The 113,565-nt window shown below is 65.5% G+C and carries 104 protein-coding genes, 1 pseudogene and 1 riboswitch (1 of these 106 only partly in view); of the genes and pseudogenes, 49 read left to right on the top strand and 56 right to left on the bottom strand.

The features are described from left to right. A protein-coding gene (locus AC4D2Q_RS10050; RefSeq protein WP_490946323.1) for a DUF4956 domain-containing protein crosses the window boundary here: on the bottom strand, positions 1 to 307 show its start. Its footprint begins 368 nt before the window's first position; the window shows 307 of its 675 coding nt (coding positions 1–307); the start codon lies at positions 305 to 307; its stop codon lies beyond the left edge, outside the window. A gap of 230 nt (positions 308 to 537) precedes the next feature. Here AC4D2Q_RS10050 and AC4D2Q_RS10045 point away from each other — a divergent pair, with 230 nt between their 5' ends. Continuing rightward, positions 538 to 1,185 carry a class I SAM-dependent methyltransferase gene (locus AC4D2Q_RS10045; protein WP_490946322.1) on the top strand — a complete coding sequence of 216 codons (648 nt, stop codon included), beginning with the start codon at positions 538 to 540 and terminating at the stop codon, positions 1,183 to 1,185. A gap of 51 nt (positions 1,186 to 1,236) precedes the next feature. Here AC4D2Q_RS10045 and AC4D2Q_RS10040 read toward each other — a convergent pair whose 3' ends face one another. Further along, complete coding sequence (locus tag AC4D2Q_RS10040) at positions 1,237 to 2,571, bottom strand: NtaA/DmoA family FMN-dependent monooxygenase (RefSeq protein ID WP_490946321.1); 1,335 nt, start codon at positions 2,569 to 2,571, stop codon at positions 1,237 to 1,239. A gap of 193 nt (positions 2,572 to 2,764) precedes the next feature. Here AC4D2Q_RS10040 and AC4D2Q_RS10035 point away from each other — a divergent pair, with 193 nt between their 5' ends. Further along, the gene (locus AC4D2Q_RS10035) at positions 2,765 to 3,157 is read left to right on the top strand and encodes a MerR family DNA-binding transcriptional regulator (protein WP_490946320.1); all 393 of its coding nucleotides are present in this window, start codon (positions 2,765 to 2,767) and stop codon (positions 3,155 to 3,157) included. Between the two features lie 73 nt (positions 3,158 to 3,230). On the opposite strand, the gene AC4D2Q_RS10030 is transcribed toward AC4D2Q_RS10035, so the two are convergent. Both AC4D2Q_RS10030 and AC4D2Q_RS10025 read right to left on the bottom strand, forming a co-directional pair. Further along, entirely contained in the window at positions 3,231 to 4,637 is a 1,407-nt protein-coding gene (locus AC4D2Q_RS10030; RefSeq protein WP_490946319.1) for a DHA2 family efflux MFS transporter permease subunit, read from the bottom strand. A gap of 972 nt (positions 4,638 to 5,609) precedes the next feature. After that, positions 5,610 to 7,202, bottom strand: a complete 1,593-nt coding sequence (locus tag AC4D2Q_RS10025; RefSeq protein ID WP_490946318.1) for an ABC-F family ATP-binding cassette domain-containing protein — start codon at positions 7,200 to 7,202, stop codon at positions 5,610 to 5,612. Positions 7,203 to 7,465: 263 nt separating this feature from the next. Between AC4D2Q_RS10025 and AC4D2Q_RS10020 the strand changes: the two genes are divergently transcribed. After that, positions 7,466 to 8,251, top strand: a complete 786-nt coding sequence (locus AC4D2Q_RS10020) for an SMP-30/gluconolactonase/LRE family protein (protein ID WP_490946317.1) — start codon at positions 7,466 to 7,468, stop codon at positions 8,249 to 8,251. Positions 8,252 to 8,258: 7 nt separating this feature from the next. Here AC4D2Q_RS10020 and AC4D2Q_RS10015 read toward each other — a convergent pair whose 3' ends face one another. The 3 genes from AC4D2Q_RS10015 to AC4D2Q_RS10005 all read right to left on the bottom strand — a co-directional run bounded on the left by AC4D2Q_RS10015 (position 8,259) and on the right by AC4D2Q_RS10005 (position 11,458). Beyond that, positions 8,259 to 9,098, bottom strand: coding sequence for a carbohydrate ABC transporter permease (locus AC4D2Q_RS10015; protein ID WP_490925333.1), 840 nt, complete (start codon positions 9,096 to 9,098; stop codon positions 8,259 to 8,261). Next, the gene (locus tag AC4D2Q_RS10010) at positions 9,091 to 10,062 is read right to left on the bottom strand and encodes a carbohydrate ABC transporter permease (RefSeq protein ID WP_490925332.1); all 972 of its coding nucleotides are present in this window, start codon (positions 10,060 to 10,062) and stop codon (positions 9,091 to 9,093) included. The genes AC4D2Q_RS10015 and AC4D2Q_RS10010 overlap by 8 nt, the downstream gene beginning before the upstream one ends. Before the next feature lie 76 nt (positions 10,063 to 10,138). Next, positions 10,139 to 11,458, bottom strand: coding sequence for an ABC transporter substrate-binding protein (locus AC4D2Q_RS10005; protein WP_490946316.1), 1,320 nt, complete (start codon positions 11,456 to 11,458; stop codon positions 10,139 to 10,141). Between the two features lie 367 nt (positions 11,459 to 11,825). On the opposite strand from AC4D2Q_RS10005, the gene AC4D2Q_RS10000 reads away from it, so the two are divergent. Together AC4D2Q_RS10000 and AC4D2Q_RS09995 are read left to right on the top strand one after the other, a co-directional pair. Continuing rightward, positions 11,826 to 12,455, top strand: coding sequence for a TetR/AcrR family transcriptional regulator (locus AC4D2Q_RS10000; protein WP_490946315.1), 630 nt, complete (start codon positions 11,826 to 11,828; stop codon positions 12,453 to 12,455). A gap of 101 nt (positions 12,456 to 12,556) precedes the next feature. Further along, on the top strand, positions 12,557 to 13,570 hold the full coding sequence (locus AC4D2Q_RS09995; RefSeq protein ID WP_490946314.1) for an alpha/beta fold hydrolase: 1,014 nt from the start codon (positions 12,557 to 12,559) through the stop codon (positions 13,568 to 13,570). Here the strand turns inward: AC4D2Q_RS09995 and AC4D2Q_RS09990 are convergent. The 7 genes from AC4D2Q_RS09990 to AC4D2Q_RS09960 all read right to left on the bottom strand — a co-directional run bounded on the left by AC4D2Q_RS09990 (position 13,551) and on the right by AC4D2Q_RS09960 (position 22,719). Then, complete coding sequence (locus AC4D2Q_RS09990; RefSeq protein ID WP_490946313.1) at positions 13,551 to 13,844, bottom strand: hypothetical protein; 294 nt, start codon at positions 13,842 to 13,844, stop codon at positions 13,551 to 13,553. The genes AC4D2Q_RS09995 and AC4D2Q_RS09990 overlap by 20 nt on opposite strands. 302 nt (positions 13,845 to 14,146) lie before the next feature. Next, positions 14,147 to 15,412: an acyl-CoA dehydrogenase family protein gene (locus tag AC4D2Q_RS09985; RefSeq protein ID WP_490946312.1), complete on the bottom strand. Its 1,266-nt coding sequence runs from the start codon at positions 15,410 to 15,412 to the stop codon at positions 14,147 to 14,149. A 173-nt stretch (positions 15,413 to 15,585) separates the two neighbouring features. Next, positions 15,586 to 16,824 (bottom strand): cobalamin-independent methionine synthase II family protein, encoded by a 1,239-nt coding sequence (locus tag AC4D2Q_RS09980; protein WP_490946311.1) that lies wholly within the window; start codon positions 16,822 to 16,824, stop codon positions 15,586 to 15,588. Positions 16,825 to 17,244: 420 nt separating this feature from the next. Further along, positions 17,245 to 17,577: a histone-like nucleoid-structuring protein Lsr2 gene (locus AC4D2Q_RS09975; protein ID WP_490925325.1), complete on the bottom strand. Its 333-nt coding sequence runs from the start codon at positions 17,575 to 17,577 to the stop codon at positions 17,245 to 17,247. A gap of 260 nt (positions 17,578 to 17,837) precedes the next feature. Continuing rightward, a complete protein-coding gene (locus tag AC4D2Q_RS09970) occupies positions 17,838 to 19,349 on the bottom strand; it encodes an MDR family MFS transporter (protein ID WP_490946310.1) in 1,512 nt (503 codons plus the stop codon). 116 nt (positions 19,350 to 19,465) lie between these two features. Next, positions 19,466 to 21,961, bottom strand: a complete 2,496-nt coding sequence (locus AC4D2Q_RS09965; RefSeq protein WP_490946309.1) for an ABC transporter permease — start codon at positions 21,959 to 21,961, stop codon at positions 19,466 to 19,468. 2 nt (positions 21,962 to 21,963) lie between these two features. Beyond that, positions 21,964 to 22,719, bottom strand: a complete 756-nt coding sequence (locus AC4D2Q_RS09960) for an ABC transporter ATP-binding protein (protein WP_490946308.1) — start codon at positions 22,717 to 22,719, stop codon at positions 21,964 to 21,966. A 161-nt stretch (positions 22,720 to 22,880) separates the two neighbouring features. On the opposite strand from AC4D2Q_RS09960, the gene AC4D2Q_RS09955 reads away from it, so the two are divergent. The 3 genes from AC4D2Q_RS09955 to AC4D2Q_RS09945 all read left to right on the top strand — a co-directional run bounded on the left by AC4D2Q_RS09955 (position 22,881) and on the right by AC4D2Q_RS09945 (position 26,143). Further along, positions 22,881 to 24,161 (top strand): sensor histidine kinase, encoded by a 1,281-nt coding sequence (locus AC4D2Q_RS09955; RefSeq protein ID WP_490946307.1) that lies wholly within the window; start codon positions 22,881 to 22,883, stop codon positions 24,159 to 24,161. Then, positions 24,149 to 24,793 carry a response regulator gene (locus AC4D2Q_RS09950; RefSeq protein ID WP_490946306.1) on the top strand — a complete coding sequence of 215 codons (645 nt, stop codon included), beginning with the start codon at positions 24,149 to 24,151 and terminating at the stop codon, positions 24,791 to 24,793. Before AC4D2Q_RS09955 ends, AC4D2Q_RS09950 begins: the two co-directional genes overlap by 13 nt. Positions 24,794 to 25,049: 256 nt before the next feature. Next, a riboswitch (cyclic di-AMP (ydaO/yuaA leader) is annotated at positions 25,050 to 25,202 on the top strand. Positions 25,203 to 25,210: 8 nt separating this feature from the next. Continuing rightward, positions 25,211 to 26,143 carry a LysM peptidoglycan-binding domain-containing protein gene (locus tag AC4D2Q_RS09945; protein WP_490946305.1) on the top strand — a complete coding sequence of 311 codons (933 nt, stop codon included), beginning with the start codon at positions 25,211 to 25,213 and terminating at the stop codon, positions 26,141 to 26,143. Positions 26,144 to 26,314: 171 nt separating this feature from the next. On the opposite strand, the gene AC4D2Q_RS09940 is transcribed toward AC4D2Q_RS09945, so the two are convergent. The 6 genes from AC4D2Q_RS09940 to AC4D2Q_RS09915 all read right to left on the bottom strand — a co-directional run bounded on the left by AC4D2Q_RS09940 (position 26,315) and on the right by AC4D2Q_RS09915 (position 34,745). Then, entirely contained in the window at positions 26,315 to 26,887 is a 573-nt protein-coding gene (locus AC4D2Q_RS09940; RefSeq protein ID WP_490946304.1) for a hypothetical protein, read from the bottom strand. Positions 26,888 to 26,957: 70 nt separating this feature from the next. Next, on the bottom strand, positions 26,958 to 28,370 hold the full coding sequence (locus AC4D2Q_RS09935) for a sensor histidine kinase (protein WP_490946303.1): 1,413 nt from the start codon (positions 28,368 to 28,370) through the stop codon (positions 26,958 to 26,960). Between the two features lie 32 nt (positions 28,371 to 28,402). After that, on the bottom strand, positions 28,403 to 29,071 hold the full coding sequence (locus tag AC4D2Q_RS09930; protein WP_490946302.1) for a response regulator transcription factor: 669 nt from the start codon (positions 29,069 to 29,071) through the stop codon (positions 28,403 to 28,405). Positions 29,072 to 29,110: 39 nt separating this feature from the next. Continuing rightward, complete coding sequence (locus tag AC4D2Q_RS09925; RefSeq protein ID WP_490946301.1) at positions 29,111 to 30,178, bottom strand: FUSC family protein; 1,068 nt, start codon at positions 30,176 to 30,178, stop codon at positions 29,111 to 29,113. A 176-nt stretch (positions 30,179 to 30,354) separates the two neighbouring features. Further along, positions 30,355 to 33,030, bottom strand: coding sequence for an ATP-dependent helicase HrpB (gene hrpB, locus AC4D2Q_RS09920; protein ID WP_490946300.1), 2,676 nt, complete (start codon positions 33,028 to 33,030; stop codon positions 30,355 to 30,357). Positions 33,031 to 33,098: 68 nt separating this feature from the next. After that, positions 33,099 to 34,745, bottom strand: a complete 1,647-nt coding sequence (locus tag AC4D2Q_RS09915; protein WP_490946299.1) for an HNH endonuclease — start codon at positions 34,743 to 34,745, stop codon at positions 33,099 to 33,101. 143 nt (positions 34,746 to 34,888) lie between these two features. Here AC4D2Q_RS09915 and AC4D2Q_RS09910 point away from each other — a divergent pair, with 143 nt between their 5' ends. Genes AC4D2Q_RS09910 through AC4D2Q_RS09900 form a run of 3 tightly spaced genes read left to right on the top strand, consistent with a single transcriptional unit; the run spans position 34,889 to position 36,579 of the window. Next, positions 34,889 to 35,470, top strand: a complete 582-nt coding sequence (locus AC4D2Q_RS09910) for a DUF4334 domain-containing protein (protein ID WP_490946298.1) — start codon at positions 34,889 to 34,891, stop codon at positions 35,468 to 35,470. Beyond that, positions 35,470 to 36,273 (top strand): putative protein N(5)-glutamine methyltransferase, encoded by an 804-nt coding sequence (locus tag AC4D2Q_RS09905; protein WP_490946297.1) that lies wholly within the window; start codon positions 35,470 to 35,472, stop codon positions 36,271 to 36,273. Before AC4D2Q_RS09910 ends, AC4D2Q_RS09905 begins: the two co-directional genes overlap by 1 nt. A gap of 39 nt (positions 36,274 to 36,312) precedes the next feature. Further along, positions 36,313 to 36,579: a hypothetical protein gene (locus AC4D2Q_RS09900; RefSeq protein ID WP_490946296.1), complete on the top strand. Its 267-nt coding sequence runs from the start codon at positions 36,313 to 36,315 to the stop codon at positions 36,577 to 36,579. Here the strand turns inward: AC4D2Q_RS09900 and AC4D2Q_RS09895 are convergent. From AC4D2Q_RS09895 to AC4D2Q_RS09885, 3 genes are all read right to left on the bottom strand, one after another. Continuing rightward, a complete protein-coding gene (locus AC4D2Q_RS09895; RefSeq protein WP_490946295.1) occupies positions 36,573 to 39,023 on the bottom strand; it encodes an alpha/beta fold hydrolase in 2,451 nt (816 codons plus the stop codon). The genes AC4D2Q_RS09900 and AC4D2Q_RS09895 overlap by 7 nt on opposite strands. A 117-nt stretch (positions 39,024 to 39,140) precedes the next feature. Beyond that, positions 39,141 to 39,728 carry a DJ-1/PfpI family protein gene (locus tag AC4D2Q_RS09890; protein WP_490946294.1) on the bottom strand — a complete coding sequence of 196 codons (588 nt, stop codon included), beginning with the start codon at positions 39,726 to 39,728 and terminating at the stop codon, positions 39,141 to 39,143. 65 nt (positions 39,729 to 39,793) lie between these two features. Continuing rightward, a complete protein-coding gene (locus AC4D2Q_RS09885; protein WP_490946293.1) occupies positions 39,794 to 40,732 on the bottom strand; it encodes a DMT family transporter in 939 nt (312 codons plus the stop codon). On the opposite strand from AC4D2Q_RS09885, the gene AC4D2Q_RS09880 reads away from it, so the two are divergent. Further along, a complete protein-coding gene (locus AC4D2Q_RS09880) occupies positions 40,731 to 42,161 on the top strand; it encodes an aminotransferase-like domain-containing protein (RefSeq protein ID WP_490946292.1) in 1,431 nt (476 codons plus the stop codon). The two genes, AC4D2Q_RS09885 and AC4D2Q_RS09880, sit on opposite strands and share 2 nt — an antisense overlap. A gap of 12 nt (positions 42,162 to 42,173) precedes the next feature. On the opposite strand, the gene AC4D2Q_RS09875 is transcribed toward AC4D2Q_RS09880, so the two are convergent. Then, positions 42,174 to 43,013: a formate/nitrite transporter family protein gene (locus tag AC4D2Q_RS09875; protein WP_490946291.1), complete on the bottom strand. Its 840-nt coding sequence runs from the start codon at positions 43,011 to 43,013 to the stop codon at positions 42,174 to 42,176. A 159-nt stretch (positions 43,014 to 43,172) separates the two neighbouring features. Between AC4D2Q_RS09875 and AC4D2Q_RS09870 the strand changes: the two genes are divergently transcribed. After that, complete coding sequence (locus AC4D2Q_RS09870) at positions 43,173 to 44,498, top strand: MFS transporter (RefSeq protein WP_490946290.1); 1,326 nt, start codon at positions 43,173 to 43,175, stop codon at positions 44,496 to 44,498. Between the two features lie 10 nt (positions 44,499 to 44,508). Then, entirely contained in the window at positions 44,509 to 45,738 is a 1,230-nt protein-coding gene (locus tag AC4D2Q_RS09865) for a glycosyltransferase 87 family protein (protein WP_490946289.1), read from the top strand. On the opposite strand, the gene AC4D2Q_RS09860 is transcribed toward AC4D2Q_RS09865, so the two are convergent. From AC4D2Q_RS09860 to AC4D2Q_RS09815, 10 genes are all read right to left on the bottom strand, one after another. After that, the gene (locus AC4D2Q_RS09860; protein ID WP_490946288.1) at positions 45,705 to 46,379 is read right to left on the bottom strand and encodes a maleylpyruvate isomerase family mycothiol-dependent enzyme; all 675 of its coding nucleotides are present in this window, start codon (positions 46,377 to 46,379) and stop codon (positions 45,705 to 45,707) included. The genes AC4D2Q_RS09865 and AC4D2Q_RS09860 overlap by 34 nt on opposite strands. Positions 46,380 to 46,526: 147 nt before the next feature. Next, on the bottom strand, positions 46,527 to 47,657 hold the full coding sequence (locus tag AC4D2Q_RS09855) for a serine hydrolase domain-containing protein (protein ID WP_490946287.1): 1,131 nt from the start codon (positions 47,655 to 47,657) through the stop codon (positions 46,527 to 46,529). Positions 47,658 to 47,719: 62 nt separating this feature from the next. Then, positions 47,720 to 48,265 carry a GNAT family N-acetyltransferase gene (locus AC4D2Q_RS09850; protein ID WP_490946286.1) on the bottom strand — a complete coding sequence of 182 codons (546 nt, stop codon included), beginning with the start codon at positions 48,263 to 48,265 and terminating at the stop codon, positions 47,720 to 47,722. Positions 48,266 to 48,355: 90 nt separating this feature from the next. Then, the gene (locus AC4D2Q_RS09845) at positions 48,356 to 49,825 is read right to left on the bottom strand and encodes an MFS transporter (RefSeq protein ID WP_490946285.1); all 1,470 of its coding nucleotides are present in this window, start codon (positions 49,823 to 49,825) and stop codon (positions 48,356 to 48,358) included. Between the two features lie 11 nt (positions 49,826 to 49,836). Further along, a complete protein-coding gene (locus AC4D2Q_RS09840) occupies positions 49,837 to 50,643 on the bottom strand; it encodes an HpcH/HpaI aldolase family protein (RefSeq protein ID WP_490946284.1) in 807 nt (268 codons plus the stop codon). After that, positions 50,628 to 51,413: a 2-oxo-hept-4-ene-1,7-dioate hydratase gene (hpaH, locus tag AC4D2Q_RS09835; protein ID WP_490946283.1), complete on the bottom strand. Its 786-nt coding sequence runs from the start codon at positions 51,411 to 51,413 to the stop codon at positions 50,628 to 50,630. Before hpaH ends, AC4D2Q_RS09840 begins: the two co-directional genes overlap by 16 nt. A 30-nt stretch (positions 51,414 to 51,443) precedes the next feature. Then, a complete protein-coding gene (hpaD, locus tag AC4D2Q_RS09830) occupies positions 51,444 to 52,529 on the bottom strand; it encodes a 3,4-dihydroxyphenylacetate 2,3-dioxygenase (RefSeq protein ID WP_490925288.1) in 1,086 nt (361 codons plus the stop codon). A 42-nt stretch (positions 52,530 to 52,571) separates the two neighbouring features. Next, positions 52,572 to 54,089, bottom strand: coding sequence for a 5-carboxymethyl-2-hydroxymuconate semialdehyde dehydrogenase (hpaE, locus tag AC4D2Q_RS09825; RefSeq protein WP_490946282.1), 1,518 nt, complete (start codon positions 54,087 to 54,089; stop codon positions 52,572 to 52,574). A gap of 69 nt (positions 54,090 to 54,158) precedes the next feature. Further along, positions 54,159 to 54,842, bottom strand: a complete 684-nt coding sequence (locus AC4D2Q_RS09820) for a GntR family transcriptional regulator (RefSeq protein ID WP_490946281.1) — start codon at positions 54,840 to 54,842, stop codon at positions 54,159 to 54,161. Next, positions 54,839 to 56,308 carry a fumarylacetoacetate hydrolase family protein gene (locus tag AC4D2Q_RS09815; RefSeq protein ID WP_490946280.1) on the bottom strand — a complete coding sequence of 490 codons (1,470 nt, stop codon included), beginning with the start codon at positions 56,306 to 56,308 and terminating at the stop codon, positions 54,839 to 54,841. Before AC4D2Q_RS09815 ends, AC4D2Q_RS09820 begins: the two co-directional genes overlap by 4 nt. Before the next feature lie 294 nt (positions 56,309 to 56,602). On the opposite strand from AC4D2Q_RS09815, the gene AC4D2Q_RS09810 reads away from it, so the two are divergent. Further along, the gene (locus tag AC4D2Q_RS09810; protein ID WP_490946279.1) at positions 56,603 to 57,904 is read left to right on the top strand and encodes a hypothetical protein; all 1,302 of its coding nucleotides are present in this window, start codon (positions 56,603 to 56,605) and stop codon (positions 57,902 to 57,904) included. Between the two features lie 122 nt (positions 57,905 to 58,026). Further along, entirely contained in the window at positions 58,027 to 58,323 is a 297-nt protein-coding gene (locus AC4D2Q_RS09805) for a TetR/AcrR family transcriptional regulator C-terminal domain-containing protein (protein WP_490946278.1), read from the top strand. Here the strand turns inward: AC4D2Q_RS09805 and AC4D2Q_RS09800 are convergent. Beyond that, a complete protein-coding gene (locus tag AC4D2Q_RS09800) occupies positions 58,308 to 58,928 on the bottom strand; it encodes a GNAT family N-acetyltransferase (protein ID WP_490946277.1) in 621 nt (206 codons plus the stop codon). The genes AC4D2Q_RS09805 and AC4D2Q_RS09800 overlap by 16 nt on opposite strands. A 380-nt stretch (positions 58,929 to 59,308) precedes the next feature. Here AC4D2Q_RS09800 and AC4D2Q_RS09795 point away from each other — a divergent pair, with 380 nt between their 5' ends. Beyond that, entirely contained in the window at positions 59,309 to 60,178 is an 870-nt protein-coding gene (locus AC4D2Q_RS09795) for an MBL fold metallo-hydrolase (protein WP_490946276.1), read from the top strand. A gap of 54 nt (positions 60,179 to 60,232) precedes the next feature. On the opposite strand, the gene AC4D2Q_RS09790 is transcribed toward AC4D2Q_RS09795, so the two are convergent. Continuing rightward, on the bottom strand, positions 60,233 to 61,741 hold the full coding sequence (locus AC4D2Q_RS09790; protein ID WP_490946275.1) for a hypothetical protein: 1,509 nt from the start codon (positions 61,739 to 61,741) through the stop codon (positions 60,233 to 60,235). A gap of 18 nt (positions 61,742 to 61,759) precedes the next feature. Beyond that, complete coding sequence (locus AC4D2Q_RS09785; RefSeq protein ID WP_490946274.1) at positions 61,760 to 62,422, bottom strand: TetR/AcrR family transcriptional regulator C-terminal domain-containing protein; 663 nt, start codon at positions 62,420 to 62,422, stop codon at positions 61,760 to 61,762. A 100-nt stretch (positions 62,423 to 62,522) separates the two neighbouring features. Between AC4D2Q_RS09785 and AC4D2Q_RS09780 the strand changes: the two genes are divergently transcribed. Further along, entirely contained in the window at positions 62,523 to 63,296 is a 774-nt protein-coding gene (locus tag AC4D2Q_RS09780; protein ID WP_490946273.1) for a DUF4386 domain-containing protein, read from the top strand. Positions 63,297 to 63,509: 213 nt separating this feature from the next. On the opposite strand, the gene AC4D2Q_RS09775 is transcribed toward AC4D2Q_RS09780, so the two are convergent. Next, complete coding sequence (locus AC4D2Q_RS09775; RefSeq protein WP_490946272.1) at positions 63,510 to 64,337, bottom strand: formate/nitrite transporter family protein; 828 nt, start codon at positions 64,335 to 64,337, stop codon at positions 63,510 to 63,512. Between the two features lie 10 nt (positions 64,338 to 64,347). After that, positions 64,348 to 64,800, bottom strand: a complete 453-nt coding sequence (gene cynS / locus AC4D2Q_RS09770; RefSeq protein WP_490946271.1) for a cyanase — start codon at positions 64,798 to 64,800, stop codon at positions 64,348 to 64,350. Between the two features lie 221 nt (positions 64,801 to 65,021). Between cynS and AC4D2Q_RS09765 the strand changes: the two genes are divergently transcribed. From AC4D2Q_RS09765 to AC4D2Q_RS09735, 7 genes are all read left to right on the top strand, one after another. Next, complete coding sequence (locus AC4D2Q_RS09765; RefSeq protein ID WP_490946270.1) at positions 65,022 to 65,801, top strand: helix-turn-helix transcriptional regulator; 780 nt, start codon at positions 65,022 to 65,024, stop codon at positions 65,799 to 65,801. Next, entirely contained in the window at positions 65,788 to 66,789 is a 1,002-nt protein-coding gene (locus tag AC4D2Q_RS09760) for an acetamidase/formamidase family protein (RefSeq protein ID WP_490946269.1), read from the top strand. The genes AC4D2Q_RS09765 and AC4D2Q_RS09760 overlap by 14 nt, the downstream gene beginning before the upstream one ends. Before the next feature lie 27 nt (positions 66,790 to 66,816). Further along, complete coding sequence (locus AC4D2Q_RS09755; RefSeq protein WP_490925271.1) at positions 66,817 to 67,578, top strand: SDR family NAD(P)-dependent oxidoreductase; 762 nt, start codon at positions 66,817 to 66,819, stop codon at positions 67,576 to 67,578. 51 nt (positions 67,579 to 67,629) lie between these two features. Continuing rightward, entirely contained in the window at positions 67,630 to 68,184 is a 555-nt protein-coding gene (locus AC4D2Q_RS09750; RefSeq protein ID WP_490946268.1) for an SRPBCC family protein, read from the top strand. A gap of 8 nt (positions 68,185 to 68,192) precedes the next feature. Continuing rightward, entirely contained in the window at positions 68,193 to 68,822 is a 630-nt protein-coding gene (locus AC4D2Q_RS09745; RefSeq protein ID WP_490946267.1) for a hypothetical protein, read from the top strand. Positions 68,823 to 68,826: 4 nt separating this feature from the next. Beyond that, positions 68,827 to 69,417 (top strand): MOSC domain-containing protein, encoded by a 591-nt coding sequence (locus AC4D2Q_RS09740; RefSeq protein ID WP_490946266.1) that lies wholly within the window; start codon positions 68,827 to 68,829, stop codon positions 69,415 to 69,417. 174 nt (positions 69,418 to 69,591) lie between these two features. Next, on the top strand, positions 69,592 to 70,632 hold the full coding sequence (locus tag AC4D2Q_RS09735; protein WP_490946265.1) for an FAD-dependent monooxygenase: 1,041 nt from the start codon (positions 69,592 to 69,594) through the stop codon (positions 70,630 to 70,632). Positions 70,633 to 70,862: 230 nt separating this feature from the next. Here the strand turns inward: AC4D2Q_RS09735 and AC4D2Q_RS09730 are convergent, their stop codons facing one another. Then, positions 70,863 to 71,492: a cysteine hydrolase family protein gene (locus AC4D2Q_RS09730; protein ID WP_490946264.1), complete on the bottom strand. Its 630-nt coding sequence runs from the start codon at positions 71,490 to 71,492 to the stop codon at positions 70,863 to 70,865. Between the two features lie 51 nt (positions 71,493 to 71,543). Further along, positions 71,544 to 72,632 carry an LLM class flavin-dependent oxidoreductase gene (locus tag AC4D2Q_RS09725; RefSeq protein ID WP_490946263.1) on the bottom strand — a complete coding sequence of 363 codons (1,089 nt, stop codon included), beginning with the start codon at positions 72,630 to 72,632 and terminating at the stop codon, positions 71,544 to 71,546. 89 nt (positions 72,633 to 72,721) lie between these two features. Between AC4D2Q_RS09725 and AC4D2Q_RS09720 the strand changes: the two genes are divergently transcribed. Next, on the top strand, positions 72,722 to 73,309 hold the full coding sequence (locus tag AC4D2Q_RS09720; protein WP_490946262.1) for a CGNR zinc finger domain-containing protein: 588 nt from the start codon (positions 72,722 to 72,724) through the stop codon (positions 73,307 to 73,309). After that, entirely contained in the window at positions 73,278 to 73,757 is a 480-nt protein-coding gene (locus AC4D2Q_RS09715; RefSeq protein ID WP_490946261.1) for a hypothetical protein, read from the top strand. The genes AC4D2Q_RS09720 and AC4D2Q_RS09715 overlap by 32 nt, the downstream gene beginning before the upstream one ends. 16 nt (positions 73,758 to 73,773) lie before the next feature. Here the strand turns inward: AC4D2Q_RS09715 and AC4D2Q_RS09710 are convergent, their stop codons facing one another. Further along, positions 73,774 to 74,964, bottom strand: coding sequence for a DUF8173 domain-containing protein (locus AC4D2Q_RS09710; RefSeq protein WP_490946260.1), 1,191 nt, complete (start codon positions 74,962 to 74,964; stop codon positions 73,774 to 73,776). A 294-nt stretch (positions 74,965 to 75,258) separates the two neighbouring features. Here AC4D2Q_RS09710 and AC4D2Q_RS09705 point away from each other — a divergent pair, with 294 nt between their 5' ends. Both AC4D2Q_RS09705 and AC4D2Q_RS09700 read left to right on the top strand, forming a co-directional pair. Beyond that, positions 75,259 to 75,876 (top strand): hypothetical protein, encoded by a 618-nt coding sequence (locus AC4D2Q_RS09705; RefSeq protein WP_490946259.1) that lies wholly within the window; start codon positions 75,259 to 75,261, stop codon positions 75,874 to 75,876. Positions 75,877 to 75,968: 92 nt separating this feature from the next. Beyond that, entirely contained in the window at positions 75,969 to 76,694 is a 726-nt protein-coding gene (locus AC4D2Q_RS09700; protein ID WP_490946258.1) for an NADPH-dependent F420 reductase, read from the top strand. Here AC4D2Q_RS09700 and AC4D2Q_RS09695 read toward each other — a convergent pair. Together AC4D2Q_RS09695 and AC4D2Q_RS09690 are read right to left on the bottom strand one after the other, a co-directional pair. Next, complete coding sequence (locus AC4D2Q_RS09695) at positions 76,691 to 77,710, bottom strand: zinc-dependent alcohol dehydrogenase family protein (protein WP_490946257.1); 1,020 nt, start codon at positions 77,708 to 77,710, stop codon at positions 76,691 to 76,693. The two genes, AC4D2Q_RS09700 and AC4D2Q_RS09695, sit on opposite strands and share 4 nt — an antisense overlap. 156 nt (positions 77,711 to 77,866) lie before the next feature. After that, on the bottom strand, positions 77,867 to 80,380 hold the full coding sequence (locus AC4D2Q_RS09690; protein WP_490946256.1) for an excinuclease ABC subunit UvrA: 2,514 nt from the start codon (positions 80,378 to 80,380) through the stop codon (positions 77,867 to 77,869). A 363-nt stretch (positions 80,381 to 80,743) separates the two neighbouring features. Here AC4D2Q_RS09690 and AC4D2Q_RS09685 point away from each other — a divergent pair, with 363 nt between their 5' ends. After that, positions 80,744 to 81,511: an NADPH-dependent F420 reductase gene (locus AC4D2Q_RS09685; RefSeq protein WP_490946255.1), complete on the top strand. Its 768-nt coding sequence runs from the start codon at positions 80,744 to 80,746 to the stop codon at positions 81,509 to 81,511. Here AC4D2Q_RS09685 and AC4D2Q_RS09680 read toward each other — a convergent pair. Both AC4D2Q_RS09680 and AC4D2Q_RS09675 read right to left on the bottom strand, forming a co-directional pair. Then, entirely contained in the window at positions 81,508 to 81,969 is a 462-nt protein-coding gene (locus AC4D2Q_RS09680) for a hypothetical protein (protein WP_490946254.1), read from the bottom strand. The two genes, AC4D2Q_RS09685 and AC4D2Q_RS09680, sit on opposite strands and share 4 nt — an antisense overlap. A gap of 22 nt (positions 81,970 to 81,991) precedes the next feature. Then, positions 81,992 to 83,959, bottom strand: a complete 1,968-nt coding sequence (locus AC4D2Q_RS09675) for a primary-amine oxidase (protein ID WP_490946253.1) — start codon at positions 83,957 to 83,959, stop codon at positions 81,992 to 81,994. 220 nt (positions 83,960 to 84,179) lie between these two features. Between AC4D2Q_RS09675 and AC4D2Q_RS09670 the strand changes: the two genes are divergently transcribed. The 7 genes from AC4D2Q_RS09670 to AC4D2Q_RS09640 all read left to right on the top strand — a co-directional run bounded on the left by AC4D2Q_RS09670 (position 84,180) and on the right by AC4D2Q_RS09640 (position 93,483). After that, positions 84,180 to 85,865: an amidohydrolase gene (locus tag AC4D2Q_RS09670; protein ID WP_490946252.1), complete on the top strand. Its 1,686-nt coding sequence runs from the start codon at positions 84,180 to 84,182 to the stop codon at positions 85,863 to 85,865. Between the two features lie 43 nt (positions 85,866 to 85,908). Further along, the gene (locus tag AC4D2Q_RS09665; protein ID WP_490946251.1) at positions 85,909 to 86,499 is read left to right on the top strand and encodes a TetR/AcrR family transcriptional regulator; all 591 of its coding nucleotides are present in this window, start codon (positions 85,909 to 85,911) and stop codon (positions 86,497 to 86,499) included. Between the two features lie 120 nt (positions 86,500 to 86,619). Next, the gene (locus AC4D2Q_RS09660; RefSeq protein WP_490946250.1) at positions 86,620 to 87,522 is read left to right on the top strand and encodes an SDR family oxidoreductase; all 903 of its coding nucleotides are present in this window, start codon (positions 86,620 to 86,622) and stop codon (positions 87,520 to 87,522) included. A 154-nt stretch (positions 87,523 to 87,676) separates the two neighbouring features. Beyond that, positions 87,677 to 88,687 carry an AraC-like ligand-binding domain-containing protein gene (locus tag AC4D2Q_RS09655; RefSeq protein ID WP_490946249.1) on the top strand — a complete coding sequence of 337 codons (1,011 nt, stop codon included), beginning with the start codon at positions 87,677 to 87,679 and terminating at the stop codon, positions 88,685 to 88,687. Between the two features lie 149 nt (positions 88,688 to 88,836). Beyond that, on the top strand, positions 88,837 to 90,396 hold the full coding sequence (locus AC4D2Q_RS09650) for an APC family permease (protein WP_490946248.1): 1,560 nt from the start codon (positions 88,837 to 88,839) through the stop codon (positions 90,394 to 90,396). A 49-nt stretch (positions 90,397 to 90,445) separates the two neighbouring features. Beyond that, a complete protein-coding gene (locus AC4D2Q_RS09645; RefSeq protein ID WP_490946247.1) occupies positions 90,446 to 91,873 on the top strand; it encodes an aldehyde dehydrogenase family protein in 1,428 nt (475 codons plus the stop codon). Between the two features lie 89 nt (positions 91,874 to 91,962). After that, positions 91,963 to 93,483 (top strand): GMC family oxidoreductase, encoded by a 1,521-nt coding sequence (locus AC4D2Q_RS09640; RefSeq protein WP_490946246.1) that lies wholly within the window; start codon positions 91,963 to 91,965, stop codon positions 93,481 to 93,483. Positions 93,484 to 93,732: 249 nt separating this feature from the next. Here the strand turns inward: AC4D2Q_RS09640 and AC4D2Q_RS09635 are convergent, their stop codons facing one another. The 3 genes from AC4D2Q_RS09635 to AC4D2Q_RS09625 are packed head-to-tail and all read right to left on the bottom strand — an operon-like array spanning position 93,733 to position 97,181. Further along, positions 93,733 to 94,860: a lytic transglycosylase gene (locus tag AC4D2Q_RS09635; RefSeq protein WP_490946245.1), complete on the bottom strand. Its 1,128-nt coding sequence runs from the start codon at positions 94,858 to 94,860 to the stop codon at positions 93,733 to 93,735. A gap of 48 nt (positions 94,861 to 94,908) precedes the next feature. Further along, a complete protein-coding gene (locus AC4D2Q_RS09630; protein WP_490946244.1) occupies positions 94,909 to 96,492 on the bottom strand; it encodes a DUF6297 family protein in 1,584 nt (527 codons plus the stop codon). A gap of 2 nt (positions 96,493 to 96,494) precedes the next feature. Next, positions 96,495 to 97,181: an ABC transporter ATP-binding protein gene (locus AC4D2Q_RS09625; RefSeq protein WP_490946243.1), complete on the bottom strand. Its 687-nt coding sequence runs from the start codon at positions 97,179 to 97,181 to the stop codon at positions 96,495 to 96,497. 103 nt (positions 97,182 to 97,284) lie between these two features. Here AC4D2Q_RS09625 and AC4D2Q_RS09620 point away from each other — a divergent pair. Continuing rightward, a pseudogene (locus AC4D2Q_RS09620) lies at positions 97,285 to 98,013 on the top strand (NADPH-dependent F420 reductase); the annotation flags it as partial. A 48-nt stretch (positions 98,014 to 98,061) separates the two neighbouring features. Here AC4D2Q_RS09620 and AC4D2Q_RS09615 read toward each other — a convergent pair. Then, a complete protein-coding gene (locus AC4D2Q_RS09615; protein WP_490946242.1) occupies positions 98,062 to 98,631 on the bottom strand; it encodes a DapH/DapD/GlmU-related protein in 570 nt (189 codons plus the stop codon). 107 nt (positions 98,632 to 98,738) lie between these two features. On the opposite strand from AC4D2Q_RS09615, the gene AC4D2Q_RS09610 reads away from it, so the two are divergent. From AC4D2Q_RS09610 to AC4D2Q_RS09600, 3 genes are all read left to right on the top strand, one after another. Then, a complete protein-coding gene (locus AC4D2Q_RS09610) occupies positions 98,739 to 99,149 on the top strand; it encodes a (R)-mandelonitrile lyase (protein WP_490925240.1) in 411 nt (136 codons plus the stop codon). A gap of 12 nt (positions 99,150 to 99,161) precedes the next feature. Next, positions 99,162 to 99,809: a DinB family protein gene (locus tag AC4D2Q_RS09605; RefSeq protein ID WP_490946241.1), complete on the top strand. Its 648-nt coding sequence runs from the start codon at positions 99,162 to 99,164 to the stop codon at positions 99,807 to 99,809. A 105-nt stretch (positions 99,810 to 99,914) separates the two neighbouring features. Then, on the top strand, positions 99,915 to 100,997 hold the full coding sequence (locus AC4D2Q_RS09600; RefSeq protein WP_490946240.1) for an AI-2E family transporter: 1,083 nt from the start codon (positions 99,915 to 99,917) through the stop codon (positions 100,995 to 100,997). A gap of 107 nt (positions 100,998 to 101,104) precedes the next feature. Here the strand turns inward: AC4D2Q_RS09600 and AC4D2Q_RS09595 are convergent, their stop codons facing one another. After that, positions 101,105 to 102,028: a lantibiotic dehydratase C-terminal domain-containing protein gene (locus AC4D2Q_RS09595; RefSeq protein WP_490946583.1), complete on the bottom strand. Its 924-nt coding sequence runs from the start codon at positions 102,026 to 102,028 to the stop codon at positions 101,105 to 101,107. A 254-nt stretch (positions 102,029 to 102,282) separates the two neighbouring features. On the opposite strand from AC4D2Q_RS09595, the gene AC4D2Q_RS09590 reads away from it, so the two are divergent. The 7 genes from AC4D2Q_RS09590 to AC4D2Q_RS09560 all read left to right on the top strand — a co-directional run bounded on the left by AC4D2Q_RS09590 (position 102,283) and on the right by AC4D2Q_RS09560 (position 108,057). Then, positions 102,283 to 102,984 carry a histidine phosphatase family protein gene (locus tag AC4D2Q_RS09590; protein ID WP_490946239.1) on the top strand — a complete coding sequence of 234 codons (702 nt, stop codon included), beginning with the start codon at positions 102,283 to 102,285 and terminating at the stop codon, positions 102,982 to 102,984. A 15-nt stretch (positions 102,985 to 102,999) separates the two neighbouring features. Beyond that, the gene (locus AC4D2Q_RS09585) at positions 103,000 to 103,554 is read left to right on the top strand and encodes a DUF3090 family protein (RefSeq protein WP_400932218.1); all 555 of its coding nucleotides are present in this window, start codon (positions 103,000 to 103,002) and stop codon (positions 103,552 to 103,554) included. After that, positions 103,554 to 104,321, top strand: a complete 768-nt coding sequence (locus AC4D2Q_RS09580; protein ID WP_490946238.1) for an SCO1664 family protein — start codon at positions 103,554 to 103,556, stop codon at positions 104,319 to 104,321. Before AC4D2Q_RS09585 ends, AC4D2Q_RS09580 begins: the two co-directional genes overlap by 1 nt. 125 nt (positions 104,322 to 104,446) lie before the next feature. Beyond that, positions 104,447 to 105,151 (top strand): MBL fold metallo-hydrolase, encoded by a 705-nt coding sequence (locus AC4D2Q_RS09575; RefSeq protein ID WP_490946237.1) that lies wholly within the window; start codon positions 104,447 to 104,449, stop codon positions 105,149 to 105,151. Continuing rightward, entirely contained in the window at positions 105,152 to 106,006 is an 855-nt protein-coding gene (locus AC4D2Q_RS09570; RefSeq protein ID WP_490946236.1) for an aldo/keto reductase, read from the top strand. Between the two features lie 97 nt (positions 106,007 to 106,103). After that, positions 106,104 to 106,853: a DUF1648 domain-containing protein gene (locus AC4D2Q_RS09565; protein WP_490946235.1), complete on the top strand. Its 750-nt coding sequence runs from the start codon at positions 106,104 to 106,106 to the stop codon at positions 106,851 to 106,853. A 124-nt stretch (positions 106,854 to 106,977) separates the two neighbouring features. Next, entirely contained in the window at positions 106,978 to 108,057 is a 1,080-nt protein-coding gene (locus AC4D2Q_RS09560) for an alkene reductase (protein WP_490946234.1), read from the top strand. 151 nt (positions 108,058 to 108,208) lie between these two features. Here AC4D2Q_RS09560 and AC4D2Q_RS09555 read toward each other — a convergent pair whose 3' ends face one another. The 4 genes from AC4D2Q_RS09555 to AC4D2Q_RS09540 all read right to left on the bottom strand — a co-directional run bounded on the left by AC4D2Q_RS09555 (position 108,209) and on the right by AC4D2Q_RS09540 (position 111,797). Next, positions 108,209 to 109,357: a baeRF2 domain-containing protein gene (locus AC4D2Q_RS09555; protein WP_490946233.1), complete on the bottom strand. Its 1,149-nt coding sequence runs from the start codon at positions 109,355 to 109,357 to the stop codon at positions 108,209 to 108,211. A 360-nt stretch (positions 109,358 to 109,717) separates the two neighbouring features. Then, positions 109,718 to 110,272: a hypothetical protein gene (locus AC4D2Q_RS09550; protein WP_490946232.1), complete on the bottom strand. Its 555-nt coding sequence runs from the start codon at positions 110,270 to 110,272 to the stop codon at positions 109,718 to 109,720. Between the two features lie 134 nt (positions 110,273 to 110,406). Continuing rightward, on the bottom strand, positions 110,407 to 110,748 hold the full coding sequence (locus tag AC4D2Q_RS09545) for a YciI family protein (RefSeq protein WP_490946231.1): 342 nt from the start codon (positions 110,746 to 110,748) through the stop codon (positions 110,407 to 110,409). After that, positions 110,745 to 111,797, bottom strand: a complete 1,053-nt coding sequence (locus AC4D2Q_RS09540; protein ID WP_490946230.1) for a DUF2332 domain-containing protein — start codon at positions 111,795 to 111,797, stop codon at positions 110,745 to 110,747. The genes AC4D2Q_RS09545 and AC4D2Q_RS09540 overlap by 4 nt, the downstream gene beginning before the upstream one ends. A gap of 63 nt (positions 111,798 to 111,860) precedes the next feature. Here AC4D2Q_RS09540 and AC4D2Q_RS09535 point away from each other — a divergent pair, with 63 nt between their 5' ends. Beyond that, positions 111,861 to 112,451, top strand: a complete 591-nt coding sequence (locus AC4D2Q_RS09535; RefSeq protein WP_490946229.1) for a shikimate kinase — start codon at positions 111,861 to 111,863, stop codon at positions 112,449 to 112,451. Positions 112,452 to 112,512: 61 nt separating this feature from the next. On the opposite strand, the gene AC4D2Q_RS09530 is transcribed toward AC4D2Q_RS09535, so the two are convergent. Continuing rightward, positions 112,513 to 113,565 (bottom strand): HNH endonuclease signature motif containing protein (locus AC4D2Q_RS09530; RefSeq protein WP_490946228.1); only part of this gene is annotated, 1,053 nt, incomplete at its 5' end.

The following is a 113,565-nucleotide window of genomic DNA, read 5'->3' as shown; positions in this document are numbered from 1 at the left end:
GCCACAGCGGGCTGCTGCCGATACCGGAGATCAGGCCCAGGGCCAGTGCGGAGAAGTAATACGCCACCTCATGCTGCTCCAGCTCGGTGGAACGCAGCCGGATGATGGAAAGCACACCGAACAGTCCCAGCCCGAGACCGGCGCTCGCCGCTGACCCGCTCAGCGATGCCGCCACGGCAAACACTCCGATGTTGATGCCCAGATAGGAGACAGCCAAGTCCCGGCGGCGGTGACGGCGGAGGTACAGGCCGAAGGTCAGCAAAAAAATTGCGGCGATATCCGCCGCAACCATGATCAGGATATTCATTAACGGCTCTTTCAAAAGGTCAGATGGGGTGCGGAACCATCCTGTCGCAGGGACCTATGACAGAGCTGTGGATAAGCCCAGACGCAAATTTGCGCCGAAATTGCAGGTTGCCGTTATGGCACGGCGGCTTGCAGAAAGCCTCGTGGATTCGGGACGATCAAAGCTGATGAGTCGACCGGCGCTCCCCCCTCCCCCCCGCGCCGTGTGGACCGGAAGGAGCTGCATCTGCCATGGGGCACGATTTCGACAAAGACTATTGGGAACATCACTGGGAACAGGGCGCCGAAGCCCAGCCCGGCATTGAGCCCGGAACACCGGAAGCGGACCAACCGAATCCGTACCTGGATCACGAGACAGCCGACCTGACGCCGGGCACGGCGCTGGATGCCGGCTGCGGAACCGGCACTGAAGCCATCTGGCTGGCCAAACACGGCTGGAAGGTGACCGGCGCCGACATTTCCCGGACGGCACTGGATCAGGCTGCCGCCCGGGCGGCAGCACAGGGTTTGGGCGGTGAAGTCACCTGGATTGCGGCGGACCTCGTGTCCTGGGAACCCGAGCACCCCTTCGACCTGGTCACCACCCACTATGCGCACCCGGTGATGGAGCAGCTGGCCTTCTACCGGCGCGTGGCCGGCTGGGTTGCTCCCGGGGGCACGGTGCTCATTGTCGGGCACCGGCACGACGGCGGCGCAGGACACGGAGAACAGCCACCGCCGGAAGCAACCGTCACGGTCTCCGACGTGGCCGCCGCCCTGGACCCTGCCATTTGGCTTCTCGATACCGCGGAAGAGCACGAGCGCACCGTGGTGGGACCGGACGGAACAGGCCATGTTCTTCACGACGTCGTCGTGCGGGCAACCCGGATCGCTGAGTAGGCCGCCTCACCGGAACACGATTCCTCCGCCAACGGATCGAAGCGGATTTTGCTATGTGACGCGATCCGTGAGGCGTGTGTCGAGCCCGTACTGGGCTGGTGCACCGAGGTGGTCGCGGAGGGTGCTGCCTTCGTAGTCCCGGTGGTAGATTCCGCGGTCCTGCAGAAGGGGGACAACCTCGTCAACGAAGGTGTCGATGCCATCTTCGTTGACGTCGATAGACACCCAGAAACCGTCGCAGGCGCCCGCGTCAAACCATTCCTGCATGTGATCCGCGGTGGCCGACGCGTCACCGACAGGGGTGGGGTGGTAATCGATGACCCCGTGGGCCAGAATGTCGCGGATGGTCCACCCTTCCCGTGCTACCTGCAGTGCTCGAGCGGAGCGGGGATCGAAAGGACTCGGTGAGGCGGTCTGCAGCTGGGCGGGTGTCAGGGGTTCATCGAGTTGACCGGCGTCGAGCTGCAGGTTCAGCATCGAGCCGAGGTAGGGCACGCGTGATGCTGCTGTGAGCACACCCAATTGGACACGTCGGTCGAGTGCGGCTCGTTTGTTCTTGCCGATGGCAGGCATCACTCCTGCGAAGAACTTGATCTCGTCCGGGCTCCGGCCTGCCCTTTGGGCGGCATCACGGTAGGCCTGGCGCTGGTTGCGGGCTTCCTCGATGGTGAACACTGCTGCAATGACGCCGTTGGCGTAGCGGCCGGCCAGTTCGAGCCCGTTCTCGCCTCCACCGGCGGAAAAGATGACGGGTTGGCCCTGCTCAGAGGGCGGGATGGGGAGCGGCCCGCGTGAGGCGACATACTCACCTTGCAGGTTAATGGGCTGGATCTTATCGGGGTCGGCGAAGCGACCGGTATCCCGGTCCTTGATCCACGCATCCTGCTGCCAACTTCCCCAGAGAGCCTGAGCGATCTGGATGGTTTCGTGGGCGCGCTGGTATCGCTGCGGCCGGGGCGCGATGGCCTGTCCGAAGTTCGCTGCAGCGTTAGGGTCGCTGGTCGTCACGGCGTTCCACCCGGCACGGCCGTGGCTCATCACGTCAAGGGCCTTGAACTGGCGGGCGAGATTGAAGGGTTCGTTGAACGTTGTAGAGCCGGTGGCGACAAGACCGATGCGCTCCGTGGCGCGGGCGATCGCTGCAAGGGTCATCATGGGTTCGAGGGTGATCTGGGGGGCTTCGAGATCCAGACCGGACTGCAGACCGGGGAAATCCGGAAGGAACAGGAAAGCGAACTTCCCGCGTTCGGCGGCCTGGGCGTAGCGGACCTGAGCGTCGAAGCTGGTGTAGTTTGCCGGGTCCACACCTGGTGCACGCCAGGCGGAGCCCTGCGATCCGTATCCGTTACCCAGATGCATACCCAGAATCATGTGTGACTTGGTCATTGGCTCTCCTCGTACAGCTGTTCTCATGTGCTGCTTGTGATGGTGTTCGACGTCGTGCTTGGTGTGGCGTCCAGGATGTGGCGGGAATGAGCCCCCCTGGTTCGCCTTAGGGATGTCCAGCTTGTCCAGTGTCAACGTTGCCATTAGTGTTAAGGTCAAATTGTGCTGGGTGCGGAGATTCGGGGAGGGTTTTGTGCGTATCGGTGAGCTCGCGAAGAAAACCGGCATTCCTGCCCGGATGCTGCGGTACTACGAAGAACAGGGCCTCATTTCACCGCGTCGCTTGGCTAATGGCTACCGGGCGTATGACGAATATCTGGTTGATCGAGTGATGAAAATCCGGGGCCTGGTGGATACCGGAATTCCGACGCGCATCATTGCTGACATCCTGCCGTGCCTCGATAAGCCACAAACGATCGTTGTGAGGAATGCCGAACCCGGGCTGCGGGAGCTCCTGTCCACGGAGCGGGACCGCATGACGGAGAAGATCGACTTCCTCATTCACAACCGCGACTCGATTACCCGATACATCGAAGCGATCGACCGTGCTGCCGTCTCTCCGCACCAATCAGCACATGCGGGATAGAGCACTGATATCCCGAGGCAAGTGAGCCGGAAGCGTCTCGCTGACGCTTCCGGCTTTGTCGTCACAGCTCTGCTCAGGATTCGTCTGTCGCGGGGCGGGCCTTACTGACGAACAGTGTGCCGATGACGGCACCGAGTGCGAGAACCGCGGCGACGGTGAATGCGCCTCGTCCGGCGGCGGTGCTCTGGGCGAGGTCGAGCGCTCCGGCGTGGGCTGCGTTCGCTCCAATAGTGAAGGCGGAGATGAGGATCGCGCCGCCGGCGGCGCCGGCCAGTTGCTGGACAGTAGAGAAGGCCGCGGTGCCGTGGGAGTACAGCTCGGCTGGTAATGAGCCCAGGGCTGATGTGGTCATCGGAGCCCACATCAAGGCCTGAGTTCCGGTGATCACCAGATACGTACCCAGGGCCACCCATACGCTGGTGTTTTCGTTGATGGTGGTCAGGAACCAGATGGAGGCCGCCCAGATGATCGAGCCGGGAATCGCCAGCGGCTTCGGCCCCACCTTGTCATAGATTCGCCCGCCCAGTGCAGAGACAATCGCGATCATGGCTCCCCCGGGGAAGAGGAACAGGCCCATCTGCAGGGTGTTCAGTCCGAGGACGGCGGTCAGGATCAGAGGTAGAACGAGGACAACTCCGAAGCCGTTCATTGCGACGAAGGTCATCACAATCGTCGGCAGAACGTAGCCGCGTGTCTTGAAGATTCGCATGTCCAGGAATGCTTCCCTGTGCCTCTGCAGCCTGATCTGACGATAGACGAACGCGCCGACGCCGATCACTCCGATGAGGATCGGAATGTACGGCGCGACAGGTGCATGGCCGGAGACTGACTCGCCGATGGATGCCAGCCCGAAGACCAAGCCGCCGAAACCGATGATGGACAGCAGCAGAGAGACCACGTCCAGAGTTACGCGCTCAGGTACGGTGACGTTCCGCAGCTTCACGGCAGCGAGGATCAATGTCGCGACGATGATCGGCAGCATGAGGATGAACAGCCACCGCCAGCTCAGCTGGGACAGGATCAGCCCGGAGACCGCGGGGCCGACCGCCGGGGCGATGGCGGGAACCGCCGTGACCAGGGCCATCATCCTGCCCCGGCGCGAGACGGGCACCAGGCGCATGGTGGTAGTGATGAGCAGAGGCACGAACACCGCGGTGCCTACCGCCTGGATGATACGTCCGGCCAAGAGGACACTGAATCCCGGAGCGATAACGGCGATGACCGTACCGATCAGGAACAGCGTCATGGAACCAAGGAAGATCGCACGGGTAGTGAACCTTCGCATCACGAACCCGGTAGCAGGAATAAGCACGGCCAATGTCAGCAAGTAACCCGTCGTCAGCCACTGACCGGTCGTGGGAGTGATGTCCAGGTCGGCAATCAGCGTCGGCAGGGCTACGCCGAGCATCATTTCGTTCAGCAGGACAACGAAGGTTGAGACCATCAGCAGCCCGATGATCATCGCGCTGCCTGGCGCCATCCGATCATCGGACCCGACGGGGCGGGTGCCGTCAGCAGTCCCTGGAGGAGTGGCTTCTACAGTGGACTCGTTTGGGCTTGGTGCCGGCATGGGGCTCTCCTGATTGTGGAAGGGTCTCGGAAACGGAGTCGGCCGTAGGATCGTGTATCCGCACTCGACGGCGAGTTTCCGGCGTGCATGGGGGGCGATTCGGGAACGAGTAGTCGAGCTGCGTTCCACCAGATCGTCGAAAAGACTTCTGCGAGTTGTGGATGCGCTGTGTGCGGGCCGAAATCCGCTCGTGCGCGACAGCAGGCTCGGGCAGAGCGGACAGATCTCGGGAACTCACGAAACAATCGTGCAACCTTCCCATAAGTGAGAAGGTCAAATCCGTCCGGAAGAATGTGGCGAAGAGCACTCATTGATGCCACCTACCGTGGCGGCATGGAACTACGGTGCGGTTTCGATATGCCCATCTGGACCAGTACTTGGTTGGCCAGGCAGGGTCTTATTGAGCACCTGTAGATACAGCCGGCCTCGGATTTCGGCGGCGATGATTGAACGAGCTGTCTACGGCGCCGCTGCTCCGGCCAGGATAAGTCTGGCGTTCATGGACCAGAGGAGCGGCAGCCTCAGCTCCCTGCGCAGATCGGCAGGCAAACGGCCGGATCCGCGGCGTACCCGGCCAAGCTGTTCAGAAAACAGGGCGAATCCGGCGTTGTTTGGAGGCCGAGACTACGTGGAACAGCCACAGGGCCTCCGCCGGCGGCTGGCTGTAACCGAGCCAGAAGCGGGCGGTCAGCAGCACGGCCGCCGACACTTCCACCAGCAGGGAACTTTTTCACCACACCCAGAACCATCGATGAGATGTGGCCGCCGCCGAGGCAAAGGATATGGGCCCGGCCCCCCGGTCCGGTGACGCACAGCGATGACGAGGCGGTAAAGAAGTTTCGCCGGCTCTCCATGAGAGACGGCCTCCCGCCGAAGGACCGCCTACGCGACGCGCAGGTCAATCTCTCCGGGCGCGGCGCCGTCGGCACCGAACACCAGGTGCCGGTTGGCGATTTTGTCCGTGAAGAACCGGTCGTGGCTGACCACCACCACGGCTCCCGGGAAATGCAGCAGTGCCCGTTCCATGACCTGCGTGCTGGAGAGGTCCAGGTGGTTGGTGGGCTCATCGAGCAGCAGCACGGAGGCGCCGGAGAGCAGGCACTGGGCCATGGCAACCCGCGCCTTCTGCCCGCCGGAGAGGTTGCCGATCTTTTGCTTCAGGTCCGCCTCGGAGAACTGGAACATGGTCAGGAACCGGTTGACGGATTTCTTGGTGGCGGTCAGCGCCAGGCTGTCGGGCATGGCGTTGACCGAGTGGGTGACGGTGTCGTCGTCGTCGAGCTCCGCCAGCACCTGGTTGTAGGAGACCATCTTCGCCCCGTTTGCCCACGCCACCTTGCCGGCGTCGGCCTTTTCCTCGCCCGTCAGGACCCGCAGCAGCGTGGTTTTGCCGCTGCCGTTGGAGCCCAGGACCACCAGCCGGTCACCGCGGCGGATCTCGAAACTCAGGTCCTGGAAAAGCGTCCTGTCCCCGTAGGACTTGGCCACGGACTCCACCCGGCACAGGTTGTCCTTGACGTGCAGCCCGCCGTAAATTTCCGTGATGATCTGGTCCACCGGCCGCGGCGCGCGGGCCTTCTTGATCTTCGCGAGCTTGCTGTCCAGGGCGCCGCTGCCGGATTTAGCTGCCTCGCGCCGGTCCGAAATCCCTTCGGCCTCAAAAGCCAAAAGCTCGGATTCGTGCACGAACTGGGATGCAAGCGCCTTGAGCCGGAACTGTTTCTGGATCACATATTCGCCGAAGTTTCCGGGGTATTCGTGCAGATGGTAGTTCTCCACCTCGATGATGCGGGTCACCACGGCGTCCAGGAACTTCCGGTCGTGGGAGACGACGACGGCGGCGCCGCGGAAGTCGCGGAACCAGCCTTCCAGCCATTCGACGCCGGCCACGTCCAGGTAGTTGGTGGGCTCATCCAGCAGCAGCACGTCCGGGGCTTCCAGCAGGATCTTGGCCAGGGCAGCGCGGTTGCGCCAGCCGCCGGAGAGGGCGTCGATGGGGCAGGTACGGTGCGCTTCGCTGAAACCCAGAGTGGTCAGCGCGGCGTCAATCCGCCGGGGATAGTCCCAGCCGTCCAGCCGGTCCATGGTTTCGAACAGTTCCGACTGGCGGCGGATCAGCTTGTCCAGCGCCTTGGGCTCAGGATCTGCGGCGATGGCCTCGTCGATGGAGGCAAGCTCGGCTTCGGTGGCCTTAATCTCCACGAACAGGGCGTCCAGGACCTCGGTAATGGTGGATTCACCGTTGAGCTCGGAGAACTGGGAGAAGTAGCCGATCTTCAGGCCCTGTTCCAGCGTGACCGTGCCGGAGTCGGGAACCACCTGTTCCAGGATCAGCTTGAGCAGCGTGGACTTGCCGGAACCGTTCTTGCCGATCAGCCCCACCCGGTCCTTCGGTTCCAGGCGGAAGAAGGCCTCACGCAGGATCTGCGTCTTGTCGAAGCCAACGTTGACGTCCTGCAGCCGGATCAGGCTCATTCGGGGGTGTCCTCTCGGGGATGGAAGCTGGTGAACGGTGCCGGCGGGCGAAAGACCGCGCGGTCGGGTTGCTCCCGTTGACCAGCCACTCATCATATCGGGTGCGGGGACAGAGCCGGTTTCTCGAAAATGCAGGTTCCTGCGCTGCCCTGTTCGCGGGCACGCTCCCGCGCCATACTGGAAATTCCACGGCGGGTTCACCGTGATGGACGGAAAGAGGCGCGGAAATGGCCGAAGCGAAAACCCTCGTATCAGGACTCGGAATGGGAGAATCTGCACGCTGGCACCTCGGCGAGTTGTGGTTCGCGGACTGGACGGCCGGAACCATTTCAGCGCTGGACGCTGAAGGGACTGTTCGCCGGGTTGCGGGCGTGCCGTCCTCCCCCATCAGCTTTGACTGGCTGCCGGACGGACGCATGGCCGTGGTGTCCGGCAGCGATGCAACGGTTCTCCTGGAGATTCCCCATGCCGGCTTGGTTCCGCTGGCGGATCTGCAGGGAATCTCCGAGTATCCGTGGAACGAGATCGCGGCACATCCCTCGGGGAACCTCTACGTCAACGGGATCGGCTACGACTATTCCGGCGATGCGCAGGACAGCGGGGTTATTGCCGTGCTCCGGCCGGACGGTTCACTGGACCAGGTGGCCGAAGGACTGGCTTTCCCCAACGGCATGCTGGTTTCCGCGGACGGCAGGATGCTGGTGGTGGCGGAATCCAACGCCGGACGCCTCACGTCATTCACCATTCGGGAGGACGGGAGCCTCAGTGAGGGTTCCGTGTGGGCGGATCTGGCAGGAGGCGCTCCGGACGGCATCAGCTGGGACGGCAGCGGCGGCATCTGGGTTGCCGAAGTGCCCGGTGAGCGCTGCGTCCGGGTTGACCGGGGAGGGACAGTTCGGGACACGGTCCAGCTGGAGCAGGGCTGCTTCTCCTGTGCCGCCGGGGGCGACGACGGCGGTCTCCTGTTCATCATGACGGCCCAGTGGCCCCAGGTCATGGACCCCGCCGCCGGGAACACCGGCCGCATCCTGGGACTGCGGGTCAAATAGCCGCCGCCTACTTGATGGCTCCCGCCGTCAGGCCGGCAACGAAGCTGCGCTGCAGCAGGAGGAATCCCACCACCACGGGAATGCTGACCACCAGGGACGCAGCCATGATCTGGTTCCAATAGACGTTGGTCTGCGTTGAATACAGCTGTAGCCCCACCGCTAGCGTCCTATTCGCGTCAGTGGTCATCACGGAGGCAAACAGGACCTCTCCCCAGGCCGTCATGAAGGCATAGATGGCCACCGCAATCAGGCCCGGACGGGCGGCGGGAAGAACAACGCGCAGCAGTGCGCCCATCGGCCCGCAACCGTCCACTTTCGCTGCCTCATCCAGCTCCTGGGGAATGCCGTCAAAGTATCCGGACAGCATCCAGATGGCGAACGGCAGGGAGAACGTCAGGTAGGTGATGACCAGTCCCAGCCGGGTGCCGACCAGTTGGACGCCCAGTGTGGAGTTGATGTTCACGAAGATCAGGAACAGGGGAAGCAGGAACAGCACGCCTGGAAACATCTGTGTGGACAGGACTGTGGTGGAGAAGATGGTCCGGCCGCGGAAGCGGTACCGGGAGATGGCGTAGGCGGCGAAGATCGCTATCACCAGGCTCAGGATGGTGGCAGCGCCGGAGACGATGAGGCTGTTCACGAAATAGTCGGCCAGCCGCACGGTCTTCCACATGTCGATGAACGGGGCAAAGGTAAGGCTGGACGGCCACCAGCTGAAGGGTCCCTGGACATCGGAGAGCGGCTTCAGCGCCGAGGTGATCATCACGTACACGGGAACCGCCGTGAAGATGGTCAGGACAGTGATGACCACAATGCGGAAGTACTTTGCCCCGGTTGTTTCACGCACGGCGTGACCTCCTGTTGATGGTGAGCAGGTAGATGCCGGTAACTATGAGCAGGAAGATCAGCAGCAGCACCGACATCGCGGCGCCGGAGCCAAAGTTCCAGGTCAGGAAGGACGCGTTGTAGATGTGGAAGGAGATCAGGTCACCGGCGGGCGGCTGGGCCGTGCCGAAGAGGACAAACGGTGTGTTGAAGTCGTTGAACGTCCACAGGAACATGACCAGGATCAGTACCAGGTTCACCGGCCGGAGCATGGGCAGCGTGATGGAGGCCCACTGGCGCAGCGGCTTGGCGCCGTCAACGGCTGAAGCCTCGTAGACGTCGTCGGGAATGGACTGCAGGCCGGCCATGAGCATCAGGAAGGCGAAGGGCCACAGCCGCCACAGGGCCACCACCACAATGGAGACGAAAGCGTTGTCACCGATCAGCCAGAAGGGCTTGTCCCCGCCCAACCCCAGGTTGTCGTAGAGGAAGTGGTTCACGGCGCCGGTGTCTTTTTGCAGCATGAACTTCCAGGCGATGATGCCGGCGTACATGGGCAGGGCGTAGGGAACCAGGAACAGCGTGCGGAACAGGCCGCGTCCCCGGAACTTCCTCTGCAGGGCAACCGCCGCCGCCATACCCATGCCCCAGGCCAGTCCCACCACCAGGACGGTGAAGCCGCACGTGATCAGGAAAGAACGCAGCAGAGCTTCACCCACGGCCGCATTGAAGTCCAGTGCCACCTGGTAATTGGCGAGGCCCACAAAGGGAGCCTCTCCCCAGTTGGCAATGAAAGCCCTGGTGAGTTTGAGGAAGCTCATCCAAATACCGGTGAACATGGGAATCACATGGATCAGCAGTTCAAAAACGACGGCGGGGGCCAGCAGCGCGTAGGGCAGCCACCATCCGGCCGGCCGGGGCCTGCGGGGCTTTCGGACCGGGCCGTCCGGAGCCTTGGTTTCTTCAGCGGATATCGCAGTGGCCATGACAGCCCACTCCCCTTTCCTTGCCTGCACCGGAAAAGCCATCCCGGGTCCGCGCTCGCGGACCCGGGACACTGGATCAGCCCGCCGCTGCTACCTGCTCCTGCGCGGTCTGCATGGCGTTGCGGATGTCGTCAGTGCTCACCGTTCCGCCCGAGGCGATGGTGGCGAACATCTGGTTCATCGCATTGCCGACGGTGCTTTCAAACTGGTCTTCCGCCGGCACCAGAGGCAGCGGCTTGGACTTGGTGGCGTAGATATCCGCGAAGGTTGCGGCCTCTTCGGCATTGTCCGTGAAATTGGGCTGTGCACCGGTGAGGACCGGCAGTGATGCAAACGGACGTCCCAGTGCGGTCTGCGTGTCCTCACTGGTCATGAACTCCACGAACTTCATGGCCCCGTCTTCGTTGTCCGTATTGGCAAAGACGGAGAGGTTAATGCCCGCGACATGGCTGGCAACATCCGTGTCGGAATCAGCCGGCGCCGGGAACGCCACCACACCGTACTGATCGGCGGTCATTCCGTTGGCCGCAATGCTGTTGTTCGCGTTGTTCTGGTTGAGGATCATGGCCACCTTGCCGGTGGCGAAGTCATTGACGGCCCGGATGGCATTTTCATACTGGACGTTGGAGGTGTTGACCACCTTGTCCGTCTGCATGAGATCCAGGTAGCGCTTGATGCCGTCCACCACACCGTCGGACGTAAACGTTGCCTGGCCATCAGAATCGAAGAGGTCAGCACCGTTTTGGGCCGCATTGATGAAGGCAAAGTGTGCGTTCTCGGTGTAGCTGCCTCCGGCCAGTGCCAGTCCGTACTGGTCGCCGGTGGTGAGGGCCTTCGCGGAGGTGACGAGTTCCTCCCATGTGGTGGGCGGAGTCAGCCCCGCCTCCTCAAACATGGCTTTGTTGTAGTACAGCCCGTAGGCCAGACCGTAGAGCGGAACCGAGGTGGGGTCCTCCCCCGGTGCTCCGCCGGTATCCAGGGCTGCCTGGACAAACTTGTCCTTGCCGCCAATGGCTTCAAAGGCCTCGTCGTCAAAGGGCATGAAGGCGCCGGTGGACTGCAGGGACGCGGCCCACGTATTGCCGATGTTGACGACGTCGGGCGCCTGGCCCGAGGTGACGGCGGTTTGGATGCGGGTCTGGAGGTCATTCCAGCCAATCACCTCAAGTTCCACCGGTATGCCGGTTTCTTCGGTGAACTTTTCCAGCTGGGGAGTCAGTACTTCTCTGTCATTGTCCAGGCTTGTGCCCTGGTTGCTGGCCCAGTAAGTCAGGGTTTCCCCGCCGCTGCCAGCGGCGTCGGAGGAACCTCCATCGCCGCTGTCTCCGCCGCTGCAGGCGGTGGTCAGGACAAGCGTGCTGATGGCCGCGGCCGCGGCAAGCGAACGAATTTTCATGGATGACTTCCTTGTCTGGATCCGTTGGTGCCGTTAGCGGGGATGCGGCCTGCACCTCGAAGACGAGGGCCGGTGGAGGACTTTCCCGGCGGCTGCCGTTCGTGGCGGCGCCCTCCGGGCTCGGTGCATCCTTGATGCGTAATATCGGAGAAGTTTAGTCCTCCGGGTCGGAACCACAAGGTGTTCCGGCTAGGGAAAGCGCCGAAGCGGTGAGGATGCGACGGCGGTGCCAGGAGCAGGTGCCACTGCTAGGGTGGTTGCTGATCGCTTAGTTAGTGCGCCTGGTGTGCCGCAGGGATGAAATGCCGCCAAGCGGGACCGGGAAGACTGGAACTTGTAAGACTGGAACAACGGGAGGGCATCGGCCATGACTGATACGGCACAGCGGCTGCTCTCATCGGCCACGGCCGCCTTTGCTTCCAAGGGTTTCCACGGCACTACAACCCGGGATATCGCCAACGGCGCCGGAGTAACTCCGGGTGCCGTGTATGTGCACCACAATTCCAAGGAAGATCTCCTCTACAGCATTTCAAAACTGGGCCACGAGAAAACTCTTTCCCTGGTTCGGGAAAGCGCTTCCGTAACCGGTGACCCGGCCCTGCGAATGGCCGTTCTGGTGCGAAACCTGGTGCAGTGGCAGGCGGCCAACCACACCAGTTCCCGCGTGGTGAATTTTGAGCTTCCTGCTCTGAGCGCCGAGCATCTGGCCGAAGTACTCCGAATGCGCCATGAGGTGGAAGAAGAATTCCGCGCGCTTGTGGAGGCAGGCCTGGAGCAGGGTGTATTCACTGTTCCGGATGCGGGAATGGCGGTGGTCACCCTGCTGTCCCTGTGCATCGATGTGTCCCGGTGGTACCGGGAGGACGGGCGGCTCAGTGCCGCCGAACTCGGTGAGCACCACAGCCGCATGGCCCTGCGCCTGCTCGGGGTTGCTGAAGCCGACACCGCAGTGGAGCCCGGTCAGGGAAAGGGCACCCAGGAGCGCATCCACCCTTGACGTAACCGCCGGACAAGGGTGGGATCATGCTGTGGAACATCGGCTCATGCCGCTGCGTCCGCAGTGACACGGACACTCCACAGCCACAGGTGAGGGACGCGATGACCACGGATTACGACGTTTACGATCTCGGTGACGTACTGCTGCAGTCCGGCATGTCGCTGCGGAAAGCGCAACTGGCCTATAAAACGTACGGCGTTCTGAATTCCGACCGCAGCAATGCCATCCTTTACCCCACCTGGTTCTCCGGTCGCCACTGGGACAATGAATGGCTTATCGGGGAAGGAATGGGACTGGACCCGACGAAGTATTTCATCGTGGTGCCCAACATGCTCGGCAACGGCCTGTCCTCCTCCCCCAGCAATTTCCCCGAGCCCTTTAACGGTCCTCGTTTTCCCGACATCACCTTCTTTGACAACGTCGCCTGCCAGCACCGCCTGGTGACGGAGCACTTCGGAATTGACCATCTGCGCTTGGTGCTGGGATGGTCCATGGGCGCTGGCCAAACCTACCAATGGGGCGTCAGCTATCCGGACATGATGGACGCACTGCTTCCCTTCTGCGGCTCGCCCCGAACAGCACCGCACAACATCGTTTTCCTCGAAGCGGTCCGGGCGGCCATCACCGCTGATTCAGCCTGGCAGCAGGGGTGGTACCAGGCCGAGCCGAAGATCGGCCTGCGGGCGGCTGCGCGCGTTTATGCCGGCTGGGGCTTTTCCCAGGCCTTCTACTGGCACCAGGAATGGCGGAAGCTGGGGTTCACCTCGCTTGAGGACTTCCTGGTGGGCTTCTGGGAAGACTTTTTCCTGGACAACCGGGACGCCAACAACCTGCTCACCATGCTCTGGACCTGGCAGCACGGAGATGTGGGAAAGACACCCGGCTTCGACGGGGACACGATTGCCGCGCTTAAGTCCATCCGAGCCCGGACCCTCCAGATGCCGGCGGAAAAGGACCTCTACTTTCCGCCGGAGGATGAGGTGTGGGCGTCGGATTACATCCCCAACAGTGAGGTGCGGGTGATTCCCGGCATCTGGGGACACTTTGCCGGCGGCGGGAAAAACCCCGCCGATACGGCCTTCATAGATCAGGCGGTCAAGGAACTGCTCGGCTGACACCACCGGGTGTTTCTCGATCCCGGGCACCGGAAATGCGCTTCCCCAGATTGTCCAGGCCATTCCGGATCATAGCGCCGTAACCGTCCTCCGGCAGGTCCGGGCAATGCGATGTGCCGGCCTCCCAGTGTTCGCCCGCCAGTTCAACCTGCCCACGGCGGAGGTATCCGTCCCCGGTGTGGTTCCAGCTTGCCGTGAGCACCCGTTTGCCTTCCACGGTGTCCCCGCCAAGCGCTGTACCCACCGCTGCGAGCACTTCATTCCAATCAGCCATGTCTCCCCTGCGTTCCCTGAAGGCGATCTGCAGCTCCCTGTTCTGCGCTCAGCCTACCCAGAAGACCCCGCCGTCAGAGAAATGTTTTTGCCGGTGTGGAAGGTGTCGTGCGCGTTGTCGCGTTCGGCAGGGTTTGGAAGATGAGGCTATATCCGGATAATTTGATATGAGTGGATGGAAATGGATACAAAATGAATAAAAGGGAGGCGCGGCCCTCGGATGACTCCGCGGACCGCGCCTGCTCTCCCAATCTGCTCGGCGGCTCAACAACCGCCGAGCCCCTCACTCAGGCAAAGCCTCACTCAGGCAAAGGCCGAGAACCCCGTGATGTGCCGCCCCAGGATCAACGACTGCATGCTGTCCGTGCCCTCATAGGTGAAGACCACTTCCATGTCCGTCAGATGCCGGGCGACATGGTTCTCCAGGAGCAGTCCGTTGCCGCCCATAATGTCGCGCGCTTCCGAGCAGATCCAGCGGCCCTGGCGCGCGGCGAACATCTTGGCCATTGAAGCCATCGGTCCGGTCATATTGCCCTCGTCGCCAAGCTCATTCAGTCGAAAACAGGTCAGCTTGATGGCGGTCAACTGGGCCAGCATGTTGGCCAGCTTGTTCTGCACGAGCTGGAAGCGCCCGATTTCCTTGCCGAACTGCACGCGCGTCTTAGCGTAGGACACGGCGATCTCATAGGCGGCAACGGCATGCCCCAGCGCTTCCCAAGCCACTCCCCCGCGCGTGGCTGCCAGCACCTTATTGACGTCTTTGAAGGAATGACAGTTTTCCAGCCGGTTTTCCGCCGGTATCCGCAGTCCCTCAATAACAATGTCGGGCTGGAGCACCGCACGCTTGCCCATCTTTCCGGTAATAACCGTGGCGTTGTAGCCGGCGGGATGGTTGCCGTCGGCGTCCTTTTCCATCACAAAAGCTTTCACCGCGCCGTCGGCTTCATCGCGGGCATAGATGACGACGACGTCGGCAAAGCTTGCGTTGCCGATCCACCGTTTGCTGCCGTTGAGAATGTAGACGTCCCCCTCGCGGCGGGCGGACGTTTCCAGTGAAACGGAGTCGGATCCGTGCCCCGGCTCGGTCAGTGCGAACGCTCCGATCTTCTCAAACCGGGCCATGGACGGCAGCCAGCGCTGCTTCTGCTCGTCGCTGCCGAGCATGTCGATGCTGCCCATGGCCAGGCCGGAGTGGACACCGAAGAACGTGTTGATTGAACCGTCTCCCCGGGCCAGTTCGGCAGCAGCAGTGGAGGCTGCCAGCCGGGTCAGTCCGGGGCAGCCGTAACCCTTGATGGTTCCGCCGGCGATGTTCAGGGCGGCGAGCTTGGGAATCAGTTCATAGGGAACCTCTGCACGCTCCCAATACTCATTGATGACAGGCAACAGATCATTGTCCACGAAGGCGCGAACCCGGCGCTGGACGTCCTTGGCCTGGTCGTCCAGGAGATTGTCCAGCAGGTACAGGTCACTGTCGACGTCCTGCACGTTCGTTGGGTCAAAGGTGAAACCGGTGTTTTCCGGCTGCTCGAAGGTCTCAAACTGCTCAGTTGTTTCGGCGGTCGTCATGTCGGCTCCAGCGCATCGTTGAGTGGTAACTGATCGTTTAGTAACCGAGTATGGGGGTGATGCAGGGAGCCGTCAAGGGTCGAAGTGCAGCGCGGGAGCGGGCAGCTGCCCTTCCGCCGCCGCAGAGTGCGGGAGACAGCCGCAAGGCCGGCTCCCGCACTCTGGCGATTCAGCTACCGGATGGAGGATGCACCGGCGAAAAGCCGATCCGTTGCGATTTGTGCGCCGCGGCCCAAGGACTCCAGCTTGGCTACGGCAATATCGGGATGAATGCGTCCACCCAGGCCGCAGTCCGTCCCCGCAATAACGTTTTCACGGCCAACAAGACCGGCAAACCGCTCTATTCTCTGCGCCACCAGCTCCGGATGCTCCACCACGTTGGTTGCATGCGACACCACACCGGGAACCAGGACCTTCCCGTCCGGCAGTGCAGTCTCGCGCCAAATGGCCCATTCGTGTTCGTGGCGGGCATTGGCTGCCTCAAAGGAATAGGAACCCGCGTTGATTCCCAGCACCACATCCACGATGTGCCTGAACTCAATGTCCGTGGTGTGCGGCCCGTGCCAGGATCCCCAGCACACATGGAAGCGGATTTGCTCCTCCGGCAGCCCGCGCAGCGCGTAATTGAGGGCTTCGACGCGGATCTGCGTGAAGCTCCGGTAATCCTCGACACTGGGCTCGGGGTTGATCTGGTCCCAGTTCTCCGCAATGGAGGGGTCATCAATCTGAACGGTCAATCCGGCATCAACAATGGCTTTGTATTCCTCGCGCAGGACATCAGCCCACGCGTAGATAAACTCTTCCTCGCTCTTGTAGTGCTGATTGCCGATCCGGCTGGCCGAGCCCGGTGACAGGGCGGTGATAAAACCGGTGGAAAGTTCTGCAGCTTCCAGGCCGGCCTTGAGGTTGGAAATATCAGCGGCCAGCGCGTCATGTCCGCTGTAGCTGATGGGTCCGGTTGCTGTGGGAAATGCCGTGGCGTTCCGGCCGAGCTGAATTCCGCTTTCCGGATCGGAGTAGGCACTGGAGAATCGGGTCCAGTCCCGCCGGTCGGCAAACGACGTGAGCCGAATGTTTCCGGGTTCGCTGCGGAGGGGGCCGGCCGTGATGGGATTGAATTCGGTAAGTTCCAACCCGGACGTGCGTTGGAAGCTGTATGTCCACCAGGCGCCGTAGTCCACGGCATTGGACATCGCCTTGCCGTATTCCCCGTCTCCGGGGATCGTAATCCCCAGGCTCTTCTGGCGCTGGACGAGGTCAACAACGGCATCGGTCAACAATGATTCAAACTCCGGTGTACGCGCCAGGGTGAAACCGTCGTCGGCATAGGTCCGCGCAGCATTGGCTGCAATAAGCTCCGGTGTCCGGGGCAGGGAACCGGCATGGCTCGTGGGAATGTGGTCGTGCGTCATGGCATATTCCTTCCATCGTTCCTGCCATTAGCACCTTTCCAGGAGGAATATCCCGGCGGAAGCTGCAGCGTCGCGGAGGCAGGTCTCTCAGCTGCTCTGGATGGTGTGGGACTAAATTTGCCCACCGGCAACGCGGGTGCGTCCCCTCCCCGGGTTTCCCCGGGTGCCGAGCGGAAGGGCTTAGCAGCCAGCATGGCGGAACGGGACCAAAAATCCCAATGGCGCGTTATATGACCGGCACCCCAAGAAATATGGCGGAGTATTGCGCAGCTCGGTAAAGCGGCCCAACTCCGTAAAAATGCCCTGCTGGGTAACACGGCCAGCTCGGTAAAGCGGCACAGCGCGGCAGTCCACGGCCTCACGAACGAACGCGTGACGGGGCTGCCGCGCTGACTGCCGCGGAAAAAGATACGGAGCTGATCAGTGCTGCGCTGCGCTGTACGCTTCGCGGATTTCCTGGCTGATTCGTCCGCGGGCACTCGGCTTGTAGCCGTTGGCAGTAGCCCACTCACGAATCTTTCGGCTGTCATCGCTGCGGGGCGCGGCGTCCCGCCGCGCACTGCGTCCGGTTGAACCGCCGCGCAGGCGGCGCCCGGCGGAAATATAGGGACTCAGTTTCTCCCGAAGTTCAGCTGCATGCTCCGACGTCAGGTCAACTTCGTATTGTGCACCGTCCAGGGCCACCCGCACAGTTTCCTGTGCATCTTCCCCGGTAAGGTCATCAATCAATAGGATTTGTCGTTTCTGGGCCACGTGATCTTGTCCCTCTTCTGATAATCCTGAACCACCCCTGTCATTCAGCTTAGTCGTCGGGCTCACTCAGAATAGGCTGCAGGGCTAATTCAGCTTTAACAGTGGATAACTAATCCCCAAAGGGCCCCAGGCCGCCGGCCGCGGGAAGAACCGGGCCGGCGGCGCAAAGGAAAATGCTCAAGTATTTCCCGGAAGTGGAACCCGTCTAAAGCACGTGTCCACTAACCGGGAAGGCCGCTCCGGACAGTTATGTTCCGGGCCTAGTGGACCGCCACGCCGTCGGGCAGTTCATTGACGGGCCGGCGCACAAAGAACGACGCCGCCAGGGCCACCAGCGAGATGACCGCACCCCAGAAGAATGCCGTATGCACACCGGCAGCAGCGGCCTCAATAGCGGCTGCGCCGTCGTTGATTGCTGCGGTGGTGCCGGCCGTCATCAGGGTGATGAATACCGCGGTGCCTGCCGCCCCGGCCAGCTGCTGAAGCGTATTGATAATGGCGCTGCCGTGCGAGTAAAGCGACTTGTGCAATGAGCCCAAAGCCGAGGTGAAGAGCGGCGTGAAAATGAATCCCAGGCCCGCATTCAGGAGGCAGTGCAGCAGGATCACCACGGGGACGGGGCTGGTCTCGTCCAGCGTCGTCATGCCCCACAGCGCGGCACTGAGCATCAGTGCACCGGGAATGACCAGCGGCCGGGGGCCGAACTTATCGAAGAGCCGGCCCACCACCGGCGACAGGATCGCCATGACGGCGCCGCCGGGCAGGAGCAGCAGACCGGTATCCAGCGTGCTGAGTTCCAGAACATTCTGCAGGTAGAGCGGCAGGACAATCAGGCAGCCGAACAATGCCATCATGGACACCAGGACCATGACGATGGCAACCACAAAGGGCTTGCTGGCAAAAGTCCGCAGGTCCATGAGGGCCTGGTCCTTCCGCTGGAGCACCAGCTGGCGCAGGATGAACCCGGCCATGGCCAGCACTCCGGCGGTCAGAGGAATCCACAGCGGCATCAGTGCTTTGCCCTGGGCGGCTTCGCCGATGCTGCTGAGGCCAAAGATCAGCCCGCCGAAGGCGAAGGTGGAGAGCACGATCGAGGGCACGTCAAAAGGAACCTTGCGGGGCTCGGTCAGGTTCTGGACCTTCCAGGCGCCCACGGCCAGGGAGAGCAGGGCGATCGGCAGGACGAGCCAGAACATCCAGCGCCAGTCCAGCGCGTTGAGGATGATGCCCGAGACGGTGGGACCGATGGCAGGAGCCACGGCAATAACAATGGAAATGGTCCCCATCATTTGCCCGCGCCGGTGGGCGGGGACAGCGTTCAGGACGGTGGTCATCAGCAGGGGCAGCATAATGGCAGTTCCGCCTGCCTGAATGATGCGGCCGCCGAGCAGCGTGCCGAACCCCGGTGCCAGGGCGGCCAGCAGCGTGCCCGCACTGAACAGCGACATGGCGGTCATAAACAGGCCGCGCATGGAGAAGCGCTGGAGCAGGAAGCCAGTGGAGGGAATCACCACGGCCATGGTGAGCATGAAGCCGGTGGTGAGCCACTGGGCGGTGCCGGCGGTGATGTCCAGGTCCGCCATGAGGCGCGGCAGTGCCACGCTCATGATGGTTTCGTTCAGGATGACCACGAAGGATGAGACGAGCAGGAGCCCGATCACGGTCTTGGTGCGCGGGTCCAAGGCGTCAGGTGCGGCGGGGGCGGTGCGGCGCTTGGAGGTGCCGGACGACGGCGGCGCGGAGGTGGCGACGGAAGACGGGTCAATACTCAAAAGGGTGGAATCCTGTTCACAGTGGTGTGCGGTCAAATCGGGGCGTGCCCGGGATGCAATCCCAGGCGGCTCCCGTAAGGGCGCCGCCTAGGGCGGCAACCTGCTCTTTGACCGGTTTATTCCCGCGCCCCGCGCAGCGCTGCATGGGTGGCTGCGGCGACGGACCCCAGGCCCAGCGCCGCCGTCGTTCCGGCCAGCAGAAGGTAAACGGACGGCACAATGGTGGGCAGCGGCAAACCGGACACGTTGAGGGCAATACCCATCAGCGGCGGCAGGGCCATGGCGGTTCCCAGCACGACGGCGGCGAGCACCAGCAGCAGCGATTCCATTCCCGTCATTCGCCGCAGCTGGCTGTTGGACGCACCCAGTGCTCGCAGCAGCATCAGCTCCGGACGCCGCCGCGCCGTGGCCATGACCAGGCTGTTGACCACGGACAGTCCCACGTATCCCAGCAGGACCAGCAGTCCCACTACGGATATCCAGGATTCGGCTTTGCGTTCCGCGGCTCCGGCGGCACCCAGCTGGCCGCTGTCTGCTGTTGTCAGGCCCAGCGCGGCAATGTCCGCCGTCAGCTGTGCGGCGTCCGTATTGTCCTCCGCGGTCACCAGCACGTAATCGCTCAGCCCCGTCGTGGTGTGTTCGCGCAGCGTGCCGTTGGCCACGGCCAGATCCCCGAAGCCCAGCCCCCGTGAATAGGTCGCGACGACGACGGCGGTTGCTTCGGTTCCGTCGCCGTAGGAGAAGGTGAAGTTTCCGCCCACGTCAGTGCCGGTGGATCTGGCGAGGTCTTCGCTGATGGCCACCGTTCCCGGCTCGGCCAGCCGGTTCAGCGATCCGTCATGTACGCCAAGGTCCAGCGCGGACTCCGGATCCTGCGTTCCCAGTCCGGAGATCATGTAGCTCTCAACGGTTTCCTCCACTCCCATGAATGTGGTCGGGACAAGGGCTGCCGACCGGGCAACGGGTGTTGCCGCCCGCACTCCCGGCACTGCAGCAACCTCCCCGGCAAGATCCGCGGAGATCCCCGAGCCCGGAGTGGACACCAGGTACTGGGCCACCATGCCGTCGCGGGACTGCCGTACGGCCTCGCTTTCCACGGTGGCGGGCATGAACAGCTGCACTGATCCCAGGGCCACTGCCAGCGCCAGCGGAACAATGCCCGCCGCCAGCCGGCGCGGAAACGCCGACGCATTCGCTTCGGCCAGAACCATCGACGCGGACGGGCTGCGGCGCAGCAGCGGATGCACTGCTTTGAGGATCCCGGTAACAATCCACGGGCCGAGCACGCCGGCAGCGATGATCAGCAGCAGAACGCTTCCCGCTGCTGCGGCCAGCCCGCCCAATCCGGGAACAGCCAGCGGCGTGAGCGCCGCCAGCAGTCCGGCACCCAGCAGGACCAGTCCCGTGATCGTCCGTTTCCTTCCAAGCGCAGGGGTTTCAGTGGCAGCTTCCCGAAGCGCCGTCGTTGGAGTGGCCCGAACCACTCCGCGCGCTGCCACCAAAGCGGCACCAGCCGCGGCAGCGCAGGCGAGCACCACGGCCGCAAGGGCCGGAAGCGGGCTGTAGGCAAGGGTGAAATCTTCCGGGATGACTCCGCCGGCTGCGAACTGCCGTGCCAGCAGGTGGGCCAGCCAGAATCCGGGCAGCGTCCCCAAGACTGCGGCAACCCCTGACACCAGCAGCACCTCGCGCAGGACCATGCCCAGGGTCTGGCCCGCCCCGGCGCCCACGGCACGCAGGAGGGCGAATTCCCGGCGCCGGCCCAGGATGGACAGTGACAGGGTTCCGGCGGTCACAAAGAGCGCCGTCATCACGGCGGTTCCCGCCAGTGAGGTGCTGAGCAGCAGCAGTGTTGAACGGCCGGCTCCGCCCAGGGTTTCCACGTCTCCGCGGCGGTCTCCGGTGTAGCCGACGACGCCGCCCACTTCCGTTTCGATGGCCGCCGCAAGTTTTTCGGGTGTTGTTCCTTCCCGGGCGATCACACCCACCGTGGCAACGCTGTCGCCGTGCGGCCACAAGGCAGCCGCGCCTGCGGAGCTGAGGAAGACGGCGGGTGCGGCAGCGCCGGCGGCATCCTGTTCGGCTGCATCCTCGGCGGCTGCGGCTACTCCCGACACCAGGTATTCCGCGGGCTCTCCCCCGTGGGACAGCACGATGCGGGCGCCCGGTTCAACTCCAAAGGACCCGTCCAGCACAACCTCGCGGGCTCCCTGCGGGGCACGGCCGAAAACCAGCGCATACGGGGCCAGCTCCGCCGATTCCCAGGCCGCGGCCTCCACGCTCCGGCCTTCGGAGCTGACCAGCGGGATACTAACGGTGCCGACCGCCCGCTCCACCCCCGGTACGGCGGCAACGGCGGAAACCGTGTCGGCCGGAAGCAGGACGCGTTCGGCGAAAGGTACCGCAACGTCCTCCGGAACGGGCATCGACTGCGGAGCACCGATCACGACGTCGGCACCGGCAAGGCGCTGCGGCGCGGTTCCTCCGCGCAGCCCGGATTCAATCAGGACTCCCATGGCGGTGATCAGCGCCGCGCACAGGAACACGGCCACAAAGACACCGGCGAACCCGCCGCGGTTGTGCCGGATGGATGACTTGGCAAGTGCCAGCATGTCTACCGCTCCCCCAGGTAAGCCACGCGTTCGGTGACATCCCGGACGCTGGCATTGGCCAGGCTGCCGTCCAGGCGCCCGTCGGCGAGGAAAATGACGGTATCGGCGGAGCAGGCGGCCACCGGGTCATGGGTCACCATCACCACCGTCTGGCCCAGATCCGCTACGGTGTGCCGCAGCAGGTCAAGCACCTGCCGGGCGGTTCCCGAGTCGAGCGCTCCGGTCGGCTCATCGGCAAAAACGGCATCCGGCCGGGTAATCAGCGCCCGGGCAATCGCGGCCCGCTGCTGCTGCCCGCCGGAGAGTTCCTGCGGCATCCGGTCATTCAGCCCGCTCAGCCCCACAGCTTCCAGCACATAACCAAGCCACTCCCGGTCCACGCTGCGCCCACCCAGCAACAGCGGCAGCGTGACATTGCGGGACACGGACAGCTGAGGCAGCAGGTTGTAGGACTGGAACACGAATCCCACGTGGTCCCGCCGGAACGCCGTCAGCGCCTTCCGGCGCAGCTTCGAAATGTCGGTGGACCCCAGCAGCACCCGCCCGCTGTCCGGAGTGTCCAGTCCCGCGGCCATCTGCAGCAGGGTGCTCTTGCCGGACCCGGACGGGCCCATGACGGCAGTGAAGGTTCCGGCCGGAACGGCAAGGGACACCTCATGCAGGGCGGTCACGCGTGCGGTTCCCGTGCGGTAGCTCTTGGCCACCGCCTCCAGCTGCAGGGCAGCCGGTCCGGAAAACTCAGTGGTATCGGTGTACATGGGCTTCATCCTCTTCTCTGGCGGGCGGTCTGCTGCCGCCGCTTTTCTCCTGCCATTGACGCTACGGAGAAGGACCGCGCCGGCCGATACAGCCAACACCCCAATCCGGGGTATAGCTGGCTATACCCACGGTGGAACGTGGGCAGGGCATAATCGGGCAGGTGAGCTTTCCTTCCCGCGCCGGCCTGCAGTCCCGTCTTCGGGATATTGGCTTCCTCCTGCGCGAGGCCATGAACTGGCCGGCGTCGCTGGGAATTCTCGTAGCCGGCGTCGTGCTGCTTCCGTTCCTGCCGCTGGGCGTTGGCCTGTACGCGGTTCCCCGTCTGCTGGGAACCCTCAATCTGCTCGCTGCCCGGGCCCAGGGCCGCGCTGCAGGCTATGCCGGCGCCGTCGTGCCCTTTGACCGCCGTTATCTGGAGGGCAGGAAGAATTTCGGCGAGCTGGCGGCGCTGGTCAGTGCACCGGAAACCAAGCGGGATGTTTCCTGGCTGCTGTTCCACTGTGCTTTTGCGCTGCTGGCCGGCTGTCTTGCGGTGGCCCTGCCGCTGGCCGCCGTGCTGTATATAGGGACGGCACCGTGGTGGCCGCTGTTTCCGCAGTCCGCGCCGCTCGATTTTGTAGTTCCCGTGACCAGCTGGCCCGCCGCAGGATTCACCGTCCTGCTGGGCCTCGTCTACGGCGTTGCCGCCTGGCTGCTGCCGCCGTGGATGGCCCGCCGGCTCAGCGGCGGCACGCTGGCGATCCTCTCGCCCCGCCGGTATGACGAGCTCGCCCGCCGGATCCAGGATCTCTCCGCTGCCCGCGCCAGCGCACTGACGGCCCACGCAGCAGAGCTGCGCCGCATCGAACGTGAGCTGCATGACGGAGCGCAGAACCGGCTGGTGGGAGTGGTGATGATGCTCGGGCTGGCGCAGCGGGCGGCGGAGAGTGATCCCGCTGCCGCAATGCCCTTTATCGGGCGTGCCCAGGACGCCGCCACCGAAGCCCTGGCCGGTCTGCGGGAAGCGGTACACGACATTTATCCGCCGGTCCTGGATGAGCTGGGCCTGGACGGAGCGGCATCGGCACTGACCAGCAGGTCCCCCATCAGCTGTTCGCTGGACGTGCAGGGACTGCAGCGTGCTCCCGCAGCGGTGGAATCCGCCGCCTACTTTGTCCTGGCCGAAGCCCTGACCAACGCAGCGAAACATTCCGACGCCTCGCACATCGAAGTGCTCCTGCGCACAGAAACCGCACCGCGCGAGGATGTGCTGGTGGTCCGGGTGAACGACGACGGGCGCGGCGGCGCTGCCGTTGCGGGGGCCGGCGACCCCGCGGCCGGGTCCGGCACCGGCCTGGCCGGAATTGCCCGCCGGGCTGCTGCCTTCGGCGGCACGTTGTATCTGACCAGTCCGCCCGGCGGGCCAACCGAACTAAGGGTGGAGCTTCCATGCGCCTTCTGATCGCCGAAGATGATGCTCTGCTGCGCGCGGGGCTTGAGCTGCTGCTGCAGGGCGAGGGATTTGAGGTGGTTGGCTCCGCGGACAATGCCGAGGACCTGCTGGCAGGCTTTGAACCCGGCAGTGCCGACGGCGCCGTCCTTGATGTGCGGATGCCGCCGACCTTCACCAACGAGGGGCTGCGCGCTGCCCTGGAACTTCGCTCTCGGGTGCCGGACTTTCCGGTCCTTGTCCTGTCCGCTTATGTTGAGGACCGGTACGCAAGCCGGCTGCTGGCCTCCGGTGCCCAGGGTGTGGGCTACCTCTTAAAGGAACGCGTGGGCAAAGTGGGCGATTTTGTCGAGGGCCTGCGCCGGGTCCTGGCCGGCGGAACCGTCATGGATCCGGAGGTCATCGCCCAGCTGTTCAGCCGGCGCAGCACCCTGGACCCCATCCGGTCCCTGACTCCCCGCGAGTTTGAAGTGCTGGGGCTGGTGGCCGAGGGCCTGGGCAACACCGCCATTGCCCGGACCATCTCCGTATCCGAGACAGCTGTCAGCAAGCACATCGGCAACATCTTCGCGAAACTGGGCCTCTCGCCGTCGGACAGCGGCCACCGCCGCGTACTGGCCACGTTGGCGTATTTGCGGACCTAGGCGTATCTGCGGGCTTAGCCGTACCTGCGGACCCAGGCGTATCCGGGGACCTAAACGGCACTAAATCCCCGTGCTGACGCGGGTTTGGGAACCTCCTGTGCCGGCACCCACAGGCCACTCCAGAGGTGCCACTCACGCCTCCGTGCGAGCTTCGTTACTAAATAGTTACCATCCCGTAACCGTCTTGTACGGTAGTACTCATGCCGTTATCTGAAGCGGCTCCCTTGACTTGTTACCTAGCTCTGCCGCTGGTCAAGGTCCACAGATTTCACACTTCGGCAGAGGCGGGGGAACCACTTACGGGTTCCTTATGAATCCTTGGGGTTAAGTCAGCCGAGGTTTCTTCGGCGGACCGGATGACTCCCATCCGCATCCGACAGCTCACCTCGCAGGTATCGGGAGAGGTAACTTATTTTGTTGAACAATACTCGTGGAACCCACAGCGCCGACAACACCGGACTGTGGACTGCACTTGCAAACGCCACCACCGGCAAGGCCCGCACCATCGGCACCGCAGCAGCTGTCCTGGCAGCAGGCTCCGGCCTGGTGCTCAGCATGGCCGGCCCCGCTTCGGCAGGCGTCATCGCCAACGACTCGACCGAGTCCTACACCGCCCCTGCTGCTGTAGCCGTTCCGGCTGCTCCGGTAGCTCCCGCAGCTGCTCCGGTTGAGGCTCCTGCCCCCGCCGCAGCATCCACCCACGTGGTCCAGTCCGGCGACACCCTGAGCGCCATCGCCAGCACCTACGCCGTCACCCTTGACGACATCCTGGCGCTGAACGGCCTTTCGCTGGATTCCATCATCTACCCCGGCGATGTCATCACGTACGCCGGCGGCGCTGCTGTTGAAGCTGCTTACGCCGCACCGGCTGCAGTGTCCTACGATGCTCCTGCAGCAGTGTCCTATGACGCTCCCGCTGCAGTCTCCTACGCCGCTCCGGTGGAAGAGACCGCCGCCGTGGCCGACTTCAGCACCTTCAGCACGCAGGCTTCCTCCGTGACGCCGGCTGCCGCTCCCGCTGCTAGCGGCACCAACGCCATCATGCTCAGCTCCGCATACGCCCAGATGGGTGCCGCCCAGGACTGCACCGTTCTGGTTGAGGTTGCCCTCCGGGCAGCCGGCCACTCGGTTGGCGACCTGGCTCCCGCGCAGCTTGCTGCTTACGGAACCCCGGTTTCCGACCCCCAGCCGGGCGACATCGCCTACTACGCCGACGGCGGCATGGGCGTTGCCCACATCGCCATCTACGCAGGCAACGGCCAGGCCATCCACAGCGGATGGGGCGGCAACCAGACTGTACTGGAGAGCGCCAACGTTGGTTCCGGCGCCGTGTACTACCGCGTAGCGTAATCACGCACTAGCTCCCATCAGAGCGCGGGAAGCGAACGGACCTGCAATCTGATGGATCCATAAAAAGGAACGCCCGGCCAGCTGGCCGGGCGTTCCTTTTTGCCGTTGAGCGTTTAGTTCGACGTGCGTGGATGTGCGCGGATTTGCGCGCAGTGTCAGGTCCGCCAGGAGTCAGGCTTCCGGACCGTCCTGGCCGTCCTGGGAGTCCTGCTGTTCCGGGCCGTCCTGCTGTTCCTGGGAGTCCGGAGCGTCCGGAGCGTCAGAGTGATGCCGGCCGCCGTGGCCGTGCCCGGGGCCGTCCTCGGTCATGCCGTCGCGGGCAGGCCCGTCGCCGTCGCCGCGGACATCTCCCTCATCGTCGCGCACCTTGCGGTCGCCGTCGTTCCTGCCCTGATCCGGCGCGGATTCCCCGTCTGAGTTCTCCTCCTGGGTGTCCGGGTCTGTCTCAGTTCCCTGATCCGTCTTGTCCTTATCCGCCTTGTCTGGCTTGTCTGCCTTGTCCTTCTCTGCCTTGTCGCCATCGCCGTCGCGCTCGTGCCGCGTCTCGGCGCCAGACTCAGACTCGGATTCGGACTCCTGGCCCTGCTGCTCCTGTTGCTGTTCAGTCACAGAGGCCTGTTCCGAATCCGCAGTTGTGTCGGCCGTGGCCATACCGGCAAAAAAGGAGCCGACCAACAGGATCAGACCGCCAACTACGCCCAGGATCCATCCCAGCGGGCCCCTGGCCTTGTCCCGAAATGCCATCGTTTCATGCACCTTTCGAAGAGTGGATGTGCTGACACTCTTATTTTCGGAGCCGATTCTTCGAAGATTCTTAGACCCCGCGCCGTCCCCCGGCCAGGGGAAGGCGAACTTCCACCACGCCGCCGGAGCGGCCGGCGGCTGCGGGTCCTCCTCCGGCCGGGAGGGCGCGGACACTGCCGCCATAGCGGGCAGCGATTTCCGCTACGAGGGCGAGCCCCAGCCCGTAGTGTCTCGGCGCCACGTTCTCTTCTCCTGCGCCGGCGCCGTCCCCTTCGGTTCCGTCCCCTTCAGCGCCGTTGCCTTCAGTGCCGGTGCCGTCTCCGTCTGCGCTGTCGCCCTCTGCGCCGCCCGTTTCCCGGTTTCGTACGGAGGCAAACCGTTCAAACGCCTGCCGGGTAAAGCCTGGCGGAAATCCGGCTCCGTCATCGGCGACGCGAATCACAGCAACGCGTCCGCTGCTCCCCACGGAGAACCGCACGAGCGACCGGGCATAGTCCAGGGCGTTGGCCCCGAGCGCCGTGAAGATCCGCTGCAGCGCAAACTGTCCGCCCAGCACGGTTATTTCGGGAGCCGGGGCGTCCAGCTCGAGCGTCAACCCGCGCCGGAGGGCTTCGGGCTCCAGCGAGCTCACGGCGGACCGCGCCAGGGGCACCAGGTTAACCGGCTCCGGAGGTCCGGAGTGCCGGGGATCCGCGGACATCAGCAGGTCCTCGAGGATGCCTGTGAGTACTTTGGTGTCCTCCACGATGTCATCGGCGGCCTCGAGTGCTCCCTCGTTCACAGTGGCATCATGCAAGTCATCAGCCTCCCCGCCGGCGGGGGCCGCTGAGGACGAAGAGGAATTCGACAACCGGCGCCGGAGTAACTGGGCACGGGTGCTGAGAAGGGTCAGCGGTGTCCGCAGTTCATGGCTGGCGTCGGCCACGAACCGTCGCTGCAAAGCCAGCGCTTCAGCCATGGGCCGCATGGCAGCCCGTGCCGCTGCGGCGGAAAGAGCGCCCGCCACCAACCCGGCAGCCAGCACCGACACCACCAACGCCAGGGCCAGGCGGCGGAGCTGTTCCGTGGCCTCATGCGTATCGACTGCGGCCTGCACCACATCACCGCCGCGCCGCACAGTGAGGACTTCATACGTCCGGTCTCCGGCGGACACGGTGTCCCGCCGGGATCTGTCCGTACCGGCAACCTCGGCCAGCGCTTCCTGGTCCGGCAGGCCCGACGGCATGTTGCGGGAAACCGCCAGCCTGCCGTCGTCGTACACAGCCAGGAAGACGTCCAGCGGCGCCTCCCGCGGAGAATCGAACTGCACCGCTGACATCAAAGTCTGCTCGGCGGCCTCACGGGTTTGAGTGGAAACCAACCCGTAAACCAAGACGGCGGCCAGACCCAGCAGCACGACGGTCAGCGCCGTGAACTGGGCTGCCAAGCGCCCGGTGGCTTGCCTCAGCTCGGCTTCCTCCGGGCTGCGCTGTTTCCGGGCCACGGCGGCACGCTTCGCCGCCGGCCGCCCGAACCTCATGTGCGGGCGCCGAGCCGGTAGCCGATGCCGCGCACCGTCAGCACTGCGTCCTTACCCAATTTCCGCCGCAGGTAATGCACATAGGTGTCCACCACGCCGTCGTCGTCGGCTTCCGGAAAGACCGCTTCCAGCAGGTCGGCCCGCGGAAACACCTGACCTGGCCGGCGGGCCAAATGCTCCAGCAGTGCGCCTTCCCGGTCAGAGAGCAGCACCACGTCCCCGGAGTCCGTGGTGACCGTGCGGCCGGTGGTGTCCAGGGTGCCGCCGGGCACAGGCAGCACCGGAACCCGGGCAATATTCCGTCGCCGCAGCGCCCGCAGCCGTGCCAGGAGTTCGTCGATGTCGAACGGTTTGGCCATATAGTCTTCGGCCCCGCGGTCCAGGCCTTCCACCCGGTCCGCGGCATTGCCCAGGGCAGAGAGGATGAGCGCCGGTGTCAGCACGCCGCGGCTGCGCAGCCGCGTGAGAACGTCCAGTCCCTCGATAGCGGGCAGGCCGCGGTCCAGCAGCAGGACGTCGAAGGGTTGGGTCAGGCCCTCGTGCAGTGCGCGCTGACCGTCAAAGGCCAGCGTCACCAGATAACCCTCCGATTTCAGGAGGTCCGCCAGCATCCTGGCCAGCCGGCGGTCATCTTCCACGACGAGGATCCGGGGTCGGTCCGTCATGCCGAAAGTCTATTGGCCGGACACGCGGCGGGTCCGGTGTCAGTGCCGGTTTGGGGGTTGGCCGGGGCCAATTGCCGGTTGCCCGACGGCTGTGGAGGGCAATGCCTTCGCCTTGCGGGAGGTGGTGAGCAGGACAACGACGACGGCGACCGCCGCGCCGATGGTGGTTTCCACCGCCCGGTCCACAGTGAGGTCCCAGACCGGCTGGCTGGACACGAAACCGGTCATCAGCAGCGCTACAGGAGTCAGGAAGATCATGGCCAGCCCGTAATGCCGGATGACGTAGACCTCCCCGGCGAACTGGAGCAGTGTCAGCAGGACGGCCAGCTGCACCGGGGTCCAGTCCGGCTGCAGGAGCAGGGCGGAGAGCAGCACACCGGCGTAGGTTCCCACAATGAAATGTACGGCGCGCAGTGGAGCCCGCGCCGCATCAGCGGCGGCGATCGGGGCGCACGCTGCCAGCATGGCCCAATAGCTGTGTCCCGGTCCCACCAGCGCGGCGAGGGAACCGGCGGCGGCGACGGCCGCAATGTACCGGCCTGAGTGCTTGAAGATTGCTTTCCAGTCCGGTGCCGGCCGCGGTGACAGGGGCAGCACGGGGGTATGCCTGCGGGCATGTGCCCGGCCGGCGATTCCGAGCAATATGGCCGTCAGCGCGCTCCCGCCTGCCGCCAGTGCGGCTTCGCCGGATGAACCGGAAAAGGGTGCGGCGGCGGTCGCAGTGAAAGCGAAGATGTAGGTGAACGGTCCGGCCGGGCGGACACGCAGATAATCGGCGGCAACGGAAATGATTCCGGCGATAAGGGTGGCGGCCGCCACGACTTCCCATCCGCTCTTCCCGGCCAGGGACATGGTCACTCCGGCAACCACGGTCAGGGTCATGAGGGCACCGGACTGGGTTTGATGCCGAAGCCGGCGCCAATGCGGTTCACTGCGGCCGAAGACTCCCGTCAGGGACCCGAAGATGGCACACATGGTCAGGTCGGTGCGGTCGAGCAGGATCAGCGCCAGGAGCGGAATCAGCAGCCCCGCAGCAACGCGGACTGCCGGAATCCGGTGGCCCCGGCCAGCCGGAACCGACAGGAAATCTTGAAGGGAGTGGATCACGGAAAAACGGGCCTTTCACTGCGGCTGAAGAGACAGGTCGCCGCTCTTCCAGCCTACGAGTGCACTTCGCCCCGGCAGCGGAACACCCCACGTGATGCCTGTCGCAGCGGGCCAGCGCCGCCGCACCGGCGCCCCGCAGCCCCGCTACCCCGCCGCTCCGCCGCCCCGCAGCCCCGCTACATCCGGGCCTTGGTTTTGGCAGTCGCCTTGGCCGACCAGGGGTCCTCGGGCCAGGGGTGTTTGGGATACCTGCCGCGCATCTGGGCCCGCACCTGCAAATACGGTCCGGCCCAGAAGGACGCCAGATCATCGGTCACAGCCAGCGGCTGGCGTGCCGGGGACAGCAGATGGAACAGCACGGGCACCCTGCCCTGGACCACGCGCGGGGTTTCCGCCCAGCCGAAGCACTCCTGCAGCTTGACCGCTACAACCGGTCGGCCGCCGTCGTCGTCGGGTTCCGGATAGCTGATCCGGACATGGGAGCCGCTGGGAACGGCGAGGCGTTCCGGGGCGAGCTCGGCCAGCCGGGAAGCCTCGGGCCACGGCAGCAGGCGGCGCAGCGGTTCTGTGAGGTCTATGCCGTTCACCGAGGCGCCTGCGGCGAGGGCCGACAGTTCGGGAGCCAGCCAGTCATCCAGACGGGCCAGCAGCGCCGGCTCGGAGACATCCGGCCACGGCTCCCCGAGCTCGCGGCGGATCAATGCCATACGGCGCCGCAGCGCATCCGCAGCGGGAGAGAAACCAATGATGCCCAACCCTTCCTGCTTCAGAGCCCGCGCCACTGCCGCCCTGCCTTCGGCCGCCGTCGGCCGCACCGGTGTGGAGGACAGCACGATCGCCCCGAGGCGGCGCTCACGCCTGGCGGTGACCCGGCCGGACACGAACCGAGCTTCAACCGTGTCGGTGAGCAGGTGCTGCGCCGCGGCAGCGGCAGTTTCTCCGCTCAGCGGTGCAGCCGAGCGAATCACCGCTCCGGTGCCGGCGGCGTCACGGCCCTGGGCGCGGGTGACTTCAGCAACTGCGAGCCATTCGTGGCCGGTGAGCGGGCTGCCGGCCGGCAGTCCGGCGCGGGTTCCGGACGAGAGCAGGTAGCGCTCCGGTCCTTCCCCGGGCACCCGGCGGGCAAGGCGGTCCGGGAACGCCAGTCCGACGACGAATCCCATGGCCTCCGAACCCGGAACATCAGCTGGATCCGAAGGACGGATTGGATTCCCGGCAGACGCTTCTTCGCCCCTTGACCCTTCACGGCGGACAATTCCCTGCATGCGCCGCACGTCCTCGGACCAGCGCCGCTCCCCCGGGTCCCGTCCGGACCGCAGGGCAGCCAGGAGCCGGGTAAGGTCAGCGCCGGGTGCACGGTGATCCCCTGCGACCAGTGCTACGGCCTCCGCCGCAGTGCGGGCTCCGACCACCTTGGAGCCGTCCAGCAGAGCCCTTGCCAGGCGCGGATCGGCGGGGATCCGGGCCAGGGTCTTGCCCACACGGGTGACGGCTCCGGAAACATCCACGGCGCCGAGGGTCTTCAGTACCGTTTGGGCCTCCTCCATGGCTGCGCGCGGCGGAGCATCCGGCAGTGCCAGGCCTTCGCCTCCCGGCGAGCCCCAGCAGGCCAGGACGAGAGCTGCGGAGGTCAGATCCGCCACGGAAATCTCGGGCGTTTGATGTGCCGGAGCTGCGCCGAAGGTTCGCTCGTCATAGCAGCGAACCACACGGCCCGGTCCCTGCCTGGCAGCACGTCCGGCCCGCTGCTCCGCTGAGGCCCGGGAACAGGAAACGGTCACCAGGCCGGACATTCCGCGCGCTGCATCCCGGCGCGGTTCGCGGGCCAGCCCGGAATCGATGACCAGGCGAACTCCCGGTACGGTCAGGGAGGACTCGGCCAGGCTGGTGGAGACGATGATCCGGGGCCGGTCTCCTGCTGCTCGGCCGGAGACCGCGCGGTCCTGGTCCCGCGGATCGATCTGTCCGTGCAGTTCCAGGACTTCGGTTCCGGCGCCGGCGCGGCTGCGGATACGGGAGGCGACGGACGAGACCTCCCAGGCTCCGGGAACGAAAACAAGGGCATCGGCCTGCGGGTTCCCGGTCAGAAGTTCGGCGTGGGCGGCAACCGCTGTGTCGGCAACGTGGTCCAGGAAGGTCCGCGTCACCCCGCGCTCGTCCAGACGCAGGGAAGTAGCCGGCTGCCAGCGGATGTCCAGCGGATAGAGGGCAGACGGACAGCCGACAACGGGGACCGGGCCGCCGCCGTCCCCGATCAGCGAGGCAAAACGCGCCGCGTCCAGTGTGGCGGACATGGCCACCAGGGTCAGATCCTCGCGCAGCTGCCGGACCTCGGTGAGCATGCCCAGCAGCAAGTCCGTCTCCAATCCGCGCTCATGCACTTCATCGAGGACGACGGCGGTGGTGCCTTCCAACCCCGGATCGGCCAGGAGCCGGCGCAGCAGGATGCCGGGGGTTACGAACTCAACGATGGTTTTCGGGCCGGTGTGGCTCTCGCCGCGCACCGTGTAGCCGATGCGGGCACCCACCGGGCTGCTGTCCAGCGCGGCGAGCCGGCGGGCTGCCGATCGTGCCGCCACCCGGCGCGGCTGCGTCACGACAATGCGCGGCGGCCGTCCGGCTGACCTTTCCTGCAGAGCCAGAAGATTGGCAAGCAGCGGCGGAACCAGCGTCGTCTTTCCGGTTCCCGGCGGAGCTTGGACCACCGCGGCGCTCTTCCCGGTTTGGGGATCAAGGGCGGAGAACAGATCGGCGAGCGCCTCCGCGAAAACCAATCCCGTCCCAATGTGCTGAAGGTCGAACGGCACCTGCGGGAGGAAACTGGGGATGCCGGATATCTGCGGTGTGCTCACATCCCCTATTCTCTCGTGTATTGCCTCATGCCCAACCTCATACCCCACCTCGTGCTTGGCCAAGGTGTTCACTCCAAGCCCGGCGGCCGCGGCGCAGTGGAACTATAGGCATGGCCCGTGGGCGTGGTGATGACCACCGTATGCCGGCCCTCGGCGCCGGTCCGTGCACTCCAGTCCGGTGCTTCCTTGGCCTGGTTGCATGCCTCGCACAACCCCTGGATATTCTCCGCCGAGGTCGCCCCGCCCTTCCGGAACGGAACAATATGGTCGTAATGCCGGATGGGAGCCCCGCACCACGGCATACGGCAAACGTGGTCGCGGGCTGCGATGAAGCGCGCCAAGCCCCGCGGTACCAGCCGTGCCCGGGAATCCATTGCCGTCAGCTGGCCCGTCTCCGGCACCGCGTACAACCGGCGTAACCACACCTCGGTCCGCGGATCCGGCCGTACCGGATGCTCTGGCGCCCTTCCCCATTCGGATGCCGGTCGGGCATCTTGTGAAGTGCCCGAAAGTGCTGTTGCCCTCCGGCTGGAGACAGCTGCGGTGGTCCGCGCACTGGTCTCTGCAGCGTCCTTGCCGGGTTCTGTTCCGGCCTGGCCCGGCTTTGTTTCGGCCTGGTTCCCGCGGATCAGGTCCCTCGCCCACTGCGCCGGCACCATTCCGTACCCCGCCAATACGGCAGGCTCCGAACCGTCCGGAACCACAATGCCTCCGCGGCCGGCCTCTTTCCCATCTGCACCCTCCGGATTCGGCAGGACGCCGGCGAGCAGGGACCGGTCGGTCATGATCAGCTGCACCTCCACCCGCACATCTTCAGCGCGTGCCTGTCCGGTGACCCGCTCCACCAACGTGTCGGCCATGATCTGGCCCCGGCTCCGCGGATCCCCCGCCGCCCTCAACCGATCAGCCTCCCGAGACAGAGACGCGAATACCCCCACCCCTTGGGACACCGGCAGCAACCCGGTCAGATACGTCATGGTGTCCGGCGCCGGCCGGCATGACACATACCGCTCCGAAACCGCCTTCGCAGCACGCTTGACCACTGCCTGCGGATCCAGGCCGTACGACAGTGACTTGATCCGGGCAATCAGCTGCCGGTCTCCCAATGTCTCCAGCTCATTGAGGTTCCCTGCCACCGTCTCATCCACATGCTGCCGGTCCTCCAGCGACAGGCACGCGGTCTCCCGCACCAGAAGCGTTGCCCGCCACTCGCTGATGACACCGGCGCTCAGGGCCCGGAGTGTGTACGGCATCTCTTCCGTGAGGATCCGGGCCAGCCCCAGCAGGCACACGCCTCGGTGTGGAGACTCGCGGCGAGCCAACCCGATCTGCGCTCCCACCCCGCGGCCCAGATACTCTGCCGCTACCCCTGCCCGGGCCTGAGCCCGGCGCGTTGAAGCATCAAAGGCTGCAGCTGCACGGGCCTGAGCTGCCGCAGCCGCTGCCTTCAATTCCTCCAACGCGCGGATCTCATCGATCAACCGCGCCCGCTCTCCCGCTTCCAATGCTGCCAATCTCCCGTCAGCCGTCGACGTCCGCTCAGCCCCCGCCACCTTCTCGGGGTTCGACGTCCGCCCGGCCGTCGATGTCCCCTGAACCTTCGAGGGCCGCTCAGCCGCATCGAGGCCACCACCGCCGCAGCCGCGCTGCGGGATCAGCCCGGAAAGCTTCCCCGCTCCGGGCTGTGATCTCACCTGCCGCAAAGATTCGTACATGTGTTCTATTTTATTTTGCGATGGCCTATCCGGCGGGCTTTTCCATTACTGGTTCTTTACCCGTGCTTACTGGCAGAGCACGTCCCCGCAGGGACAATAAAGAACCATAAGGGCCGACGGACGACAGATCTGAGGACCAAGGAATGGAACACGAGGATCACCATCCCGACACCCGGCTGAGCGAACTCAGGTCCGGCACCACCGCGGAACAAGCCCTGGACTTCTTCGATTCGCTCCCACCGGTGGGCATCGAAGAGCTCGAAGGCTTTTGGCAGGGTGCAGATCTGCCCTCCGGCCACCCGTTCGACGGACTCCTGGGACCCCTGCGATGGCAGGGAAAGCAGTTTGACGGGCCCGACGGCGCACACCCGCTGGTCTTTGCCGACAGACGCGGAAGGCGCTTTGACGTGAATCCCCGAGTTGTTCCGCTGGCCGCCGCCCTCCGGCTGGCGCCGTTGGTCCGCAAATCTACCGTCCGCAGACCAACCGTCCTCAGACCGCTCGCCGCCCGCATGATTCGGCCGCTGCTGCCGCTGGCCCGGACCTCCCAACCGAAGGCGCGCCTGCGCATGACGCAGTACCGCGGAGTTCTGAGCGCAACCATGATCTACGACGCACTGCCCGTCAACGACATATTCCGCCGGGTGAACAGCAGCACACTGCTCGGCGCCATGGATCTGCGCGGCCCCAACCCGCCGTTTCTGTTCACCCTCCGGCAAGACTGATGCGGCCCTCCGAGGAATCACTGGCAGCACGGCTCCGCACGGCAGGCTGTGTGTTTGCCGAAGAGGAGGCCCGCCTCCTGCTCGCTGAAGCCACTGGCTCCGCAACTCTGGATCAGATGGTTCAGCAGCGCTGCGACGGTTTCCCGCTTGAGCAGGTCCTTGGCTGGGCAGAGTTTTACGGGCTGCGGATACCGGTTGCCCCTCATGTCTTTATTCCCCGGCGGCGGACGGAGCTGCTCGCCGCCCGAGCCATTGCGCTGCTCGAAAGCCTCAGCCGTCCGGTGTTCGTGGAGCTTTGCTGCGGCTCCGGGGCGGTCAGCATGGCCGTTGCCGCGCACACGACCCACGCGCCGGAGGCTTACGCCGTTGATCTTCAAACCGCTGCCGTCACCTGCGCCGGCATCAATCTGGCGGGGCAGGCGTCGGTTTTGCAGGGCGACCTGTTCGAGGCGCTGCCGTGCGGGCTCCGCGGCCGGATCGACGTCGTCGTCGCCAACGCCCCCTATGTTCCCACCGCCAAGCTCGGCACCATGCCCCCGGAGGCGCGGGATTATGAACCCCCGCTGACTCTCGACGGCGGTGCTGACGGACTGGAGGTGCTGCGGCGCATCATCGAGTCAGCACCTGCGTGGCTGGGACCGGAAGGCTGGGTGCTGGTGGAGTGCAGCCGGAGTCAGGCCGGGGCTGTGGCTCATCTCATGGCGGTGCGGGGACTGCGCCCGGGAATCGTGTGCGGGGAGGAACCGGAGGCAACAATCGCCGTCGGCCGCCGGTCATCTGGTAAAGCGGCACCGCAAAGATAGGGAAGACTGGAACCTCATCATCTCTAAAGGCGGAAACACTTGATCTCTCTTCAGCAGGACACCGACGGCTTCGTTCGCATGGACCGCCATTTTCCCCAGTCGGCGTCCGTCAGCATCAGCTTTACCGACGGAACCACCGAAGTCATCACCGGCGAGCAGATGAACAAGGCATACGACGCCGCCCTGGCGGATTTCCGTGCCAAGAACCATTTGGACGCCAAGGGATTCACCCGCATTGCAAAGAAGCGGGTCCTGGACAACAACAAGATCAACTTTGTTCCGGTTTCCCCCGGAATGGCTCAGTAGGCGGACCGTTCCGCGGTGCCGGCTGAATCTGTTGCCCTGCCCGAGGCCAGGTGACCGGTAACGAGCCGCAGCAGTTCGGGCACCACGGCGGAATGGAAGTAATGGCCCATGCCGGGAACCGTGGCCTGGCGTGCTCCGGGGATGGCGGCCGCGGTGGCGGCGCCCCCGCTGGGATGCACCACCGGGTCCCGGTCTCCGTGGATGATCAGCGCGGGAGCCTTGATGGCGGCCAGGTCGCGGGTGCGGTCTGAAGAAGCGTTGATGGCACCCAGCTGGCGGGATCGGGCAGTTCCCCGGTCCGGGTAGTCACCGCGGTCCCAGGCCAGCCCGGCCTGTTCGGTCTCGAAGCCTGCATCAGCAGGGTAAGTCCGGCCGGAAAGATGGCCCATCAGGGCAACCCGCGCACGGATGAACTGCTCCCGGGTGCGCGGAGGCCGTGCCGCAAACCTCAGCTTGGTGGACAGGGATGCCCCGCCGATTCCCCGGGCACCGGTGGTTGAAATCATCGAAGTCAGGGTGAGAACCCGGTCCGGGTGATGGGCGGCCACGGACTGGGCAATCATGCCGCCCAGGGACATTCCCGCCACGTGGGCGCGTGAAATCTCCAAGTAATCCAAAAGCCCGACGACGTCCTCCGCCATGTCCTCGACCCGGTAGGCGCCGGGCACCGGACGTCCCAGCGCCTGGTGCAGCAGGGACGGCGTGGGTGTTGCCATGCGGCTGGACCGGCCGGCGTCGCGGTTGTCGAACCGGATGACGCGGTAACCGGCTGCGGCCAAGCCGTCCACGAAACCGTCCGGCCAACAGGTCAGGTCCAGCCCGAGCCCGGCGACCAGGACCACCGGCTCGCCGTCGTCCGGCCCGTTCACCCGGTAACAGAGCCGCACCCCGGATCCGAGGGAAGCAAAGCGGTCCCCTTCCGGCTTGTTTGCGTCCTCGGCGGGCGTGAACCGCAAATACTCATCCACCAGGTTTCCCTTCTGCAAATCCCTGCGGTCAGCCAGGAAGTTCATGGTCATCAGCCACGGCTCCTGCGTGCCCTGCCGCGGCAGGTCGGCCAGGCTGCGCTGGACGTATCCGGCGCCGAAATCCAGCAGCGGCCGCGTTTGTAGGCCCTCCGGCGCAACGGGGACAGCTGCGCTCAGCCCGTGCCGGTCCATGTGGGTCAGGAGGCGGGAGAACCACCGGGTCAGCAGCCCGACCTTCAGCGTCCAGGAGGCGTTGGTATAGCCGATGGCAAAGGCCATGTTCGGAATGCCGCTGAGCATCACGCCGCGGTACGCCACATGTTCGGGCAACCGTACCGGAACGCCGTCGAGCCGCATCTGGATGCCGCCCAGCACCTGGACGGTGAACCCGGTGGCGGTCACGACGACGTCGGTCTCCACCTCCTCGCCCGAGGCAAGCCGGATGCCGTGCGCACTGAAGCCGGCTGTCTGCCCGGTGACGATGGTTGCCCGGCCGCTGCGCAGGGCAGTGAAAAAGTCGCCGTCCGGCACGGCGCACAGCCGCTGGTCCCAGGGCTGGTACGGCGGGTTGAGGTGGGTGTCCATATCGAAATCCGGGGGAACCACGCCGGACTGGATGCGCCGGATGGCCTTGCGCGCGGTCCGCGGCCAGCGCTGGCAGAAGACCCAGATGGCGCGTTGCCGGCGGGCGCTGATTTCGGCCATGATGCGTCCGGTGCGTTCGGGTCCGACGACGCCGCGCAGCCGCCGCGCGATCGGATCCTCCGCGGGGATGGGCAGGATGTAAGTGGGGGTGCGCTGGATCATGGTCACCTCCGCGCCGAGGTCTGCGAGCGCGGGGACCAGGGTTACTGCGGTGGCACCGCTGCCGATCACCGCTATCCGTTTGCCCGCCACGTCCAGGTCCTGCGGCCAGTGCTGGGGATGCACGACCGGACCCGTAAAGAGTTCCCGCCCCGGGATCTCCGGCGCATACCCCTGGCCGTAGTGGTAATACCCCGCGGCGTTAAAGATCCAGCCGGCCGAAAGATCCAGGATTTCCCCGGATCCGGCGGGTTCCCCGGCACCGCTTGCGCCCTCCTGCGGAGTCACGGTGCGTTCCACCGTGACGTTCCAGCGCGAGTCCCGGCTGGACCAGTCCGCGGCGAGGACCCGGTGGTGGTAGCGGATGAGGGCATCAACGCCGTACTCCGCAGCGGTGTCTTTCAGGTACTGCAGGATGCTTGGGCCGTCGGCGATTGCTTTCTCTTCACGCCAGGGCCGGAAGTCATAGCCGAAGGTGTAAAGGTCCGAATCTGAGCGGACTCCGGGATAACGGAAGAGGTCCCAGGTTCCTCCCGGACGGCTGCGGGATTCCAGCAGCGCGATTGTCCGGCCGGGATGCTCCTGCCGCAGCCGGCACGCCGCGCCGATGCCGCTGAGTCCGGCGCCAATGATCAATACATCCAGGTGTTCCACGGTCTCTTCCGTTTTCATCACGACCCGTTCCTTCCCCTGCCGCCCGCCCCGGTGCCACGTCCATGTGCCCGGTTACCGCCGACCCTAGCTGACCCCTCAGACGTTAGCGGGTTCAGTGAATGATTGACCCGGTTCCTACACCGGAGGCTGCGGATCGTATTGGATACCCCGCCGCACCTGGCGGGCACGCTCTTCCCCCGCCAGCCGGCGGACCAGGTGCAGGGCCATGTCGATGCCGGCGCTCACGCCCGCACTGGTGACCACATCGCCGTCGTCCACCCAGCGCTCTTCGGAGCGGACCTCAATGGTGGGGTCCAGCTCGGCCAGCAGGGCAAGGGAATCCCAGTAGCTGGTGGCCGGGCGGCCCGCCAGCAGTCCGGCGGCCGCGTAAACCAGGCTTCCCGTGCACACGCTGGTCATCAGCGGAACCTGTGCCCGGAGGGCCCGCATCCACTCCAGGTGCTGCTCATCCACCATCAGTTTCCGCGCACCCCGTCCGCCGGGGTGAAGGAAGACGTCAAAGTCCGGCGCTTCCGACCGGGAGGTGTGCGGCGTCAGGAGCATTCCCTTGGCCGCCGTGACGGGTTTCCCGTCTGCGGACAGGAGGCGCACGTCGTAGTTGTCCTCCGGATATGTCTGCGTCCAGTAGGCCAGGACCTCCCACGGCCCTACGGCGTCCAGTTCTTCAACCCCGTCAAAAAGCAGAATCCCCATATGTCGCATGTGCCCGATCCTGCCAGTGGCTGCGGCGTCAGCGGGGACCGACATGCCGTCTTTACACGCCAGTATCAGCCGGCGGCGCGCCTGCGCCGCGTGCGGACGGAGATCCCCGCACAGGCGATCACGGCGGCCCCGCCCAGGAGCGTTGCCCAGCCCAGCTGTTCCCCCAGAAGCAGCGCCGCCCAGCAGATGGAGAGCACGGGCTGGACCAGCTGCACCTGGCTCACCTGCGCCATGGGGCCGATGGCCAGCCCCCGGTACCAGGCGAAGAACCCCAGGAACATGCTCACGGCACCCAGGTAGCCAAGCGCTGCCCATTCGCCGGACGTGCCCGACGGCGGCTGCCGGATCGCCGCGGCGGCCGTCAGCCCGATCATCAGCGGCGAAACAAGTACCAGTGCCCAGGACACCGTCTGCCAGGCCCCCAGCTCGCGGGCGAGCAGCCCGCCCTCGGCATAACCGGCCGCACCGGCCAGTACGGCGCCGAAGAGCAGCAAATCAGCAAGGTGCAGGCCGCCGAGTCCGCCGCCGCTCACGGCCGCAAACGTGACGACGGCGCCGGCCCCGGCAGCTGCCGCCAGCCAAAAGGCCACCGGCGGCCGATCGCGTCCGCGCACCGCTGCCGCCACCGCCGTGGCAGCCGGCAGCAGACCGACGACGACGGCCCCGTGGCTGGCCGGAGAGGAAGTGAGGGCAAAGGACGTCAGGAGGGGAAAGCCAAGCACCACTCCCCCGGCCACAACACCGAGCCGCAGCCACTGCCGGCCGTGCGGCAGCTTCTGCCGGGTAAGGGTCAGGGCGAGCGCCGCGAGAACCGCCGCGATGACTGCCCGCGCGGCACCGATGAACAGCGGAGACATTCCGCCGTCCCCGCCGTCCCCCACGGCGATGCGGGTCAGCGGCAGTGTGAAAGAGAAGGCGAGCACACCGAGCAGGCCCCAGCCGAGGCCGGCTTTTGCGGATAGCAGTGGTGGTTTCAAGACAGTAGCGCTACTATGCTGTGACATGTCTCACGATAGCAGCAGCGATCGGATTGTCACAGGCCTGCGCACCTGGATCACCACGGCCGCGCCCGGAGCCATGCTCCCCTCCACCCGGTCGCTGGTGGCTCAGTACGGTGCCAGTCCGGTTACGGTGCAGCAGGCACTGCGGACCCTGGCTGCCCAGGGTGCAGTGGAAACCCGCCCCGGAGTGGGAACGTTTGTCCGTGCGGTCCGCTTCGCCCGCCCCAACGACTACGGCTGGCAGACCGCCGCCCTGGGCACGCCCCATGCCCGCGCACCGCAGCTCTCCGCAGCCCTGCGCACTGCCTCCAATGACGTCATTTCCCTGCACTCCGGCTATCCGGACCGCGAGCTGCTGCCCGAACGCCTGGTCCGCACCGCGTTCACGCGCGCGGCCCGCAGCGGTGCCGCGGTCAGCCGTTCTCCGGCAGCCGGCCTGCCGGAACTGCAGGCCTGGTTCGCCGGCGAACTGGAAGCGGGCACCCCGGCCGGCGTCGCACCCCCGGCGCCCAGCGACGTCATCGTTCTCCCCGGCAGCCAGAGCGGGCTCAGTTCCATCTTCCGGGCGCTGGTGGGTGCCGGCCGTCCGCTGCTGATGGAATCGCCCACCTATTGGGGTGCCATCCTAGCTGCGGCGCAGGCCGGCGTGGAGGTTGTGCCCATTCCCAGCGGTATCAACGGGCCCGATCCCGAAGATTTGGTCCGCGCTTTTGAGCAGACCGGGGCGCGCGCCTTTTATGCCCAGCCCACATTCGCCAATCCGACGGGGATCCAGTGGTCCGCGTCCGCCGCAGGGGACGTGCTCGACGTCGTCCGGAGGTACGGAGCGTTCCTGATCGAAGATGACTGGGCGCATGATTTTGGCATCACGGCTGAAGCTCATCCGCTGGCGGCCCGCGATGACAGCGGCCACGTGGTGTACCTGCGCTCACTCACCAAAAGCGTCTCGCCCGCTGTCCGGGTGGCCGGCATCGTGGCCCGCGGCCCGGCCCGCGAACGTATCCTGGCGGACACGCAGGCGCAGTCGATGTACGTCAGCGGCATGCTGCAGGCGGTGGCGCTCGACGTCGTTACGCAGCCGGCGTGGGCAGCTCACCTGCGCGGGCTGAGCCGGCAGCTGGCCGTGCGCCGCGATCTGCTGCACACAGCCCTGCGGGACCATGTGCCCGGTGCCCACGTGGCGGTGCTGCCCCGCGGAGGACTGAACCTGTGGGTACGGTTGCCGGACGCCACTGATCTGCCCCGCCTGGTGCTGGACTGCGAGCGCGACGGCGTTGTGGTGGCGGCGGGAGATGAATGGTTCCCGGCCGAACCGACGGGCCCACACCTGCGCCTGAACTACTCCGGACCGAACCCCGGGGCGTTTCCGGAAGCGGCGCGCATTATCGGTGCGGCCCTCGCTCGACAGCTCGAGCTGCCGCCCTCCCCCTAACCCGGTCTCTGCCTAGCCCTCGCCGCGGGCGGCGTTGGGATTGGCCGGAGCTTCCGCCCGGCGCTGCTTGAGCAGTTCCTTGGTCCGCACCAGACGCAGGGCCGTCACCAGCACCAGACCACCCACCATGTTGAAGAGCAGCGTGTAGCCGAACCAGGCGAGCCAGTCGAGGTAGGTGATGCCGGCACCGGACTGGATGGCTCCGAAGATGAGCAGCGAGTCCAGGATGGAGTGGAACATCTGGAGCCCGGCCAGAAGGAACCCGCCAATCACGGTGGCGACGATCTTTGCCGGGTCCGAGGACGTGCCCTGCTGCATGCGGCTCATCAGGGTGATGGTGCTGCCGCCCAGAACGGCGAGTGCAACGGTCTGCAGGGAGAACGGTGCGTCCGTGAAATGCCGGGCCGATTCGGCAATTGTGGGTTCCCACTGCGGAAAGGCCTGCATGACAATCCACATGATGATCCAGCCGCCGGCCAGGTTGGCCAGCAGGGTTCCACCCCAGAGCTTGAGCAGCTGACCCACGCTGGCTTCCTTGGCCACCACGGCGGCCACCGGCATCAGGAAGTTCTCGGTGAAGAGCTCGCTGTGCGCCAGGAACAGCGCAATGAGGCCGACACTGAAGGCGATTCCGGCCAACAGATGATCTCCCGTCTGGTGCATCACCGCCAGATAGGCCATGACTCCCAGCCCCACCTCAAGTCCTCCGAAGAATCCGGTGACGAGAACGGTGCGGAAGGTGCGGTGCAGCCGCTCCGCTCCTTCGGTGATCGTGTTTTCAAAGGACTCCTGCAGCTCGTCCTCGACGGGAGCTTCTGATTCCCCAATTTCCCTGCGGCGTTCCTCGCTCATGCCGTTCCCTTCCCCGCGTCCGCGGAGCTCTTCCCCGCCTGCAACGTCGGATACAACACTAAGCCTGCTGACGAATTTTAGGGGTGACATCCGCGGTTCAGCGGCCTACTCTGATGGATCACCCAGTGATCCGGAAATACAGATCAGTCAGGAGCCCCCTTGCCCGGACCCGATTCCATCCATCCCGGTGCCGAGGCAGAGCGCTTGCCGGCGTCCTACTCCTGGTGGCTTTTCGGCACGGTCTGGACCCTGCTGGGAACCCAGATCCTCTCCTTCGGACTGAGCTGGACGGCATCGGACCTCGGCGGATCCGCCGCCGGGCTGGTCCTGACGGCCACGGCCCTGCCGCGGGTCCTGCTGGCACTGCACGGCGGGGTGGCCGCAGACCGGGCAGGCCCGTGGAAGCTCATGGTTGTTACGGACGGCATCATGTTCCTGGTGTCAGTCCTGGCAGCAGTGCTTGCCTTCACCCTGGGAACGCCGCTGTGGCTTTTGCTGTCCGCCGCGGCCATCCTCGGCACGGCGGATGCTTTCTACCGGCCGGCCTCCGGAACCTTTCCCCGGCTGCTGACACCCGGGCCCGCTTTGCTGCGGGCGACGGCGGCACGCCAGGCGCTGATCCAGCTGACCGCGGCTGCGGGGCCGGCAGCCGGGGGTGTCGTCGTCGTGTGGCTGACGCTGGGCGGAAGCGCTGCCGCGGCCGCCGTCGGCTACCTGCTGATGTTCATAGTCCTTCTGTGCCTGCGGCGCACTGTTGCCGCTGCCCGGACGCCGGCACCTGGTCCGGACGGGGGCTCATCCGGAGTGCACCGCTCCATGCTGCGCGAAGCTGCGGACGGGCTCAGAGTGGCCTGGAAACTGGTGCAGATCCGGGCGGTTCTGGGTTTGCTGGCCGCTGTGTCCGGCTTGGTGCTGCCGCTGACCACGCTGCTTGTGCCGCTTCTGGGACGAAGCAGAGGCTGGGACGCTGCTGCAACAGGAACAGTCGCAGGATGTTACGCAGCGGGCATGGCGGCGGTGGTGCTGCTCATCGTCGCCAGGGGCCGCCGGGCGCTCGTCCGGGTGACGCCGGTGGCGGGGCTGGCACTCTGCGGTGCGGCGACGACGGGCCTCGCATGGGTGCCGAACCCGTGGCTGTGCGGTGCGCTGGCCGCCGTCGCCGGTTTGGGAACCGGAGTGTTCAGCGGCAAGGTTGCTCCGCTGATGCTCACCCTCGTTCCGCAGACCCATGTGGGACGGGTCCAGTCGGCAGCCGTGCTGGCCCAGATGATCCCTCTGCTCCTGGCCAACAACCTGCTCGGCTGGATCAGTGATGCCGCGGGGCCGGTTCCCACGATTGCCTGCTGCGGCGCGGCGACGGCAGGAATCGCTGCATTCTGCCTCAGCCGCTCCGCGCTGCGCGCCTTGGGACAGCAGCAGGACGACGCCCCAGCGGACGGCACTGCCGCCCGGGCCCAGTCGGTTCCCGTCCGGAAGCCCAACTAGACTGGCAGGCATGGCATTATCGACGTCGGCTGACGGCACGCGGACCCGCAGCACGCTTCTCTGGCTCATCCTTGGCATACCCGCAGCCCTGGTGCTGGTGGTATTCGGAGCCCAGATCCACGGGCTGGATTTCACCGTGTACCGCGAGGGTGCGCTGGCGTTTCTGGGGAAGAGCGAACACCAGCTGTATGACCCGGCCCTGGTCGAGACCGACACCCGCGGCCTGCCGTTCACCTATCCGCCGTTCGCGGCGCTCCTGCTGGCCCCGTTTGCCTTCCTCCCCGAGGCCACCGGACTGGTACTGCTGACTGCCACTTCCTGCGCCTGCCTGGTGGCAACAGCGTTTCTGGTGTCCCGCTACCTCCGGCACGAGGACGCCGTTCCCGCGCGCCTGCAGAGCGCGCTCGGCGGTCCCGCCGGAGTGGTGGTCCTGGCCACCCTGTTCATCGGCCTGCTGGGGCCGTGGCGTGAAGGACTGGGTTTCGGTCAGATCAATCCGATGCTCATGCTGCTAATCGTGGCGGATCTGGTCCGTCCCGCCGGACGGGTGCCCCGCGGCATGCTGATCGGACTGGCTGCCGGCATCAAGCTCACTCCGCTGGCGTTCGGCCTGATTTTCCTGGTGCGCCGCGACTGGCGCGCCATCCTCACCCTGGGGGCAACCTTCGCTGCCACTGTGGCCGTGGGCTGGCTTGCCTCCCCCGCCCAGTCCCGCACGTTCTGGTTCGATGCGCTGTCCGATTCCAGCCGGGTGGGCGATACCACCGACATGTACAACGTGTCGCTCAACTCGCTGATCGCGCATCTGGGCACCCCCGAGTCCCTGCAGCGCCCGCTGTGGCTCCTGGCCTCCGCCGCCGTCGTCGTCCTGGGCTACCTGGCCATCCGCCGTGCTGACGGCCGCGGAGACATCATCGCCGCGATCAGCGCCAACGCGGTGGTCATGCTGGCCATCTCGCCGATCTCCTGGTTCCATCACTGGGTGTGGATTGCGCTGATTCTGCCGGCCCTGTGGGTCTCGGTACGACGACGGCGGGCCGGCCTGCGGGCAGCGGGCACCGCTCTGGCGGCAGTGCTGGTGCTGGTGTTCATGCTCTCCTCCATCACCATCACCATGACGCTCACCGGCGAGGTCAGCGGCCATGGTCCGGCCGCCCTGGAGCTGTTCACCAGTCTCGGTGTCATCCTTCCCGTGGTCGCCCTGGGCTACTGGGCAACGGATCCGGAGCCGGCACGCTGAACGCGTGCCCGCAGGGTTGGGGCACCGGGCCCGCCGAGGTCATCCAGATATGCGGCACGGCCGGCAATGCTCATGACCAGGGCAAGCAGCGGCCCGGTGACCAGCAGCCCGTAGCCCGCGGTGAAGGAACCGTCAGTGGCCCTCAGCTGGAGCCCCGTGGAGTAGGTCCGGCTGGGAACCGTGAAGTCCCGGGTCACGAAGAACGCCGCCACGGCCGCGAGTGCTTCAAGGCCCGGCGGCCGGAGCAGGCCCAGGGGCTGGCGGATGTCCTGGGCATGGACCACTACTTCTCCCAGATACGCGGCCGTGTGGGCGGACGGTGCGGTGGTGCTGCTGATGATTGCCCGGAAGCGCTGGAGGGTTTCCTGGGGGTCGGCTCCCAGATGCTGCGCGAGCCTGCGCTGGTTGTGGACCTCCGGACGGAACCGTGACGCCGCCATGCTCCGCAGCCACTGCCGCTGATTGAGGCTGGCTGCCGCCGTCAGGTGGGCCAGGACCTGCTCAACCGACCAGTCTCCGCACAAACTGCGGTGCTGCCATTGGTCCTCCGTGAGACCGGCGAGATCCTCCGCAAGTGCTGCCCGCTCGCTGTGGGCCAACGCCCATAAGGCTTCCCCATCAAGGTTTTTTACAGTGACCATGGCTCTGCCTTCATCTCTGTTCCGCCGCACGCGGTGCCGAATCCCTGCGGCAAGACGCTAGCAAATCGCCGGGACCGGCAACAGGTTCAACGCCTCAGGCGCCGGTGCCGCCACCGGATGGGATACCGGTCCGGGCGGCGCCGGACTTCACGGCCGGGCGCTGTCCCGGAGCGCGCCGAAGGGTTCCCAGAAGAAATCGAAGTTGTCCCGCGGTCCGTTCAGGAAGCGCTGGGTGAAGACCACACCCATGTCACCGTTCGGATACACCGCTGCGCAGACCCCGGAGCCCCCGGACCAGCCCCACATGCCGGGTTCGGACCACGGCTCGCCGACGCCGACCTGCACCGCCGTCATGAAGCCCCAGGATTCGTCGGGGCCGGCCATCTCCATCATCCCGGCACGCTGCGGTCCGGTGAGCTGGTCGCTGGTCATCATCTCGCGGAGCGCGCCCGGAAGCAGTTCGTCGTCGGCCAGCGCGGACAGGAAGGTGAGGTAATCCGGGACGGTGGACACCAGTCCGCCGGCCAGGGACTCGAACACCGGAGGCGCGGACAGGGCGTCCCGGTAGGACACGGCTTCGCGCAGTCCGCTGTCGGCCGCTTCATACTGGACCGGAAACTCCTCGCGGCCGGTGGGGAAACCGGTACCGGTTAGCCCCAGCGGCCCGCTGATCCGCTCCTCGAACAGCTGGCCGAGCGGAGCAAGCCCGACGGCCGGGAGCAGGACCGAGAGGACGTCGGCGCTGGCGTGGTACATCCACCGCTCCCCGGGCTGATGCGCCAGGGGCAGCTCCCCGAGCCGCGAGAGATACTCCTCCGGCGGCAGGTCCGGCGGATTCGGACCCCATAAAAGCTCCCGCGTCGCCGCCGCATATGGGGTTGGCCCGAAGTCGATGCCAAGTCCCGCGGTAAAGGTGAGCAGGTGCCGGACGGTGATCGGACCGCGTGCCGGAACGGTCACTGACAGCGGTGCATCCGGGGTGGCCAGCACGCGCGGTGCCGCCAGCGCCGGAAGCCAGCGGTCGACGTCGTCGTCCAGTCCCAGCTTCCCGTCCGCCACCAGGCTCAGGGCCAGCGCTCCGCCCATCGGCTTGCTCAGCGACGCGATGCGGAACGGAGTGTCCTCAGCCATGGGCGCCGTGGACCCGATGCCCAGGAAACCGGTGGCGAAGACTTCGGTCTCGCCGTTGATCCGCACCCCCGCGACCAGGCCCGGATATTTGCCCGAGCTGACGGTTCCGGCCAGCGCGTCCCACAGCGGTGCGGCGTTGAAAGGCATGGCTCAACTGTCCGGCAGCACATCAGCCCCGGTCAACGGTTTGGGGCTGCTCCGGGGCTCTTCTACCGTGCCGGGGCCGGCCAGCCGAGGGTGAAGTAGATATCCGCCGTCCGTCCGATCTGCCGGTCCAGCGCGGGGTTCCGCTGCAGGCCTGCCGCCAGCGCGGTCCGCTGTGACGGAAGGTTCCGGTCGGAAACGCTGGCCAGCACCGGAAGCTCCGGCATCAGCGCCCGGCCCCGGCGCACCGCTTCCACCGCCCCCTCGGTGGCGTAACCGCGGCGCCAGACGACGGGATCATAGCGGTAGTACAGGTTCAGCACCGTCCGGCCGGCGACCACGGCACGGTGCAGTCCGGTGAAGCCGATGACCGTGTCCGGCTGCTCCCGCTCCGCCACTGCCCAGTAGCCGAATCCTTCCCGGTGCCAGTGCGCGTGGAAAAACTCCAGAAGCTTCTCGGCTTTCTCCACGCTGGGAGCGGCGGCGTTATACCGGGTGGTCCGGGGATCGGTATGGATCCGAATCGCGGATTCGTGGTCCGCCTGTTCTAGCCGGCGGAGCAGCAGCCGGCCGGTAAGCACGGGAGTCCATGAAGCCGGGTCTTGGCGCATGCGCCCATCCTAGGCCCGGCGCAACGCGAAAGGCCCGGCAGGACGAGGATATGGAACCCCCGCCTGCCGGGCCTTTACAGCCTGACGAACCTAACGGCGCGTGCCGGCGCCGGCCTTCGCATCAGCGCTGCCGGGTCCTGCGTCATTCCCGGCCACGTCATCCGTGGATACACCGCGGCGCTTGTCGAAGATGGTGGCCCCGACTTCCTGCTCCGCCTGGTTCCGAATGGACAGGTCGATGCCGGGCCGGTCGCGCAGCATCATGGTGGCTGCCGCCGCCAGCACAATCATGACCAGCAGATAGGCGGAGACCGCCGTCGTCGAGCCCGTGGCCTTGACCAGCGCCTGCGCGATGGTGGGGGCGAAAGCCCCGCCGATGATCGCACCCAGCGCGTAGGAGACCGAGACGCCGGAGAAGCGGATGGAGGCCGGGAAAATCTCGCTGTACCAGGCGGCCTGCGGGCCGTAGGTCAGGCCCAGGCCCACCGTGAACAGGGCCATGCCCAGGAACAGAATCCAGATATCACCGGTGTTGATCAGCCAGAACAGCGGGAAGACGGTCAGGGCCAGGCACGCGAAGCCGATCAGGTAGGTCTTCTTCCGGCCGATCCGGTCCGCCATGAAACCGCTGATCAGGGTGAACGCGAACCAGAGGGCGGCGGAGCCGGAAACGGCCAGCAGCACGTCCGTGCGGTCCAGGGCCACCGGTCCGTCCGGATTGGTGGAGTAGTTCAGGATGAACCCGCCGGTGGTCATGTACCCCGCGGCGCTGTTGCCCGCAAAGACCAGCGCGGCCAGGATCACCAGCTTCCAGTGGTTCTTCATCAGTTCCACAATCGGCATCTGGGTCTGCTTTTTCTTTTCAGCAATTTCCTCGAAGACCGGGCTTTCGCTCACCGACCTGCGCACCAGGAAGCCGACCACAATCAGCACGATGCTCAGCAGGAACGGCAGACGCCAACCCCATTCGACAAACTCGTCGCCCGGGGAGATCACGCCGGTCATCAGCGCCGTGACGCCGGAGGCCAGCAGCATGCCCAGCGGCACTCCCAGCTGCGGGAAGGAACCAAACACTCCGCGGCGGTTGCGCGGGGCGTGTTCCACGGACATGAGCACCGCGCCGCCCCATTCACCGCCGGCGGAGATGCCCTGAATGATGCGCAGCAGCACCAGCAGGATCGGTGCCCAGATGCCGGCGGTGGCGTGGGTGGGCAGCACGCCGATCAGCGTGGTGGCCCCGCCCATCAGCAGCAGGGTCAGCACCAGCAGGGCCTTACGGCCGATCTTGTCACCGTAGTGCCCGGCCAGGAACGCACCGAGCGGGCGGAACAGGAAGCTCAGGCCAACCGAGGCGAACGTGACCAGGGTGGCGAATTCGCTGCCCGCGGGCTTGAAGAACAGTTCGGAGAACACCAGGCCGGCGGCGGTGGCGTAGATGAAGAAGTCGTACCACTCAACGGTGGTGCCGATCAGGGTGGCCACGGCCACCTTGCGGGTGTCCTTGGCCGTGGAGCGAGGGGTGGAACGGGGACCGGCGGCGGTGCCGGAAAGTGCAGCCATGGAAATCCTTGTCAGTAACTCGCGCGGGCGTCGTCGTCCGCGGCGGAAATATAGGTGGCGGCCAGGGTCTCGCTCCCCCGGGCCAGGAGTGCGACGTCGGCGCCCACCAGGAGAAAGTCGACGCCGGCGGCGATGTACCGCCGGGCGGTGGCCTCGGCGAACGCGTTCACGCCCACCGGTTTGCCGGCGGCCTTGATCTCGCGGATGCAGTGCTCGACGGCGGCCACCACGTCCGGGTGGTCCTGCTGGCCCAGCAGTCCCATGGATGCGGCGAGGTCGGACGGGCCGATGAACAGCCCGTCCACGCCGTCGACGGCGGCAATGGCCGCCACGTTGTCCACGGCCGTAACGGTTTCGATCTGCACCAGCAGCGTGAGTGTGTCCGCGGCATTCTGCAGGTAGCCGTCAATCCGGTTCCAGCGCGACGCGCGGGCCAGGGCACTGCCCACCCCGCGGATGCCCTGCGGCGGATACCGGACGGCGCGGACCAGGTCCGCGGCCTGTTCCGGGGTGTCCACCATGGGAATCAGCAGGTTCTGCGCGCCCAGGTCCAGGTACTGCTTGAGCAGCACCGGATCGCCCGACGGCGGACGCACCACCGGGGCCACCGGGTAACCGTGCACGGCCTGCAGCTGGGCGAGCAGGGATTCCAGCCCGTTGGGGCTGTGCTCGGCGTCAAACAGCAGCCAGTCCAGTCCGGAGCCGGCACAGATCTCGGCGACCAGCGGGCTGCCGGAACAGACCCACATGCCGGTCTGCCGGCCGCGGACGGCGATCCGGGCGGCGAAGGTTTCCTCTGGGGTTACTCGAAGCGGCATGTGATGGTTCCCAACGGTCCGTAGTCGGCGTACACGGTGTCGCCCTTGTAGACCCACATGGGCCGGGTGAACGATCCGGCGAGGATGATTTCCCCGGCCTGCAGCGACGTGTTGTGCGCGGCCAGCTTGTTGGCCAGCCAGTACACGCCGGCGGCGGGGTGGTTCAGCACCCCGGCGGCAACGCCGGTTTCCTCGATCCCCTGGTTGCGGTAGAGCAGGGCCGAGACCCAGCGGAGGTCGACGTCGGCGGCCTTCACCGGATTGCCGCCCACCACCATGGCGCCCATCGCGGCGTTGTCCGCGATGGTGTCCACGATGCTCCGGCCCTCCATCTCGATCCGGGAGTCCAGGATCTCCAGCGCCGGCACCACGTAGTCCGTGGCGTCCAGGACGTCGAAGATTGTGCAGTGCGGGCCGGCCAGCGGCTTGCCCAGCACAAAGGCCAGCTCCACCTCGATCCGGGGATGCGTGTAGGAATCCCAGTCAAGGGTGACGCCGTTTTCCAGCACCATGTCATCGAGGATGATGCCGTAGTCCGGTTCCGTAATCCCGGTGGCGGCCTGCATGGCCTTGGAGGTCAGGCCGATCTTGTGCCCGGCCAGCCGGCGGCCGGAGGCCAGCAGCCGGTCCGCCCAGAGGTTCTGCACCGCGTAGGAATCCTCGATGGTCATATCGGGATAGCGGGCGGTCAGCAGCGGCACCGGGGTTCGGGTCCGCTTGGCCTCGAGCAGCTCGTCGGCCACCGCCTGGAGAGTTGATTTATCTAGCACCGCACTGCTTTCTGTTCGGATCGAACCTGCTTAGAGCTGGGAGCCGACCTTGTAATCGGTCTCGTCGCCGCGGGTGTAGGAGAAGCCGTCCGCACCGACGGTCACCTCCATTTCGGAGGAATCCGTGCGGGCCACCAGCGGCTGCGGATTGCCGTCCAGGTCCAGGACCAGGGAGGCCTCGGTGTACCAGGACGGGACCACGGGGTTGCCCCACCAATCGCGGCGCTGGTTGTCGTGGACGTCCCAGGTGATGGTGGGGTTGTCCGGGTCGCCGGTGTAGTAGTCCTGCGTGTAGATCTCGATGCGGTGGTCGTCCGGATCCAGGATGTAGAGGTAGAAGGCGTTGGAGACGCCGTGCCGGCCGGGGCCGCGCTCAATCCGGTCGGAGATGCGCAGGGCGCCCATCTTGTCGCAGATCTGGATGATGTTGTGCTTCTCGTGGGTGGCGAAGGCAACGTGGTGCATGCGCGGGCCGTCACCGCCGGTCAGGGCGGTGTCATGGACGGTGTCCTTGCGGTGCATCCAGGCGGCGTAGGTGACGCCGTCGGAATCCTTGATGTCCTCGGAGACGCGGAAGCCCAGGTCCTCCAGGTAGGCGCGGCCGCGGGGAACGTCGGGGGTGACCTGGTTGAAGTGGTCCAGGCGCACCAGCTCGCCGGCGGAGTAGAGGTCGTAGCGCTGCGTGAGGCGCTCCACATGGTCCACGGTGTAGAAGAACTCGTACGGGAAACCCAGCGGATCCTCCACGCGGACCGAGTCGCCCACACCCTTGGTGAAGCCCTCCGCCCGGCGTTCGGTGCGGCAGCCCATTTCCTTGTAGTAGGCCTCGGCCACGTCCACGTCTTCGGGAGTGCGCACGCGGTAGGCGAAGGACGCGACGGCGGCAACGGGTCCCTTGCGCAGCACCAGATTGTGGTGGATGAACTCCTCCAGGGAGCGCAGGTAGATGGCCTCGTCATCTTCTTCGGTGACGTGCAGGCCGAGGACGTCCACGTAGAACTGGCGGGACTTCGCCAGGTCGGTGACGATGAGCTCCATGTAGGCGCAGCGGATGATGTCCGGCGGCTGGATGCTCGGCGTCGGAATCGGATTCGGGTTGTGGATTGAAATGCTCATGGTGTTGCTCCTTTGCAAACGAAGTGGAAGTGTCCGGGGCGCTTAGCCGGCAACCGCGGCGGCGTCGTCGGTCCCGAACTTGGGGGTGTGGACCTTGCCCAGGGTGATGTGCACGGCCTGCTGGTCGGTGTAGAAGTCGATGGAGCGGTAGCCGCCCTCGTGGCCCAGGCCGGAGGACTTCACGCCGCCGAACGGGGTGCGCAGGTCGCGGACGTTGTGGCTGTTCAGCCACACCATGCCGGCTTCGGTGTTCTGCGCGAAGTTGTGCGCGCGGGTGAGGTCTGACGTCCAGATGTAGGCGGCCAGGCCGTACTTGGTGTTGTTGGCCAGTTCCAGGGCTTCGGCTTCAGTGTCGAAGGGGGTGATGGCGACGACGGGGCCGAAGATTTCCTCTTGGAAGATCCGCGCGTCAGGGGCGACGTCGGCGAAGACCGTGGGGGCAATGTAGTTGCCCTCTTCCAGGCCTTCGGGGCGTCCGCCGCCGGCGAGCAGGCGGCCTTCGGTCTTGCCGATCTCCACGTAGGAGGCAACCTTCTTGAAGTGCTCCGGGTGCACCAGAGCGCCCACCTGGGTCTTGGGGTCGTGCGGGTCGCCGACGACGATGGTCTTGGCGCGGGCGGCGAACCGCTCGCAAAACTCGTCGTAGACCGGGCGTTCCACCAGGATGCGGGAGCCGGCGGTGCAGCGTTCGCCGTTGAGGGAGAAGACGCCGAACAGTGCGGAATCGAGGGCGGCATCCAGGTCAGCATCGGCGAAGATGACGCAGGGGCTCTTGCCGCCGAGCTCCATGGACATGCCCTTGAGGTTCTCCGCGGCGTTGCGGAAGATCGTCTTGCCGGTGGTGGTCTCGCCGGTGAAGGAGATCAGCGGCACGTCCGGGTGCTTCACCAGTGCGTCGCCGGCCTCCTCGCCCAGACCGTTGACCAGGTTGAACACGCCTGCCGGAACGCCGGCTTCGGTGAAAATATCCGCCCAGAGGGAGGCGGAGAGCGGGGTGAACTCGGCCGGCTTGAGCACCACGGTGTTGCCGGTGGCCAGGGCCGGGGCGAGCTTCCAGGACTCGAGCATGAACGGGGTGTTCCACGGGGTGATGAGACCGGCCACGCCGATCGGCTTGCGGTTCACGTAGTTGATCTGGGCGCCGGGAACCTTCATGGCGTCGTCGAACTGGGCGACGATCAGGTCTGCGAAGAAGCGGAAGTTCTCCGCGGCGCGCAGGGCCTGGCCCTTGGCCTGGGTGATGGGCAGGCCGGTGTCGAAGGTTTCCATTTCGGCCAGGCGGCCTTCCTGGGCTTCCACGGCGTCGGCGATCTTGTTGAGGATGCGGGCGCGTTCGCGCGGCTTCATTTTCGGCCACGGGCCGTTGACGAAGGCGTCGCGGGCGGCAGCGACGGCGGCGTCGATGTCTTCCTTCTGGCCTGCGGCGGCGGTGGCGTACGTCTTGTTGGTGACCGGATCCAGCACGTCGAAGGTGGCGCCGTTGGCGGAGTCGACGAACTTGCCGTTGATGAAGTGCTGGATGTGGGTGGGAAGGTTCTCGGGAACAAAGTGTTCGGCCATGGGGTGGTCCTCTTTCTGCGTTCTGTGTTCTCAGTCGTTACAAGTCAGTTGGTTCTGTCGGACGGGCTGTCAGATGGGCGACGGCGGCTGGTGGGCCTGCGCCAGGAAGGCGTTGAGCGTGTTGGTGCGGTGCGCGCGGGCGGCGTGCTCGACGTCGGACGCCGGGGCGCCGGCCTCGATCAGGTCCAGGAGGTGATCGTGTTCCTCCACCGAGGCGTGCGACCGGTCCGGCACGTACCGGAAAGTGGAGGTGCGCATCCGGTTCAGCCGGTTCCAGCCGCGGTGGACCAGGTCCAGGATGTGCGGGTTGGGGCAGGGACCGTAGAGCAGGGCGTGGAACTCGGTGTTGAGCTGGGTGAAGCGGACCGGGTCGAAGGCGTCGAGGACGGCGCGCATCTGCCGGTTCAGGTCCCGGGCCTTTGCCAGGTCTTCGGTGCTGATGCTCGGGGCGGCCAGCGCGGTGGCGGCACCCTCAATGATGCTGAGGGTCTGCATGGTGTGCAGGTACAGGTCCGGATCGATGCCGGCCACGGTGGCGCCGACGTTGCGCTCAAAGTGGACGAGTCCTTCCGCTTCGAGGCGGCGGATGGCTTCCCGGACCGGGACCACGCTGAAGCCCATGTCATTGGCGATGCTGCTGAGGACCAGCCGGTAGCCCGGAGTCATTCCTCCGGACAGGATCCGGTCCTTCAGCTGGGCATACGCCTGCTCCGACTTGGAGCCGGTGGCGGTGCTGCTGTCGGCGGTGCTCACGCCTGTTCCGCCGCCCAGGCCTCGTACTTTTCCTTCCAGGCCGAGTTCATCGGGTAGAGCCCGTCGACGCTGTGGCCTGCCTTGACCATTTCGGCGATGAACTCTTCCTGGTGTTCCTGGACGATGCAGGCCTCCACCAGTTCCTCGGCGATGGCCGGCGGGATGACCAGGATGCCGTCGTCGTCGGCCACAATAATGTCCCCGGGCTGCACGGTGGCGCCGCCGCAGGCGATGGTGAGGTCGGTGTCCCAGGGGACGTGCTTGCGGCCGAGGACGGCGGGGTGCGGGTTGGCGCAGTAGACGGGCAGGTCGATGCCGGCCACGGTGGAGTAATCGCGGACGCCGCCGTCAGTGATGATGGCTGCGGCGCCGTTGTGCTTGGCGCGCAGGGCGAGGATGTCGCCCAGGGTGCCGGTGCCCTTTTCGCCGCGGGCTTCCATGACCAGGATTTCGCCCTCACCGACGGAGTCGATGGCGCGTTTCTGCGCGTTGTAGCCGCCGCCGTGGGTCTTGAAGAGGTCCTCGCGGTTGGGGACAAAGCGCAGGGTGCGGGCGGTGCCGACCACCTTGCGGCCGGTCTTGGTGCCGCTGAGTCCGTCGATGGAGACGTTGTTCAGGCCGCGGGCGCGCATCTGCGAGGAGAGGGTGGCGGTGGCGACGGATTCGAGTTTGGCCTTGAGCTCGGGGGTGAGGGTTTTCTTTTCTTCTTTGGGCTTGAGGCCTGCCTTTTCGGCGGAGCCCCAGGCTTCTTCGCGCTGCTTGTCGTCGATCTTGGGCTGCGCGCCGAAGGTGGCCAGCGCCGTCGTACCCTCGGTGACGGTGGTGGTGAGGCGGCCGGTGGTTGCTCCGGTGGCGGGGACGTCCACTTCAATTTCCAGGACATCGCCGGGGACAGCTACGGAGGCGCCGGCGGGGGTTCCGGTGAGGATCATGTCGCCCGGTTCCAGCGTGAGCAGCTGGGAGAGGTCGGCCACCAGCTGGGCGAAGGGGAAGAGCAGGTCTGCGGTGGTGTCGTCCTGGGCGAGGCTGCCGTTGACCCAGGTGCGGAGGCGCAGTGCGGCGGGGTCGACGTCTGCGGCGTCCATGATGGCGGGGCCGACGGGGGTGAAGCCGTCACCGCCCTTGGAGCGGAGGTTGGAGCCTTTGTCTGCCCAGCGCAGGTCGTACACGCCCAGGTCGTTGCTGGCGGTCACTCCCCCGACGTAGCTCCAGGCCTCGTCGATGCTCACGCGGCGTGCGGTCTTGCCGATGATGAGGGCGATTTCGCCTTCGAAGCCGAGCAGTTCGCAACCCGCCGGGCGCTCCACGGTGCCGCCGGTCAGTGCCAGCGAGGAGCCGGGCTTCAGGAAGTAGGAGGGCTGTTCCGGGGTGCGTCCGCGTTCTGCTGCCCGTGAGGGGTAGTTGATGTGGACGGCGATGACCTTGCCGGCCTGCTTCAGCGTGTCCGTGGTGGCGTCGTTGCCCATGTCTCTCCTGAATGAAGTACGAAATCGTATATCATCCAGAGTGCCATGTGGTCCCGGTCACGTCAAGGAGGGCTGCCAGGCTCGGTGGCGCTCTGTCGGCGCGGCGCACCGGAACACACCCACCGTTGCCGTACCACCGAACCAAAAGTATCTTGCATCCCACGATCGCGCCAGAAGCTGATTGCGAGGTTCCGATACACAGCTGCAGGACACTCAGCGCCTGAAAGGCTTCATCATTGCAGTTGTCTCGTTCGCTGCGTCTCGCAACCCATGGGTTCCAAGACAACATGGAGTTTGATCATTGACACGACTACGGTCATAGGTATGGCGGATATACCTCAAGTGACTCCTTACGGTTCAGCACGCGACCTTCCCTCCGTCAGGGAGATGGAACAGCAGATGGCAGCATTCAAGCTGCTCGGCTTCCTACTGCCCAAGCATCAAAAGGAGCTCCTGAAGGAGCTGAAAAAGGAACACCAGCGCATCACCGAAACCGTAGACCGGTTTTATGTCCTTCTTGGAGAGCGGAACTGGGTATTCACAGGCGACTTGAATCTAGCCGATATCACTGAGGTCATCGATACTCACGATGCTGGGACTGCCGAGAAGCGACTAATCGACTACTACAAGGTGGACGATCGAATCGCTTTCTCTCTTCGCCGCCTTTATCGCTTCGACGCAATGCGCCCTCGTATGGATTTACTCCAAAAGGCCCTCTCCGACTACGAAGCCGGCCGCTACTACAGCACCATCCTCGTGTTGCTGTCCGTCATGGACGGATTCGTGAACGATCTAGAGGCTAGCGCCCGTCAAGGGCTTCATGCCCGTTCATCCCAAGACATGGTTGCGTGGGACAGCGTTGCCGGGCACCACCTCGGACTAGGCCATGCCCACCAAACGTTCATCAAGGGTTTCTACCAAACCAGAACCACCGAGGTGACCGAGTTGTTCCGCAACGGCATCGTGCACGGCACATTGGTCAATTTCGACAACGCTATCGTCGCCACTAAGGCTTGGAATCGACTCTTTGCCGTTGCGGATTGGGCTGATGCTCGTAAGCTCCAGATGAAGCCCGTCGCTCCTAATCCCTCGCTGAAGGAATCTTTGGGTCAGTGGAATAGCGTCCAGGAACAGAAGGCCCGGCTCGAACAGTGGCAACCCTACGAATACTCTCCCGGCTCAGAGGATTCACAAGAGATCACACAAGTTTGTGTAGATTTTCTTGAGAGGTGGCAGAAGCGGCAATGGGGATTGCTCGGCAAACATTTCATGGAACTGGGCGGTACTCGGTCATCGATTGGGAAACGTGCTGTCCAAGCGAAAGACCTCTACAGCACTTTCCAACTGTCCACCTGGACGATTTTGCATGTGCGACACACTGCCGCGGCCGTTGTACTTACCGACGTCGAGTTGCGGGTCAACGGAATTACTTACCGGACCGATCTGCGCTGGGTCCGCATTGACGATGCAGGACAGACCATATCCGACTGGGAACCAGGACGCTGGGCCCTATCACTGTACGGACCATCGCACTTCGTGAAGGATGAGGCCATCGTTAAGGATGAAGGACTGTCAGATGAGTCCCCGTCCACCTGATGATTTCGATGATGTGGTTGAGGCACGACAGAAACCAACTAAGAATAACGGCCCTGATCCTATGGTTCCACGCCGATAACAGCGCCTATGTCAGCTTTCGTACCTCGGTTGCTCTTGATGTTGTGCTGCCGCAGGCTCTCGGGACCCGGACGCAGCGCCGCTGGCAGGACCCGGCCTCGGAGGACGACTTCGCGACCGCCGCAGTGGAGGTTGCTTTCGCGGAACGGATCGCACACTTCTCTGAGCTGGGTCTGCTGGAGGTCGACGATCCCCGGCTCGCAGCCGACCACCTCTTCGCCCTCACCATCCTGCTGGCTTCCAACGAGCAACCCAATCCGTTCACCGTTGATTCGGCCCGTGTGCGTCGGACCATAATAAACGGCGTGCACGCGTTCGTCCGCGCCTACGAACTGCGCTGAATCTCCCGGGACTCCGGGACGCTTCCACCGGCCCGCGCGGCGCGCCATTCGTCGGAGAGGAGCGCGTAGCGCAGGTCGTCGAGCCACCGGCCCGAGCGGTGCAGGGATGCCTGGCGGGACCGCCCTTCGCACCGCATGCCCGCTTTTTCCATGACCCGCCAGGATGCGGTGTTGTCCGCAAAACACTCCGCCACGACCCGGCGCAGGCCCAGTTCCTCGAAACAGATGCGCACCAGTTCAGCCACGGCTTCGCTCGCATACCCGCGGCCGGCGTACTCGGGTGCGATGACGTAGCCGATTTCGGCCTGTGTGCCCAACGCGAGTTCCTCTATCTCCTTCTGCGCCCATGCGTCCCGGAGGCCTAGGTAGAGGTCGCCGACCAGGGTTCCGTCCTGTTCCACGACAAAGATGGCGGCCAGCTGTTCCGGCTGCCGGAGCCGCTCTACGAAGGCATCCATGTCCGCGGGCTGGGCTGTCAGCCACTGCGCAACCTCGGGCTGCCGGCGGTATGCAAACACATCCGGCAGATCGTCGGCGACGGCGGGACGGATGCTAAGGCGCTCGGTGGTGACGGGCCAGTGCAGGTCACCGAGATTGGTAGTCATGGCTCCATAATGCCCTAGCCAGCTCTCCCGGCTTCGGAAGACTCCCTCAGACCAGCACCGGGCAGGCTGCGTATGACTTGGAAGCCGCGCGTGCAGATCGTGCCGGTCAAGGTCCATGATCGCGGGGCTAAGCAGGAGGAACAGGGCCCCGTGACATGCTCCGGCCCACCATTCCTGTGGAGAGCAGCATCTCCGGCCGCGTCTAGGAACCGCAACTACGCGTGTCGTGGTTCTGAGCCAGGAAGAGCCCTGCATGTGAAAAATTATCAAGAGGCATTCCTATATCCTGCCGCTCGAGCCGTCGTGATCCATCGTCATGGAGTCAGGCAATTAGGCTGGACACTCTAGGGGCGCATTGTGTCCCATAACGAGGAGTGCTGATGTCGATGGAAATCCTGCATGCCACCGGGCCAGTGGTGAAACCTTTGCCTACGCAGTGGATCCATGGTTCGGAGTCCTCCAAACAGAATGTTGACCCGAATGTGCAGGTCTACTGGTATGACGCTGACACTGTTGTTCTTCGGCAGAACAAGGCAATCAATTATGAGGCCCCCTTTTTGTTCCTCCTCTTCGGTAGCGAGCGTGTGATGCTGCTCGACACCGGCGCCACCGTGTCTCAACAGCACTTCCCGCTGCGTACAGTCGTCGACGGCCTCATCGATTCGTGGATGAGCCGCCATCCCGACGTCGATCGCCGCTACGAACTGTTGATCCTGCATACACACTCACACGGCGACCACACAGCCGGTGACGCCCAGTTCTTCGACCGCGCCCATACGACCCTCGTACCGGCGGACAAGCTATCAGCGTGGCATTTTCTCGGGTTATCCGACACCTCGGGCAAAACACAGCTGGACCTTGGCGGGCGGACCCTCGACATTCTTGCCACGCCTGGTCATGACGCTGCCGCTGTCACGTTCTACGATCCGTGGACCGGGATCCTTTTTACAGGTGACACGGTGTACCGGGGCCGGCTGTATATCAGTGACTGGTTGGCCTTTTCCCGGAGCATTGATCTCCTCATTGAATTCTGCCGCTCGCACCCGGTGACCTACGTCCTTGGGTGTCACATTGAGATGACCAGCACCCCCGGCGTGGATTACCCCATACGCACGACCTACCAACCCGATGAGCCTCCTCTCGAAATGACAGTCGAACACCTCCACATGGTGCGCTCTGCCCTGGACGCTGCAGGTCCGGAGCCAGTGCGGGCGGTCTGTGACGATTTCATTCTCTGGCCCACGAAGTAATGCGTGCGGGGCGGGGCGGTCATGGCTGGCGGCCAGGTTCCGGATCCGGGAGAGCTAGTCGGCGTCACGCCGCCAGCGAGAAGATTGCTGAGCGAGTCGGGATGCAACCTTTCCCGATGCCGCTTTGGCCTTGCCCATGGTCTCAGCCCGCAGACGTTTGGCGGCGTCAGCACCTTCCGCACTGAGCCGCTTGGCCGCGTCCACGCCGTAGGCCCCCGCCACCACAACTCGATCTTTGACGTCTACAGCGGCCTCAACCCAAAGCCTGGCCTCCAACGCCTCCCGTCCGGTGTCGATGCCAAGCAGTTCCTGAAAATCAGCAATGCCGGCGGCTGCTACGTTGCTGGATTTCACGACGGAACGAGACGCGGCGGGGTTCAACAGGACCTTCGAGTTGGCCGTACCGGCAGCGGCATCCAGGCGGACCATCAGCCGTCCCGTGGTCCGCGCTATATGTTCCGTCCGGTGCCTTCGAGCGGTCTTTAGACCGAGACGGTGCTGGTCAAGGTCCTCCGGCGCCGCCTCAAGAACACGGTCCAGTTCAAGAATGTTGAGGGCATCCTGGAGCTGGAAGCAGCGGGCCAGGACAGCGAGCCACTCGCGCACTTTCGCCTCGGCTTCCTTTGTTGCCTTGGCGAGGTCCCCGACCGCTGTTTTGCCCTCAAGCTTCTCCGCCAGAGCTTCAAGCTGGCGCAGTGCGTACGCCTGCGTCCGGCCAATCGTGCCTGATGTCGCCTGCACCTTGGACCATGTCACCTCGGATACCTTGCCCACTTCCCCACGGACGGTCAGCGCCTCCTCGATGACAAAGTCCACCCCCAGCATGTCCGCAAGCACTGCGTCTTTTTGGGCTCGGAGAATGTCGTCGACCTTCTCGTCGATCGCAGCGAGATAGTCGGTGATTTCATCCATGGTCTGCTGCATTGCTACCTGTGCCATGATTCCCGCTGCTCCGGCCAACAGTGCGGGGTTGGCCAGCTTGGATGCGTTCCCGCTGCTGAACTGGACGATTGCTTTGATGCCGCCGCCCTGGCCCTTTGCCTGGACGACCCCCATGCTGAGACCCGTTTTAGAGTTCTTCATCAGGCCATATTTCTTTATGGCCTGTGCAGATTCCTCCGTCAGCTGCACCCAGCGCCCGGAGTTGGCGGCTAGCTGGGAACTTGCCTCGACCGCGCCAGCGGCCTTATTGAGGGAGGAGCCGAGCCGGTGCAAGCCAAGGTCCTTCGATTTCAGCCTCTCAGACGACAGGAAACGCTCGACGGCGTTTGGGTCACCGATGACCGCAAGACCATCGCCGTCATTGATCAGCTGGATCTCGTCATCCATCGTTTTGCTCCTGTGTCGAAAAGAAAGTACTGAATCGCTAACCGCTGGATCATTCTCTCCTAAACAAGGATTAGGAATCACCCAAGTCGACTGGCGTGCCCCGATAGCGCTGCGGACCTTGCCGGGGTCCATACCGAATGTCTTAATCCCCTTCATTTTCTTGCTGACCGGCATGCTGAACCCAAAAGTGATGCCGAGTGCCGTGATAAGGGTCATCGCCAGTCCGCCGACCATCCCGAAGTCCCGGCAAACCTAAGCGCTGCGCCAGGAACCCCTCAGAGTCTCAACGCCGTCCAAGAGGACATCGAGCCCGACGGTGAATTCGGTGTCGAAGTCATAGCCATCCTTTGCCAGCTCGGCCACCACTTCGAGCAGGTACGGATAGCGGGCCGCTGTCTCCGCGGATTCGGCATCGTGTGTTGCTGCGGCTGCCTCGGCCGATTCCTCCGGACTCTCGAAGGAGAGCGTTTTCTGCTGCAGGGCGAAGCCGTACACATAGGCATCCAGCATGCTCATGACGTGGACGGTGGTGCGGAACGAAAACCCGCTCTGGCGCAGGCATCCCAGCAGCGCGTTGTGCTGCCGCAGGCTCTCCGGGCCCGGGCGGCCTGCTGCCTCCATGAGGCCCACTGCCCAGCGGTGCCGGACCAGTGCGGCCCGGAGAGAGGCGGCCCGATCACGCACTCCCTGCTTCCAGCCGCGCCCGGCGTCCGGCTCCGTGACCTCTCTCCAGACGAGATCCACCATTCCCTCGAGCAGTTCCTGCTTATTGGCCACGTGCTTGTACAGCGCCATGGGGACCACACCGAGCTCCTGGGAGAGGGTGCGCATGGTGAAACCCTCGATCCCCACCTGGTCGGCCAGTTCGACGCCGGCGCGGAGCACGGTTTCCCGGTTCAGGCGCGGTCGGGACACGGACGGCTCCTGCCGGTCCTTGGGTACCTGTACCAACGAGGCCCACCTTCCTGGGAATTGATGCTTGACAGAGTGTACGTCATACACCTAAGTTCATCCCATGCGGTGTACTTCGTACACCTTTGGCGATGGGAACACCGTGCAAGCCTCCACCCGAACCACCCGGACCGCCGGGGTTCTTTTCCTTCTGACCTTCGTCTCGGCCATCACCGGGGCCGCACTCTACGCACCGCTGCTCACCGACCCGGACTACATGACCGGTCCCGGCGCGGACACCCGCATCCTTCTCGGTGCGGTCTGCGAACTGGTACTGATCATCACGAACATCGGCACCGCCGTCGTACTCTTTCCCGTGCTGCGCAAGCACAGCGAGACGGCGGCGGTTGGCTACTTCGCAGCCCGGATTGTGGAGTGCACGTTCATTGCCGTCGGCATTCTGAGCATCCTCGCTGTGGTGACGCTGCGGCAGACCGCCGGCGACGACGCCGCAGAGTACCTGCCCGTTGCCCGGGCCCTGGTGGCGGTGCACGGCTGGACGTTCCTGCTGGGCCCGGGCTTTGTGGTCGGCATCGGCAACGGATTGCTGCTCGGATTCCTGATGTACCGCTCGCACCTGGTGCCGCGGCCGATGGCGCTGTTCGGCCTGATTGGCGGCCCCCTAATGTCACTGTCCGGCATTGCCGTGCTCTTCGGGGCCTATGGACAGAGCTCGGTTCCCTCGGCCCTGGCCACGCTGCCGGAGATCATCTGGGAGGCCTCGCTGGGGATCTACCTGACGGTCGTCGGCTTCCGCCGGCCGCGCGATGCCGAAACAAGCGAAGCCAGCCTCGAACAACCTCACGTCTTGGGGAAGCTTGCGAACGAGCACTCCTAAGGTGGTTGGACGGACGCCTTCGGTCACCCTGTTTGAACTGGCGGACGGCGACATCCACACCTGACGATCGGGCCCTAGCAACACCTATTCGGGCTCGACCTCGCTACACGGACTACCCGGAGCTGGCTCCCGTTTCCTAATCGAAACGAACGACGACGGCAGGCCTCCCGCATCATGCGGGAGGCCTGCCGAATATCCAGGCGGGAGCAGCCCCTACGCCTTGATCTTTACCGCCATCTCCCGCGCCGGAGCGGTCCGGGCGTGGGTGCCGTAGATCATCAAACCGACGAACGTCAGCCCGCCCACCAGGTTGCCCAGCACGGTGGGTATCTCGTTCCAGACCAGATAATCCACCAGCGTGAACTCCCCGCCCAGCATCAGGCCGATGGGAAACAGGAACATGTTGACCACCGAGTGCTCAAAGCCCATGTAGAAGAAGAGCATGATCGGCATCCACATGGCGATGACCTTGCCGGCCAGACCGTCTGACATCATTGCGCCGACAACACCGGTGGACACCATCCAGTTGCACAGCACGCCGCGGACAAAAAGCGTGAGCATGCCGGCGGCACCGTGCTCCGCGTAGCCCACGGTGCGTCCTTCACCGATCTGCCCGATCGCCTTCCCCACCTCACTCACCTCGGAAGAGAAGCCGTAGGTCCAGACGATCGCCATCAGCACGGCGGTGGTCAGGGCACCGGCGAAGTTGCCGAGGAACACCAGTCCCCAGTTCCGCAGCATCGACTTCACGGTGACGCCCGGGCGCTTGTCCAGCCAGGCGAGCGGGACCAGCGTGAAAACCCCGGTCAGCAGGTCGAAGCCGAGCAGGTACAGCATGCAGAAGCCGACGGGAAACAGGACCGCACCGAGCAGCGGCGAGCCGGTCTGGGTGCTGATCGTGACGGCAAACGCCGCTGCGAGCGCCAGAATGGCACCCGCCATGAAGCTGCGGATCAGGGTATCGCGCGTGGACAGCGCAACTTTCGCCTGGCCGGCGTCGATCATGCGGACCGCGAACTCTTTGGGAATCACATAACTCATCGCCGGCCCCTTACCACTGGTACTTCAGGAACTTGCCGTCGATAACCACGCGCACCCGGTCACCTTCGGGATCTTCGCGCCGGTCCAGCTCCACATTGCAGTTGATCGCGCTCATGATTCCATCTCCGAATTCCTCATGAATGGCCTCCTTCAACGCCGGCCCGTAGACACCCAGCAGCTCGTAGAACCGGTAAATTGTGGGATCGGACTTCAACTCCTCCCCCATGGTTCGGTACGGCTGTTCCTGCAGTGCAAGAACGGTTTCCTCATCCAGATCCAGGAGGCTTCCAGCCTTTTCAGCCAGTTCTGCAGGCATGGGATGGGAGCCAAGGAGGGCCGCGATGGTCCACAGCAACGGGCGGTCAAGCTGCGCGGCCACGCCCGCCCAGGAGGAATCCGAGCGGGCGACGGCGGTGCGCACCTTGAGCGTGGCCCGCTCGCGGTTGGTGTTCCAATTCGTCATTTGTGTCTCCTCGTAAGTGGTCTGCAGGCACTTGCCGTTTCCCCAAAGTAAGTGCGCCTGAAAGGCCGCCCACAGGCTTTAAGCGCAGGCCATCATGCGAAGTGCGCAACCACCTCACTCTTTTACCTCCGCAAAACAACAGGGAAATCAATTCCACGCCCGGGGTCCTTACGGTGGCGTTATCAGAGGTTCTGAGCGGCTGACGCAGGAGTGAACACGATATGGATCTGCTGGCGCAAGTTGTCCGGGAAGCACCCTTACCGCTCTGGGTCATCGATCAGCAGGGACTCGTAGCACTGGCCAACAAGGCGGCTATGGGTTTCCTGGGGTACCGGGGCGAGGACGAGGTGGTGGGCGGCCCAAGCCACGAACTGCTGCACCGCCTCCGCCCGGATGGCTCCCCCTACCCGGAGCATGAGTGCCCGATTGTCCGCTCCCCCGGAGCGGACACCGCCTCGGAATGGTTCGTTACCCGGGCGGGAGACACTCGTCCGGTGCGCTGGTCAACGCGCAGCATCGGCTCTGGCCACGGCATACTCCTCAGCTTCACTGCGCAGTCCCGGGAAGAAGCACAGATCGTGCGGGAGCTGCGCCGGCGCGGTTCCGGTCCCCGCTTACCGGCCGTCCAGGCACGCGCCGAACTGCGCGAGTCCATGTACCGCACCATCGGATCCCGGTTTCCGGATCCGGAACTCACGACGGCGGAGCTTGCGGCATCGGCGCATCTATCGGTCCGATCGGTGCAGGCAGTCTTTGCCGAGGCAGGGATGTCGCCGGCCGCCGAAATCCGCCGCGTCCGTCTGAATCATGCGAAGTCGCTGCTGGAACAGGGCCATGCGGTGCAGAGCGCCTGCTTTGCTTCGGGGTTTCTGGATCCCGGTACTTTCGCTCGTGCCTTCCGGCAGCGTTTCGGTCTGGCCCCCAGCCAGGTGCAGGTGCCATGCCGCGTATATCCAGAACCGGAAACCTCCGATAGCATCCGGACCCATGGAAATCCTTGAGTACCGCCCGCGCCCGGACCAGCTGGTGTACACCTTCGGCGGGGCCGAGCCTGTAATGACAGTTCGACCGGGAACCGCCTTGAAGCTCTGGTCGGAGGACGCGTTCAACAACGCGCTGACCACGGTCGAGGACCTGTCCAGCGAGAAGGTCGACCTCAACTTCGTAAACCCGCAGACCGGACCCTTCTACGTCGACGGCGCCGAACCCGGCGACACACTCGCCCTGCACATCGTGGAGCTGACCCCGGCGCGAAACTACGGCGCCTCCGCCACCATCCCCTTCTTTGGTGGGCTCACCAGCACAGACCGGACCGCCTTCCTGCAGGATCCGTTGCCCGACACCACCTGGATCTACCACGTGGACTCGCTCCGTCAGACTGTCGGGTTCCAGGCCCGGTTTGGGGACTTTGAGGTCGCCCTGCCGCTGGAACCCATGCTGGGAACGGTCGGGGTGGCCCCTCCCGGCGGGGAGGTCCGCTCCTCTCTGGTCCCCGAACGCTTCGGCGGAAACATGGACGCCCCGGAGGTGAAGGCCGGAACCACTGTGTACCTCGGCGTGAACCAGCCGGGTGCGTTGTTCTCCATCGGAGACGGGCACTACCGCCAGGGCGAAGGCGAAGCCTGCGGCACCGCCGTCGAAGGGGCCATGCATTCCACGATCCTGGTGGAGCTGATCAAAGGCGGCGCCCCCGCCTGGCCACGGCTTGAGACCGATGCCGAATGGATGGCCGTCGGCTCCTCCCGGCCTATGGAGGATTCCTGGCGCATCGGCCAGCTCGAGATGGTCCGCTGGTTCGGTGAGCTTTTCGGCCTGCACCAGATGGATGCCTACCAGCTGCTCACCCAGACAGCGCAGGCACCGATCGCCAATGCCGTGGACGCCAATTACTCCGTGGTGGTCAAAGCACGCAAAGCCCTGTTCCCGCAGGCCGCAGCCTACGGCGGGCTGCACGCCGACCTGCGCCGGCGCAGCGAAGAACTCCTCTAAACCCCGACAACCCGCCCCGGAGGAACCATGGATCTGCAGTTGAACGGCAAGACGGCACTGGTCACCGGTGGAACCCGCGGAATCGGGCGGGCCATCGTGGAAGGGTTCGCCGCGGAGGGGGCCAACGTTGCGTTCTGCGCCCGGGACGCGGCCGAAATCACCGCCACCGAAACGGCGCTGGCCGGCAGCGGGATCAAGGTGGAAGGCACCGTCCTGGATGTGGGCGACGGCGACGCCGTGGCTGCCTGGGTGGATGCCGTCGCCGGACGCTTCGGCGGGCTGGACGCGGTGGTCAGCAACGTCAGCGCCCTGGCCATAGACGACAGCGCCGAATCGTGGGAGGCCTGCCTGCGGGTGGACCTGATGGGCACCGTGCGCCTGATGCAGACGGCGATCCCGCATGTTGGGCGCAGCGAGTCGCCGTCGCTGGTGGCAATTTCCAGCGTCTCCGGCCGGGAGGTGGATTTCGCCTCCGGTCCATACGGCACGGTCAAGTCCGCGCTGATCGCGTATATGGCCGGGCTGGCCTTCCAGCTGGCCGGGACCGGCATCCGCGCGAACACGGTGTCGCCGGGCAATACCTATCACGACGGCGGCGTCTGGCAGAGCATGGAACAGAACAGCCCGGAAATGTTCGCCTCGTCCCTGGCGCTGAACCCCACCGGCCGGATGGGCAGCGCGCAGGAGGTGGCCGACGTCGTTCTGTTCGTCTCCAGTCCGCGCGCCTCCCGAATGACCGGAGCGAACGTCCTGGCGGACGGTGCCCTCTCCCGGGGAATCCAGTTCTAGGAGCGTTTGAATGCGCCGGGCTGCTGCAGAACGGCCTGCCATACTCTGACCATGACCGTTTACTTCGAGTGCACCACCCGGACGAGCCTGCCAATGCCGGAGCTGTTCGACCGGGCCCGGAGTATCGACGCGCACAAGGATTCGATGGCGCGGTCCCGGGAGGAGGCGGTCGGCGGCGTGACGTCGGGCCTCATCTCAAAAGGTGGGGAAGTCACCTGGCGGGCCTGGCATTTCGGGGTTCCGCTGCGGATGACGAGCCGGGTCACCGAGATGGAGCCGCCTGAGTATTTCATCGACGAGCAGGTCAAGGGCCCGTTCCGGTGCTTCCGGCACGTTCACGAGTTCAGTTCGGATGCCGCGGGCAGCACGATGGTTGACCGCATCGAGTTCGAGGCGCCGTTCGGCGTCGTCGGGCATCTGGTCGAGAAACTGGTGCTGGCCCGCTACCTAAAGAACCTTATTGAGGAGCGGAATCAGTATCTGGCTGGGGATTCCGCTCCGTTAGTTAGCACCCCAGCGGCTCCCGGCCGTAGTCACGTCATCGCCAGCACGAGGAGACGACCCTCGAGAGCGAATACGGAGACACCGTTCCGAAACATGGAATGATCCATCAAATGACATCTAGCTGGAATCCCGGACCTGAACCTCTCGCACAAAAGTTCGAGGCTGCATGGAGCGTATTCGCAGCATCCTGCGGCCACCTTTGGGCTAACGAAGCGAGCTATCAGGCGTGGTTTGCGCATTACTTGATCGGACAGTTCGGCATCGACCGAGTCGGCAGAGAAGTCATCATCAACGAAAAGTACTTTGTACACTCGCCGGGGACGGGCGAAGTACGGCCTGACGCGGTCGTGGCACGGGAGCCCGGAATCATGATCCCGCACTATGCCAATGGTGAGGCCCGTGCCTCGGATCAATCGGGCATCGGAATCCTCAAGCATCTCGCGGTGATCTCCGAACTCAAGGTGGGAGCCAGCACCGCAAGCGGCCTCCAGCGCCGGTCGATCCTTGCTGATGTGGTGAAGCTGGGCCGCCTTCTGGAAGAACACAGTCTCAGCTCACCGGATTCCCCTATGCCGCTGGCCTATGTCTGCGTGCTGGATAACCACCACCGGCAGTCGTTCGACCTTGAATCGTTGGCGGCAGAGGTACATGAAGGCGCCTACCACCCCGGCGTTCAGCTCATTACAGCCACCGCCGACCAAAAGCCGGTTGCGCCTGCTGGGCGCGCCCTGGTCTGGTAATAACATGACACCCATCTCTGCGGGAATCCTGTCCGAGAGCAGCGCTTCGACAACAGAATCCAAAGTCCTCTCGGTCAGCCGCAGCAGCAAGCACCACTTCAGCAAGGACCGGGTGGAATCGGTTCTGCTGGTGGAAGGACTCGGTGTCGACGGAGACGCGCATTCCGGCACCACCGTGCAGCATGTCTTCAGGAAGCGGGCCCACCCCACGGAGCCCAACCTGCGGCAGGTGCACCTGATCCATGTGGAACTGTTCGAGGAACTGGCTCAGGACGGCTTCGAACTGCACCCCGGCGACCTTGGGGAAAACATCACCACCCGCGGCATCGATCTCCTGAACCTGCCCGAGGGAACACTCCTGCGCATAGGTCCCGACGCCGTCGTTCAGGTAACCGGCCTGCGGAGTCCCTGTAGGCAGATCGACCGCTTCCAGACCGGGCTGCTCAAAACGGTGCTGCCCCACGACAGCAACGGAAAGGTCGTGCGCAAGACGGGAGTCATGGGCATCGTGCTGACCGGCGGGCTGGTGGGCATCGACGATGAGATCCGCGTTGAGGTTCCCTCCGGGCCGCACCGCCGGCTTAGGTGTGTCTGAACAGCTAGTCACCGTCACCGGGGGCTAACCTGACGGTCGCGGGCTTCCACCGGCCACGGAACACCGGAGCGGATTTGCAGGCCGACGCCGACGGCAGGCCGCGCAACTTCCGGTATAAGTGGAATTGCCGCAAGCAGGGGCCGACCCGAAACCGACCATTGAAGAGGAGACGCCATGCGCGGTTCAGCATTGATTGTCGGAGCGGGTATCGCAGGAACCGCGGTTGCGCGGGGGCTGCTCCGCGCGGGATGGTCGGTCCAGGTACTCGAACGCAGCACAAACCTCCCCGGAAGCGGAACGGCACTGGCCGTGTGGCCCGAGGCGATGCGAGCCCTCGACGCGTTGAGCGCCGGGGACGCAGTCCGCAGCGGTTCGGTGGAAGAGCACGGCGCACGGATACTGAAACCCGACGGCAGCCAGATCGCAGCCATGGGCGGCAGCCGAACCGCGCGCCTGGTTCCACGCACCGTCCTGCTCGAGGCGCTGGCCGGGGACTTTCCGGCCGGGATTATCCAATGGGGTTCGCCGGTCGCCGGGCTCGCAACCCTGCCCTCTGCCGATGTTGTCGTGGCCGCCGACGGAATCTTCAGCCGCCTGCGCACCGCCTGCAACGGAATATCGCCCCGGGCGCTTGGAACAGTGGCCTTTCGCGGCGTTGTCCCCGGCCCGGCCGGCGGAGTCAGCGAGACGTGGGGGCCCGGCCGCCTCTTCGGCATTACGCCCCTGGATGCCGGCAGCACTAACTGGTTTGCCTGCCTCCGCTCCACCGACCTTCCCGCGCTGGGCTCCCCGGAGGCTATCGGGGCCCAAGGTGCAGACCTGTTGCGCAGCCTCTACCGCGGGTGGCATCAGGACGTCTCCCGGGTCCTTGGAAAACTGGATGGAAGCCCGATCGATTACCGGGAACTGTTCGACGTCCCGCCGCTCCCGTCCTACACTTCCGGGAACTTGGCACTGCTGGGCGATGCCGCGCACGGCATGGCACCGAACCTTGGCCGCGGCGCCTGCGAGGCTCTACTGGACGCGGTTGCCCTGATAAATGCACTCAGTTCGGCTCCCGACGTGACCGCTGGCCTGCAGCGCTACGACGCCGGCCGGCGTCGGCGGGGAAACCTCATGGTCCGGGCGGCACGCTTGCTGAACCGCGTCGCCACGGCAGAACATTTCACCGGAGCCCGAAACCTCGTAATGTCCGCTGGGGCACGGTTCGCCTAGCCCCGCACGGACTGTCCGCAGACTCCCTGCATGAGCCGCAAACACCACGGGGTCCCGCCTGGGCCATGGCCACGATACTCTCGGCGAGGTCAACGGTCACCGTCGGCACCGACAGCGCCGCGGGGTACACGGACTACCCGCCACTAGCTCTGGTTCCCTAGCCGAGCCGAACGACGACAGCTCCCCCACAAACCGTGGAGGAGCCGTCGTCGTCATGCGGGCAATGATCCCTAAACGCCGCGCCCCTGCGCAGCGGAGGTGACGAGGTCGCTCTTGGCCAGCGGCTCCCCCGTCCGCAGCGCCGCGGTCCACGTCTCGGCGTCGGCGACCGCAGCCCAGTTGGAGTGCAGCAGTGCCATGAGCGTTTCATGGACCTGGCGTGCCGGTGCGGTGCCTGCCTCATTGGCCAGATCGATGGCACCGGTCGCGTCGGAGAGGACCTCGACGGCGAAGCCGAGGGGCTCGGCGGCCGCAGCGGAAGCGATCACACAGTTGTTGGTCATGTAGCCAGCCAGGGTAATGGTGTCGATCCCCTGATCCCGCAGCCAGGATTCGAGATCCGTCCCGGCAAAGATGCTGGAGAACTGCTTGCTGATGCGCTTTGCGGCGTCCCCTTCATGGATGGCCACACCTGGGTGGTTCTGCCAGGTCGGCGAGCCGGAAGCAAACACGGGGGCTTCCGCCGGCAGCTCGTGTTGCACGAGCACCACAGGCACCCCGGCCTCGCGTGCCTCCTTAATAGCGGACTGGATGACTGCGACTGAATCATCCCGGTTCGGATACTGGATCGAAAGCAGTCCGTCGTCGAAGTACTCCTGCTGGGCGTCAATGACAATCAGGGCGCGGCGTGGTGTGGTCATGGGGATCTCCTGTGCGGTTGGGCGGGAATGGCTGACATTTGAGCAGGTGTACTAACTGGCTGCCGGCAGCGTATCGGAGCGGGGCAGCGAATAGTGGTCGGCGAGGAGGTTGATGCCTTCTTCGTCGAGTTCTGTCGAGTGGCCGCCGACGACGAGCATCACTTCATCGACGCCGGTGCGCTTCCAAAGGGCTTCCAGGCGGTCGGCCACGGCAGCGGCATTCCCGTGGAAACTGCGGTTGGTGTAGGAGTCGAGGATCTGCCGCTCCTGCAGCGTGGCCTCATAGGCCTCAACCTCGTCCGGGGGCAGGAGCAGGTAGCCTTCCCGCTTGAACATCCGCAGCATCGCCATCGCCGACGTTGCCGCCTGCCGTTTTGCCTCCGCCGCATCGTCGCTGATCGCCACGGGCACGCTCACCAGGGTCTGCGGCTCAGCCAGTACGCCGGAGGGCCGGAAGCTGTCCCGGTACAGCTGCAGAGCGGTGTCGATGTCGGCGTCGCCGAACTGCAGGGCGAAGGCGTACGGCCGGCCGAGTTGCCCGGCCAGCCGGGCCGAATAGGGAGAGGAACCCAGGATCCACATTTCCGGAAGGGCCGGGGAGGGTGCCACCCGGTTTTCCCTGGCCTGCCAGGGCCCGGGTACCGCATGGACGTGCCGGTAGGGGTGGTCGGACGGGAATTCGTCGCGAAGGAATCCCTCCAGTTCCAGCACCTGCTGCGGAAAGCTGTCATTGGCATCTGCACCCCGCCGCAAGGCCGCGGCCGTGGCGCCGTCCGTTCCGGGCGCGCGCCCCACGCCCAGATCGATCCGGCCGGGGGCGAGGGCCTCCAGCATCCCGAACTGCTCGGCAATCAGCAGCGGGGAATGGTTGGGCAGCATGACTCCGCCGGCGCCGAGGCGGATCGCCGCAGTCTCGGCGATGAGCCGGGCAACCATCAGCTGCGGCGACGACACGGAGGTTGCTCCCATCGCGTGATGTTCGGACATCCAGAACCGGTGATAGCCCCGGCGGTCCGCGGTGCGGGCGAGCGAGATAACCGCTGCAAGGCCTTCCTCAGCGGTCATCCCCACTCCCGTGCCGCCTGCGGACAGGACAGACAACGTAAACGGCGCCGTGCCGGAAGATCGACCGTGGTGCATACCAACTCCTCATGGAAACGTGCAGTTTTAAGCGTGATAAGACCCTAACAGGCGTCTCACGGTTAAAGGAAACTGATACCATGATAAACATGTCTGAATCTATACCCGCAGCCGCACCGGGAGCCGAGGAGCATCCCAGTCTGGCGCTGATCAACAGCGCCGGCCTGCAGCCCGGAGGCAAGAGCTATGACGAGCTGGCTACCCCTGAAGCGGCGGTCGCCTGGCTGAAGGCTCACGGACTCATTGCGCCCGACGCCGTGCTGTACGAACACTGCCGGGGCCGGCTGGCAGCGCTGCGCGCAGACCTGCTGGATCTCTTTACTGCCTTCACTGCGGGTGAGGCTCCCCCGGCGGCGGCCGTGGACGCCGTGAACCGCGCGCTCACTTCCGCCCCGGGCACATTGCTGCTGCGGTTTGATCCCGCGGCAGGATTTCTCCGTTCCGCTGACCACCCCGTGACCCAAGTTGTTGAGCACGTCATGGCGGTCATCGCCGACGATGCCGCATCACTGCTCAGCGGCGAGCAGGCGGCCCAGCTCGCGCCCTGCGAAGCGGATTCGTGTGACAGGTTCTTCCTCCGCACGCACGCACGGCGGCAATGGTGCTCGACCCGCTGCGGCGACCGGGTCCGCGCTGCACGGGCCTATGCACGCAAACGCACCCTACAAGGCGCCTGACTCCGTTTCGCGGCCGTCAACCGGCTCCTCCTCAATCGCCCAGGTGCTCTTTGCCGGCTCACGCATGAACATGCCCGGGATTACCCGGCTGGTTGAGGAGTACCCGCCGGACGTGACAGCACGGGAGGCCGTCATGGGCGCCCTTGCTCAGGTGGGCGACTATCTTCTCGCCGACCCGGCCGCCCAAGCCCTTCGCCAGAATCTCATTGACGGCAGTCCCGAGCTCCAGGAACGCGAGCGGACAAAGCTGGCCGACGTGGCCGCCGCCCTGGCGGCAGGCCTCGTCCTGCGCGGCATCCCACCGGCAGATGCCCACAGCATCGGGGTCTTCTCCGCCGGAATCTTCCACTCCGCGTACGTGCGAACCCTCAGGAGCCACCCTGCAGGCCCATTCTCCGACCAGCTTCGCGTTTCGACAGCAGTCATTGCCCGCTTTCTGGCGGAATGAACCAGCTGCAGCAGCTTCAGTAAGAATCGGACGCTGAGGGCTGGTCGCCGCCGTCGCCCCTTCGCTGGGCCCCGCCGTCGCCCCTTCGTTGCTCCACGCCGGAGACGCCGGGAGCGGGCGGTCCACGGCGCCAGGGACGACGGTCGTAGATTGCCAGCAGCTGCGCACCAAGCCCAAGGAACACCATGGCCAGCCAGACGACGATGTTCAGCCACGGAATATGCAGGGCGACAATGAGGATCAGACCCCCGACGAGTGCCTTGATCACTGGATGCTGATTGCCGCGGAAAATGAGCCTGCCAATGAAATAGGCGCCGAAGACGAAGGTCGCGAGTGTCAGCGTTGTCCACACCAAAAGGACTGACAGCGCCAGGGGTGCCCCGATGACCGTGGCCAGAAGGAGCAGCACCACAAGCGGAACGGCGATTGACGCCACGAAACCGACCAGCAGCGCCTGCCATGGCCGAGGCAGAAGCCGGTCGGTCACCCGGTGCAGCAAACGGGGAAAGAGCCAGCCCGCGAGCACCGTGATAACACTCAGCGCAACCAGCGCGTACAGCAACCCGAGCAGCCATCCCACGAACTTCTCGCCCGCCGAGGGCTCTTGCTCGGGCTCAGGGGCGATTCTCTCCACGGTGCCGGCGACCGCATCCGCGGAGATGTTTGCCTCCTCGTCGGAGTTGTAGGTGAGGTTGCCTCCGACCGTCCCGCCGATGGTGAGGTTTCCAACGCCAACTTCGACGTCACGGCCGACCGCACCGTTGATTGCGATGTCACCCGCGGCCCCCACCAGGTCGTCCCCGAATGACCCGAGATCGGTGACGGTGAGGGTCGCCGCGAAGATCGTTCCACTGCGCGCAACGTCACCGCTTATGGTCACGTCCTGCCCGGCGAGCCGCACATTTCCGTCGACGTTGCCGGTGATGGTGATCGTCTGGCCTGCCGCGATCACGTCCCCCGTGACATTTCCGCTGATGGTGACACTCTGCCCGGAGGCGTACACGTCGCCGGAAACGTCATCCTGGACGTCGATGTTCAGTCCGCTGTAGAACTGCGGGCCAGAGCCGTCGTTCACCACGGCAAAGCGCGCGGAGTGCGGGCTTGATACCGGAGACGAGGCGAAGGCACCTGACCCCGTCGCCAGAACCAGAATGCAGGCGGCGAGAACTGCGGAGAATGCCCGCCGGGCAGGAGAAGGAAGTCTCATCGGAATGCCTTTCCGGGGTACGGTGTTCGCCTGTTCTTCCTCGTCAGAGGGCTGGTGCAGCGGCATCCTGCGGCTGGACTGCCATGCGTGTCCGGAGCCCCGGGTCCCAGGGGCCAATGTATTCAGGGCCACTGTTTTCAGTGTCCAGCAGGCGTCCGCCGCGCAATAGAGGCGACGGCCCCGGATGGGCGGCACTGAGGATGATTTATGGAGTCAGCAGTATTCGGTCGCCGTCGCGCACCCGTGCATCTGGTAAGGGGTGCAGCTGGGCCCGGTGCGGCTAGTCTCGACTGCATGGACACGGCCGAACCTCATACGAAAACGGGCATCAAACGTGTCGAGGTCGTGGGACTGGGCACGGCGGTGGTGTCCGCCCTGGCCATCTGGGGCGTCTCCACCGTTCTGGGGACACCCTCCGAAGATGCAGCCGGCCGACACGTGCTGCTTCACTTCTTCGGTTTGTCACGGGACAACATCTGCGGCTGGATTTTTCTGATCAGCCTGCTGGGCGGAAGCGTCGGCCTGCTGCTGCTGGCGTACGGCTTAATCGGGCGCATTCCAAAAACCTGGATCCGGATTACTGCAGGATGGACCACCTTTGCCGCAGCGATCGTGGCGTCTCCCTTTGTGGCCCTAACCGCATTCTTTGTCTTCCTGTTTGCTGCGGGAATCGGCGACCAGACAAGGTTCGAAGCCCCGAACGGGCAGTCGATCGTGGTGACGCAGGACGGTTTCGACGGGGACAGCGTGGACATCTACACCGAGCACGGAAGGTTCCACTACGTCTGGAACCGGCAGGCCACAGAGCTCAGCGGGTTCCCCCGCGTCAAAAACCGCAACTGCCACCTGACTGCAGCCGAAGGAAAACTGCTGCTGAACTGTGGAACAGAAACTGTCACCGTGACACCTTGACCATGTGACCCCTTGACCACCAGGGTCAGGGCTGACCGGCGTGGTGAAGCAGTCCCGGGAATGCCGGCGGCAGGCGCCGGGTTGCAGCAAGCATGACCACGCATTTGCCCAGCGCCCCGCCCGACTCCCCCGGCCAGGGAATTCCCTCCCCATCTGACCGCCTGCATGTCGCCGTGGTGGGCGCGGGACGGGTGGGCACCGCCGTCGCCCGCTCACTGCTCGACGCCGGCCACCGGGTTTCGCTTTCCGCCTCCGGGGACCCCGCGCAGCTGGCGCTGATGGCCGAAATCGTTACCCCCGGCGCCGAGCCGAAGTGGACCAGTGACGCCGTGGCAGATGCGGATCTGGTGATCCTCGCGGTGCCCCTGCACCGGCTGCGGAATGTGGATCCCGCCCTGTTGGAGGGCCGCGTCGTGGTGGACGCGATGAACTACTGGCCGCCCGTGGACGGCGAGATTCCGGCTTTCGCTGCGGGGACACGCGGTTCGTCCGTGGTGGTGCAGGAGATGTTCCCGGGCGCCACGGTGGTCAAGAGCTTCAACCACACCGGGTACTCCAGCCTGGAACCGGACCGCCGTCCCGCCGGTCATCCGGATCGTCTCGGCCTGGCAGTTGCCGGGGACCAACCGGAGGCCATCGCACTGGTCTCCGCCGTGGTGGATCAGATCGGCTATGACCCGGTTCCCGTCGCTTCCCTCAGCGAGACCTCGTTCCTGCAGCCCGGCGGACCTGCGTTCGGAGCCCGGCTTACCGCAGCGCAGCTGGCGGCACTGTCGGTCGCACCCGCACCCGCGCCCGTGGCCGCACCCGTGATTTAGGGGGTCAGCAGCACTTTGACGGCGCGGCGCTCATCCATGGCCTTGTAGCCCTCCGCGGCGTCGGCCAGCGGAAGCGTGAGGTCGAAAACCCGGCCCGGGTCGATCGTCCGGTCCCAGATCCGCTGAATGAGGTCGGGCAAAAAGCGACGCACGGGAGCGGGTCCGCCGAGCATATGGATCTCGGCGAAGAATAACTCCAGCCCGGGAAGAGCGACGTCATGGGAGACGCCCACAAAGCCCATGTGGCCGCCCGGCCGGGTGGAGTGCACAGCCTGCATCATGGACTCCTGCGTTCCCACAGCCTCCACTACCGAATGGGCGCCGAGCCCGTTGGTCAGGTCCTTGAGTGCGGCCACTCCCGCGTCACCGCGTTCGGCGATGATATCGGTGGCTCCGAATTCACGGGCCAGCTGCTGGCGTTCGGGGTGCCGGCTAAAGGCGATAATCCGCTCGGCACCGAGCTGCCTGGCGGCCAGGACGGCCAGCACGCCGACGGCGCCGTCCCCCACCACGGCCACGGTTTTGCCGGGGCCGGCCTCGGCAGCCACGGCACCGAACCAGCCGGTGCCCAGGACATCAGAGGCCGCCATCAGCGAGGGCAGCAGGTCCGCCGGCGGGGATTCCGGCGTGGCCACCAAGGTGCCGTCGGCCAGCGGAATCCGGGCGAACTGCGCCTGGGTTCCCATCATGCCCATCGGCACGGCATTGACGCATCGGCTCTGGTAGCCGGCGCGGCAGATTTCGCAGGTGTTGTCGGAGGCCCAGAAGGAGCCGACGACGAAGTCCCCGGCCTTGATAGTGTGCACCTCGGGGCCAATCTCCTCCACCCAGCCAATGTATTCGTGTCCCATGGGTGCGTTGTGGGCGTCCTCCACACCCCGGTACGGCCACAGGTCCGATCCGCAGATGCAGGTTGCTGCGAGCCGGATGACGGCGTCGGTCGGTTCTTCAATGACTGGATCGGCACGGTCCTCCACCCGCACATCCCCGGGGGCATGCAGTATTACGCCACGCATGGTGTCTCCTTCTGCGGTCGGGTTCTCTCCCTTCCAAGGACAGCACCCGCGCAGACGCATGGGTAGGTTCGGGACCCCTGGCTTCCCATTGCTCACGCGGAACAGGCATCGACGCGTTCAGCGGCGGTACCTGCGCATCAGCGGTTACGGCAGGTCCTACAGGTTCCCGGTGTTCGGCGGACGGAGATAGCGGCCGGTGATGCTGTCGGGGCTGCGTGCAATGTCGGCGGGGGTGCCGGTGGCGATTATCCGGCCGCCGTCAGTACCGCCCCCGGGGCCGAAGTCGATCAGGTAGTCCGCGTTCGTGATCAGGTCCAGGTCGTGGTCGACGGCGATCACGGTGCCGCCCCGGTCGATGAGTCCCTGGAGCACCTTCAGCAGGACCTGCACGTCCAGGGGATGCAGGCCGATGGAGGGCTCGTCGAGCACGAACACCGTTCCGCATTGGTCCCGGTCCAGGTCGGAAGCCAGCTTCAGCCGCTGGGCTTCACCGCCGGACAACGCCGTAGTGGCCTCGCCAAGCGTGAGGTAGCCCAGCCCCAGCTGGGCGAGCATCCGCAGGCGGGAGGAAACCTTCTTCAGGTCCGCGGTGGCCTCCGCGGCGCGCTCCACGGTGAGGGCAAGCAGTTCGGGCAGGGTCAGCCCCGCATCCTCCGCCCCGGCCCCGGCACCTGCCCCGCCCCCGGTTCGAGCACGACGGCGGATCGCATCCGCTGCGGGCGCGTACCTGCTGCCGCTGCAGCCGGGGCAGATGATGTCGACGTCCGGCAGGAACTGCACATCCAGCGAAATCTGCCCCGTTCCGTCACAGGTGGGGCAGCGCAGGGAGCCGGTGTTGTAGGAGAAATCCCCCGCCTTCAGCCCGCGTTTTTGTGCCTCGGGGGACGCGGCGTAAGCGCGGCGGAGATCGTCGAAGGCGCCGCTGTACGTGGCGACCGTGGAGCGCACATTCGCGCCCACCGGGGACGCATCCACCACGCTCACCCGGTCCACCCCGTCCGCGGACAGCGCCGCGACGTGGCCGGGCAGCGGGGAACCGGTGACCCCTGCCGCCAGCGCCGGGACCAGGCTCTCCAGGACCATCGTGGTTTTCCCCGATCCGGAGACACCGGTAACCACCGTCAGCCGGCCCCGCGGAAACTCCACTTCCAGGGCCTGAACGGTGTGCAGGGGCCGGGTGGCGAGCCGGATGCTGCCGTGGTCAAACTCGCTGCCGGGTTCGGGCGGAGTGCGGACCAGGATCTTCTGCGCACCGGTGATGAATCCGGCGATCCGCGAGCCGGGAACCCGCAGCGCGGCCTCCAGCGGCGCGGAGGCAACGATCTTCCCGCCCTGCGCCCCGGAGCCCGGACCGATTTCGATCAGCCAGTCCGCTGCCCGGAGCAGCTGGACGTCGTGATCCACCATGACCACGGAGTTGTTGTCCGCCAGCAGGGCGTGCACCACGGACAGCAGCCCGTCGATGTTTGCCGGATGCATTCCGATGGACGGTTCATCGAGCACATAAAGCACCCCGGTGGTGCGGCTGCGCACGGCCCGGGAGAGCTGCACCCGCTGGCGTTCGCCGGTGGAAAGGGTGGACGAGGCCCGGTCAAGGGTGAGGTAGCCCAGCCCGAGCCGGATCAGCTGCCGCGCGGCGTCGAGCATCTGGGACACGATGCTCTCGGCCATCGCCGTCAGCGACGGCGGCATCGTCGTCGGGACGCCCTGCGCCCAGGTGGTGACCTCGGCCAGGCTCTTCGCCGTTGCCTGCGCCAGATTAATGCCGCCCAGGAGGGAGGAGCGGGCACGTTCGCTCAGGCGCGTGCCGCGGCAGTCGGGGCAGACCTGCACGCTCAGGAACCGGTCGATGCGGCGCAGCCCCTTCTCGGTTCCGGCTTTGCGCAGCGCCTCCTCGACGGCGTCCCTGGCATTGCGGTACGTCATGTTCAATTCGAACAGCTTGCCGTTTTTCGCCGGATACAGGATCCGCCGCTTCTCCGGCGGGCCGTGAAAAACGATCTCCCGCTCCCGCCCGTCGAGATCACGGAACGGAACGTTGGTGCGCACACCCATTTCTCCGGCTGCCTGCGAATTTCCCGCCAGTCCGAACAGTGACCAGGGCACCACTGCGCCGTCGTCGATGCTCAGCGACTCGTCCGGGACGAGGGTGGACTCGTCAACCTCGCGGACGACGCCGGTGCCGCCGCATCGGGGACAGGCCCCTTCGCTGTTGAACGCGAAAGACTCCGCACTCGGCGGCGGGAACACCGCTCCGCAGACCGGACAGGTGAGATCCACATCAAGGGCGACGTCTATTGTCGGCTCCAGGTGGTGTCCGTTGGGACATTGATGGCTGCCCAGACGGGAGAACATCAGCCGCAGGCTGTTGAGCAGTTCCGTGGAAGTGCCGAAAGTGCTGCGTACGCCCGGTACCGGCGGCCGCTGCCGCAGGGCAAGCGCGGCGGGAACGTGCTCCACGCTGTCCACCAGGGGCCGTGCCGCCTGGGTCAGCCGGCGCCGGGTGTAGGCGGAGAGAGCCTCAAGGTACCGCCGTGACCCTTCCGCGTACAGCACTCCGAGGGCCAGGGACGATTTGCCGGACCCGGACACCCCCGCCACGGCCACCAGCTGCCCGAGCGGCACCGAAACATCCGCGTTCTTGAGGTTGTGCACTCTTGCCCCGCGCACTTGGATGGTTCCCGGCACACTCTGGCGTCCGGCGGCCGGTTTTCCTGCCGGCTTTCCCGCCGGCGTCGGGTCGTGTGGTCCTTTCAGGGCGCTCATCATGGGCCGCCTTCCGGGGTCGGTGGAGCTTCGGTCACATCACGACGACGCGCATGAGGTCTGCATCACGGGTCCCTTTCGGTTGCGGCTCCCCGGGACGGTGCCGGAGAGCGGCGCAGGAGTTCCGGGGGTCGTTCCATGGTTTCGCCCCGTGAGGCAGTCGTCCAGAGCCGGTGGAACATCCTGCAATACCCTGACGATCACGGAACCGATGTCCCGCGGGGGAATTCCCCGCCCGAAGGATGGCTTGAACTGAGGTAGGACACTGTGCAGGAACTCCCCTGCCAGGTCAGCTCAACTTTGTCGAAGGAATACGCAATGCCAACACTGGGAATTATCGGAAGCGGAAACATCGGATCAGCAGTCGCGCGGCTCGCGGTTGCCGCAGGCATGAACGTTGTCATCGCGAACTCGCGGGGACCTGAGACGCTCTCGGACCTGATCGACGAGCTCGGGCCGCTGGCCGCCGCCGGAACGGTGGATGACGCCGCGAAACTGGGCGACGCCGTCGTACTTTCCATTCCGCTGAACGCGGTCCGGAACCTTCCGGACGGATTGCTGGCCGGCAAGATCGTCCTGGACACCAGCAACTATTACCCGTCCCGGGACGGACGAATCGCCGAACTGGATGACAGCACCGTCACCACCAGCGAACTGGTGCAGAGCTGGCTTCCCGGAGCGCAGTACGTCAAGGCGTTCAATAACATCCTGGCCCATCACATTCCGCTTCTTGCCCGCCCGTCCGGGTCCGCGGACCGCTCGGCGCTGCCCGTCGCCTCCGACGACGACTCGGCCAAGGCAGAGGCTGCGGCGCTGATTGACGCATTGGGGTACGACGTCGTGGACGCCGGCACTGTCGCCGAAAGCTGGCGGTTTGAGCCGGATTCCGCGGGCTACACCCGCCTCTACCTCGCGGATGAGAGCACACCCGATGATCAGCTCATGAGCTCGGTTCCCGGCACAACCCCGAAGGAGAAGGTCCGGTCCGCGCTGGGGTCGGCCACCCGGGTGAACGTGGCCGAACGCATCTTCTAGGCGGGAACCGGGCAGCTGGAGGCGGACTTCCTGCCGCCCGGACGGCGGCCGGCAGCGTCCCTCCGCCGCAGCCAGGCGGCGGCGAGCATCGCCGCCGCCAGCTCCCAGGCAACGAGCGCGAGCATGGTGAAGGTCGCTTGGGCGCCGGCGCCGTCCGCAGCCACCGCGGCCGCAGGTACTCCGCCGTGCTGATGTCCGGCTCCTCCTCCGCCCGCAGCCAGCAGCAGCACCGCATGGACGGCGACCATGGCCAGCGCGCCGCCCATCATCATCCGTGCGGCGCCGACTGAGCCGGACCGCCACAACGGCAGCACGCAGGGCAGGCACATCAGCGCCATCAGCAGCATCCCGGCCGACAGCAGTCCGGCATGCTGTCCGGCCATTTGAAGATGCAGTGCGGCGGAGAGCAGGGCCGCCCCGGCGCAGGCCCGGGCATGCAAGCCGGGGCCTGCGGCCACGCCCGTCACCGCCGCCAAGCCGCTACCGGTGGCACTGCCCGCCGGATTCCGGCGCGGGCACGTCCAGCACGGGCGAGCGGTCAAAGAAACCCTCGGGCCGCAGCTTGAAGCCCGTGGTGTCCACCGGCATGATCGGCCAGTCCTCCACCCGCGGGAAATGCGTCAGGCCGAAGGTATGCCAGAGGACAATGTCCTGTCCGTCAATATCGCGGTCCGCCTGCACCCACTCCGGAAGGCCGCCGCCGCCGGAATGCTGGTTGACGAAGTCACCCGTCGGGTAGCGCTGGGACTCGTCCCGCCGAGTCACCCACAGCGCCTTGGAGGCGAACGTCGCCCGCCGGTAGATGGAGGAATCCTCGTCCGCGAGCAGAGTGGGCTGACCCTCCGGGTGCAGCTTGTAGGCCACCGGATCGCCCAGCCGGTTGGTCTTTTCGGGGTTGGAAACCACCCAGGTGCGCCCGACGGCGGACGCGGCGTCGCGGGCGGCCTCCGACTCGCGGGCCAGCACGGTCCGCTTGCGGGTGAAGGCGTTGCCGCGCGGGTTTTCCGCACTCACCGGGACGCGCACGGCGTCCTCCTCCTCAACCCGGCCGGGGCCGCCGTCGAGCGCGAAATCCAGCCGGGCACCGAACAGGTGCTGGTGGAACGGAGCGCCCAGGCCGGGCGCCAGTTCGGAGGCGTAGGGGTAGTCCTTGGCCGGGTAGGCGCTGGTGAAGACGACGCCGGTGGCCTTGGCCTCGAATTCGATGGTGCCGTCCAGGTACAAGTACCAGTAGAAGCCGTAGTCGTAGTTGCCCACGGTGGTGAAGAAGCTGATCACCAGGCGGCGGTTGCGGCGGGTGTAGTTGATGCCGGACCACAGGTCGGAGTGCTTCGAGAGGATGGAGGCGTCTTCTTCGTGCATGCAGATGCCGTTGCGGATGGTCCGCGGATTGCCGCGCGCATCGGACACCGTGGGCGAGATGTAGTGGATTTCCCCCAGGCAGTCGCAGCCCAGTTCCAGCGAGTTGGCGAACTGGCCCACCAGGTACTCGCCCGTGTCGAAGTAGTTCTGCCAGGAGCGGGTGGGTGCGGGGTCGCCGTACGGGACCACCATCTCGGCAATCGAGGCACGGTTCAGGATCCGGCGCAAGGTGCCGCCGTCCTCGAAGCCGATGTTGTGGAGCACCAGGCCCTCGCGGACGTCAAAGCCCACATCGAGGTGCCACTTTTCCCACTCGACATGGTTGGTGCCGGTGACGGTGAAGCTCGGCCCCTCCGGCTGCGTGATGCTGATGGGTTTCTGCGTGGTGCGCACCGGCCCGGTCAGGGACGGGTCGGTGTAGTTGCCGTGTTCCGCGGGAACCGGCACGGCCCCGAAGTCCAGCACCTGGTCCACGGTGCGGGCGGTGACATCCACGTATCCCACGAGCCCGTCAATGGGGTGTGCCCACGCGGAATCCTCGGCGGAGGTCTGCAGAAAGGCCAGGCCGCGCAGGATCCGCCGCCCCTTCTCCTCCGGGTATTCAAAGACGCCCGCCGAAAGCGGTGCCACGCGAACCTGCGCGACGTCGAGCCCGCGCTTCTCCAGCGCAGCCAGCCAGTCCGGGTCGGTGGAGAGGATCTGCTCCACCACCTCAAACTCCTCATCCAGCACGGGCAGTTCGCCGGTGGCCTCAGTGTCCAGCACGGCGTCGCTCACCACTGCGTTGGCGGTGGCGGAGACGACGACGTCGTGCGGCTTGCCGCCCGCGGTGTCCAGCAGGAAGACGCGGAAGCGGCGGTCCGCGGGGGCATCCGGATCCGTACCGTTGCTGTCCCGGGGCGGATCGACCAGGCCCAGGTAGGCGATCCGGGCGGTGTCCGGAAACAGGCCGGCCGCCTCGAGGGTTCCGCGGACGGCAGTGATTTCCTCCGGGGTAGCCAGTGCGTAGGCGCTCGCCGGCCCTGTGACAGGTTCGGGAACGGCGTCGGAGGGTGCGGGATTGGCGGCGGAATGGCACGAGCTCATGGAGTCTCCGGTTCTGCGAGGCGGTTTTTCTATGGTTGTAGACAATAACCGTGAGTGACGCAGGTTACAAGAGCTGACCGGACCCGATCATCAAAGGATTGCGCGCATCGGCAAGGGTCTGTCGCCTGCTGCCAAGACCCGCAGCCGTCCGCCATCGAAGCTGGGTGGAGCACCATATTTGCCGTCGACCGCCGTCCGCCCCGCCGCGTAAGGAAAACCCATGACCCCGGAGACACCTGTCGATTTCATCGTCACCAACGGCCCCGTCTACACAAGCGACCCCGCGAACGAGTGGGCTGAGGCCATTGCTGTCCGGGCCGGCGAGATTGTGGCTGTGGGCGACGAGGCGACCATCCGGGAGCTGGCCGGCGAGACAACCGCCGTCGTCGATCTGCAGGGCAGGCTGGCTATGCCCGGCCTGGTGGATGTGCACGCCCATCTTGGCCTGGGCGGCCGGCAGGCGGCGTTCGAATTGCCGCTGCTGCCCACCGATTCCCCCGCGGAGATCTTCGCCAAGGTGCGGGTCTGGGCCGGGCGGCTGACCCCGGACGAGTGGGTTATCGGCGGCATTGTCGGCTCCACCGTCATGGATGACCTCACGGTCCAGGACCTGCGCGCCCTGGACGAGGCTGCTGCGGGACGTCCGGTGCTGCTGCGGGATGATTCCATGCACAACCGCTGGGTGAATTCCCGGGCGTTGGAGCTCATGGGTGTGGACGCGGACACCCCGGATCCGGAGGGCGGCACTTACGTGCGCGACGACGCCGGGCAGCTCACCGGCGTGCTGCAGGAGTTGGCCAGCCCGGTGGCCGAAGCGGCTGCGGCGGCCTCCATCGAGGACACCCCCGAGCGGCACACCACCGCCTTCCGCACCGCAGTGCAGATCCTCAACGGCTACGGGGTAACCGCTGTGCAGGAGGCCGCAACGATGGACTACGCCCTGGAAACGCTCGCCGCCATGGACAGCCGCGGGGAGCTCACCGCGCACGTGGTGGCCTCCATGCCATCCCGGCCCTTCATTGAACCCGGCACCACAGGAGCGGCACTGTACGACGTCGGCGACCGCCACCGCACCGCGCACCTGCATCCCGACTTTTCCAAATACGTCCTGGACGGCGTGCCAATGACGCGCACCAGCGCCATGCTCAACCCGTATCTGTGCAGCCACTCCAGCCACGACCAGCAGCACACCGGGGAACCGCTGTGGCGGCTTGAGGATCTGGTGACATCGCTGGAGGAGCTGGTGGACCGCGGCCTGCATGCCAAGCTGCACGCCACCGGCGACGCCGCCGTGCGGCTGATCCTCGATGCCGTGGAACGGGTGCGGGCCTCCCGTGGCGACGGGCCGCTGTTCCAGATCGCACATGTCGAGTACATCAGCGACGCGGACCTGCGCCGATTCGCGGCACTGGGCGTGGTGCCCGACGCTTCGCCCTACATCTGGTTCCCCTCCGTGATCCAGGAGAGCATCGCCAAGCAGATTCCGGCCGAGACTTTCGACAAATCCTGGCCGCTGAAGGATCTGCTGCTGGACGGAGCGCTGGTCAGCGGCGGCTCGGACTGGCCCTGCTCGGCACCCACCCCGGATCCCTGGACCGGACTGGAAACCATGATCACGCGCCGCAACCCGGACCCCGCCGTCGTCGGCGAACTCAACGGAGGGCAGGCGCTGGACGTCCGGCAGGCGGTGGCGGCCTTCACCCGCAACCCGGCCGCAGCCATGGGACTGGCGGAGCGGGTCGGTATGCTTCGGCAGGGTTTGTCCGCCGATTTCATTGTGCTGGACCGGAACATCTTCAGCATCGACCCCGGGCAGATCCACGCGGTGCAGGTGCAGCAGACCTGGTTCGAAGGCAGGCTTGTGCACGAGGCGGCGGAGCAGGTGAGTTCGGCAGCCGTAGGATAAGCGGTGGCAAGGCGGCCGCGGGGGCTGGCGCCGGAAGGGAAGCATGCCAAAGATCGTGGACCATGAACGGCGGCGGGCGGAGATTGTGCAGACCACCTGGCGGATGATCGCCCGGCATGGCCTGGACAGAGCCACCCTGCGCGAGGTGGCAGCCGAGGCCGGATATGCCAACGGGGCAATCAAGCCGTACTTCCCCGCTAAATCGGACCTGCTGGAAGCCACCTTCCGGCACGTTTTCTCCCGCACCAACAGCCGCGGTGCAGCTGCCACGCAGGGGCTGGACGGTTTCGAAGCCCTGCGGGCTTTCTGCCTTGAAGTACTTCCCCTGGATGCGGACCGGCTTGATGAGGCGCGGGTGGTGATTGCCTTCTGGCAGCTGGCGCTGCACGATCCGGCGCAGGCCGAGGTCAATGATTCGGCGATGCTTCAGTGGCGCAGCAGCATCCGCGGATGGCTGGACACGGCGCGCGGTGCGGACGACGGCGACGGGCGGGCCCCGGTGCACACCCTCGCCGAAACCCTGCTCACCTTTCTGTTGGGCGCACAGGTGGCTGCGGTGTTTGATCCGGACTTCAACTCCCCCGACCAGCTTGTCGCCCAGCTGGACGGGCAGTTGGACCTAATGCGCCGGTAATTCGGCTCCTCTGGGACGAAGAAGCAAAAAATACGGACTCTGCATTATTCCGCGTCCGCCCTGATACTGGCAGGCTTGAGCGCCGGGCTACCTTTCGGCCCCTTCCAAGGAGATGTCTTTATGCACGTTTTTGTTACCGGCGCGTCCGGCTGGGTTGGTTCCGCGGTTGTCCCTGAGCTCCTGGCGGCAGGACACCGGGTAACCGGCCTTGCCCGTTCCGGAGCTTCCGCCGACGCCCTCCTCACGCTCGGCGCATCCGCGCACCGGGGATCCCTTGAAGACCTCGACGTACTCCGCGCCGGCAGTGAGAAGGCAGACGGCGTCATCCATCTGGCCTACCGGCACGATATTGCTTTCTCCACCAATCCGGCACTCGCCGCAGCAACGGATCTGCAGGCCATCGAGGCAATCGGGGCCAGTCTGGCGGGCTCGGACCGCCCGTTCGTCATCGCCACGGGACTTGGTGGACTTCCTGCCCGACGCACTGCCACCGAACAGGACCGGGCGGCGGAGGACCGCCCCGGGGGCCTGCGAGCGGAGGCAACGGCGAGGACCCTGGACTTCGCCGACCGGAGGGTCCGCGCTTCAGTGGTGCGGCTGCCCCCGAGTGTCCACGGTGCCGGCGACACCGGATTCATCTCGACACTCGTACATATTGCCCGGGACAAAGGCACGTCCGCCTACATCGGCAATGGCGAGAACCGGTGGCCCGCCGTGCACCGTCATGACGCGGCCCGCCTCTTCCGGCTGGCGTTGGAAGGCGCGCCGGCCGGTTCGGTGCTGCACGCGGTCGACGACGACGGTGTGGCACTGCGCTCCGTAGCGGAATCCATTGGCCACCAGCTTGGACTACCCGTCATCTCGGTCTCCCCTGCGGATGCCGGTGCCCACTTCGGCGGACTAGCGGGACTCCTCGGCAGCGATCTGCCTGCCTCAAGCTCGGTCACCAGGGACCTGCTGGACTGGCAGCCCGTCCATCGGAACCTGCTCGGGGACCTCAGCGGCGGACACTACTTCGCCTGACCGCGGCCACACCCCCGCTCCTCGAAAGGCCGCCCGGCAGCCCCCGGGAAGTTCGACACACGTAGAAAAACTTCGACAACGCAACGGAAAAAGCGTAAGTTTCCTCTAGTGTGATCTGTTTCACGGAAGAGCTGTGGGCAGCGAAAGGACGGCCATGACAACCCTGCTTCCTGCCGCGCCCGCCCGCAGGGCCACCGCACCGGTCCCTTCGGCCGAGACAGCACCGTCGAGCCCCGTGGTCCGCGCCCAGTCCTTCCCGGAGTGGAAGCGCCTGATCTCCCAGTCCTTCGTCCCGCTCGAAACCTCTCCGGCCGGAACCCGCCCGGCGGCGTCGTTCACCGGGCAGCTGACCAGCCACCAGCTGCGCGAACTGGCCATTGTGCAGGTGGACGCCATGGCCCACGCCGTCGAACGCACCCCCGCATTGATTGCCGCCGGAGGGTCCGGATTCTACAAGCTGAACCTGCAGCTCTCCGGCAGCGGGGTGCTGCGCCAGGGCGGCCGGGAAACGGTGCTGACCACGGGTGAGCTGGCCATTTATGACACCGGCCAGCCGTACACCCTGCGCTTTGACGAGAGCTTTTCCACATTGGTGCTGATGTTCCCCAAGCACCTGGTGGGACTGTCCGCGGAGCAGATGAGCGGGCTGACCGCCCTGCCGCTGGGCAGGGAGCACCGGCTGGGCCGCGCCGTCGTGCCGTTCCTGACCCAGACCGCACGAATGCTCCCCGAGCTCGACGGGCCGATTGCGCACCGGCTGGCCATGAACACGGTGGACCTGCTGGCCACCCTCCTCGCTGACGAGGCCTATTCCAGTCCCGCGGCGGAGGGCGGAAGCCAGGCGCGGATGCTGCGCCGGATCCAGCTGTTCATCGACGGGCAGCTCTCCAACCCTGACCTCTCCCCCGGCTACGTGGCCGCGGCGCACTACATTTCCACCCGCAGCCTGCACAAACTCTTCGAGGACAGCGGCACCACCGCGGCCGCCTGGATCCGCGAGCGCCGGCTGGCCGGTGCACGGCACGACCTGGCCGACCCCCTGCTGGCCGACGTGCCGATTTCCGCCATCGGCGCCCGCTGGGGCCTGCCGGACCCGGCGCACTTCAGCCGGATCTTCCGCGCCGCCCACGGCTGCTCCCCCTCCACCTACCGCCAGCGCACCTGAGGACTCCAGCACCTGAGGGCACCGCCGCCAGTGCACGGTTCGCCAACCAGTGCTCACTGAAAGCCAAGCCGCCAGACTATGACTTACACCACAGTGGAGTAAGGCCCGTCCCGGGTGCATCAGCTCCAATCCGTCCGCAGGAGATCACCGTGTCCACATCCCCCCAGCAGCCCGGCGCGGGCACCACCCTGGGGCGGCGGCGCCTCGGGGTGCCGGCGCTCGTCTTTATGATCATTGCCGCCTCAGCTCCCCTGACCGTGGTGGCCGGCGGCGTGACGAGCAACTATGCGGTCACCGGCCTGCCCGGCATTCCGCTCTCCTTCATCGTGCTGGGCGCAGTGCTGCTGCTGTTCTCCGTGGGCTACTCGGCCATGAGCCAGCACGTGCACAATGCCGGCGCGTTCTACGCCTACATAGCCCGCGGGTTGGGCAAGCCCGCCGGCGTGGGCGCCGCCTGGGTGGCACTGCTGGCGTACAACGCCATGCAGATCGGCATCTACGGGATGTTCGGCTTCGCTGCGTCGTCCTTGATCACCGGCCTGACCGGCGCCGAACCGGCGTGGTGGATCTGCGCCCTGGGCGGGTGGCTGGTGGTCGGCGTGCTGGGTGTGAACAAAGTGGACCTTTCCGCGAAGGTGCTGGGCGCCCTGGTGGCGCTGGAATTCCTGGTGGTCATTGTCTATGACCTGATCTCCGTCGCAGCGGCACCGGAAGGAGTCAGCGCCGCATCCCTGGCGCCGTCGGGCCTGTTCACCGCCGGTGTAGGTGCGGCCCTGGCATTCTCCATTGCCGCGTTCATGGGTTTTGAATCCGGTGCCATCTACAACGAGGAAGTGAAGGACCCCCGCACCACCGCGCGCCGGGCCACCTTCATTGCGATTGTCATCATCGGAGCGTTCTACGCGTTCTCCGCGTGGGCGATGTCCGTGGGCGAGGGCGGCAGCCGGGTCATTGCCCGCACCACCGAACTCGGCCCCGACCTGGTCTTCGCGTTCCTGGCCGAGCGCGTCCCGGCCTGGGCCGTGGACCTGTCCTCCCTGCTCTTCGTGACCAGCCTGCTGGCAGCCCTGGTGGCCTTCCACAACGTGGTGGCCCGTTACTTCTTCGCACTGGGCCGGGAGGGCGTACTGCCCGGCGCCCTGGCCCGCACCAGCCCCCGCACGCAGGCACCCGTGGCCGGGTCCCTGGCCCAGTCGGCAATCGCCGTCGTGGTCCTGGCCGTCTTCGCAGTAGCCGGAAACGGGCATGAATCCGGGCCGATGTTCCCCGTGCTCACACTGTTCACCTGGCTGACCAACATGGGCGCCTTCGGCCTGGTGCTGCTGATGGCCCTGACCTCCTTCGCGGTGGTGGGCTACCTGAACCGGCATGCAGCCTGGTACGGAGCCTGGACACGTCTGGTGGCGCCGACGACGGCGGGCATCGCCCTCGCTGCCGTGTTCGCAATGATTGTGGCCAACTTCGATGTGCTGATCGGACTGCAGGAGGCCAGCATCCTGGGCTGGCTGCTGCCGGTGATCGTCCTGGTCCCGGGGGTCCTCGGAATGCTGTGGGCAGTGGGGCTGCGGGGCCGCCGTCCGGAGATCTACGCCGGGATCGGCTACGGCGGGGATGCTCCGGCTCTCCCTGCACAGGGGCAACGTCTGCAGGGCGTGCACGTTTCGCCAAGCACTGCTCACGCAAAGCCAAACGGTGGCCCTATGTCGTAGGACACAGTTAACCAAGGACCCCGGCCGCCATCCAGCAAAGGAGCAGGACATGCCTCTCGCCGACTCGAAACTTTCCTCATACCAGGACCTCCTGGACACGATTGCCGCTCCCGGCGAGGGCCGGGACATCATGGACCCTGCCACCGGTGAACTGGTGGGTAAGGCACCCTTGCACACCGTCGATGACCTGGAACAGGCCGTCTCCGCCGCCCGTGCCGCACAACCGTCCTGGGCCGCCCTCGGCCATGCCGGGCGCCGCGAGGCACTGAACCACGCAGCTGACGCCATCGATGCCGCTGCCGAAGGGCTGGCTGAACTCCTCTCCCGTGAACAGGGCAAACCCCTCAACGGCCCCAACGCCCGCTTCGAGGTGGGCGGCGCCGCCGCCTGGCTGCGCGCCGCGGCGTCGTTCGACCTGGAACCCGAGGTACTGGTGGACGACGACGGCGGCCGCGCCGAGCTGCACTACCGTCCCCTCGGCGTCGTGGGGGCCATCGGCCCGTGGAACTGGCCGATGATGATCAGCGTCTGGCAGCTCGCCCCGGCCCTCCGGATGGGCAACACCGTGGTGATGAAGCCCTCCGAATACACCCCGCTGTCCGTGCTGGCCCTGGCCGCCGTGATCAACCAGGCCCTGCCGGCGGACGTGCTGCATGTGGTTTCCGGCGGCCGCGACGTCGGCGAGGCGCTGTCCGGCCACCCGGACGTGGACAAAATCATGTTCACCGGCTCCACCGCCACCGGCAAGGCAATCATCCGCTCCTCCGCGGACACCGTGAAGCGCCTGACCCTGGAACTGGGCGGCAACGACGCCGGCATTGTGCTGCCGGACGCGGATCCGCTGGCCATCGCCGAAGACCTGTTCTGGGGCGCATTCATCAACACCGGCCAGACCTGCGCGGCCATGAAGCGCCTCTATGTACACGAGGACATTTACGACGACGTCGTCACCGCCCTGACGGACGTCGCCAAGGCCATGCCCATGGGCGTGGGCCTGGACGAGAACAACGTGCTCGGGCCGCTGCAAAACCGGGCACAGTACGACATCGTCGCCGGACTGGTGGAGGCCGCCCGCAACTCCGGTGCCCGCATTGTGCTCGGCGGCAACCCGGAGACGGACCAGGCCGGATACTTCTACCCGACCACTCTGGTGGCGGACATCGACAATGACAACCCGCTGGTTGCCCAGGAACAGTTCGGTCCTGCCCTGCCGATCATCCGCTACTCCACCGTGGATGAAGCGGTGGACATGGCCAACGGCCTGGACGTGGGCCTGGGTGCCTCCGTGTGGTCCTCGGACAAGGACGCCGCCCGCGAGGTGGCTGCCCGGATTTCTGCCGGCACCGTGTGGATCAACAAGCACGGCACCGTGGATCCGCGGATCCCGTTCGGCGGAGCCAAGCAGTCCGGCTACGGCCTGGAATTCGGCGTCGAGGGCCTCAAGCACCTCGGCGCCCCGCAGGTCATCAGCTACTAACCCCCCATACTGCGGTGCCGGGCCGATTCCCCCCTCCGGTCCGGCACCGCGCCCTTTCCCCCGCAGCTTCGCCTGAAAGGCCCTTCCCCGTGGATTCCTCCAGCTATATCGTCATCGGCGCCGGTTCGGCCGGCTGTGTTCTGGCCCGCCGGCTGCTGGACGCCGGACACACCGTCACTGTCCTGGAGGCCGGGGGCGAGGACACCAACCCGATCATTGCCAACGTGCACGAGGCCGGCGGGCTCTGGCACGGTCCGGAAGACTGGGACTATTACACGGTGGAGCAGCCCGGCGCATCGAACCGGCGCATCCACCTGCCCCGCGGCAAGGTGCTCGGCGGGTCGCACGCACTGAACGCGACCATCTGGGTGCGCGGCGCCAAGGCCGACTATGACACCTGGAACTACCTTGGCTGCCCGGGCTGGGGGTGGGAGGACGTGCTGCCGGTGTTCCGGGCCATCGAAAATTACGACGGCGGCGCCTCCGATACCCGCGGCGGCGACGGTCCGCTGGACGTCGTGGGGGATTTCCCGATGAACCCCGTACAGGAGTCCATCCTGGCCGGAGCCGCCGAAATGGGTATCAAGATCAACGAGGACTACAACTCCGGGGACGTCGAGGGCGCCTCGAAGATGCAGCTGAACATCCGGGACGGCAAACGCTTCAACACCTGGCATGCCTACCTGCGTCCCGTGGCGGAGAACCCGCGCCTGACCCTGATCACCGGTGCCACGGTCCGGCGGCTGCTGATCGAGGACGGAGCCGTGACCGGCGTCGAGTTTGAGCAGGGCGGCGAGGTGAAGACCCTGCATGCGGATGAGACCCTGCTGGCCGGCGGTGCGATCGGCTCCCCCGAAATCCTGCTGCGGTCCGGCATCGGCCCGGCCGAGGAACTGCGCGCAGCGGGCGTCGAACCGGTGTTGGACCTGCCCGGTGTCGGCAAGAACCTGCACGATCACCTGCTCTCCCCCGTCATTTTCACCACCACCGTCAAGCCCGTGCCTGCTCCGGAAGTGGGAGCGGCGGAAACCCACCTGTTCTGGAAGTCCCGGCCCGATCTGGCCGTGCCGGACACCCAGCCGATCCATTTCTCCCTGCCGATGTACTTCCTGGACTCGATGAGTGGTCCGGAGAACGGGTTCTCCCTGGTGGCCGGCATTGTCCGTCCGCTCAGCCGCGGCGAAATCACCCTGTCCGGACCGGCGCCGGAAGATCCCATCCGCATCGACCTCGGTGCGCTCACCGAGCAGGCCGACGTCGATTCCCTGACCGCGTCCGTGCGGCAGTGCCGCGAGCTGGGCCGTACGTCGGCACTGGCCGGAGAATGGGGTGCCGAGGAGGTCTACCCCGGTCCGGAAGTCTCAGACAGCGCCGAAGATCTGGAACACTACGTACGGGACACCGCCGTCACCTACCACCACCAGGTCGGCACCTGCAAAATGGGTCTGGATGCCCTGTCCGTGGTGGATCCGCGGACCATGCAGGTGCATGGGATGCCGGGCCTGCGGATTGCGGATGCCTCGGTCATGCCGCTGGTGCCCACGGGCAACACCAACGCACCCACCATCATGATCGCCGAGCGCGCCGCCCAGATGATCCTCGCAGGCTGAGGCCCGGCGTCCGGGGCAGCCTCTGGAGCGAAAGGCCCGGCTGGTGAAGGCCACCCGGTTCACGCCGGACCGCCGCCTCGCGCCGGGCGGCCGTGATGTCCGCGGGTCACGTCACATCAGTACACCGCCGGATACCTCAATCCGCTCACCGGTTGCCCAGCGAAACTCCCGGGAGGTCCAACCCTGACTCGCGCGGCAGCCGGAAAAGACACCTCCGGCTTCCTGCACCGCAGGGATTAGGCACGGAGATTAACTGCCGGGTTCGTTGATCGGCTGGTCCAGGGACAGGCTGATGGTCTGGCCCGGCAGAAGCTCGCCGGACACCCCGTCCACATACTGGTACCAGACGGGAACGGTCTCGGTCGTGTCCCGGTTGGCGTCGTACAGAGCCGTGACACCGAACCTGGCGGAGATGCCGCGCTCGGTGTCGCCGGGGGCCGTGGTGTAGGTCAGCGGAACACCGTCGGGGTCCGCGGTGAACGTTCCCCGGGCACCGTCGAGGGCCAGTTCGCCTGGAATCAGCCGGAGTTTAGTGCCTGCAGGAATTGGTGCGTTCTCAACGAGCGAGGGGTTGTACTGCAGGAGTTCAGCCGTGCCGACGCGGAACTGATAGCCCACGCTGTCCAGGGAATCGCCGTCGACGGTGGTGTAGAAAACCCCCGTATCCCAGGAGTTCCGAACGGCTGCACCCGTGCCTGAGCGGCTGTCCACCGGGTTCTTCTGCAGTGCGATGGTGCGCCCGGGTTCCACGAAGTAGACATTGCCCACCTCATGCACGTACGGCACTTTGTTAGCCTCCGCGAGCTGATCATTGGTCAGGTTGAACCGGTAGGTGATCCCGGCCAGGGTGTCCCCGGGTACGACCGTGTAGCTCGTAGGGATTCCGTTTTCGTCCTCCACGGCGGTCCCCATGGCGCCGATGCCGGGGCCGGCCGGCAGCAGCCGGAGCCGAGTGCCCGCTTCCAGAGGCGTCCCTGGCTGGAGTTCGTTGAATTCTGCGACCTTCGTTTCGGAGAACCCGTACACCTCGGCGACTGTGGCCAGGGTGTCGCCGGCAACGGTGCTGTAGAAGTCCGGGTTGCCGAACGAATCCGTGGTGGTTTCCCCGCCCAGGGACGGCTTGGCGGCTGCGGCCGGCTGCGGGGTGGCGGAGGATTCCGGGGTCGCAGCTGCGGCGGGCTTGGGGGTTGCCGTGGCTGCTGCCGTCTCAACAGGAGCGGGTTCGGAGGCGGTACATCCGGCCAAACCCACAGACAGCAGAACTGCGCAGGCGGCCGCTGAGCGGACCGCCCAGTATCGGCCCGGCTTGGAAACACTGTTGATTATCGCCACGGTTATCCACCCCCAGAAGCCCGGCAGGAACCCGAGCGCAGTCATTAGGGCAGAGCCTAGCCCATGGTTTTGATCAGGCCCTGATTGACCGGATTACTTCGGATTCGAGTACATCACCACAAGCATGCACACCGCGGAAAACCCCGCCTGCGCCAGCAGCAGCACCTCCGGAACGTAGCCCAGGAACAGTCCCAGCAGCAGTGGAACCAGTGTCAGCAGCGTCGTGTCCAGGCCGCGGATCATTGCCCCGGTCTGCGCCGTCGGCACCGGACCGAAGACGGTGTCAGCGGGCGGCACGGTCCAGTCCGGCTGGACCCGGTAGGCTCCGCGCACAGCGGATGCGCCAAACCCCGCACCGGACAGTGCACCAAGAGCGATCAGTGCCGGGCTGCCAGCACCCAGCAACACCAGCACGGCGCAGAACACAGCAGACCACAGAGCCAGCGCCGCCGCGGGCAGAGCCATCCGGCTTAGCCGCACCATCGCCGGCGACAGCGGCAGCAGCATATCCAGGCCCGGAGTAATCGCCGTCCGCCGCGCCAGTGCTCCCAGCGCCGGAACTGCCGCACAAACCGTTGCCGCAATCAGGGCCAGCTGCACCAGCGGCGGTTGAGTCCCGCCCGCCAGCAGCAGGGCCACGCACAGCAGAAGCAATGCCACCGGACGGGTCCGCAGACCCCGGGTCCGCAAAAACGCGGCAGCATCTGCACGCAGCAACGCCCTCCACGGTGTCCGTGCGCCCCTCGCATACCAGCGACCTGCACGGGTGGAGACAACGGCACCGTAGTCGCGGGAAAGCGCACGCCCCACTTCGTTCGGATCCATCAGATACAGGGCAGCACCGGCATGCCCGGAGACTCCCCCGGCGCCGATGAGATCCCGGGCGGGAATCGATCCCAGGCGAGGAAAGGTAATGAGGCCGAGCCCGACGGCGGCCGCCAGAGCAGCAAGGGCCGGCCCCCACTGACCGGCCGCGGCCTGGCGCGGCACAAAGCTCAGCACGGCCAGCAGCAGCAGGCCAGGCAGCGGCCCGGACGCTATTCGCCCCAGCGGCCCCACACCGGCACCAGCGCCGCCGGATCCCGCAGATCCGGCGCCGATCTGCCGCAGGGCCGCGAGCAGCACTGCGATGACGGCAGCCGCTCCGAACACTGCTGCCGCCAGAAACTGTCCGGGCACACCGGCATCGAGGTCGGTGATGAAACCGACCGGCAGGTACAGCAGCAACGCACCCGCCCACACCAAGCCCAGCCTCCGGAGCAGCCGTCCGGTCACCAGCGGACCACGCCGCAGGGGCAGGTTCAGCCACCAGTACCCCTCGGCCGTCGTCACTGCCGCCGGGCCGAGCTTCCGGGCGAGGACCGTCACTGCTGTCAGGGCCGCGAACAGCAGTGCGGCCGCTGCTGCGCCGTCGGGCAGGGAGAACGACGGCGGCGCCACCAGGGTGCGTCCCGCCGGACCCGCGCTCCAGGCCTGGGCCACCTGCCCGCGCAGTGCCAGGACCAGACCCGTGGCAAGGGCACCGATGGTTCCCACGGCCAGCACTGCGGTGTAGACGTCAATGAAGACATCCCGGAAACGGGTCCGGCTCCGGACGAATGTCCGCGAGGCCTGCCGGGTGAACTGCACCGGGTTGAAGGCTGCGGGTGCCTCTCCCACAGCGGCGTCGGGCGCCACGTCTAGCGTCCGGCGATCTCGGCCGCGGCGCGGTCGGGCGCAATCTCCCGGACGTCGTCGTCGATCAGCAGGCACCGGTCTGCGGTGGCCAGCAGCAGCGCCGGGTCGTGGGTGACCAGCAGAACCGTGCCGCCGCCGTCGGCATAGGCGTTGATCCGCTCCCCCAGCCTTTCCCGCATCACCGGGTCCAGACGCTGCTCCGGTTCGTCCAGGATCAGCAGTGAGGAGGGCCGGATCAGGGCCGAAGCCAGCAGCAGCCGGCGCCGCTGCCCGGAGGAGACGGAGGCCGGAACGGCGTTGGCGCGTTCCTGCAGGGCAAAGAAGTCCAGTTCAGCGTCGACGGCGGCGTCGGGGTCCGGAACCGAGTGCCCGCGGGCGACCAGCTGGAGGTGCTCGCGCAGGGACAGGGAGGGGAAGAACGCGTCCTCGTCGAACAGTGCGGCGACCTGCCGCCGGAAGGGAATCGCGTCTTCGTTGACCGGCAACCCGAGGACCCGCACGTCGCCGCCGAGCATCGGCTGCTTTCCGGCGATTGTGCGGGCGGCAGTGGACTTGCCGGCACCGTTGAACCCGACCACCCCGAGGACTTCGCCGGGCTCCGCACCTGCCGTGATCCGCCCACACACCGGAGTGCCGCCGTAGCCCACGGACAAATCTGCAATCTCAAGCACAGCCCCCACTGACGTCATGGGTTCAATCTAGTTCAGACGTGCACATGTTCGGGCGAACCGGCCCGCGGTCGGGAATTTCCCCGCCCCGGCCGTTGCTTGCACACACCACAACCACCACCGAAGGGATGCAGACATGACAACACTGGGAATCATCGGAAGCGGAAACATTGGATCGGCCGTTGCCCGTCTCGCGGTTGCAGCGGGCATGAACGTGGTCATCGCCAACTCGCGGGGACCGGAAACACTCCAGGACCTGGTGGGCGAGCTGGGGCCGCTGGCGAAGGCCGGAACAGTGGACGAGGCAGCCGCCCTGGGCGACGCCGTCGTGCTTTCCATCCCGCTCAAGGCGGTGAAGGATCTCCCCGAAGGGTTGCTGGCCGACAAGCTGGTGCTGGATACGAGCAACTACTACCCGTCCCGCGACGGGCGCATCGAGGACCTTGATGCGAGCACCGTGACGAGCAGCGAAATGATCCGGGACCAGCTGGGCGCTGCGCAGTACGTGAAGGTTTTCAACAACATCACCGCCGCGCACATCCCCGCCCTCGCTCGGCCCGCCGGTGCTGCGGACCGCACCGCGCTGCCGATCGCAGGGGACGACGCCGCCGCCAAGACCGAGGCGTCAGTCATCATTGGGCGGCTCGGCTTCGACACCGTGGACGCCGGCCCGCTGGCCGAAAGCTGGCGGTTTGAGCCCGAGACCCCGGCCTACGGGCGGGTCTACTTTGCGGACCCGAACGTCTCCGATAAGCAGCTGATGGACACGCCTCCCGGGCCGACGCCAGCGGAGCAGGTTCGGTCCGCGCTCGACGCCGCGGCCCGGGTCAATGTGGCGGAGCGCCGGTTCTAGAGCGGCGAGCGCTGCGCCCCGGAACCTCGGTTGCCGGACACCAAGGGATTAGTCCTCGAGGGTGCGGATCACCCGGGCCGGCGATCCGGCCACCACGGAACGGGCCGGCACGTCCTTGGTGACGACGGCGCCGGCAGCCACCACGGCATCGTCACCGATGGTCACGCCCGGCAGCACGGTGACGTTGGAGCCGAGCCAGACATTCCGGCCCAGTGTGACGGGCGCCGGATGCAGGTCAGCCCGCCTGCTGGGTGACAGGTCATGGTTCAGCGTTGCCAGAACGGCGTTGTGGCCGATCAGGCAGTTGTCACCAATGCTGATGCCGCCCTGATCCTGGAACCGGCAGCCGGAGTTGATAAAAACCCGTTTGCCCAGAGTGATGTTCCTGCCGAAATCGGCGGAAAACGGTGGAAACAGGGCCACGGACTCATCCACCGGCTTACCGGTCAGCCGGGCCAGGAGTTCCCTCACCTCGGCCGGTTCGTGGTAACCGGTGTTGAGCTCGCCGGTGATCCGCAGGGCCGCCTGGCTGGCATGATGCATGACCTCATGCAGGGGTGAGCCTGCGGTAATCGTTTGGCCTGTATTCAACGCCGACAGCAGTTCATCAAGTTCCATGGGGTCATTATGCCCGGGGCCCGGCGCTGTTAATCCACGGTGCGCCGCAGAGCCTCCCTCAAATCCCCTAAAGGAAGTACTGTCCAAGAAACCGATAGGAGAAGCGCTTGAGGATTGAACCCAAACCGCCCACAGTCAAGAACCCGCCCGAGCAGTTCACCGGTGACGTATATCTGGACATGATCGCCGCACCGCAGGACTCCAGCCAGCGGATGATCGTCAGCAAGGTCCGCTTCCTGCCCGGAGCCCGAACGGCCTGGCATTCCCACGCCAGGGGGCAGACACTGCACGTCACTGAGGGCACCGCCCTCATGGGGACACGCGACGGGACCGTCATTGAAGTCCATGCAGGACAAACCGTTTACACCCCGCCGGGTGAGGAACACTGGCACGGCGCCACTGCCGAGGATTACATGGAGCACCTTGCCATGCTCGAAAACACCGACGACCCCTCAGCAACCACAACCTGGCTTGAACACGTCACCGACGCAGACTACCGCCGGCCCGCCTGGAAATGATGAGCCGGCCCCATGAGTGAAGCAGCCAAGGCCGATCTGCAGCGGTATTTGCAGGAGGGACGCGATGCCATTGTCTGGAAGCTGGAGGGCCTGTCCGAGTACGATCAGCGCCGGCCCCTGACACCCACCGGCACAAACCTCCTCGGGCTGGTCAAGCACCTGGCGGGAGTGGAAGCCGAGTACTTCGGCGTGGTCTTCGACCGGCCCTTCGCCGAGGACCTTCCATGGCTTTCGCCCGATGCCGGACTAAATGCGGACATGTGGGCAAAGCCTGAGGAATCCCGCGACGAGATCATCTCCCTTTATCGGCGCGTGTGGGCGCACGCCGACGCCACAATTGCCGAGCTGTCCCTGGATGCTCCCGGGTACGTGCCGTGGTGGCGCGAGGCGAGCAACCCGGTAAGCCTCGCCCGGATCTTGGTCCACGTCACTGCCGAAACATACCGGCATGCCGGACACGCCGACATTGTGCGCGAATTGATCGACGGCAGCGTGGGACACCGGGACGGGTTCGACAACATGGCGGCCGGGGACGAGGCCTGGTGGCAGGACTACAACCAGCGGCTGGAGTCGGCGGCACGCAGTCACGGGGCAGGGAAAGATCCCCGTCCCTTGGACGCCGGTATGCACATGGACGCCGGCAGACAGGGTTGCCCCTAGACGGAGATGGCCCGGTGCGGCAATCTGTGGTGGTAGGGGCCTCCGGAGAAGAAGCAGCGAAGCCCGGACTGTAGCGTCGTCGTTCCCTGACAACTGTGAGGCCGCATGAGTGATCGTGAGCTGCCCGGGGCATCCGGACTTGCCAGGCCAGCGCGGATTCTGCTGACCTTGGCGGCTGCCGGTGGTGCCTGCTGGACGGTATGGGCAGGCCGGTCGATCCTGGGACCGCTGGTGCTGGCCGCGGCGCTCGTCATTATCGCGCTGCCCGCACGAAAACCCTTGGACCGGCGCGGCACCCCAAGCTGGGTAGGCACGCTCGTCGTCGTGTCGATCGCGTGGGGAATCCTGGTGGTTCTGGCCGTGCTGGTCCTTCTGGCCCTGGGGCAATTCGCGCGCATTCTGGCCACCTACGCAGGCCAACTGCAAGAGAGCGCCGAGACGATTGAGTCGTTTTTCCATAGCCTCGGATTCAGCACCGTGTCGATGGACGAGGTCACCGGGGCAATCCAGCCATCTACACTGCTGACGACCGTTTTCAATGCCGGCACGCAGCTGCTGGGCCTGGGCACGGCCGTCTTTTTTGTCTTCGCCTACGCGATGTTCCTCGGGATGGATGCTGCACGGTGGCAGAATCCCCCGACCGAGCTAGCGGAGGCGAGCGGCCGGCGGCTGCAGGCCTTCAACCGGTTCACCACCGCAACCAACCGGTACTTCCTCGTCAACTCAATATTCGGGCTGATCGTCGCGGTGATTGACGGACTCGCCCTCTGGGTCCTCGGCGTACCCGGTCCATTCGTCTGGGCGGTGCTCGCGTTCGTCACCAACTACATCCCCAATATCGGTTTCGTCCTGGGCGTGGTGCCTCCCGTCGTGCTCGCTGTCGCCGTCGGCGGATGGGAGCTGGGACTGCTGGTGCTGGCCATTTACTGCATCGTCAACGTCACCCTCCAAGTGCTGATCCAGCCCCGGTTCGTGGGGGAATCAGTAAGGCTGAGCGTCACGCTGACCTTCGCCTCGGTGGTTCTTTGGACAACCCTGCTGGGAGCGGTCGGCTCACTGCTGGCTGTGCCGCTTACCCTCTTCGCCCGCTTCCTGATCATCGGAGGAGATCCCGGTGCGCGCTTCGCGCAGTGGATCAGCGGCGATGACGGCCCGGAGGACACCCCGGACGGAGCCGCTTCCGGATGATCATCTTCGATCCGCTCCCCCGGAGGGCCGCGGCGGTACGTCTCTTAGCGGTACATCGCTTCCTGATCCGAAGCCACCGACATGGGCCAGCCCGACGGCGTCCACCGTCAATTTCCGCCCGACAGCTGCACCTCCAGGTCCTTACTCCAGGCGCGCGCATACAGCCCAAGGGCGGCCTCCTCATGGAGGGGAATGCCCATTCGGTTAAGCAGGAGCTTGCTTGCTGCCTTGGCCAGCTGCTGGGCACCGCGGCTGGTGCGTTGTTTGTCCGCCCGGTAGAGATACACATCGATGGTCTCTGCCCAGCGGTTGCGCCAGACCTCCACTGACGGCTCGGACGCCAGGGCGGCCATCATCCGATGGGCGGGCATGATCCCTGAGGGCATTTGCGCCGTCATTGATCTGTGCACCTGCTCGGCCCGCGAAGAGAAAGAAGGTGTACGGAACCTAAAATGAGTGTCCCAGTAATAGTCCCAGCTAACGGTCCTGCGGTCGGGCCAGAGAGCGGACCGGGGTCCGTGCATCAGCGCATGGCCGGTGTCGAAGAGCAGCAGGGCTGCCAGCGTTGAGCGCATGCTGTGGCCGGGAAACCGGTTGACCGCCCACATCGCCACATCAGAGGAAACCTCCGAAACCTCACCCGCCAGCTTCAGGCCCTCATGCCCGCCGAACCGTGCAAGGGCCGCCTCCATGACCTCAGGCAGAGAGTCACCCGGACTTGGAGGATAAAGAATGTCCTCTGATTGAGACAGTGTCACGGCACCCACTTTCGCCCTGTTCGCATCCGCCAGGGCGTGCGCAAAGTTCCAAACCCGCTCGACTACGTTGTCAGGGGCAAGCAGGTGCAGCTGCACTTGCGGAGGGGAAGTTTCGAGGCTCCTCGAAAAGTTGAACCGGTGGCCGCCCCAGCTCCGTGCCAGGGAACGAAGCGGGGCGACAATATGGCGGACTATTTCATCGCCCACATCTTTGTGCTCCGAATTTTGTTTGCCATCAAAGCCTGCCTCCGGCGACGGCTCCAGTGTCAGCATCGACCACATAAGGACTTTGTCTGGTTGCCGCTGTCGTGCTCCGGTCAATGTTTTTCCGTCAACAGTTCGCGTGTGCTTCAAATGACTCATTCCGTTCCGTCCACATACCGGTTGTGTATTTACGACTAACCCCCAGAATGCCCCGCAATGATGACATTTTTTCAATTTACAAGAAATCGATATTGATTTGAGAGGAACACTCGTTCCCTCGATTCTTCTCGGGTAGAGATGGTGCAGCCGGTTAGGCTGGGCAGATGGCAACAGTAATCCTCGTGCGGCACGGCCGCACCACAGCGAATGCGTCCGGACTGCTGGCCGGCCGCACCCCCGGCGTCGAACTCGACGAAGTTGGCCGCGGACAGGCGACTGTCACCGGGAACCGGATCGCTGCGGTTCCCCTCGTGGGAGTGGTGTCCAGCCCGCTGGAGCGCTGCCTGCAGACTGCGCAATTTATCCTCGACCACCAGCAGGGCATCCCGCACACCCCGATTGAGCCGGACCTGACCGAATGCGATTACGGCCAGTGGCAGGGCCGCACCCTCAGTGATCTGGCCAAAGAAAACCTGTGGTCGGCAGTACAGACGCAACCGTCCGCCGTCACTTTTCCCGGCGGCGAATCCATGGCCGGCATGCAGGCCAGATCCGTGGCGGCAATCCGGCGCCACGACGCAGCCTTCGAAGCCGAGCACGGGCCGGGCGCAGTGTGGGCAGCGGTGAGCCACGGCGACATCATCAAGTCGGTCCTCGCCGATGCGCTCGGCATGCACCTTGACCTGTTCCAGCGGATCACCGTGGGCCCGGCCTCCGTATCGATCGTGCACTACGGCAAGGGACGCCCCACCGTGTTGGCGACCAACACCGACGCCGGGGATCTGTCCTGGCTGGCGGCCAGCCCAACGCCGGAGGAAGCCCCGGTGGGCGGTGGCGCAGGGCACACGGCGCCAGCGGCAGGATGAGCCTAAGATAGTCCCATGCCTACAACCGTTCACGAGTTCGTCTGGCCTGACCGCGTCGTCGTCGGCACTGTCGGCGTACCGGGCCAGCGCACCTTCTATCTTCAGGTGCAAGCAGGGAAGCAGATCGTCAGCATCGCCCTGGAGAAGCAGCAGTCAGCTCAGCTCGCCGAGAAAATCGACGAAATCCTTGACCAGCTGATGACCGTTGAGGGCAATCCCTTCCACGTTCCCGCGAGCACACCCATCGAGCTTGTCGACAACGATGATCTCGCGACAGTCTCGGAACAGTTCCGCGCAGGCGTGATGAGCCTGGGCTGGGATCCGACAACGGCACAGCTCGTTATTGAGGCTTATCCGCTCGAGGAGGTTGATCCGGACGATGACGGATTCCTCGAGGAGGACGACGACGCCGACCCCGCCGAAGTGCTGCGGGTCAGCATGCCGGTGGGCACCGCCCGTGCCTTCGCCAAGCGCACCCGGGAAGTCGTCGGCGCCGGACGTCCCATCTGCGTAATCTGCGGGCAGCCGATCGACGCCGACGGACATACCTGCACCTTCCCCGAGGCCTGATGCCCGCGCCCGACCTGGTGACCGCAGAGCTCACGCTCACCGGCCGCATTACGACGGCGTCCAACGCCACGTTCCTGGGGCACATCGGCGATGCCGCCGTCGTCTACAAACCCATTGCGGGCGAGAAGCCGCTCTGGGATTTTCCCGACGGTTTCCTGGCACACCGCGAGGTGGCCGCCTATCTGGTGTCCGAGTTTCTGGGCTGGAATATTGTGCCGCGCACCTGGCTGCGCGACGGTCCGCTCGGCGAGGGCATGGTCCAGCTCTGGCAGGACACCGACCCCGAGCAGAACGCTGTGGATCTGGTGGCAGAAGAGGACGTCCCCGCGACCGGGTGGAAGCAGGTCCTTGAGGGCCAGGACGACAGCGGCCGGATTGTTGCCCTCATCCACGAAGACACGCAGGCGCTGCGCCGGATGGCGGTGTTCGATGTGCTGGTCAACAACGCCGACCGCAAGGGCGACCACGTGCTTCCCATGGGCGACGGGCACCGGTACGGCGTGGACCATGGGCTCACTTTCCATCACGAGCACAAGCTGCGCACCGTGCTGTGGGGCTGGATGGGAGAGGAGTTGAACGCCGAGGAGCTCGACGGCGTTGGGCGGGTCCTCGAAGGACTGCAGGGCGAGCTCGGTGCGAAGTTGGCCGAGCTTCTCACTGCCGAGGAGATTGAGTCGTTCGCCGCGCGTTGCGTCCGGCTGCGGTCAAAGGGGCTCTTTCCTGCCCCGCGCGGGCAGATGCCGCCCGTGCCCTGGCCGCTTTTCTAGTCGGCTGCGGCACCGGACGAACCCTTAGCTGCGCTCCCATCCCGGATTTTTTTGATTACCCGGGTCAAAATCCTTTGTGCCGGAATACGCTGAATGGGCCGTATCCCAGCACAAGGAGCATGGCCATGAGCGAACATCCCAGTGGTGGAAGTGGGCAGCTGCAGGTCCAAGAAGTGGTTCGTGACATGGTGATTCCGGCCGGGGTCGCAGGTCCGGAACCGCTGATGATCGATGTGCGCTGTTACGCTGTGGCCCAGCCGGCGGGCATCGTCATCATTGACACCGGAATGCCCGACGCCGAGGCAGGCATTGCCGCAGCGGTCCAGGCACTCGGGGGAAGCTTCGATGACGTCCGGGACATCATCATCACGCATTCGCACCCGGACCATACTGGATCCCTTTTTGCCCTCACCGAGAAAGCTCCCCTGGCAGCCATCTATGCGGGCGGCCCGGACGAGCCGAATATCCGGGCACCCCACGGGATTACACCCGTCGGAGAAGGGACAGTGATTCAGGGCTTCGAGGTTCTTGCTACTCCCGGGCACACCGCCGGCCATGTGTGCATTTTCCACCAGCCAACCGGGACCCTGTTTATTGGCGACGCCGCCGCATCTGAACGCGGTGACGCAACCCGACCGCCCGAGTTGTTCACGGCGGACGCCTTCCGCGCCGAAGAATCCCTGGCACGAATCGCCGAGCTTGGCCCGGCACGCATACTCTTCTCGCACGGACAGGAGCTCGATGATCCGGCACAAGCACTTGCCCGCCTGCTCGGCGGTCCGAGGTCTATCAGGACAAGGCCGACACCCTCACCTCCAGGAGCGGAATAAATGATCCTAAACGAAACCTACACACTGGCCAACGGGCTGAGAATCCCGAAGCTGGGCCTGGGCACCTGGTTCATCGATGATGCCAGCGCTGCCCAAGCGGCCCGGGATGCGATCTCGCTCGGCTACCGCAACATCGATACCGCCCAGGCCTACGGCAATGAGCGCGGGGTTGGTGAGGGCGTGCGCACCGGCGGAGTTCCCCGCGGGGAGCTGTTCGTGTCCAGCAAACTCGCAGCCGAGATCAAGGACTATCCGCATGCGGTGGCCGCCATCGATAAGTCACTGGCCACGATGGGTCTGGATTACCTCGACCTCATGCTGATCCACAGTCCGCAGCCCTGGAACGATTGGCGCGGCGGTTCCTACGCGGAGGGAAACCGGGAAGCCTGGCATGCGCTCGAAGAAGCTCAGCAGGCGGGCAAGCTCCGCTCCATCGGTGTCTCCAACTTCGAGCAGCAGGACCTGGAGAATATCCTCTCTGTCTGCACAGTGGCGCCCCAGGTCAACCAGATTCTTGTCCACGTGGGCAATACGCCGTCGGAACTGCTTGCCTACTGCACCGCAAACAGCATCCTTGCGGAGGCTTACTCCCCGATCGCCCACGGGGAAATGCTGAAAAACGCCGATGTCACCGCCATGGCCGAGCGCTACGCGGTGACCGTTCCGCAGCTGTGCATCCGCTACACCCTGCAGTTGGGTACCGTTTCGCTGCCCAAGACGTCCAACCCGGATCATATGCGGTCCAATGCTGACGTCGACTTCGTCATCAGCGCCGAGGATATGAACACGCTGCAGCATCTGCAGATCAGCGATTACGGGAAGTACAGTTCCTTCCCTGTCTTTAGCGGGAAGTAAATCCGATCCACCATAACGGAGGAGGGTCGGACAGTTATTCTAAATACCGGTGAAGCGGCTCTGCGGATTCGGCTGGAATTCGGGCTAGTGTGAATTCATGGAAACGGACATCGACGTCAAAATGACCCGCGGACGGGCTCTACTCTGGCTGATTCATCCCGTAGGCGTGCTTATTTTGGCGGCCTTCTTCGCGTACGGCACCACCATCTATGACTCCCTCCCCGAGATGATTCCCACCCACTGGGGAGCAAGCAGTACACCCGATGAATGGGCCGACAAGTCCTTCGGTTCAGTTTTCGCCCCGCTGCTGGTCGGCGCTGGCGTGAGTGTCTTTCTGGCCCTGATTTCTGCCGCAGCTCCCCGTATGGTTCCTCGAAACCCAGATGCCACGCCGTGGGAACTCTGGCGCCGGGAAGGAATGATTCGGGGCATTGTGGCGGGGATGGGAGGCATGTCCGTTCTGATGGCGGCTCTTATGGCTGTGGTGTCGGTGTCAGCGTGGAAAAATCCGGACGGTTTTCCTGCCGGATCCGTGCTCCTCGTGATTGTCCTGATCCTGGTTGCTGTCCTTGCCGCCTCCGCTCTGTCCTCCCGCTGGGCACGCCGGACAGCACTGAGAAACGGGATCACGCCCACGGTCCGGGAGCAGGAAGAGGACAAGCTGTGGATAGCCGGCGGCATCTACAACAATCCGAAGGATCCGCGCATCATGGTTCCCAAGAGAGGAGGTTTCGGCACCGGTGTGACGGTGAACATCGGAACTTCCAAAGGGCGGGCCGCCGTCGTCGTTTTCCTGACGTTTTTTGTGGCGGTTCCGCTTGTACTCTTGGGCGTTTCAGCGCTCTGAACAGTGTGACTTGGGATGCTTTGCGGAATAACCGGCGTATTGCCCCCTGTTGTCGCTGGATATACGAACTACGGCCCAGGGCACTTTCAGTCCTGATGCCAGCGACAGAAGGAACCCTCCACCCGTGAAACTGTTTACCCCGCTCACCGTCGGCACCATGGAACTGCCCAACCGCCTCGTCATGGCCCCAATGTCCCGCGTGCGCGCGGACCGCAGCGGCGTGCCCACCGACATCATGGTCGAGCACTACCGCCAGCGCGCCTCCCTGGGCCTGATCGTCACCGACGGCATCTACCCCTCCTTCCCCGGCCAGGGCAACGCCCTGATGCCCGGCCTCGTCACCGAAGACCACGTCACAGGCTGGAAGCGCGTCACAGACGCCGTCCACGCCGCCGGCGGCCGGATCGTCGCCCAGCTCATGCACTCCGGACGCGTCGCCCACGAAAACATCAACGGCGGCCGCCAGCCGCAGGCCCCCAGCGCCATCGCGGTCGAGGGCATGGCCCACACCTACGACGGCAAGCAGCCCTTCCCGGTGCCGCACGCCCTCACCGAAGCCGAACTCCCCGGCGTCGTCTCCGACTTCGTTTCCGCCGCGCAGAACGCGATGAAGGCAGGGTTCGACGGCGTCGAGCTGCACGGTGCCAACGGCTACCTGCTGCAGGAATTCCTTTCCCCCGTCTCCAACACCCGCACGGATAACTACGGCGGCTCCCCGGAAAACCGTGCCCGGATGGTCATTGAGACCTACCGTGCCGTGGCCGAGGCCATCGGAGCCGAGCACACCGCCATCCGCATCTCCCCGGAACACAACATCCAGGGCGTGCTGGAAACCGACCGCGCCGACGTGACCGCCACCTACACCGCCCTGGTGGACGGCATCGCCGACCTCAAGCCGGCCTACCTGTCCATCCTGCACAAGGACCCGGCCGACGAGATGATCCAGGACCTGCGCCACCGCTTCAACGGCCCGGTGCTGATGAACACCGGGTTCGGTACGGTCACCAGCCGCGAAGACGCCATCATGGTCCTCGAAGAGGACCTGGCCGACGCCGTCGTCGTCGGCCGCCCCGTCATCGCCAACCCTGACCTGGCCCGCCGCTGGCAGGAAGACCTGCCGCTGAACGAGGTCGACCAGGCGACCGTCTACACCGACGGTGCCGCCGGCTACACGGATTACCCGGAGCTGGCTCCGGTTTCCTAACCGGATTCAAGACAAGCTCCCCGGCAGGTGCCCGGGGCACAGAAGAAGCGGGAACCGGATCACCCGGTTCCCGCTTCTTCTGTTTTGCCGTGTCGGGCATGTGAACTGTTTTCGGTGTACTCGTCCGGCCGGGGACAGGACGGCAGCACTTCTATGTAGCGTCGGCTCCGGGGGCAGCGGGTCCGGTGGGCCAGCGCAGCAGGGCGGCAGCTTGCACCCCTCCGGGCAGGACGCCGTCGGGCACCAAAAGCAGGCTGGCGTCCGTCAGAGCCGCCGCTCGCAGCAGTGCTGTCGGGGCAGGAACCCGGCCCAGCGACTCCGCGCCGAGGGCTTGTTCCTCCGCAGTGGCAACCCACGGCTCGCTGGCCAGAACCAGCAGCTGACGGTCGCTGAGGGCTTTGTCGTTGAGGATCAGCACATCAACCTGGGCCTGCTGAAGCGCATGGACCACTGCACCCACGCCGACGGCGGATTCGGGGTTGGCCTGTCCCTCCTGCAAAGCAAGGCGGTCCATGATTTGTTCCTGCTCGGCCGCCCACTGCAGGGCGATACGTTCCTGGACCTTGTCCTGGAAAAGATGCTGGTGGGAGTCTTCCGGCCGGGTTTCGGAATCGATCATGGTGACCAGCGGCTTGTGGGCCTCAGCCAGCTGGTCCTGCACCAGCCCCCGGGCACGGATGTCTCCGGCAAGGACAATCAGCCGGGCACCGCTGCTGTCGGCAATTCGGTCGATCTGGCCAGCAACTTCCTCTGCGTTCCGGCGCCAGATTTCTTCGGTCCGGCGCTGTTGTTTGCTCTGTGCCCAGTCCACACCGGCGGACAGTTTGCTGATGTCCTCGGTGGACCCCCTCACACCCTCCACCGCCGCGGGTCCGGGACGGCCCACGTACTCCAGCCGGATCTCGGCGTCCTCCCGTGTTGCTTCCACAACGATGTACGGGAATTCTTCGGGACGGTGCTTAATGAGCGGCAGCAGGTCCGGAACAGGACCCACGGAAACGTGTTTTGGTGTTACCAGCGGTCCGGGCAGCAGTTCGTTCAGCTCCACCGTTCCCTGCCGAACGAGCACAAAGCGGGAGATCGGGGCGGGCAGTCCGCGCGCCGGATCCACCGCAGCTTCCATGGCTGCCAGGTCCTGCGCTGGAGCCCCTTGCTGCGCCAGGGCTGCGCGAACCTCACCGGGGCGGACTTCGGCAGCTTCCGCACCTTCCGCCCCTCCGGCACTGGCGTCCACATAAGCGAGGCACCATGGACCTTGCTTTCGATAGAGATCCGCAAATCTGCGGAGGTGCTCCGTCATGTCGATCTCCTTCCCGCGCAGGGGCGGCCGCATATCGGTTAGATCAGTGCCTTCCAGCTAACACCGGTTGCGCCGGTAGTTGAAGAGTCCTCCTTCCACACGGGCCGGCAAACCCAAGCTGGGGCAGTCACTCCCCCGCGGCATCAAGACGTGCCGCTCCGTTCTTGACACGGTGCTCGAACAGGAGGCGGAGGTTCAGGACCACTCCGTCCGGCAGCATCCGTTCCTCCGTATGGGAGAGCATCCTCTCCTCGGACGCGCCATCCAGGAAAACTCCCGATCCCCGAAACCACCCGTTCGGGCGTGCCCTGCACAAGGGCGGTGCATGGCATGGCTCGCTGGCACTGGGCCACCCCGGGGTCAGCTTCCGGATACGCCCGGGCCAGCAGCTCCAACGCGGGCAGGCCAGCGGCCGGTCACCTGATGATATTCAATGGCCCGCAGCAGAGGCCCCACATCGAAGGTGCCGATGTTGATGCTGAGCTTCGCACCGTGAATGGACTTGATCGTCAGGATTTGCTGTCCTCTGGATCTGAACAGGCTGTAACGCGCAATGTCGCTGTAGGGGACAACGTGCTCCATTCCGAACGCGGTGCGAAACGCCACTTCGTGTGCCCGCGGATCAACGTAGAAGTTCCGGTACATTGCCACGAACGCGAGCCCGCACGCAAAAATGGCCGCCGCAGCAATCTGGGCTCCGAGAGGCATGCCGGGTGAGGCAAAGACCAGCAGCCCCATCAGAAATCCCACGCATATGAACAGCCAGCCGACAATCGGCACTGCCTTCGGCAGCCGGACCTGCTCGGGGTTCTCCTTGGACCGGTTCGGATGCGTCCGCGCCCACCAGCCGATGCCCGTGACTCCCAGCATGATGCAAGTAATGAGGACGAGCTTCAGGAAGAGTTGTTCTGCCACGTCGATTTGCCTCTCATAACTGCCAAGCCGGTCCGGAAACCCGAGGCCCGGTACCGGGTCCCCAGAGAATCTACTGCAATTGGAGCCCGCTCCGGCTGACCTGCTGCGGCAGGTGCGGTGCGGCTCCTCCCGGTTCAGCTGGCGGGATCGTCCATGAAGGCGCGCACTTCCTGCGCACACCGGCAGGCTGCCGCCATCTTTGCAGCCCACTCCAGAGCTGCCTCACGCGATGGCAGTTCCAGCACGGTGTATCCGCCTTCAATCTGTTTCGTCTGCGGGTACGTGCCCTCGATAACCGTTCCGGCGCCGTCGACCATCACCGGCCGAATACTCTCATCAATGCCTCCGCCGAACACCCAGACACCCGCGTCCTTCGCCTCCTGCAGCACCGCATGCGCTGCCTCCGATACCGCCGGCAGATCCGCTGCCGGGAGAACCATGGCGCTGCTGGGGAATGAGATCAAGTACTTCGTCATTGCGTCGACTCCTTATGGTGGCTGACTGGTTTCGCTGGTTGATATGGCTTTTCACCGTGCTCTGGCGCCAAAGCGCGAGCTGATTCCCGGAGTCTCTCGTACGACTGCCCGTGCGGGCCCGCCAGACCACAGGCTTTGCCGTTGACTGCCACAATCGTGCGCCCGTTAATGGGCTTCCGCACCTGTTCGGTGACGGACGGCAGCACCCCTGCTCCCTCATTGCTGATCCAGACGACGTCCGGGTACGTCCCCATCAACTCAACAAAACGCCGTCGGTCCTCCGCCTGGAGATAGACCAGCACCGCACTGTGGAACACCACAACCGTGGATCCTTCGGGCGCCTGAGCGATGAGTGCCGGAATCGTTTCAAGAAGGTCGCCCCGGACGAGCTGCGCCGGTTCTGCGGCCGCGATGCGTCCGGCGCGGCGGAGGCGGCTGCGCCGTTCGTCATGCTCCGGCCACACGAGTGCTTCAAGCCAGTCCATCTGCTCCGGATCTCGGACATCCAGCGGATTCAGATCCACTCCGGCCCGCCAGACGACGTCGGGCAGCCGCGCGGGCAGCGCAGTCTGGTCAATCAGGCATGGGATCGCCACGTCACTCGGTCCTGGCTCGGGGTCCAGTGCGCCCACCCGGTCTCCGACGTCGTAGCGGTAACTGTACCGATCCGGATACAGGCACAGCCCTGCCGAAGCACCCGCCTCGATGAGGCTGATCGGGCCCTCCAACCGACTGAGCACCGGCAGCAGCACGGCGCATCTGGCCGCTTCATTAGTCTGGGTTGAACGAACCATCGCCACAGGAACCACCTCGCTCCAGTGCGTCATCAACCAGTTCCTGAACGGCGCGTACTTCTGTTCAGGCGCGCCAAGCAAACGCGCGACGGCGAACACCAGATTGGGTTGTCGCTTGCTCCGGGGAAGCGAGGCGATCAGGGTGCAGATCTCCGGGTCTGCGGAAACTCCTCTGGCCCACGCTTCAAAGATAGGCGATATCCCCGCAGCTTCGAGCGTCGCGAACCGTTGATAGACCTCAGCCACCCCATCCATGGGCACACCCTAGCAGGCTGGATTGCTCCATTTTCGAGTGTCGCCTGTGGCAGGATCAAACCCATGCTCCGCTCTCCAGCCCTCGTCCTGATCGGCCCCGCGGCTGCCGGTAAGACCACCGTTGGCGAACTGGTTGCTGCGCATCTCGGGATGCCGTTTGTGGACCTCGATGAGATCGGTGAGCGCTATTACGCCGAGGTTGGCTGGAGCATCCAGCGGCTTGTGGACTGCAGCGAGCAGATCGGCCGGGTTGCTGCGGAGAGAGCATGGGAGCCTGCCCGAGCGCACGCGGTCCGTCGTGCGGTGGAAGATCATCCGGAGAGCGTTATGGCGATGGGTGCCGGCCACACGTCTTACCATGATCCGGATTGCATCGCGTCCGTAACCAGCGCGCTCGCCACTGTGCCCCATGTGGTGCTGATCCTGCCCTCTCCTGACCGTTCGGCAGCTCTCGCCGAGTTGCGGCGCCGGTCGCTCAGATCGAAGGGAACCACGTGGATTTCTGCCGGACATGATTTTCTCGCTGAATGGCACGACGACGCCGGGACGCGTTCGCTGGCCACCGACGTAACCTTTACGGCCGGGAATTCGCCTCAAGCGACAGCCGAACAGATAGTAGCGAACGTCCTGCAGCGCAGCCGCCCGTCGGTTTAGATGTGCGGCGAATCAGATAGAGCGGATGCTTGGAAGCGCGGCGGCCCAGAAATGTAGTGGTCTAGAAGGGCGGCGGGTTGCCTCCGTAGTCGTAAGGATCAGGATCGTCAGGTGACCCCCAAAGCGACGACGACGGCGGGGGCGACTCGCTGCCAGCGCCCGGCGTCCCCGTGGAGGGAGAACCGGAACCCGTGCCCGAACCGGAACCGGAACCGGAACCGGAGGCAAGGTGAAGATGCGGTTCGGTGCGGTAAGTCCGGCCGCCCGGTGAAACCCATTCGATAATGCCGGGTGAGTGCTGACGGGCTTTCCAAAAACCTTGGGTTTTGAACATGTGGTGGCGCCGGCACAAATGTTCCAGGTTGTCATGATCCGTTGTCCCGCCATGGGACCAGGGTCTGGTGTGGTCGATCTCGGAGATCAGGGCATTGGTGCGGCAGCCCGGGAACCGGCAGGTACCGTCCCGTGCCCGCAGCCAGCGCTGGAGCCTGGCCGGGACTTTCCGCCGGCGGCCGACCCGAAGGATCTCTTCGGTGTGCGGGTCGCGTTCCACCGGAGTCCACCGGGCCGCCTGCCGGGCGAGCCTGCGGGCTGTTTCCGCGCTGATCGGCCCGTATCCGTGCAGTTCCGCAGGATCCTCATCGGCTCCGAGGAGGCTTTCGGCGGTGATCAGGACCAGGATCTCGGTCCGGGCACCGGAACCGTGCCTGATGGGACGGTCCTGTCCACGGCCGCCCGACCTCTCATCGTCACCATTCCCTCCGTCGCCGTCGCCGTTGCCGTTGCCGTTGTTGCCGGCGTTACCGGCACCAGCAGGGTTTGTGCCACCGGTGCGGTTGATGTCCCGGCCGAGCCGATCACCGAGGCCGCGACCAGTACTTTCAATACTGTCCGGACTGTCAGCACTGCCCGTGTTGTCCGGACTGTGAGCACTATCGGAACTGTCAGCAGTCTCGTTCTCGCCCCGGACCCACACACCATCACCCTCAGCGTTACCGCCCGGGTCTCCGGTTCTGCCGCCGCTGGTCAGCAGGTCCGCAAAGATGTCGGCACGCAACTGATCCACCGGACGGGGATCCCCGGCAGCCTGCTCACCCCGGGCCGCAACACTGAG

This window comes from Arthrobacter sp. TJ-178 (assembly GCF_058269275.1).
Note: the sequence above shows the minus strand (reverse complement) of the source record. Positions and strands in the feature narration are given on the sequence as shown.

Coding starts and splice junctions, on each gene's coding strand:
- AC4D2Q_RS10045 (WP_490946322.1), top strand. CDS start 538: ATGGGGCACGATTTCGACAAAGACTATTGGGAACATCACTGGGAACAG.
- AC4D2Q_RS10040 (WP_490946321.1), bottom strand. CDS start 2,571: ATGACCAAGTCACACATGATTCTGGGTATGCATCTGGGTAACGGATAC.
- AC4D2Q_RS10030 (WP_490946319.1), bottom strand. CDS start 4,637: ATGGCGCCAGGCAGCGCGATGATCATCGGGCTGCTGATGGTCTCAACC.
- AC4D2Q_RS10025 (WP_490946318.1), bottom strand. CDS start 7,202: ATGAGCCTGATCCGGCTGCAGGACGTCAACGTTGGCTTCGACAAGACG.
- AC4D2Q_RS10020 (WP_490946317.1), top strand. CDS start 7,466: ATGGGAGAATCTGCACGCTGGCACCTCGGCGAGTTGTGGTTCGCGGAC.
- AC4D2Q_RS10010 (WP_490925332.1), bottom strand. CDS start 10,062: ATGGCCACTGCGATATCCGCTGAAGAAACCAAGGCTCCGGACGGCCCG.
- AC4D2Q_RS10005 (WP_490946316.1), bottom strand. CDS start 11,458: ATGAAAATTCGTTCGCTTGCCGCGGCCGCGGCCATCAGCACGCTTGTC.
- AC4D2Q_RS10000 (WP_490946315.1), top strand. CDS start 11,826: ATGACTGATACGGCACAGCGGCTGCTCTCATCGGCCACGGCCGCCTTT.
- AC4D2Q_RS09995 (WP_490946314.1), top strand. CDS start 12,557: ATGACCACGGATTACGACGTTTACGATCTCGGTGACGTACTGCTGCAG.
- AC4D2Q_RS09990 (WP_490946313.1), bottom strand. CDS start 13,844: ATGGCTGATTGGAATGAAGTGCTCGCAGCGGTGGGTACAGCGCTTGGC.
- AC4D2Q_RS09985 (WP_490946312.1), bottom strand. CDS start 15,412: ATGACGACCGCCGAAACAACTGAGCAGTTTGAGACCTTCGAGCAGCCG.
- AC4D2Q_RS09980 (WP_490946311.1), bottom strand. CDS start 16,824: ATGACGCACGACCACATTCCCACGAGCCATGCCGGTTCCCTGCCCCGG.
- AC4D2Q_RS09965 (WP_490946309.1), bottom strand. CDS start 21,961: ATGCTGGCACTTGCCAAGTCATCCATCCGGCACAACCGCGGCGGGTTC.
- AC4D2Q_RS09960 (WP_490946308.1), bottom strand. CDS start 22,719: ATGTACACCGATACCACTGAGTTTTCCGGACCGGCTGCCCTGCAGCTG.
- AC4D2Q_RS09950 (WP_490946306.1), top strand. CDS start 24,149: ATGCGCCTTCTGATCGCCGAAGATGATGCTCTGCTGCGCGCGGGGCTT.
- AC4D2Q_RS09940 (WP_490946304.1), bottom strand. CDS start 26,887: ATGGCATTTCGGGACAAGGCCAGGGGCCCGCTGGGATGGATCCTGGGC.
- AC4D2Q_RS09930 (WP_490946302.1), bottom strand. CDS start 29,071: ATGACGGACCGACCCCGGATCCTCGTCGTGGAAGATGACCGCCGGCTG.
- AC4D2Q_RS09915 (WP_490946299.1), bottom strand. CDS start 34,745: ATGTACGAATCTTTGCGGCAGGTGAGATCACAGCCCGGAGCGGGGAAG.
- AC4D2Q_RS09910 (WP_490946298.1), top strand. CDS start 34,889: ATGGAACACGAGGATCACCATCCCGACACCCGGCTGAGCGAACTCAGG.
- AC4D2Q_RS09905 (WP_490946297.1), top strand. CDS start 35,470: ATGCGGCCCTCCGAGGAATCACTGGCAGCACGGCTCCGCACGGCAGGC.
- AC4D2Q_RS09895 (WP_490946295.1), bottom strand. CDS start 39,023: ATGAAAACGGAAGAGACCGTGGAACACCTGGATGTATTGATCATTGGC.
- AC4D2Q_RS09890 (WP_490946294.1), bottom strand. CDS start 39,728: ATGCGACATATGGGGATTCTGCTTTTTGACGGGGTTGAAGAACTGGAC.
- AC4D2Q_RS09880 (WP_490946292.1), top strand. CDS start 40,731: ATGTCTCACGATAGCAGCAGCGATCGGATTGTCACAGGCCTGCGCACC.
- AC4D2Q_RS09885 (WP_490946293.1), bottom strand. CDS start 40,732: ATGTCACAGCATAGTAGCGCTACTGTCTTGAAACCACCACTGCTATCC.
- AC4D2Q_RS09875 (WP_490946291.1), bottom strand. CDS start 43,013: ATGAGCGAGGAACGCCGCAGGGAAATTGGGGAATCAGAAGCTCCCGTC.
- AC4D2Q_RS09865 (WP_490946289.1), top strand. CDS start 44,509: ATGGCATTATCGACGTCGGCTGACGGCACGCGGACCCGCAGCACGCTT.
- AC4D2Q_RS09860 (WP_490946288.1), bottom strand. CDS start 46,379: ATGGTCACTGTAAAAAACCTTGATGGGGAAGCCTTATGGGCGTTGGCC.
- AC4D2Q_RS09855 (WP_490946287.1), bottom strand. CDS start 47,657: ATGCCTTTCAACGCCGCACCGCTGTGGGACGCGCTGGCCGGAACCGTC.
- AC4D2Q_RS09850 (WP_490946286.1), bottom strand. CDS start 48,265: ATGCGCCAAGACCCGGCTTCATGGACTCCCGTGCTTACCGGCCGGCTG.
- AC4D2Q_RS09845 (WP_490946285.1), bottom strand. CDS start 49,825: ATGGCTGCACTTTCCGGCACCGCCGCCGGTCCCCGTTCCACCCCTCGC.
- AC4D2Q_RS09840 (WP_490946284.1), bottom strand. CDS start 50,643: ATGCCGCTTCGAGTAACCCCAGAGGAAACCTTCGCCGCCCGGATCGCC.
- hpaD (WP_490925288.1), bottom strand. CDS start 52,529: ATGAGCATTTCAATCCACAACCCGAATCCGATTCCGACGCCGAGCATC.
- hpaE (WP_490946282.1), bottom strand. CDS start 54,089: ATGGCCGAACACTTTGTTCCCGAGAACCTTCCCACCCACATCCAGCAC.
- AC4D2Q_RS09815 (WP_490946280.1), bottom strand. CDS start 56,308: ATGGGCAACGACGCCACCACGGACACGCTGAAGCAGGCCGGCAAGGTC.
- AC4D2Q_RS09800 (WP_490946277.1), bottom strand. CDS start 58,928: ATGACTACCAATCTCGGTGACCTGCACTGGCCCGTCACCACCGAGCGC.
- AC4D2Q_RS09795 (WP_490946276.1), top strand. CDS start 59,309: ATGTCGATGGAAATCCTGCATGCCACCGGGCCAGTGGTGAAACCTTTG.
- AC4D2Q_RS09790 (WP_490946275.1), bottom strand. CDS start 61,741: ATGGTCGGCGGACTGGCGATGACCCTTATCACGGCACTCGGCATCACT.
- AC4D2Q_RS09780 (WP_490946273.1), top strand. CDS start 62,523: ATGCGGTGTACTTCGTACACCTTTGGCGATGGGAACACCGTGCAAGCC.
- AC4D2Q_RS09775 (WP_490946272.1), bottom strand. CDS start 64,337: ATGAGTTATGTGATTCCCAAAGAGTTCGCGGTCCGCATGATCGACGCC.
- cynS (WP_490946271.1), bottom strand. CDS start 64,800: ATGACGAATTGGAACACCAACCGCGAGCGGGCCACGCTCAAGGTGCGC.
- AC4D2Q_RS09765 (WP_490946270.1), top strand. CDS start 65,022: ATGGATCTGCTGGCGCAAGTTGTCCGGGAAGCACCCTTACCGCTCTGG.
- AC4D2Q_RS09760 (WP_490946269.1), top strand. CDS start 65,788: ATGGAAATCCTTGAGTACCGCCCGCGCCCGGACCAGCTGGTGTACACC.
- AC4D2Q_RS09755 (WP_490925271.1), top strand. CDS start 66,817: ATGGATCTGCAGTTGAACGGCAAGACGGCACTGGTCACCGGTGGAACC.
- AC4D2Q_RS09750 (WP_490946268.1), top strand. CDS start 67,630: ATGACCGTTTACTTCGAGTGCACCACCCGGACGAGCCTGCCAATGCCG.
- AC4D2Q_RS09745 (WP_490946267.1), top strand. CDS start 68,193: ATGACATCTAGCTGGAATCCCGGACCTGAACCTCTCGCACAAAAGTTC.
- AC4D2Q_RS09740 (WP_490946266.1), top strand. CDS start 68,827: ATGACACCCATCTCTGCGGGAATCCTGTCCGAGAGCAGCGCTTCGACA.
- AC4D2Q_RS09735 (WP_490946265.1), top strand. CDS start 69,592: ATGCGCGGTTCAGCATTGATTGTCGGAGCGGGTATCGCAGGAACCGCG.
- AC4D2Q_RS09730 (WP_490946264.1), bottom strand. CDS start 71,492: ATGACCACACCACGCCGCGCCCTGATTGTCATTGACGCCCAGCAGGAG.
- AC4D2Q_RS09725 (WP_490946263.1), bottom strand. CDS start 72,632: ATGCACCACGGTCGATCTTCCGGCACGGCGCCGTTTACGTTGTCTGTC.
- AC4D2Q_RS09720 (WP_490946262.1), top strand. CDS start 72,722: ATGTCTGAATCTATACCCGCAGCCGCACCGGGAGCCGAGGAGCATCCC.
- AC4D2Q_RS09715 (WP_490946261.1), top strand. CDS start 73,278: ATGCACGCAAACGCACCCTACAAGGCGCCTGACTCCGTTTCGCGGCCG.
- AC4D2Q_RS09710 (WP_490946260.1), bottom strand. CDS start 74,964: ATGAGACTTCCTTCTCCTGCCCGGCGGGCATTCTCCGCAGTTCTCGCC.
- AC4D2Q_RS09705 (WP_490946259.1), top strand. CDS start 75,259: ATGGACACGGCCGAACCTCATACGAAAACGGGCATCAAACGTGTCGAG.
- AC4D2Q_RS09700 (WP_490946258.1), top strand. CDS start 75,969: ATGACCACGCATTTGCCCAGCGCCCCGCCCGACTCCCCCGGCCAGGGA.
- AC4D2Q_RS09695 (WP_490946257.1), bottom strand. CDS start 77,710: ATGCGTGGCGTAATACTGCATGCCCCCGGGGATGTGCGGGTGGAGGAC.
- AC4D2Q_RS09675 (WP_490946253.1), bottom strand. CDS start 83,959: ATGAGCTCGTGCCATTCCGCCGCCAATCCCGCACCCTCCGACGCCGTT.
- AC4D2Q_RS09670 (WP_490946252.1), top strand. CDS start 84,180: ATGACCCCGGAGACACCTGTCGATTTCATCGTCACCAACGGCCCCGTC.
- AC4D2Q_RS09665 (WP_490946251.1), top strand. CDS start 85,909: ATGCCAAAGATCGTGGACCATGAACGGCGGCGGGCGGAGATTGTGCAG.
- AC4D2Q_RS09660 (WP_490946250.1), top strand. CDS start 86,620: ATGCACGTTTTTGTTACCGGCGCGTCCGGCTGGGTTGGTTCCGCGGTT.
- AC4D2Q_RS09655 (WP_490946249.1), top strand. CDS start 87,677: ATGACAACCCTGCTTCCTGCCGCGCCCGCCCGCAGGGCCACCGCACCG.
- AC4D2Q_RS09645 (WP_490946247.1), top strand. CDS start 90,446: ATGCCTCTCGCCGACTCGAAACTTTCCTCATACCAGGACCTCCTGGAC.
- AC4D2Q_RS09635 (WP_490946245.1), bottom strand. CDS start 94,860: ATGACTGCGCTCGGGTTCCTGCCGGGCTTCTGGGGGTGGATAACCGTG.
- AC4D2Q_RS09625 (WP_490946243.1), bottom strand. CDS start 97,181: ATGACGTCAGTGGGGGCTGTGCTTGAGATTGCAGATTTGTCCGTGGGC.
- AC4D2Q_RS09615 (WP_490946242.1), bottom strand. CDS start 98,631: ATGGAACTTGATGAACTGCTGTCGGCGTTGAATACAGGCCAAACGATT.
- AC4D2Q_RS09605 (WP_490946241.1), top strand. CDS start 99,162: ATGAGTGAAGCAGCCAAGGCCGATCTGCAGCGGTATTTGCAGGAGGGA.
- AC4D2Q_RS09600 (WP_490946240.1), top strand. CDS start 99,915: ATGAGTGATCGTGAGCTGCCCGGGGCATCCGGACTTGCCAGGCCAGCG.
- AC4D2Q_RS09595 (WP_490946583.1), bottom strand. CDS start 102,028: ATGCTGACACTGGAGCCGTCGCCGGAGGCAGGCTTTGATGGCAAACAA.
- AC4D2Q_RS09590 (WP_490946239.1), top strand. CDS start 102,283: ATGGCAACAGTAATCCTCGTGCGGCACGGCCGCACCACAGCGAATGCG.
- AC4D2Q_RS09585 (WP_400932218.1), top strand. CDS start 103,000: ATGCCTACAACCGTTCACGAGTTCGTCTGGCCTGACCGCGTCGTCGTC.
- AC4D2Q_RS09580 (WP_490946238.1), top strand. CDS start 103,554: ATGCCCGCGCCCGACCTGGTGACCGCAGAGCTCACGCTCACCGGCCGC.
- AC4D2Q_RS09575 (WP_490946237.1), top strand. CDS start 104,447: ATGAGCGAACATCCCAGTGGTGGAAGTGGGCAGCTGCAGGTCCAAGAA.
- AC4D2Q_RS09570 (WP_490946236.1), top strand. CDS start 105,152: ATGATCCTAAACGAAACCTACACACTGGCCAACGGGCTGAGAATCCCG.
- AC4D2Q_RS09565 (WP_490946235.1), top strand. CDS start 106,104: ATGGAAACGGACATCGACGTCAAAATGACCCGCGGACGGGCTCTACTC.
- AC4D2Q_RS09555 (WP_490946233.1), bottom strand. CDS start 109,357: ATGACGGAGCACCTCCGCAGATTTGCGGATCTCTATCGAAAGCAAGGT.
- AC4D2Q_RS09545 (WP_490946231.1), bottom strand. CDS start 110,748: ATGACGAAGTACTTGATCTCATTCCCCAGCAGCGCCATGGTTCTCCCG.
- AC4D2Q_RS09540 (WP_490946230.1), bottom strand. CDS start 111,797: ATGGATGGGGTGGCTGAGGTCTATCAACGGTTCGCGACGCTCGAAGCT.
- AC4D2Q_RS09535 (WP_490946229.1), top strand. CDS start 111,861: ATGCTCCGCTCTCCAGCCCTCGTCCTGATCGGCCCCGCGGCTGCCGGT.